General features: G+C 65.3%; 86 protein-coding genes, 1 other RNA gene and 1 pseudogene (1 of these 88 cut by a window edge). 67 read left to right on the forward strand and 21 right to left on the reverse strand.

Features of this window, described 5'->3' with window-relative positions:
- Positions 1 to 52: 52 nt before the first annotated feature.
- The 6 genes from ABQ039_RS00485 to ABQ039_RS00510 all read left to right on the forward strand — a co-directional run bounded on the left by ABQ039_RS00485 (position 53) and on the right by ABQ039_RS00510 (position 6,644).
- Positions 53 to 2,191 (forward strand): TonB-dependent receptor, encoded by a 2,139-nt coding sequence (locus ABQ039_RS00485; RefSeq protein WP_349778279.1) that lies wholly within the window; start codon positions 53 to 55, stop codon positions 2,189 to 2,191.
- A 281-nt stretch (positions 2,192 to 2,472) separates the two neighbouring features.
- Entirely contained in the window at positions 2,473 to 2,772 is a 300-nt protein-coding gene (locus tag ABQ039_RS00490; RefSeq protein WP_184610416.1) for a hypothetical protein, read from the forward strand.
- Positions 2,773 to 2,897: 125 nt separating this feature from the next.
- A complete protein-coding gene (locus ABQ039_RS00495; protein ID WP_039517928.1) occupies positions 2,898 to 3,278 on the forward strand; it encodes a cupin domain-containing protein in 381 nt (126 codons plus the stop codon).
- Between the two features lie 222 nt (positions 3,279 to 3,500).
- A complete protein-coding gene (gene adh, locus ABQ039_RS00500) occupies positions 3,501 to 5,030 on the forward strand; it encodes an aldehyde dehydrogenase (protein ID WP_184609691.1) in 1,530 nt (509 codons plus the stop codon).
- A gap of 168 nt (positions 5,031 to 5,198) precedes the next feature.
- Positions 5,199 to 6,227 carry an alcohol dehydrogenase AdhP gene (adhP, locus tag ABQ039_RS00505; RefSeq protein WP_184609694.1) on the forward strand — a complete coding sequence of 343 codons (1,029 nt, stop codon included), beginning with the start codon at positions 5,199 to 5,201 and terminating at the stop codon, positions 6,225 to 6,227.
- Between the two features lie 21 nt (positions 6,228 to 6,248).
- A complete protein-coding gene (locus tag ABQ039_RS00510) occupies positions 6,249 to 6,644 on the forward strand; it encodes a DUF779 domain-containing protein (RefSeq protein WP_016902914.1) in 396 nt (131 codons plus the stop codon).
- Between the two features lie 49 nt (positions 6,645 to 6,693).
- On the opposite strand, the gene ABQ039_RS00515 is transcribed toward ABQ039_RS00510, so the two are convergent.
- The gene (locus ABQ039_RS00515; protein ID WP_039529303.1) at positions 6,694 to 6,873 is read right to left on the reverse strand and encodes a hypothetical protein; all 180 of its coding nucleotides are present in this window, start codon (positions 6,871 to 6,873) and stop codon (positions 6,694 to 6,696) included.
- A 153-nt stretch (positions 6,874 to 7,026) separates the two neighbouring features.
- Between ABQ039_RS00515 and ABQ039_RS00520 the strand changes: the two genes are divergently transcribed.
- Entirely contained in the window at positions 7,027 to 7,986 is a 960-nt protein-coding gene (locus ABQ039_RS00520) for a Ku protein (RefSeq protein ID WP_184609696.1), read from the forward strand.
- Positions 7,987 to 7,995: 9 nt separating this feature from the next.
- Positions 7,996 to 10,764 carry a non-homologous end-joining DNA ligase gene (gene ligD, locus ABQ039_RS00525; RefSeq protein WP_349778278.1) on the forward strand — a complete coding sequence of 923 codons (2,769 nt, stop codon included), beginning with the start codon at positions 7,996 to 7,998 and terminating at the stop codon, positions 10,762 to 10,764.
- Positions 10,765 to 11,124: 360 nt separating this feature from the next.
- Here the strand turns inward: ligD and lldD are convergent, their stop codons facing one another.
- Complete coding sequence (lldD, locus tag ABQ039_RS00530; RefSeq protein ID WP_349778277.1) at positions 11,125 to 12,285, reverse strand: FMN-dependent L-lactate dehydrogenase LldD; 1,161 nt, start codon at positions 12,283 to 12,285, stop codon at positions 11,125 to 11,127.
- A gap of 136 nt (positions 12,286 to 12,421) precedes the next feature.
- Positions 12,422 to 12,988, reverse strand: a complete 567-nt coding sequence (locus ABQ039_RS00535; RefSeq protein WP_065033229.1) for an isoprenylcysteine carboxylmethyltransferase family protein — start codon at positions 12,986 to 12,988, stop codon at positions 12,422 to 12,424.
- Positions 12,989 to 13,047: 59 nt separating this feature from the next.
- Between ABQ039_RS00535 and ABQ039_RS00540 the strand changes: the two genes are divergently transcribed.
- From ABQ039_RS00540 to ABQ039_RS00550, 3 genes are all read left to right on the forward strand, one after another.
- The gene (locus ABQ039_RS00540) at positions 13,048 to 14,247 is read left to right on the forward strand and encodes a histidine kinase (protein ID WP_349778325.1); all 1,200 of its coding nucleotides are present in this window, start codon (positions 13,048 to 13,050) and stop codon (positions 14,245 to 14,247) included.
- Entirely contained in the window at positions 14,244 to 14,876 is a 633-nt protein-coding gene (locus ABQ039_RS00545) for a response regulator transcription factor (protein ID WP_024939865.1), read from the forward strand. The genes ABQ039_RS00540 and ABQ039_RS00545 overlap by 4 nt, the downstream gene beginning before the upstream one ends.
- Before the next feature lie 577 nt (positions 14,877 to 15,453).
- On the forward strand, positions 15,454 to 15,906 hold the full coding sequence (locus tag ABQ039_RS00550) for a hypothetical protein (protein WP_258080620.1): 453 nt from the start codon (positions 15,454 to 15,456) through the stop codon (positions 15,904 to 15,906).
- Positions 15,907 to 16,191: 285 nt separating this feature from the next.
- On the opposite strand, the gene ABQ039_RS00555 is transcribed toward ABQ039_RS00550, so the two are convergent.
- Positions 16,192 to 16,596 carry a hypothetical protein gene (locus ABQ039_RS00555; RefSeq protein WP_024939867.1) on the reverse strand — a complete coding sequence of 135 codons (405 nt, stop codon included), beginning with the start codon at positions 16,594 to 16,596 and terminating at the stop codon, positions 16,192 to 16,194.
- Entirely contained in the window at positions 16,593 to 19,943 is a 3,351-nt protein-coding gene (locus ABQ039_RS00560) for a winged helix-turn-helix domain-containing protein (RefSeq protein WP_349778276.1), read from the reverse strand. Before ABQ039_RS00560 ends, ABQ039_RS00555 begins: the two co-directional genes overlap by 4 nt.
- Positions 19,944 to 20,235: 292 nt before the next feature.
- Here ABQ039_RS00560 and fabV point away from each other — a divergent pair, with 292 nt between their 5' ends.
- Positions 20,236 to 21,444: an enoyl-ACP reductase FabV gene (gene fabV, locus ABQ039_RS00565; RefSeq protein WP_102255262.1), complete on the forward strand. Its 1,209-nt coding sequence runs from the start codon at positions 20,236 to 20,238 to the stop codon at positions 21,442 to 21,444.
- 167 nt (positions 21,445 to 21,611) lie between these two features.
- Positions 21,612 to 21,899: a hypothetical protein gene (locus ABQ039_RS00570; RefSeq protein ID WP_054591801.1), complete on the forward strand. Its 288-nt coding sequence runs from the start codon at positions 21,612 to 21,614 to the stop codon at positions 21,897 to 21,899.
- Positions 21,900 to 22,077: 178 nt separating this feature from the next.
- Here the strand turns inward: ABQ039_RS00570 and ABQ039_RS00575 are convergent, their stop codons facing one another.
- On the reverse strand, positions 22,078 to 23,100 hold the full coding sequence (locus tag ABQ039_RS00575) for a sugar kinase (RefSeq protein ID WP_349778275.1): 1,023 nt from the start codon (positions 23,098 to 23,100) through the stop codon (positions 22,078 to 22,080).
- 285 nt (positions 23,101 to 23,385) lie between these two features.
- On the opposite strand from ABQ039_RS00575, the gene ABQ039_RS00580 reads away from it, so the two are divergent.
- The 15 genes and pseudogenes from ABQ039_RS00580 (at position 23,386) to ABQ039_RS00650 (ending at position 50,243) form a co-directional block, all read left to right on the forward strand.
- Positions 23,386 to 26,166 carry a TonB-dependent receptor gene (locus tag ABQ039_RS00580; protein ID WP_349778274.1) on the forward strand — a complete coding sequence of 927 codons (2,781 nt, stop codon included), beginning with the start codon at positions 23,386 to 23,388 and terminating at the stop codon, positions 26,164 to 26,166.
- Between the two features lie 245 nt (positions 26,167 to 26,411).
- Complete coding sequence (locus tag ABQ039_RS00585; protein WP_349778273.1) at positions 26,412 to 29,612, forward strand: TonB-dependent receptor; 3,201 nt, start codon at positions 26,412 to 26,414, stop codon at positions 29,610 to 29,612.
- A 13-nt stretch (positions 29,613 to 29,625) separates the two neighbouring features.
- Positions 29,626 to 30,603 carry a pectinesterase family protein gene (locus tag ABQ039_RS00590; RefSeq protein WP_349778272.1) on the forward strand — a complete coding sequence of 326 codons (978 nt, stop codon included), beginning with the start codon at positions 29,626 to 29,628 and terminating at the stop codon, positions 30,601 to 30,603.
- Positions 30,603 to 31,631, forward strand: coding sequence for a pectate lyase (pelA, locus tag ABQ039_RS00595; protein ID WP_228911842.1), 1,029 nt, complete (start codon positions 30,603 to 30,605; stop codon positions 31,629 to 31,631). Before ABQ039_RS00590 ends, pelA begins: the two co-directional genes overlap by 1 nt.
- 88 nt (positions 31,632 to 31,719) lie before the next feature.
- Complete coding sequence (locus ABQ039_RS00600) at positions 31,720 to 35,523, forward strand: LamG-like jellyroll fold domain-containing protein (protein ID WP_374057876.1); 3,804 nt, start codon at positions 31,720 to 31,722, stop codon at positions 35,521 to 35,523.
- Between the two features lie 85 nt (positions 35,524 to 35,608).
- Entirely contained in the window at positions 35,609 to 36,193 is a 585-nt protein-coding gene (locus ABQ039_RS00605) for a hypothetical protein (protein ID WP_184609711.1), read from the forward strand.
- 57 nt (positions 36,194 to 36,250) lie between these two features.
- The gene (locus ABQ039_RS00610) at positions 36,251 to 36,946 is read left to right on the forward strand and encodes a hypothetical protein (protein WP_349778270.1); all 696 of its coding nucleotides are present in this window, start codon (positions 36,251 to 36,253) and stop codon (positions 36,944 to 36,946) included.
- Between the two features lie 1,614 nt (positions 36,947 to 38,560).
- Positions 38,561 to 39,459, forward strand: a pseudogene (locus ABQ039_RS00615) (S-4TM family putative pore-forming effector).
- Positions 39,456 to 40,889 (forward strand): hypothetical protein, encoded by a 1,434-nt coding sequence (locus ABQ039_RS00620; RefSeq protein ID WP_349778269.1) that lies wholly within the window; start codon positions 39,456 to 39,458, stop codon positions 40,887 to 40,889. The pseudogene ABQ039_RS00615 and the gene ABQ039_RS00620 overlap by 4 nt, the downstream one beginning before the upstream one ends.
- A 529-nt stretch (positions 40,890 to 41,418) precedes the next feature.
- Positions 41,419 to 41,868, forward strand: coding sequence for a hypothetical protein (locus ABQ039_RS00625; protein WP_184609722.1), 450 nt, complete (start codon positions 41,419 to 41,421; stop codon positions 41,866 to 41,868).
- A 59-nt stretch (positions 41,869 to 41,927) separates the two neighbouring features.
- Positions 41,928 to 42,467, forward strand: coding sequence for a hypothetical protein (locus tag ABQ039_RS00630; RefSeq protein WP_184609724.1), 540 nt, complete (start codon positions 41,928 to 41,930; stop codon positions 42,465 to 42,467).
- A gap of 391 nt (positions 42,468 to 42,858) precedes the next feature.
- Complete coding sequence (locus tag ABQ039_RS00635; protein WP_054590732.1) at positions 42,859 to 43,212, forward strand: SymE family type I addiction module toxin; 354 nt, start codon at positions 42,859 to 42,861, stop codon at positions 43,210 to 43,212.
- Between the two features lie 54 nt (positions 43,213 to 43,266).
- Complete coding sequence (locus ABQ039_RS00640) at positions 43,267 to 44,001, forward strand: RNA polymerase sigma factor (protein WP_260297361.1); 735 nt, start codon at positions 43,267 to 43,269, stop codon at positions 43,999 to 44,001.
- 125 nt (positions 44,002 to 44,126) lie between these two features.
- Positions 44,127 to 48,773: an RHS repeat-associated core domain-containing protein gene (locus ABQ039_RS00645; RefSeq protein WP_260297363.1), complete on the forward strand. Its 4,647-nt coding sequence runs from the start codon at positions 44,127 to 44,129 to the stop codon at positions 48,771 to 48,773.
- Positions 48,774 to 50,018: 1,245 nt separating this feature from the next.
- Positions 50,019 to 50,243 carry a hypothetical protein gene (locus ABQ039_RS00650; protein WP_184609726.1) on the forward strand — a complete coding sequence of 75 codons (225 nt, stop codon included), beginning with the start codon at positions 50,019 to 50,021 and terminating at the stop codon, positions 50,241 to 50,243.
- 362 nt (positions 50,244 to 50,605) lie between these two features.
- On the opposite strand, the gene ABQ039_RS00655 is transcribed toward ABQ039_RS00650, so the two are convergent.
- Complete coding sequence (locus ABQ039_RS00655; RefSeq protein ID WP_184609728.1) at positions 50,606 to 50,851, reverse strand: hypothetical protein; 246 nt, start codon at positions 50,849 to 50,851, stop codon at positions 50,606 to 50,608.
- 361 nt (positions 50,852 to 51,212) lie between these two features.
- Between ABQ039_RS00655 and ABQ039_RS00660 the strand changes: the two genes are divergently transcribed.
- Positions 51,213 to 51,782 carry a hypothetical protein gene (locus ABQ039_RS00660; protein WP_260297366.1) on the forward strand — a complete coding sequence of 190 codons (570 nt, stop codon included), beginning with the start codon at positions 51,213 to 51,215 and terminating at the stop codon, positions 51,780 to 51,782.
- 124 nt (positions 51,783 to 51,906) lie between these two features.
- Here ABQ039_RS00660 and ABQ039_RS00665 read toward each other — a convergent pair whose 3' ends face one another.
- The 3 genes from ABQ039_RS00665 to ABQ039_RS00675 all read right to left on the reverse strand — a co-directional run bounded on the left by ABQ039_RS00665 (position 51,907) and on the right by ABQ039_RS00675 (position 55,083).
- The gene (locus ABQ039_RS00665; RefSeq protein WP_184609730.1) at positions 51,907 to 52,638 is read right to left on the reverse strand and encodes a carbon-nitrogen hydrolase family protein; all 732 of its coding nucleotides are present in this window, start codon (positions 52,636 to 52,638) and stop codon (positions 51,907 to 51,909) included.
- A gap of 239 nt (positions 52,639 to 52,877) precedes the next feature.
- Positions 52,878 to 54,113 carry a hypothetical protein gene (locus tag ABQ039_RS00670; RefSeq protein WP_260297368.1) on the reverse strand — a complete coding sequence of 412 codons (1,236 nt, stop codon included), beginning with the start codon at positions 54,111 to 54,113 and terminating at the stop codon, positions 52,878 to 52,880.
- Positions 54,114 to 54,417: 304 nt separating this feature from the next.
- Positions 54,418 to 55,083 carry a hypothetical protein gene (locus ABQ039_RS00675; RefSeq protein ID WP_184609732.1) on the reverse strand — a complete coding sequence of 222 codons (666 nt, stop codon included), beginning with the start codon at positions 55,081 to 55,083 and terminating at the stop codon, positions 54,418 to 54,420.
- 212 nt (positions 55,084 to 55,295) lie between these two features.
- On the opposite strand from ABQ039_RS00675, the gene ABQ039_RS00680 reads away from it, so the two are divergent.
- Positions 55,296 to 55,976, forward strand: a complete 681-nt coding sequence (locus ABQ039_RS00680) for a DUF4142 domain-containing protein (RefSeq protein WP_349778268.1) — start codon at positions 55,296 to 55,298, stop codon at positions 55,974 to 55,976.
- Between the two features lie 173 nt (positions 55,977 to 56,149).
- On the opposite strand, the gene ABQ039_RS00685 is transcribed toward ABQ039_RS00680, so the two are convergent.
- On the reverse strand, positions 56,150 to 57,025 hold the full coding sequence (locus tag ABQ039_RS00685; protein WP_184609734.1) for a hypothetical protein: 876 nt from the start codon (positions 57,023 to 57,025) through the stop codon (positions 56,150 to 56,152).
- Between the two features lie 365 nt (positions 57,026 to 57,390).
- Between ABQ039_RS00685 and ABQ039_RS00690 the strand changes: the two genes are divergently transcribed.
- The 9 genes from ABQ039_RS00690 to ABQ039_RS00730 all read left to right on the forward strand — a co-directional run bounded on the left by ABQ039_RS00690 (position 57,391) and on the right by ABQ039_RS00730 (position 70,760).
- A complete protein-coding gene (locus tag ABQ039_RS00690; protein ID WP_349778267.1) occupies positions 57,391 to 60,507 on the forward strand; it encodes a maltotransferase domain-containing protein in 3,117 nt (1,038 codons plus the stop codon).
- Positions 60,504 to 63,854: a maltose alpha-D-glucosyltransferase gene (gene treS, locus ABQ039_RS00695; RefSeq protein ID WP_349778266.1), complete on the forward strand. Its 3,351-nt coding sequence runs from the start codon at positions 60,504 to 60,506 to the stop codon at positions 63,852 to 63,854. Before ABQ039_RS00690 ends, treS begins: the two co-directional genes overlap by 4 nt.
- An 11-nt stretch (positions 63,855 to 63,865) precedes the next feature.
- A complete protein-coding gene (gene glgB / locus ABQ039_RS00700) occupies positions 63,866 to 66,049 on the forward strand; it encodes a 1,4-alpha-glucan branching protein GlgB (protein WP_349778265.1) in 2,184 nt (727 codons plus the stop codon).
- A gap of 388 nt (positions 66,050 to 66,437) precedes the next feature.
- Positions 66,438 to 66,737, forward strand: a complete 300-nt coding sequence (locus tag ABQ039_RS00705) for a hypothetical protein (RefSeq protein WP_349778264.1) — start codon at positions 66,438 to 66,440, stop codon at positions 66,735 to 66,737.
- Positions 66,727 to 66,999: a hypothetical protein gene (locus ABQ039_RS00710; RefSeq protein ID WP_349778263.1), complete on the forward strand. Its 273-nt coding sequence runs from the start codon at positions 66,727 to 66,729 to the stop codon at positions 66,997 to 66,999. The genes ABQ039_RS00705 and ABQ039_RS00710 overlap by 11 nt, the downstream gene beginning before the upstream one ends.
- A complete protein-coding gene (locus ABQ039_RS00715) occupies positions 66,996 to 68,561 on the forward strand; it encodes a PepSY-associated TM helix domain-containing protein (protein WP_349778262.1) in 1,566 nt (521 codons plus the stop codon). Before ABQ039_RS00710 ends, ABQ039_RS00715 begins: the two co-directional genes overlap by 4 nt.
- A 156-nt stretch (positions 68,562 to 68,717) precedes the next feature.
- The gene (locus ABQ039_RS00720; protein ID WP_349778261.1) at positions 68,718 to 69,185 is read left to right on the forward strand and encodes a metallophosphoesterase family protein; all 468 of its coding nucleotides are present in this window, start codon (positions 68,718 to 68,720) and stop codon (positions 69,183 to 69,185) included.
- 103 nt (positions 69,186 to 69,288) lie between these two features.
- Positions 69,289 to 69,360, forward strand: a non-coding RNA gene (locus ABQ039_RS00725) — sX9 sRNA.
- Between the two features lie 251 nt (positions 69,361 to 69,611).
- Positions 69,612 to 70,760 carry an aldo/keto reductase gene (locus ABQ039_RS00730; RefSeq protein WP_349778260.1) on the forward strand — a complete coding sequence of 383 codons (1,149 nt, stop codon included), beginning with the start codon at positions 69,612 to 69,614 and terminating at the stop codon, positions 70,758 to 70,760.
- A gap of 78 nt (positions 70,761 to 70,838) precedes the next feature.
- Here ABQ039_RS00730 and ABQ039_RS00735 read toward each other — a convergent pair whose 3' ends face one another.
- From ABQ039_RS00735 to ABQ039_RS00745, 3 genes are all read right to left on the reverse strand, one after another.
- The gene (locus ABQ039_RS00735) at positions 70,839 to 71,792 is read right to left on the reverse strand and encodes a rhamnogalacturonan acetylesterase (RefSeq protein WP_374057834.1); all 954 of its coding nucleotides are present in this window, start codon (positions 71,790 to 71,792) and stop codon (positions 70,839 to 70,841) included.
- A 165-nt stretch (positions 71,793 to 71,957) separates the two neighbouring features.
- Positions 71,958 to 73,580 (reverse strand): carboxylesterase family protein, encoded by a 1,623-nt coding sequence (locus tag ABQ039_RS00740; RefSeq protein WP_349778259.1) that lies wholly within the window; start codon positions 73,578 to 73,580, stop codon positions 71,958 to 71,960.
- Positions 73,577 to 74,647 (reverse strand): alpha/beta hydrolase, encoded by a 1,071-nt coding sequence (locus tag ABQ039_RS00745; RefSeq protein ID WP_349778258.1) that lies wholly within the window; start codon positions 74,645 to 74,647, stop codon positions 73,577 to 73,579. The genes ABQ039_RS00740 and ABQ039_RS00745 overlap by 4 nt, the downstream gene beginning before the upstream one ends.
- Before the next feature lie 140 nt (positions 74,648 to 74,787).
- Here ABQ039_RS00745 and ABQ039_RS00750 point away from each other — a divergent pair, with 140 nt between their 5' ends.
- The 10 genes from ABQ039_RS00750 to ABQ039_RS00795 all read left to right on the forward strand — a co-directional run bounded on the left by ABQ039_RS00750 (position 74,788) and on the right by ABQ039_RS00795 (position 85,885).
- Entirely contained in the window at positions 74,788 to 75,609 is an 822-nt protein-coding gene (locus ABQ039_RS00750; RefSeq protein WP_039514172.1) for a 2-keto-4-pentenoate hydratase, read from the forward strand.
- Between the two features lie 37 nt (positions 75,610 to 75,646).
- A complete protein-coding gene (locus ABQ039_RS00755) occupies positions 75,647 to 76,645 on the forward strand; it encodes a TRAP transporter substrate-binding protein (RefSeq protein WP_184353019.1) in 999 nt (332 codons plus the stop codon).
- 10 nt (positions 76,646 to 76,655) lie between these two features.
- Positions 76,656 to 77,177 (forward strand): TRAP transporter small permease, encoded by a 522-nt coding sequence (locus tag ABQ039_RS00760; RefSeq protein WP_016901233.1) that lies wholly within the window; start codon positions 76,656 to 76,658, stop codon positions 77,175 to 77,177.
- A complete protein-coding gene (locus tag ABQ039_RS00765) occupies positions 77,177 to 78,460 on the forward strand; it encodes a TRAP transporter large permease (RefSeq protein ID WP_016901232.1) in 1,284 nt (427 codons plus the stop codon). The genes ABQ039_RS00760 and ABQ039_RS00765 overlap by 1 nt, the downstream gene beginning before the upstream one ends.
- Before the next feature lie 236 nt (positions 78,461 to 78,696).
- Positions 78,697 to 80,280, forward strand: a complete 1,584-nt coding sequence (locus tag ABQ039_RS00770; RefSeq protein ID WP_184609757.1) for a family 43 glycosylhydrolase — start codon at positions 78,697 to 78,699, stop codon at positions 80,278 to 80,280.
- A gap of 141 nt (positions 80,281 to 80,421) precedes the next feature.
- On the forward strand, positions 80,422 to 81,480 hold the full coding sequence (locus ABQ039_RS00775) for a LacI family DNA-binding transcriptional regulator (RefSeq protein WP_024939515.1): 1,059 nt from the start codon (positions 80,422 to 80,424) through the stop codon (positions 81,478 to 81,480).
- A 417-nt stretch (positions 81,481 to 81,897) separates the two neighbouring features.
- The gene (kduI, locus tag ABQ039_RS00780; protein WP_016901229.1) at positions 81,898 to 82,752 is read left to right on the forward strand and encodes a 5-dehydro-4-deoxy-D-glucuronate isomerase; all 855 of its coding nucleotides are present in this window, start codon (positions 81,898 to 81,900) and stop codon (positions 82,750 to 82,752) included.
- Positions 82,753 to 82,898: 146 nt separating this feature from the next.
- The gene (gene kduD / locus ABQ039_RS00785; protein ID WP_126965344.1) at positions 82,899 to 83,654 is read left to right on the forward strand and encodes a 2-dehydro-3-deoxy-D-gluconate 5-dehydrogenase KduD; all 756 of its coding nucleotides are present in this window, start codon (positions 82,899 to 82,901) and stop codon (positions 83,652 to 83,654) included.
- Between the two features lie 228 nt (positions 83,655 to 83,882).
- Entirely contained in the window at positions 83,883 to 84,545 is a 663-nt protein-coding gene (locus tag ABQ039_RS00790; RefSeq protein WP_039517782.1) for an RpiB/LacA/LacB family sugar-phosphate isomerase, read from the forward strand.
- Between the two features lie 221 nt (positions 84,546 to 84,766).
- The gene (locus tag ABQ039_RS00795; RefSeq protein WP_184609762.1) at positions 84,767 to 85,885 is read left to right on the forward strand and encodes a GDSL-type esterase/lipase family protein; all 1,119 of its coding nucleotides are present in this window, start codon (positions 84,767 to 84,769) and stop codon (positions 85,883 to 85,885) included.
- An 86-nt stretch (positions 85,886 to 85,971) separates the two neighbouring features.
- On the opposite strand, the gene ABQ039_RS00800 is transcribed toward ABQ039_RS00795, so the two are convergent.
- Both ABQ039_RS00800 and phhA read right to left on the reverse strand, forming a co-directional pair.
- Positions 85,972 to 86,616, reverse strand: coding sequence for a DUF4375 domain-containing protein (locus ABQ039_RS00800; protein WP_039517772.1), 645 nt, complete (start codon positions 86,614 to 86,616; stop codon positions 85,972 to 85,974).
- Between the two features lie 68 nt (positions 86,617 to 86,684).
- Entirely contained in the window at positions 86,685 to 87,575 is an 891-nt protein-coding gene (phhA, locus tag ABQ039_RS00805) for a phenylalanine 4-monooxygenase (RefSeq protein WP_047126404.1), read from the reverse strand.
- 127 nt (positions 87,576 to 87,702) lie between these two features.
- Here phhA and ABQ039_RS00810 point away from each other — a divergent pair, with 127 nt between their 5' ends.
- Both ABQ039_RS00810 and ABQ039_RS00815 read left to right on the forward strand, forming a co-directional pair.
- Entirely contained in the window at positions 87,703 to 88,185 is a 483-nt protein-coding gene (locus ABQ039_RS00810) for an Lrp/AsnC family transcriptional regulator (RefSeq protein ID WP_016901223.1), read from the forward strand.
- A 223-nt stretch (positions 88,186 to 88,408) separates the two neighbouring features.
- Positions 88,409 to 90,610: a TonB-dependent siderophore receptor gene (locus ABQ039_RS00815; RefSeq protein ID WP_184609764.1), complete on the forward strand. Its 2,202-nt coding sequence runs from the start codon at positions 88,409 to 88,411 to the stop codon at positions 90,608 to 90,610.
- Positions 90,611 to 91,043: 433 nt separating this feature from the next.
- On the opposite strand, the gene ABQ039_RS00820 is transcribed toward ABQ039_RS00815, so the two are convergent.
- From ABQ039_RS00820 to ABQ039_RS00830, 3 genes are all read right to left on the reverse strand, one after another.
- On the reverse strand, positions 91,044 to 92,081 hold the full coding sequence (locus ABQ039_RS00820) for a patatin-like phospholipase family protein (RefSeq protein WP_016901221.1): 1,038 nt from the start codon (positions 92,079 to 92,081) through the stop codon (positions 91,044 to 91,046).
- A gap of 326 nt (positions 92,082 to 92,407) precedes the next feature.
- Positions 92,408 to 93,418, reverse strand: coding sequence for a TIGR00266 family protein (locus tag ABQ039_RS00825; RefSeq protein ID WP_349778257.1), 1,011 nt, complete (start codon positions 93,416 to 93,418; stop codon positions 92,408 to 92,410).
- Between the two features lie 189 nt (positions 93,419 to 93,607).
- Positions 93,608 to 94,453 carry an ABC transporter ATP-binding protein gene (locus tag ABQ039_RS00830; RefSeq protein WP_184609766.1) on the reverse strand — a complete coding sequence of 282 codons (846 nt, stop codon included), beginning with the start codon at positions 94,451 to 94,453 and terminating at the stop codon, positions 93,608 to 93,610.
- A gap of 153 nt (positions 94,454 to 94,606) precedes the next feature.
- On the opposite strand from ABQ039_RS00830, the gene ABQ039_RS00835 reads away from it, so the two are divergent.
- The 4 genes from ABQ039_RS00835 to ABQ039_RS00850 are packed head-to-tail and all read left to right on the forward strand — an operon-like array spanning position 94,607 to position 98,464.
- Positions 94,607 to 95,812 carry an acyl-CoA desaturase gene (locus ABQ039_RS00835; protein ID WP_016901218.1) on the forward strand — a complete coding sequence of 402 codons (1,206 nt, stop codon included), beginning with the start codon at positions 94,607 to 94,609 and terminating at the stop codon, positions 95,810 to 95,812.
- Positions 95,813 to 95,858: 46 nt separating this feature from the next.
- The gene (locus ABQ039_RS00840) at positions 95,859 to 96,209 is read left to right on the forward strand and encodes a calcium-dependent protein kinase 21 (protein WP_221232364.1); all 351 of its coding nucleotides are present in this window, start codon (positions 95,859 to 95,861) and stop codon (positions 96,207 to 96,209) included.
- A 48-nt stretch (positions 96,210 to 96,257) separates the two neighbouring features.
- Positions 96,258 to 96,995: an ATP-binding cassette domain-containing protein gene (locus ABQ039_RS00845; protein WP_104569311.1), complete on the forward strand. Its 738-nt coding sequence runs from the start codon at positions 96,258 to 96,260 to the stop codon at positions 96,993 to 96,995.
- Entirely contained in the window at positions 96,992 to 98,464 is a 1,473-nt protein-coding gene (locus tag ABQ039_RS00850) for a glycine betaine ABC transporter substrate-binding protein (RefSeq protein WP_184609769.1), read from the forward strand. The genes ABQ039_RS00845 and ABQ039_RS00850 overlap by 4 nt, the downstream gene beginning before the upstream one ends.
- A 74-nt stretch (positions 98,465 to 98,538) precedes the next feature.
- Here the strand turns inward: ABQ039_RS00850 and ABQ039_RS00855 are convergent, their stop codons facing one another.
- The gene (locus tag ABQ039_RS00855) at positions 98,539 to 99,720 is read right to left on the reverse strand and encodes an aminotransferase class V-fold PLP-dependent enzyme (protein ID WP_349778256.1); all 1,182 of its coding nucleotides are present in this window, start codon (positions 99,718 to 99,720) and stop codon (positions 98,539 to 98,541) included.
- Between the two features lie 65 nt (positions 99,721 to 99,785).
- On the opposite strand from ABQ039_RS00855, the gene egtB reads away from it, so the two are divergent.
- From egtB to ABQ039_RS00870, 3 genes are read left to right on the forward strand one after another with little or no spacing between them, the layout of a single operon-like run.
- Positions 99,786 to 101,075, forward strand: coding sequence for an ergothioneine biosynthesis protein EgtB (gene egtB / locus ABQ039_RS00860; RefSeq protein ID WP_349778255.1), 1,290 nt, complete (start codon positions 99,786 to 99,788; stop codon positions 101,073 to 101,075).
- Positions 101,072 to 102,058, forward strand: coding sequence for an L-histidine N(alpha)-methyltransferase (gene egtD, locus ABQ039_RS00865; protein WP_024939498.1), 987 nt, complete (start codon positions 101,072 to 101,074; stop codon positions 102,056 to 102,058). Before egtB ends, egtD begins: the two co-directional genes overlap by 4 nt.
- A 15-nt stretch (positions 102,059 to 102,073) precedes the next feature.
- Positions 102,074 to 102,343: a DUF3253 domain-containing protein gene (locus ABQ039_RS00870; RefSeq protein WP_349778254.1), complete on the forward strand. Its 270-nt coding sequence runs from the start codon at positions 102,074 to 102,076 to the stop codon at positions 102,341 to 102,343.
- Between the two features lie 254 nt (positions 102,344 to 102,597).
- On the opposite strand, the gene ABQ039_RS00875 is transcribed toward ABQ039_RS00870, so the two are convergent.
- Entirely contained in the window at positions 102,598 to 106,305 is a 3,708-nt protein-coding gene (locus tag ABQ039_RS00875; RefSeq protein WP_349778253.1) for an indolepyruvate ferredoxin oxidoreductase family protein, read from the reverse strand.
- Positions 106,306 to 106,498: 193 nt separating this feature from the next.
- On the opposite strand from ABQ039_RS00875, the gene ABQ039_RS00880 reads away from it, so the two are divergent.
- The 9 genes from ABQ039_RS00880 to ABQ039_RS00920 form a co-directional block, all read left to right on the forward strand.
- Positions 106,499 to 107,137, forward strand: coding sequence for a hypothetical protein (locus tag ABQ039_RS00880; RefSeq protein ID WP_024939495.1), 639 nt, complete (start codon positions 106,499 to 106,501; stop codon positions 107,135 to 107,137).
- Positions 107,138 to 108,032: 895 nt separating this feature from the next.
- Positions 108,033 to 108,950, forward strand: a complete 918-nt coding sequence (locus ABQ039_RS00885) for an AEC family transporter (protein WP_349778252.1) — start codon at positions 108,033 to 108,035, stop codon at positions 108,948 to 108,950.
- 65 nt (positions 108,951 to 109,015) lie between these two features.
- The gene (locus ABQ039_RS00890) at positions 109,016 to 110,089 is read left to right on the forward strand and encodes a hypothetical protein (RefSeq protein ID WP_349778251.1); all 1,074 of its coding nucleotides are present in this window, start codon (positions 109,016 to 109,018) and stop codon (positions 110,087 to 110,089) included.
- A gap of 152 nt (positions 110,090 to 110,241) precedes the next feature.
- Entirely contained in the window at positions 110,242 to 110,874 is a 633-nt protein-coding gene (locus tag ABQ039_RS00895) for a ParA family protein (protein WP_016904235.1), read from the forward strand.
- Positions 110,875 to 110,888: 14 nt separating this feature from the next.
- The gene (locus tag ABQ039_RS00900; RefSeq protein WP_016904234.1) at positions 110,889 to 111,365 is read left to right on the forward strand and encodes a histidine phosphatase family protein; all 477 of its coding nucleotides are present in this window, start codon (positions 110,889 to 110,891) and stop codon (positions 111,363 to 111,365) included.
- 3 nt (positions 111,366 to 111,368) lie between these two features.
- Positions 111,369 to 111,941 carry a YceI family protein gene (locus ABQ039_RS00905; RefSeq protein WP_024939492.1) on the forward strand — a complete coding sequence of 191 codons (573 nt, stop codon included), beginning with the start codon at positions 111,369 to 111,371 and terminating at the stop codon, positions 111,939 to 111,941.
- A complete protein-coding gene (locus ABQ039_RS00910) occupies positions 111,938 to 113,959 on the forward strand; it encodes a phospholipase D family protein (protein ID WP_026064751.1) in 2,022 nt (673 codons plus the stop codon). The genes ABQ039_RS00905 and ABQ039_RS00910 overlap by 4 nt, the downstream gene beginning before the upstream one ends.
- Positions 113,960 to 114,236: 277 nt before the next feature.
- A complete protein-coding gene (locus ABQ039_RS00915) occupies positions 114,237 to 114,665 on the forward strand; it encodes a hotdog fold thioesterase (protein WP_184380777.1) in 429 nt (142 codons plus the stop codon).
- A 21-nt stretch (positions 114,666 to 114,686) separates the two neighbouring features.
- Positions 114,687 to 115,343 carry the 5' portion of a 1-acyl-sn-glycerol-3-phosphate acyltransferase gene (locus tag ABQ039_RS00920; RefSeq protein ID WP_180969535.1) on the forward strand. 243 nt of this gene lie beyond the right edge of the window, so the window shows 657 of its 900 coding nt (coding positions 1-657); it begins with the start codon at positions 114,687 to 114,689; the stop codon falls past the right edge of the window.

Below are 115,343 nucleotides of genomic sequence, written 5' to 3' on the forward strand. Positions count from 1 at the left end.
TCGTTCCGTACGCAACGATGCGGCCACAGTACGGATGAGGGACACTACGCCCATGCCCAGACTTACCTTGTTGGCCGCCGCCTGCGGCCTGTTCGCCACGAGCGCCGCGCCGCCCGTCCTGGCTGCCGATCCGGCGCCGCCCGCCTCCACACCGATCCAGCGATTGCCCACCGTGCAGGTGGACGCCGCACGCGTGCGCGGGGTGGACGACTTCGACCTGCCGGCCTCCTTCACCGTGGTGGCGGCCGATGCCGACAACCGCCGCGGCGCGCAGGTGTCCGAGCTGCTGGACGGCATCCCCGGCCTGGTGGCGCGCGATCGCCAGAACTACGCGCAGGACACCCAGCTGTCGATCCGCGGCTTCGGTGCGCGCTCCACCTTCGGCGTGCGCGGCGTGCGCCTGCTGGTCGACGGCATCCCGGCCAGCATGCCCGATGGCCAGGGCCAGCTCTCGCATTTCAACGTGCTGGGCGCCGAGCGGGTGGAAGTGCTGCGCGGGCCGTTTTCGGCGCTGTACGGCAACTCCTCCGGCGGCGTGCTGCAGCTGTGGAGCGCTGACGGCGCGCCGGGCGCCCCGTGGCGGCTGCGCGCCACCTATGGTAGCAATGCCACCGTCAACGTGGGTGCGCAATTGCTCGGCCAGCAGGGCGCGGTGCACTACAACCTGGCCGCCAATCATTTCGAAACCGACGGCTTCCGCGCCCATAGCCGCGCAAAGCGCGATTCGGTCAATGCCAAGCTCGGCTTCGATCTGGCCGAGGGCCGCCGGCTGGACTTGGTGCTCAATTACCTGGACGCACCGGATGCGCAGGATCCGCTCGGTTTGACCCGCGCGCAGTTCAATGCCGATCCGGCGCAGGCCACGGCGGTGGCCACCCAGTTCAACACCCGCAAATCCGTGCGCCAGTCGCAGGCCGGCGCCATCTTCACCCAGCAGTTCGACAGCCAGACGCTGCGGCTGATGGCCTACGGCGGGCAGCGCAGCGTGGAGCAGTTCCTGGCGATCCCGGTGGCGGTGCAGCGCAACCCGCTGCATTCGGGCGGGGTGATCGATCTGGACAGCAATTACGAAGGTGCCGACGCACGCTGGGCCTGGCAGGGCGAGGCGCTGGGCCGGCCGTTGCAGCTGACCGTGGGCGCGAACGTCGATCGCCAGCGCCAGCACCGCACCGGTTACGAAAACTTTGTTGGCGATACGCTCGGCGTCAAGGGTGCGCTGCGCCGCAACCAGCGCGACCAGGTCGAGAACGTGGACCAGTTTGCGCAGGCGTGGTGGCAATGGAGCGCGCGCTGGTCCGCCTTGTTGGGCGTGCGCCATAGCCAGGTGCGCTTCGACTCGGACGATCACTACATCCTCGGGCGCAATCCCGACGACAGCGGCCAGCGCGATTATTCGGCGACCACGCCGGTGGCCGGCATCGTGTTCCGTGCCGCCGAGGACCTGCGTTTCTATGCTTCGGTCGGGCGCGGTTTCGAAACGCCCACCTTCAACGAGCTCGGTTATCGCAGCGATGGCGGCGCCGGCCTGGCGCTGGATCTGGGCGCGGCGACCAGCCGCAATTATGAGATCGGCAGCAAGTGGCGGGCGCAGAGCGGCGCAGCGGTGGAAGTGGCGCTGTTCCGCGCCGACACCGACGACGAACTGGCCGTGGCCAGCAACACCAATGGGCGCAGCACCTATCGCAACATCGGTGCCACCCGCCGCCAGGGCGCGGAGCTGAGCTGGAATCAACCGGTGGGCACCACCCAGCAGCTGCAGCTGGCCTACACCTTCGTCGATGCCACCGTGCGCGATGGCTACCTCACCTGCGCCAGCAGCGGCTGCGCCACGCCCACCGCACCGGTGGCCAGCGGCGCGCGCCTGCCGGGCGTGCCGCGCCAGCAGCTGTTCGCGCGCTGGCAGTGGCAGCCGGCGCAATGGCAGTTCGCCGCCGAAACGGTGGCCTCCGACGCCACCGTGGTCAACGACCTTGCCAGCGAGCGTGCGCCCGGCTACGCGCTGGTCAACCTGGAAGCCTCCCGGCGCTGGACCACCACGCTGGGTGGGGTGCGCACCTTCGCCCGCATCGACAATGCGCTGGACCGGCACTACATCGGCTCGGTGATCGTCAACGACGGCAACGGGCGCTATTACGAACCCGGTCCGGACCGCACCTACACGGTCGGCCTGCAATGGGATTTCGGCGGCTGAGCTACTCGCAGGCGGCGCGCATTCAACAACACGCACCGCCCGTAGGAGCGCCCCCGGGCGCGACAAGGCCGTCCCGCCAACGCGCGCGTCGCCACGGCGATGCATCTCCAACAAACGCTCGGCCTGCAGCGTGATTTCGGCGGCTGATCCGGCCGCAGGCGGTGCGCATTCAACAACACGCACCGCCCGTAGGAGCGCACCCGGGCGCGACAAAGCCATCCCGCCAACGCACGGTCTGTCATCGACACGCCACACCTATGACCACCACACCAGGCCCCACCATGATCGTCATCGATCACGCCCCCGCAGACTGGTTTCTGCTGCGTGCGGGCAACCGCTACTGGCTGGACATCAATTGCACGATCTCGGCCACCGGCTTCTCGCTTCTGCTGGCGTTGAACGCAACCGAGCAGGCCGACTTGCTGGCAGACGGGCATGCCGCCTGTGCACGGCTGGCCGCGCAGGTGCAATGGCGGCCGCACGACTTTGCCGCGCGTGATGTCAGCGCCAGCCACGGTGCCCAGGTCATCGCAGCGGTGCGGGCGTGGCGCGCGGCAGAGGCCCGCAACGCGCGCGCATGAACCCATCGCGCCGGGCAAACCGCTTGCGCTGTTCGCCACGCGCGGCTGCAATGCGCCGCATTGATGCAGCGGTGACTGCCGGTGATGCGATGCACTAAGCTTGCAAGCGCACTCCCCGCACAAGGATGTTTCCGTTGAACACGCGCTACGCCCCGATCGATTTCAGCGACAAGCTCGCCCTGCTGTCGCAGCACTGGTCCCCGCGTGTCGTCGCGGAAATGAACGACTACCAGTTCAAACTGGTCAAGCTGCAGGGTGCGTTCGTGTGGCATCAGCATGCGGACACGGACGAGGTGTTCATCGTGCTGGACGGCAACATGACCATCGAGTTTCGCGACGGCGTGGTGGCGCTGTCGGCCGGGCAGATGCACGTGGTGCCCAAGGGGGTCGAACACCGTCCGGCGGCGGAGCACGAATGCAGCGTGCTGCTGGTCGAGCCGCGCGGTGTGGTCAATACCGGCGATGCGGGCGGTGCATACACCGCAGACAACGACGTCTGGATTTGATGGTTGTGCAATGCGTGCTGGTGCACGGCGGCCGATCCGGCGCCTGGTTGCGGAGCCCTTGCCGCGTGCACGCAATGATGCGCTGCAGCGCAACGTCTACCACGGCGCGGGGAAACACGGCTGCGCTGCAATGACGCAGCGCAACAGCGCATGACATGACATTGCGCCAGCGCTCGCGCGGGTATACACGTGCGCATCGGACCACCTCCGCAGGAGACCATGATGAACGCGCTTGCCTCTGCAAAACCGCTCAACACCGACCCGCAGTCCATCTTCAAACCGCGTTATGACAACTTCATCGGCGGCCAGTGGATGGCGCCGCACAGCGGCCAGTACTTCGACAACACCACGCCGATCAACGGCAAGGTGTTCACCTCGATCGCGCGCTCCAACGCCCAGGACATCGAAGCCGCGCTGGATGCCGCGCACGCGGCCAAGGACGCCTGGGGCAAGGCCTCCACCACCGAGCGCTCCAATGTGCTGCTCAGGATCGCCGACCGCATCGAACAGAATCTGGAACTGCTCGCCCATGCCGAGACCTGGGACAACGGCAAGCCGGTGCGCGAAACGCTCAATGCCGATGTGCCGCTGTGCGTAGATCACTTCCGCTATTTCGCCGGCGCCATCCGCGCGCAGGAAGGTGGCATCTCCGAGATCGACAGCGACACCATCGCCTATCACTTCCACGAACCGCTCGGCGTGGTCGGACAGATCATTCCGTGGAACTTCCCGCTGCTGATGGCGTGCTGGAAGCTGGCACCGGCGCTGGCCGCCGGCAACTGCGTGGTGATGAAGCCGGCCGAGCAGACCCCGGCCTCGATCCTGGTGTTGATGGAGGTGATCGGCGACCTGTTGCCGCCGGGCGTGCTCAACGTGGTCAACGGCTTCGGGCTCGAGGCCGGCAAGCCGCTGGCCAGCAACCCGCGTATCGCCAAGATCGCCTTCACCGGCGAAACCACCACCGGCCGGCTGATCATGCAATACGCCAGCCAGAACCTGATCCCGGTGACGCTGGAGCTGGGCGGCAAGTCGCCGAACATCTTCTTTGCCGATGTCATGGCCGAAGACGACGATTTTCTCGACAAGGTGGTGGAAGGCTTCGTGCTGTTCGCCTTCAACCAGGGCGAGGTGTGCACCTGCCCCTCGCGCGCGCTGATCCAGGAATCGATCTACGACAGGTTCATGGAAAAGGCGCTGGCACGCGTGGCCGCGATCAAGCAGGGCAACCCGCTCGATCCCAACACCATGGTCGGCGCGCAGGCCTCCAGCGAGCAGCTGGAAAAGATCCTGTCCTATATCGACATCGGCAAGCAGGAGGGCGCGCAGGTGTTGATCGGCGGCGAACGCAACACGCTCGATGGCGAGCTGGCCGAGGGCTTCTACGTCAAGCCGACGGTGTTCAAGGGCCACAACAAGATGCGCGTGTTCCAGGAAGAAATCTTCGGGCCGGTGGTATCGGTGACCACCTTCAAGGACGAGGCCGAGGCGCTGGCGATCGCCAACGACACGTTGTACGGCCTGGGTGCCGGTGTGTGGAGCCGCGATGCGTCGCGCCTGTACCGCATGGGCCGCGCGATCCAGGCCGGGCGCGTGTGGACCAACTGCTACCACGCCTATCCGGCGCATGCCGCGTTCGGCGGCTACAAGCAGTCGGGCATCGGCCGCGAGAATCACAAGATGATGCTCGACCATTACCAACAGACCAAGAACCTGCTGGTGAGCTATTCGCCGAAGGCGCTGGGGTTTTTCTGATGCGTAGGCCTGCTACTGCTCGACTGCAATGCGTGATGGATCGGGCACAGGAACGCCGGGCCGCTGCACCGGCTGTTCATGAACCGCGCACGCGCGAATTGACCTCGATCAAGGCACGGCGTCCTCAAGGCGCCTAGGGTGGGCCGCACTATCAGTGCGGAGTGCAGCATGGACACGACAATGAAAGCGGCGGTGGTGCGCCAGTTCGGCGCACCACTGGTGATCGAGGAAGTGCAGGTGCCACGGCCCCAGGCCGGCGATCTGCTGGTCAAAATCCAGGCCTGCGGGGTCTGCCACACCGATCTGCACGCCGCGCAGGGGGACTGGCCAGTCAAGCCGAATCCTCCGTTCATCCCCGGCCATGAAGGCGTGGGCTATGTGGTGGCGGTGGGTGCGGGCGTGCGCCACGTCAAGGAAGGCGACCGGGTGGGGATTCCCTGGCTGTACTCGGCCTGCGGGCATTGCGAGCACTGCCTGGGCGGCTGGGAAACCCTGTGCGAGGCGCAGCAGAACAGCGGCTACTCGGTCAATGGCGGCTTCGCGCAGTACGCGCTGGCCAATGCCGATTACGTCGGGCATCTGCCCAAGGACATCGGCTTCGTCGAGGTCGCGCCGATCCTGTGCGCGGGCGTCACCGTCTACAAGGGCCTGAAGGTCACCGATACCAAGCCGGGCCAGTGGGTGGTGATTTCCGGCATCGGCGGGCTCGGCCACATGGCAGTGCAATATGCCAAGGCGATGGGAATGAACGTGGCCGCCGTGGATGTGGACGACGCCAAGCTGGCACTGGCCAGGCGCCTGGGCGCCACGGTGACGGTCAATGCGCGCACCACCGATCCGGTGGCCTACCTCAAGAAGGAAATCGGCGGCGCACACGGCGCGTTGGTTACCGCGGTATCGCCCAAGGCCTTCGAGCAGGCGATCGGCATGGTGCGCCGCGGCGGCACGGTGTCGCTCAACGGCCTGCCACCGGGCCAGTTCCCGCTGGACATCTTCGGCATGGTGCTCAATGGCGTGACCGTGCGCGGCTCGATCGTCGGCACCCGGCTGGACCTGCAGGAGTCGCTGGCCTTCGCCGAGCAGGGCAAGGTCGCGGCGACCGTGGCCACCGACACCCTGGACAACATCAACGACGTGTTCGCGCGCATGCACGCCGGAACGATCGAGGGGCGTATCGTGCTCGACATGGCGGCCTGACCGCGCCGCAGGAGGCAGACGATGCAGGGCACCACCACGCAGACAGACCCGCCCTTGCAGGTGATGGCCACGCTGGCGGCGTTGCAGTTGATCGACACGCTGCGCGCACGCCACGGCGATGTGCTGTTCCATCAATCCGGCGGCTGCTGCGATGGCTCCTCGCCGATGTGTTTCCCGGTGGGCGACTTCATCGTCGGCGACCGCGACGTGCTGCTGGGCGAGATCGGCGGCGCGCCGTTCTACATCAGCCCCTCGCAGTTCGAATACTGGAAGCACACCCAGCTGATCATCGATGTGGTGCCGGGGCGCGGTGGCATGTTCTCGCTGGAAAACGGCGAGGGCGTGCGCTTTCTGGTGCGCTCGCGTCTGTTTGCCGATGAGGAATTTGCCCAGCTGCAGCGGGCAGGCCGGGCCTAACCCTCGCCCGCCTGGCGGTGCTGCCGGGCGGGGAATCAGCCGGCTGGTTTCAGCGGTCTGCCACGGTCGACGGTGCGGTGCCGGGCTTCTTGGCCGGGGTGTCGCCATCGGCAGGAACCAGCGTGTCGGGCGCATCGCCGGCGCCGCGGTCTTCATAGTGTTCGGCATCGCGCTTGCCGTGCTGTTCGCCCGGCTGGGTCGGTTGGTCGCGCAGTGGGTCGCGGGACATGCGGTGCTCCTGGTCATGGGATGGATGCGCAGTTCACCGCGCGCCTAGTGAAGGGGACGCAGTGGCTGCTGCAGACGCACGGCTCACGCATGGATCACGGTGGCCGCGCTACAGCTATGGGTCAACTCATACAACACCCGGAGTCACACGCCGATGGCACGACCGATCTGGACCGGAACGCTCTCGTTCGGCTTGCTCAATGTGCCGGTGTCGTTGATGTCGGGCGAGCGCAAGGTGGATCTGCATTTCCGCATGCTCGATTCGCGCGACAAGAAGCCGATCCGCTTCGAGCGCGTCAACGCCGACACCGGCGATGAGGTGCCGTGGAAGGAGATCGTCAAGGCGTTCGAGTACGACAAGGGCAGCTATGTCATCGTCGAGGAGCAGGACATCCGCTCGGCCTCGCCGGAAAGCCACGAAACGGTGGAGGTGGAGACCTTCGTCGACGCCGCCGATATCGACCCGCGTTATTTCGAAAAGCCCTACATCCTGGTGCCGGGCAAGAAGGCCGAAAAAGGCTATGTGCTGCTGCGCGAGACGCTGCGCGACACCGGCAAGGTGGGCATTGCCAAGGTGGTCATCCGCACGCGCGAATACCTGGCCGCGGTGATGCCGCAGGGCGATGCGTTGATCCTGCTGCTGCTGCGCTACCAGCAGGAAGTGGTGGACCCGCAGGACTTCAAGCTGCCGGCCGGCGCGGTGGGCGAGTACCGCATCACGCCCAAGGAACAGGAGATGGCCAAGCAGCTGATCGAGTCGATGTCCGGCACCTGGCAGCCGGAGGATTACCACGACGAGTTCCGCGGCAAGCTCGAGCAGATCCTGCGCAAGCGCATCCAGGCCAAGGGCGGCACCACCACCGTGGATGTCGAGCCACCGCAGCACGAAGACGCCAGCACCAACGTGGTCGACTTCATGTCGCTGCTGCAGAAGAGCCTGCAGGCCAATACGCGCACGCCGGCCAAGAAGAGCAGCACGCCGGCAACGGGGTCGGCCAAAAAGACCGCCGCCAAGAAAGTGGCCAAGAAGGCCACCAAGAAGACCGCGGCCAAGGCCACCAAGGCCACCAAAGCCAACGCCAGCAAGGCGGCGCCGCGCCGCAAGGCCGGCTAGGCCCCGCCCATGTCATTGCACGATTACAACGCCAAGCGCCGCTTCGACCAGACCCCGGAACCGGCCGGCGACACGCCGGCGCGCGCCAGCAAGCAGCCGATCTTCGTCGTGCAGTTGCACCACGCCAGCTCGCGCCATTACGACTTCCGGCTGGAAGCCGACGGCGTGCTCAAGAGTTGGGCCGTGCCCAAGGGCCCATCGTTGCGCGTGGGCGAAAAGCGCCTGGCGGTTCAGGTGGAGGACCACCCGCTGTCGTATGCCAGCTTCCAGGGCGATATTCCGCAGGGCCATTACGGCGCCGGGCATGTGGATGTGTTCGACCACGGGCATTGGCAGTGCGAAGGCGATGCGTTGGCGGCACTGGAAGCCGGCAAGCTGGAGTTCGAACTGCAGGGCACGTTGCTGCGCGGCGGTTTTGCATTGGTGCGCACGCAGATGCGCGGCGGCAAACCGCAGTGGCTGCTGTTCAAGCGCAGCGATGCGTACGCCGCGGATCTGGATGCCGATGCGCTGGTGGCGCAGCAGGCCGCTGGCGCATCGGCTGCAGTGGCGCCGGCAACCCGTGCCAAGGCTAGCCGGGCGCGGCGTGCGCCGGCAGCAACGGCGAGCGCCGAGACAACTGCAGCCGGCAAACGCGCGCGCCCGGCGCGTGCGGACGCCCGGCAATGGCGTACCCGCGCCCTGGCGCTGGACGGCGCGCGCGATGCGCCATGCCCAACCGAGCTGCGCGCGCAACTGACCTTGCTGCGCGAGCAGGCGCCGGATGGCGAGCGCTGGTTGCACGAGATCAAGTGGGACGGCTACCGCCTGCTGGCCGACATGGTCGATGGCCAGGTGCAGCTGCGCTCGCGCAACGACCAGGCCTGGACACAGCGCTTCCCGGACGTGGTGCGCGCAGTGCAGGCCCTGCCGGTGCGCGATGCGCGCCTGGATGGCGAGCTGGTGGTGCTGGATGCGCAGGGGCGCAGCGATTTCTCGGCATTGCAACGCGCGCTCGATGGCAGCGTCACGCAGCCGCTGCGCTACATCGTGTTCGACCTGCTCGGCGTGGCCGGAGTGGATCTGCGCGACACCCCGCTGCTGCAACGCAAGCAGTTGCTGCACGACGTGCTGGGCGATGTGCCGGGCACGCTGGCGTTTAGCGACCATGTGATCGGCCACGGCCCGGAGGTCTTTGCGGCCAGCGCCGGCACCGGCTGGGAAGGCATCGTCAGCAAGCTCGCCGATGCGCGGTATCGCGAAGGGCGCAGTGCCGATTGGGTCAAGACCAAGCACGAAGACAGCGACGAGTTCGTGGTGGTGGGCTACACCGACCCCAAGGGCGCGCGCAGCGGCTTCGGCGCCTTGCTGATGGCGCAACGCGAGGGCAAGACGCTGCGTTATGTCGGGCGTGTGGGCACCGGCTTCGACGATGCCTTGCTCGGCAAGATCACCGCGCTGTTGCAGGCGCTGCACAGCGACACTGCCACGCTGGAATTGCCGACGCACATTCCCGGGCGGCCACGCGATGTGCATTGGGTACGGCCGGTCTTGATCGCCGAGGTCGCCTTCCGCGGCTGGGCGAAGGAAGGCCTGCTGCGGCAGGCCGCATTCAAGCGTCTGCGCGAGGACAAACCCATGAGCGAGTTGGGCGGCGACCGCGCCGCGCCGGGCAAGGCGCGTGCTGCAGGTAAAGGCAGTGCTGCGACAGCGACCGCCGCGCCTGCGCGCAAGGCGACGAGTAAAAAAACGTCGAGAACGACGGTCGAAGTATCCACCAGCACTGCCAACAAGCGCGTGCGGTCGACGGCATCGAAGACGACCGCGACCACGACATCCAAAAAGGCTGCAGCGCCCACGTCCACGGCCTCCAAATCCAAGGCGTCCAAGTCCACAACATCCAAATCCACGTCCACCGCCACGTCGACGGACGGCATCACCATCACCCATCCCGAGCGGGTGGTGTTTCCTGCAGCGGGCATCAGCAAGGGCGATGTGGCCGACTATTACCGCGCAGTGGCGTCGCTGGTGCTGGCAGAGATCGCACGCCGTCCCTTATCGCTGCTGCGCTGCCCCGATGGCGCCGGTGGCGACTGCTTCTTCCAGAAGCACGAAGGCCGCCACCTGGGCACGCACATCAAGGCGATTCCGCTGCAGCAGAAGAGCGGCACCGAGGATTACATCTACGTCGAAGATGCCGCCGGCCTGCTCGAGCTGGTGCAGATGAACACGCTGGAGCTGCATCCCTGGGGCGCGCAGGTCGACGATGCGGAGCATCCGGACCGGCTGGTGTTCGACCTGGACCCGGGCGACGGGGTGTCCTGGGCCGACGTGGTGGCGGCCGCGCGCGACATCCGCGCCAAGCTGCGCAGTGCCGGCCTGGAGAGCGCGGTGCGCCTGTCCGGCGGCAAGGGCCTGCATGTGGTGGTGCCGATCGTGCCGGAAGCGGACTGGGAACAGGCGCGTGATTTCTGCGAGGCCTTCGCCCAGGCACTGGCCACGCACGCCCCGGACCGCTACGTAGCCACCATGAGCAAGGCCAAGCGCCACGGCGTGATCTTTGTCGACTGGCTGCGCAACGGGCGTGGCAATACCAGCGTGTGTTCGTGGTCGCTGCGCGCACGCGAAAAGGCCACCGTCGCCGTGCCGCTACGCTGGGAAGAACTTGGCAAGATCAGCGGCCCGGACGCCTTCCCGATGGACAAGGCCCTGCAACGGGCCAAGCGTCAGCGTGCAGATCCCTGGGAATCGGTGCTGGCATTGCAGCAATACTTGCCCACCGGCGACGACAACCACTAAGAGCCAACAAGACGGCTGCGCCGCCACCAGGCGGGCGCAGCCGATGCTCGGAATTGGCATGTCCCCCGCGTGCGCCGGTGCTCTTCCACGGGGCCCGCACCGACCCGACGACTGCACGCTACGTTCATTCGATCAGATACGCATCACGCATGCGCACCGACCCTCTCGACGGGTCCTTGCCCGCTCACCGTCGCGGGACCTTACGCGGCATGGATGCCGCGTAAGAGCCTACATGGACGTACTTGCGGCGTGTCCTGCGAGGGTGGGCGGGCAAGGGCCCTGCAGCAAAGCCGCAGACCATCCGCTCTGCTACTAACGCATCCCGAATCCCGAATCCCGAATCCCGAATCCCGAATCCCATCAAGGCGAGACCGCGTTCTCCCGCGTCACCCGGCTCAACGCATCGCTGCTGATCTCGGCAATTGAATGGGTGCCGGTCAAGGTCATCGCCACGCGCATCTCGCGTTCGATCAGGGTCAGCAGATTCTCCACGCCGGCCTGGCCGTCGGCCGCCAGCGCATAGACGAACGCGCGCCCCAGCAGCACCGCATCGGCGCCCAGCGCCAGCATGCGCACCACATCCAGGCCGCTGCGGATGCCGGAGTCGGCCAGGATCTTCAGCTGCCCCTTCACCGCATCGGCAATGGCCGGCAACGCCCGCGCGCTGGACAGCACGCCGTCGAGCTGGCGGCCGCCATGGTTGGACACCACGATGCCGTCGGCGCCGAAGCGCACCGCATCGCGCGCATCGTCCGGGTCCAGGATGCCCTTGATCACCATCGGCCCGGTCCAGAACTCGCGGATCCATTCCAGGTCTTTCCAGGCGATGGACGGGTCGAAGTTGGCGCCCAGCCAACCGATGTAGTCCTGCAGGCCGGTCGGGCTGCCGCGGTAGGTCGAGATGTTGCCCAGATCGTGCGGGCGACCCAGCAGGCCCACGTCCCAGGCCCAGCGCGGATGCGTCACCGCCTGCAGCATGCGCCGCAGCGACGCGTTGGGCCCGCTCATGCCCGAGTGCGCATCGCGGTAGCGCGCGCCCGGCGTGGGCATGTCCACGGTGAACACCAGCGTGGTCACCCCGGCCGCCTTAGCGCGCTCCAGCGCGTTGCGCATGAAGCCGCGGTCCTTGAGCACGTAGAGCTGGAACCACATCGGCCGCGTGATCGCCGGCGCCACTTCCTCGATCGGGCACACCGACACCGTGGACAACGTAAACGGGATCCCGCGTGCGGCCGCCGCGCGCGCGGCCTGCACTTCGCCACGGCGCGCATACATGCCGGTCAGCCCGACCGGCGCCAACGCCACCGGCATCGCCAGCGTCTCGCCGAACAGCTCGGTGCCCAGGCTCAGGTCCGCCATGTTGCGCAGCACCCGCTGGCGCAGCGCGATATCGGCCAGATCCGCGACATTGCGCCGCAAGGTGTGCTCGGCGTACGCCCCGCCATCGATGTAGTGGAACAGGAACGGCGGCAGGCGCGCCTGCGCGGCGGCACGGTAGTCGGAAGCGGCGGAAATGATCATCGAAGACGAACGGCAGCGGCGGGGTAGCCGCTGAGTGTAAGACCATCGGTGTGGCCGGTGGACCGCTGCGCGATCTGCAGGACGCAAGCCCGGCAAGGCCCAGCGCAGTGGTGCTGCGCTGCAGCCTTATCAACTCTCACCACACCAGCGGCAGCAGGCGCCGGCTCTGCGCGGCATAGGCCGGGTAGGCAACCGGGAAGGCACGCTGCAACGCGGCCTCTTCGATCCGGATGCGGTGCAGAAACGCCAACGTCACCGGCACCACGATCGCCGCCACCGACAACGCATTGCCCATGCCCAGCGCCAGCCCGTAGAACGCCATCAGCGCGCCGGTATAGGAGGGATGGCGCAGCCAGCGATACGGGCCGCTGCGCACCAGCTGGTGATCGGGCTGGATGGTCACATCCACCGTGAACCAGCGCGCCAGCACCTGGATGGCCCACACGCGCAACGCCAGCCCACTGCCGATCAAGGCGCAGCCGGCCCATTGCAGCGGCGCGCCCCAACCCTGCGGCCAGTGGGCCAGGCCGCTGTAGGCCAGTGCCACCGCAACGGCCACCGCCGCAGACAACACGCGCCACAGGTGTTGCAGGGTGCCTTGATCGTGCGCGCCACCGTCGCCGGCACGGCGGCGGCGACTGAGTAGCAGTTCGTAGCCGCCCCATAACAGATTGAGCGCAAGAAACAGACTGGAAGCGGACATGGCGTGACTCCGTGGCGATGGATGGGCTGGTGATGCCAGTGTGCGCACGCGCCGCATGGATCGCAGGAGCCGCAGGTCATCGATCGCACCTGCCGGAAGTCACTTTCTGCACGCGCACCATTGCCGAGTGGCCGCGCGGCCGTCAGCATCGCCGCATGCATTCTTCCCTAAGTCATCTCTCGCATCCGCTGCGGCTGGCCGGCGCGTTCACCATTGCGGCGGTGGCGTTGTCGTTCATGCCCGATGCGTCACCGCAGGGCGCCTGGCGCTGGGGCGTGCTGGCCGGCTTCACCGCCTTGTTCCTGCTGCACACCGTGTTGCCGTCGCTGCATGCCTTGCGCACTGCCGCCACGCTGCTGCAGGCGGTCCTGGCCCTGCTGCTGGTGTGGATGGAGCCGCGTGCCGGCACCGCCCCGGTGCTGCTGGTCATGCTGGTCGCGCAGGCGGGCATGACCTGGCCGCCGGTGCGCGTGCTGTTGCTGGCGCTGGCATTGAACGCGGGCATGTATGCGCTGCTGGTGCAGGCCGGGTTCGAGCGCCCGTGGTTGATCGTCGGCATCTACGCCGGTTTCCAGGCCTTCGCCGCGCTGACCGCGCATTACGCGCGCAGCGCCGCGCGCGCGCGCGATGCGCTGGCCTACGTCAATGCCGACCTGCTGGCCACCCGCGCGCTGCTGGCCGACAGCGCGCGCGATGCCGAGCGCCTGCGCCTGGCGCGCGAGTTGCACGATGTGGCTGGGCACAAGCTCACCGCCATGCGCATCAACCTGCGCCTGCTCGGTGCCGACCCGGTGCTGGCGCGGCGCGACGAGGTCGCGGTGGTGGAGCAGCTGTCGGCCGAACTGCTGTCGGACATCCGCAACGTGGTGCAGTCGCTGCGCGACGATCAGGGCCTGGACCTGCAGACCGCCTTGCGCGCGCTGGCCGCACCGTTCCCACGCCCGGCGCTGCGCCTGCAGATCGACCCGGCCGTGCGCATCACCGATGCCCGCGTGGCCGAGCTGCTGTTGCGGCTGGTGCAGGAGGCGCTGACCAACGCGGTGCGGCATGCCGACGCCAACGAGGTCGCGGTGCACCTGCAGTGCGCGGGCGCGCAGCTGCAGGTGGACATCTGCGACGATGGCCGCCGCGCCGAGCGCATCCGCGAAGGCAACGGCATCACCGGCATGCGCGAACGCCTGGCCGCCCTGCACGGGCAGCTTGAGCTTGGCCGCACGCCCACTGGCGGCATGCATCTGATGGCGAGGCTACCGGCATGAGTGCCCATCGCATCGCGCTGGCCGACGACCAGATCCTGGTCCGCGCCGGCCTGCGCGCGCTGTTGCAGCAACAGGGCGTGGAGGTGGTCTGCGAGGCCGACGACGGCCAGGGCCTGCTGGACGCGCTGGTCAGCACCACCGTGGACGTGGTGCTCAGCGACATCCGCATGCCCGGCGTGGACGGCATCCAGGCGCTGCAGCAACTGCGCGCCCGTGGCGACCGCACCCCCGTACTGCTGCTGACCACCTTCGACGACAGTGACCTGCTGCTGCGCGCCACCGAAGCCGGCGCGCAGGGCTTCCTGCTCAAGGACGCCGCCCCGGAAGACCTGCGCGAGGCGATCGAGCGGGTGGCCCACGGCGAGACCCTGCTGCAGCCGGTCAGCACCGACCCGGTGCGGGCGCGTTACCAGTTCCGCGACCAGCAGCCCCCGCGCGAGACCTTCAGCGAGCGCGAGGTGGCGATCCTGCGCCTGCTCGCCGGCGGCTATTCCAACAAGGAGATCGCCCGCACGCTGTTCCTGGCCGAAGGCACGGTGAAGAACTACGTCTCCACCATTCTGGAAAAGCTCGGCACCCGCGACCGCACAAGGGCGGTGTTGAAGGCGATCACGTTGCGGGTGATTTGAGAGTGGGGATTGGGGAGTCGGGAGTGGGGATTGGTTAGAGCGGAATAGGGAATCGGGAATCGCAGGAGCAGGAGCGGGAGCGGGAGCGGGGGTTGGGGTGAAGGTAAGGGTCAGGGCCATTCCTGGAATGAGATGGCACGAGGCTTCGCCCGTGCCCTCATCCGCCCCTGCGGGGTACCTTTCTCCCGCAGGGAGAAGGAAGAGCCGGCGGTCAGCCTGAAGCGCTTGGCGCCTGCCCCTTGCTGACCGAGTTTCGCTGTTGTTGGTGCTGGCGTTGGCCCATTCGGCTCAGTCAAAGAGCGGTCCTCCCAGCCGAAGGGCGGGGGCTCTAGAGAACCGTCACCGCCGCATGCGGGAACTGGCGCAACGCTTGGACACATCGCCACCATGGCGGATGACACGATCTCGCCATGGTTGCATGGCGTTGTTTCATAAGGAATTTGCCGGATTCGGCAGGATTGGGTAGCAACCGTAAGGTTGCCGTCAGGTCGTGTGGGCGGCCAGGCGGGAAGGTCGTCCGGCGGCCACCGAGGTCGCTCGGGGACGCGCCGCGCTCCGGTCCGCTGCGGAGTCCGTCATGCGCCTGGTCCGGTATCTGTTCGTGTTGATCGTCGTGCTGTCCACCAGCGCCTGGGCGGCACCCACCCAGGCCGACTTGCCGATCGCCTGGGTCCAGGCCGCACTGCACACCCAGCCGCCAACCGAGCGCGACCTGCGCGTCGGCGTGGCGCCCTGCGACCTGACCGCACAGGGTACAGTGGCCCGGACCTGCGACAGCTTGTCCGCCCTCATCGATCAGGGGGATTGCGGCTCGGCCTGTCGGTCATGGGCAGGGCGCGGCGTTGGCAGCACCCACCGCGTCCGCACCGACATGCCCGGCGCGTGGTCTAGCCGCGGCCAGTTCAAGGTGGCTTTCAGCAACGGCTCTGAGCGCGATGACCGGCGGCACCCGGTGGCACCGCATTGCATTGCCGGCCTGGCGAACGCGCCGGCCGGCATCCAGCCGCGCGTGCGGGACTGCGTGGGGTAAGTAAGAACGTCGTCAGGCGACGCGGGCGACACCGCGGCGGGCCTGCCTGCCGCGATCTACGGTTGGCCGGAGCGCCCGGCAACGCGCACGCCAGCCAGCTCGCAGCGAGATATATCGCGACCGCCAGGAGTCTCCTCCGTGGCAACTGGTCCAGTGTGCAGGTCGACCTTAGGTATCTGCGGCAGTGGCTCGGCCATCGCTGGCCCAAGCCCCGCGCATGCGCACGCTGTGCCGCAGCAACACACCGCCTGGCGGCGAGCCGCCAGACGGTGGTCGACGCAGGGCTTACGGCCGGGGCGGGGTTTCCTGCGGGTTGATCTGCGGATCGTTGCCCACCTGGGGGTCACAGCTGAACCAGGTCTTCTTGTCCTTCCGGCTTTCGTCCTCGACGATGATGGTCAGGAAGATCAGGGTCGGGACGCTATTGGCATTGGTGACCTGCACGCTGCGGCCGTCGGGGCTGATCGTGGGTTGCCCGATCTGTTTCAAGGCATCGGAACTCAGCAGGCTCCTGATCTTGAAATGCCGGGGGACGACGTCTTCATCGAAGTAATAGTGCAGCGTCGATGCCTTGTCGTGCTTGTCCACAATCAGCAGGTCCGGGGCGAAGCTGTAGAAATACTCGCCGGCACCGGTGTTGCCGCCGAATCCCACCCGCGCCACCGTGAGCTTGATCTTGAAGTCCGTCATGAGCTGTCCTGTTCCTTGAAAAGCGGGGCATAGAGGGAGACGAATCCCGGGTGGCGGTAGCCCGCGTGATACAGCCATCCGAGCTGTTGCGTAACGGCGCTGCGCTGGCCCAGATGCACCTGTGCGCGAATCCATGGGTCCAGCAGGTTCTTGTCGCGGCTGTTGCCGATGTCCTTGCCCAACACCGCCACCGCGCGCTGCCACGCCGCGCGTGCGCCGGCTGCGTCGCCGGCGGCGGCCTGTTGTTCGCCCTGCCAGACCAGCGCCTGGGCCAGCGCGGCCAGGCCGAGCAGATCGTCGGGCCTGGCGCGGTGCAGGGCATCCAGTTGCGCAACGATCGGCGCCAAGCCATTGGCGTGGTTGCCCGCACGCGTGCGCTGCACGCGCTCAAGGCGCAGCGCGATGATGGCGTCCAGCCACTGCCACTCCGGCAGCGGTTGCGCCTGTGTCAGCAACCCGGCCATGGTCTGGCGGGCGCGCTCGAGGTGCCGCACCGCCAGTTCGGGCTGCCCGTCCAGCGCGGCCATCCAGCCGACTTGGGCGTCGGCATGCGCCAGATCGCGGCGCCAGGCGACATTGTCCGGCTGCAAGGCCACCAGCGCCTGCAGCATGTGCAGGCTGTCCTGCGCATCGGTCTGCGCCTGGTGCAGCTGGCCGCGCGCCAGTGCCAGGTTGGAGACGCGGATCAGTGAGCCGGCCAGACGCCTGCGCCAGGCATGCGCGTCGGGATCGTGGTCGACCAGCACACGCAGCATGGCGATCTGCTCGCGGTAGCCCTGCTCGGCGGGAGCCAGCGAGCCCTGCATTTCCTGCGCCAGGCTCAGCCAGGACAGGCTGTCCACCAGCTCGTAGCGCAGCGCCGCGTTGTCCGGTGTGCGCGCCAGCAACTGGCGCTTGAGGGCGATCGAGCGTGCAAACAAGCCGATCGCCGCGCCGGTCCGGCCTTGCTCCTTGGCCAGCGTGCCGAGGTTGTTGAGGGCGTATGACAGCTCCAGTTGCCAGTGCGGATCCTGCGGCGCGGCGCGCACCAGGTGTTCGCAGGCAGCCAGGTACTGCGACCAGTAGCGTTGTGCCACGGGCAACTGCTTGCTCCGGTAGGCAAGATCGCCCAGCCAATACGCGGTCTGCCCGGTTTCGGCGTGCGCCTCCAGCGACGCCGGTGCACGCGCACGCGCCTGCGCGGCAGTGGCGGCGGCACGCGTGAATGCCGCCTGCGCCTCGTCCAGCTTGCCCTGGTTCATCAGCACCTCGCCGGTGGTGCGCAACGCACGGGCGTGGTTGATCAGATCGCCCGGCTGCATGCTCGCGCTGGGCAGGTCTTCCAGATAGCGCAGCGCGCGGCTGCCCACGCTGTCGAGCAGCTTGAGGTTGCCCACCGTGCGCAACTGCTCGGCGAGGTCGCCCAGCATGTAGCTCACCAGTTGCTGGGCCTGGTCGCGCCGTTGTTCGGCCACCTGCTGCGCTTGCCGCGCCTGCCAGCCCAGCAGCATCGAGGCGCTCGCCAACACCACCAGCAAGGTCGCCGCCGCTGCATACAGGCCGCGGCGGCGCCGTTGCGAGCGCTCGCAGGCATGCAGGAACGCGTGGTCCAGCGCATCCAGATCCTGCGGCATGCGCCGCGCCGCCTCGCGCGCTTCGCTCAACGGGCGGCCGCTGTTGAGCAGGTGATCGCTGCGCCGGCCTTCGGCAGCCCAGCGCTGTGCGGCCAGCTGCAGCCGCTTGCGTGCCTGCAGCAGACGGCGGTTTTCGTGGATCCACTCGGCCGCGCGCGGCCATTGCCGCAGCAAGGCTTCATGCGCAACCGCAAACCCCGGCTCGCCGGCCACCAGCTCGCTGACGAACAGGCGCGCCTGCACGAAGGCATCCACCAGCACGCGCGCTGCGCCGTGCGCCGGCAGCGCCGACCACAGCGCACGCCGCGCGGTCACCGCATCGCTGTCGGGGTGGATCACGCTCAGCAAGCTCAGCACCTGGCCCAGCGCCGCCTGTGCGGCAGCCGGCAGGGCACGAAAGGTGTGTTCGGCATGGTGCGCCAATGCGCCTTCCAGCCCGCCCAATGCGCGGTAGGCGGCAAAGGTCAGCAGCCCGTCGTCGCTGCGTTGCGCGTGCAAGGCATGCAGCAGATGCTGCAGCAACGGCAGGGCATCGGGCTGGCGCGCGGTGGCATCGCGCAGCACATCGTCCAGCCGGCTGGCGCTGTCGCGGTCCTCTTCGAAGCGCAGCCCGGCCATGGCCGCCGGCACGCGGATGATCTGGCCGATCTCGCCATCGCGCGGCGCCAGCAGATCCACGTGGCCGTCGCCGCGTTTGAGTTCGACGATCTGTGGCAAGGCGTCGATCAGGCGCGGGTAGAAATCGCTGCGGGTGAGCATCAGCACCGCCACCTGCGCGCTGCTGCACAGTGCCTGCAAGGCCGCAGCCAGTGCGGCGCGGTCGGCATCGGTGATCCCGGGCGTGGCCACCAGCGCTTCTGCGTGGTCGATCACCAGCAGCAGATGGCGCTGGGTCTGTGCGCTGTCGCGCGCTGGTGGGCGTTGACGCATCGCCTCGCCAATGGCCGCATGCAGCGGGGCAGGGCGCTGCAGCCACTCGGGCAACGCCGCCATCTGCGCCGGCGAAAACACCGCTCGCCCGCCCGCTTCCCAGTCACCGAGTGCGCGCGCCAGTGTGTCGAGCACATCGCCGCCACGGCATTGCGCCAGGTTGCAGTACGCCACCGCAATGGCTTCCAGCCCATCCAGCCCGCCGGGCTGCGCCAGCAACGGCACCACGCCGGCGCGCAGCAACGAGGTCTTGCCGCAGCCGCTGGCGCCGCTCACCAGCACCAGCCCGCGCTGGCTGTGCAATTGCGCGCGCATCGCGCCCAGCACCTGCGCAATCGCATGGCTGCGGCCGAAGAAGACCTCGGCGTGTGCGGGATCGAACGCCTGCAGCCCCACATACGGGCTGCCGTGTCCCCACACCTGCGTGCCCATCACCGCACCGCGATAATCGTCGGGAAACACCACCTTGGGCAGCAGCCGGTATCCGCGCTTGCGGATGGTTTCGATGTAGCGCGGTTGGCGGCTGTCGTCGCCCAGCTTGCGGCGCAGTTGGGCGATGGTCTTGTGCACCGGGTTGTCGCCGTAGAAGCTGCCGTGCCACACCTCGATCAGCAACTGCTCGGCGCTGACCACCTCGCCGGCCCGTTCGGCCAGCGCGATCAGCACTTCCATCATGCGCGGTTCCAGCGCGATGGTCTGGCCGTCGTCGATCAGCGCAAGCCGTTCCGGCTCGACCAGCAAGGGCCCAAGCCGAAACCGCGGGACGGAGCCCAGCTGCGTGACGCGCTCGCTTCGAAGAGACATCGCTCGGATACCGGTCGCACGGTGGGAGGAGCCTCGACGATCGCCATCAGGCGCGGCCAGGCACGGCACGGCAGGCGCAAAAGTAGCACAGGCGCTGACGCAGGAAATCGATGGTGATCGCCGTTCGTTCGCGTCCGTGCGCGGAAGATGCATGCCCGGTCGTGCGGCATGCCTGGCGCTGCAAGCGGGCTTCACGCAGCGCCATACAGCGGCGTGTGGTGCGCCTCAGGCTGTTTCGCCAGCAGGCCAGCGATTAAGATGCCGCCAGCATCTTGCTGACCAGGAGTCCACGTTGATCATCCATCCCAAAGTGCGCGGCTTCATCTGCACCACCACGCATCCGCTTGGCTGCGAGCGCAATGTGCTCGAGCAGATCGCGGCCACGCGCGCGCGCGGCGTCCGCAACGACGGCCCGAAGAAGGTGCTGGTGATCGGCGCATCCAGCGGCTACGGCCTCGCCTCGCGCATCACCGCCGCGTTCGGCTTCGGTGCCGACACGCTGGGCGTGTTCTTCGAAAAACCCGGCAGCCCCAGCAAGGCCGGCACCGCCGGCTGGTACAACTCCGCCGCGTTCGACAAGCACGCCAAGGCCGCGGGCCTGTACAGCAAGTCGATCAACGGCGATGCGTTTTCCGATGCCGCACGCGAGAAGGTCATCGAGCTGATCAAGACCGAGATGGGCGGGCAGGTCGACCTGGTGGTGTATTCGCTGGCCTCGCCGGTGCGCAAGCTGCCGGGCACGGGTGAAGTGAAGCGCTCGGCGCTCAAGCCGATCGGCAACACCTACACCGCCACCGCCATCGACACCAACAAGGACACCATCATCCAGGCCTCGATCGAGCCGGCCAGCGCGCAGGAGATCGAAGACACCGTCACCGTGATGGGCGGGCAGGACTGGGAGCTGTGGATCGACGCCCTGGAAGGCGCCGGTGTGCTCGCCGACGGCGCGCGCAGCGTGGCCTTCAGCTATATCGGTACCGAGATCACCTGGCCGATCTACTGGCACGGTGCGTTGGGCAAGGCCAAAGTCGACCTGGACCACACCGCGCAGCGGTTGAACGCGCGCCTGGCCAAGCGCGGCGGCAGCGCCAACGTGGCGGTGCTCAAGTCGGTGGTCACCCAGGCCAGCGCGGCGATCCCGGTGATGCCGCTGTACATCTCCATGGTCTACAAGATCATGAAGGAAAAGGGCCTGCACGAAGGCACCATCGAGCAGCTCGACCGCCTGTTCCGCGAGCGCCTGTATCGCGAAGATGGCCAGCCCGCCGAGGTGGACGCCGAAAACCGCCTGCGCCTGGACGACTGGGAACTGCGCGACGACGTGCAGGACGCCTGCAAGGCGCTGTGGCCGCAGGTCACCACCGAGAACCTGTTCCAGCTCACCGACTACGCCGGCTACAAGCACGAGTTCCTCAAGCTGTTCGGCTTCGAGCGCGACGATGTGGATTACGACGCCGATGTGGAGACGGACGTGACCTTCGATTGCATCGAGCTGAGCTGAGAGCAGGGATTCGGGAATCGGGATTTGGGATTTGCAAGCGCGGTGGGTGGCTGCATCGCTGATCTTCGCTGGATCCAAATACGTTGCGGCAAGGACAATCGGCAATCGATGCCGGTTGCCCTCGCTGTTACGAATCCCCACTCCCCAATCCCAAATCCCCGCCCCCAATGGACAAACTGATTGCCTTTCTGGTGCTGGCCGTTGTGGTCAGCGTGGCCTGTGCTGTATTGCTGCGCTTCGTCAGGTTGCACTGGTCATTGAAGGCGATCGCCAATCTGTTGATCACCACGGCCGTCGTGTGTGCCGTGGTGATGCAGGACGGCTCTGCACCGCCCTGGAACCACGCCTTGCTGATCACGCTGTTCTTCAGCGTCCCGGCGTCGCTGTGTGTGGTGCTGCTGAGCGCAGGCTTCAAATGGATCACCAACAAACGCCGCAGCCGTGCGCCCGCCTGAAGCGCGTGAGCGCAGCGAACAACACCTAGCAAGTACCTGCCCGCGGCCCTGCGGCCGCAACAACGCGTCAGTTCTGAGCGCACCGCGCTCCGTTAGCAACAAGCCTGGACAGAGCGCCGAAAGCCAGCGCTCTTAAGCTCTTACGATTCCCCAATCCCGATTCCCGATTCCCGTAGCGTCAGCGCCGCACATCAAACCGCGCATCGCCCACGCAGGCCTGCACATCGGCTACCGAGAGCGGGTTGAAATCGCCGGGAATCGAGTGCTTCAGGCAGCCGGCCGCCAGGCCGAAGCGCACCGTGTCGTCCAGCGACCAGCCTTCGATCAGGCCGTGCAGCACGCCGGCGGCAAACGCGTCGCCGCCGCCGATGCGGTCGATGATCGGGGTCAGTTCCTCGCTGGGCGCGCGCGCCACCGCACCACTGCGCGGCACCAGCAGTGCGCCCAGGCTGTGGTGGTCCACGTTGTGCGCCACGCGCTGCGTGCAGGCCATCAGCTGCAGCTGCGGGAATGCGGCAAAGGCCTGCTGCGCGGCCGCTTCCACGCGCGCTTCCAGCGTGTCCTGCGGGAACTCGCCGCCCAGCACCACGCCGATGTCGCGGTAGTCGGCAAACACCACGTCCGCACAGGCGAACAGCTGGCGCAGGATGCCGCGCGCATCGCCCTGCCAGCGTTGCCACAACTTGGGCCGGTAATTACCGTCGAACGAGACCTTGACCCCGGCCGCACGCGCCGCGCGTGCCGCCGCCAGCGTGGCCTGCGCCACGTCCGCACCCAGTGCCGGGCTGACCCCGGACAGATGCAGCCACTGCACCCCATCCAGCAGGGCCGGCCAGTCGTAGGCGTCGGCCGGGGCCAGCGCAAACGCCGAGTCGGCGCGGTCGTAGACCACTTCGCTGGGGCGGTGGATCGCGCCGGTGGTCAGGAAGTACAGCCCCATGCGCCCATCCACCCGCCGCACATGCCGCGTGTCCACGTCGTGGCGGCGCAACTCGCCCAGCACCGCCGCACCCAGCGGGTTGTCCGCCACCGTGCTGACCATGGCCACGTCATGGCCAAAATGCGCCAGCGACACGCCGACATTGGCCTCGGCCCCTCCGCAGTGCACGTCCAGCCGCGGTTGCTGCAGCAGCAGCTCGTGACCAGGCGCCCCCAGGCGCAGCAACAACTCTCCAAAGCACAGGATACGGGCACGACTCATGCGGCAATTACCTCGGCTGTGTGGTGCGTCACGGTGTGGGGGAACCGCTGCGCGTCAGGATGACCATCGGTGTCATTCTAGCCGGCGCCAAACGCGCCGGGCGAGGCCCATGATGCGACGCGCAGTGACCGCTTGCACCCCTTTTGGGCAAATTTGGTGACGTTTTCTGCTGCGCTGCAAGATGTTACGGGAGGATTCAGCTGGTAACGTCGTTTTGACCAGCGGTGTCATTGCCGCTCACAACCAGACTTTCATGTTGTTCATGGACCCTTGGGAGGGGAGGACATGCAATTTCGGACCACCAGCCGGAAGACACCGGTTACCTTGCTGGCGTTGTCGATCGGCCTTGCGCTGAGCGGCCACCTGGCAGCACAAGAAACCACCCAAGCGCCCGCAGAACCGGCCGTCGACCTGGACACCGTCACGGTGACCGGCTATCGCGCCTCGGTGGAAAAGGCCCTGGACATCAAGCGCGGCGAAGCCGGCGTGGTCGATGCGATTGTCGCCGAGGACATCGGCAAGTTCCCCGACCTCAACCTGGCCGAGTCGCTGCAGCGCATCCCCGGCGTGGTGATCACCCGTGAGGCCGGCGAAGGCCGCGCCATCTCGGTACGTGGCCTGGGCCCGGAGTTCACCCGCGTACGCATCAACGGCATGGAAGCGCTCACCACCGTCGGTGCCGGCGACCAGAGCGGCGGCACCAACCGCGGCCGCGGCTTCGACTTCAACGTGTTCGCCTCGGACCTGTTCTCGCAGCTGATCGCGCGCAAGACCGCCTCGGCCGATGTGGAAGAAGGCTCGCTCGGCGCCACCGTCGACCTGCGCACCGCGCGTCCGTTCGACTACAACGGCTTCACCTTCGCCGCCAGCGGCCAGGCCGCCTACAACGCCATGGCCGAGAAGGCCAACCCGCGCGTGGCCGCGCTGATCGCCAACACCTGGGCCGACAACACCTTCGGCGCCCTGCTGTCGGTGGCCTACACCGAGCGCGAGGTGCTGGAAGAAGGCGCCAACACCGGCCGCTGGGCCAACGGCCCCAGCAACGGCAACTTCAGTCCCGCCTCGCCGTACGCCGCGGCGCGTTCGGCCGATGTCTACCACCCGCGCTTCCCGCGCTACACCCAGCAGATCCACGACCAGGAACGCCTGGGCGTCACCGGCTCGCTGCAGTGGAAGCCCACCGACCGCACCACGCTGTCGCTGGACGCGCTGTATTCCAAGATCGACGCCAAGCGCGACGAGCACTACATCGAAGCGATCTCCTTCAGCCGCAACCGCGACGGTCTCACCCCGCGCCGGCCGGTGCGCGACGGCAAGCCGGGCACCATCGTGCGCAACGGCGAGATCCGCAACAACGCGCTGGTCTATGGCGAGTTCGACAATGTCGATATCCGCTCGGAAAACCGCCACGACGAGTGGAATACCAAGTTCACCCAGGTCAGCCTGGACCTGGAGCACCGCTTCAACGACGACTTCAGCATCAATGCCCGGGTCGGCACCTCGCGCTCTGCGCACGAGAACCCGGTGCAGACCACCATCATCATGGACAAGTACGACGTCGACGGGTACAGCTACGACTACCGCGGCAACAGCCGCGCGCCGGTGCTGAACTACGGCATCGACCCGACCAACCCCGCCGGTTGGGAACTGGCCGAAATCCGCCTGCGTCCGCAGTCGGTGGACAACGATTTCGACACCGGCCAGATCGACTTCAACTGGAACATCAGCCCCGGCTTCCGCCTCAAGGGCGGCGTGCTGGCCAAGAACTACAGCTTCAGCACGGTCGAGCTGCGCCGCGCCAACGAACTGTCCGTGCCCACCTTCGCCAACGGCAGCACCATCGTGCCGGCCGATCTGACCGAACAGGCCGGGCTCAAGGGCATCAACGGCAGCCCGTCCAGCTGGGTGGTGCCCAACCTGGATGCGGTGGCCGACCTGTTCGGCATCTACAGCAACAGCGGCACCTTCGCCGTGGCGCCGCGCGTCAACAACAGCCGCAGCGTCGAGGAAAAGGACCGCGGCGTGTGGTTGATGGGCGAGTTCTCCACCGACCTGGGCTCCATCCCGCTGTCGGGTAACTTCGGCGTGCGCTATGTGCGCACCGAGCAGGAATCCACCGGCTATGCGCTGATCAACAACGCACCGGCGCTGACCACCGTGGGCCGCAAGTACAACAACACGCTACCCTCGTTCAACCTGGTCGCCGAACTGGCACCGGACCTGCTGCTGCGCCTGGGCGCGGCCAAGGTCATGAGCCGCCCCGGCCTGGGCAGCCTCACCCCCGGCGTGACCGTGGCGGTGGCCGGTGGTGCGCGCACCGTGGCCGGCGGCAACCCGGACCTGGACCCGATCGAAGCCACCAATGTCGACCTCGGCCTGGAGTGGTACTTCAATGAAGGCGCCATGCTCGGTGTCGGCCTGTTCTATAAGGACATCGAGAGCTTCATCCAGACCGCGCGCGAAGTGCGTCCGTACTCCAGCAGCGGCCTGCCGGCCTCGTTGCTGGAGGGCACCGGCGCCACCGTCAACGACGACTTCGCCTTCAGCATCCCGCTCAACACCCCGGGCGGCGAATTGAAGGGCGTGGAAGCCAACTACACCCAGCCCTTCACCTTCCTGCCGGGCAAGTGGGCCAACCTGGGCGTGCAGCTCAACTACACCTGGGTCGATTCGCAGATCCAGTACCTGGCCAGCAGTGGCGCACCGGTGATGAAGAACGACCTGCTCGGGCTGTCGCGCTCGTCGTGGAATGCCACGCTGTTCTACGAAGGCGACTCCTTCGCCGGGCGCGTGTCGGCCACCAACCGCGACGACTACCTCACCCAGGCACCGGGTGCGGAAACCGGCTTCAACGTCGACGGCGTGCACGGCATGACCGGCACCACCATCCTCGATGCCTCGCTGCGCTACAAGATCAGCAAGCAGCTGGAGCTGAGCCTGGAAGGCATCAACCTCACCAACGAAGCCTCCGACGAATGGGTGTCCTCGCCGCGGACCGGCCAGCTGCCGCTGCAGTACGCCGAAACCGGCCGCCAGTACCTGCTGGGCCTGCGCTACAAGTTCTGACCCGCTGTCTGCCCGCTGCGCACATGCGCAGCGGGCCCCGATCCGACGCCTGATCGCTGCGCATGCGTTGCCGTTGCTGCACGCATGCAACGCGGTGGGCGTGATGTTGGAAGCGTCAGGCACCACGCAGCGGACAGTCGCCTGACGACTGCGCAGCGGTGCTGTCGGTCGCTCATGTCGACGCCGGTGGCCCGTGGGGAGGCTGAGCGCGTCATTGCAGCCAGTGCCATTGGAGTGAGTGCATCATGCAAGCCCGTTTGCGTCGTCCCGCCGCCGAGGCAGGCGTCCGCCTGTCCGCCGCACGTCTGTCGGTGGCCATCGTCCTGGCCTTGCACGGTGTGAGCGCTGCCGCGCAAACCGTCGGCCCGCCGGCCACGCCCACCGATGCGGTCGACCTGGACCGTGTGCAGGTCAAGGCCACCTACCGCGAAAGCCTGCAGCAATCGCTGGACGCCAAGCGCTACAGCGTGGAGCAGGTGGATGCCATCTATGCCGAAGACATCGGCAAGTTTCCCGATCTGAATCTGGCCGAATCGATGCAGCGCATCGCCGGCGTCTCCATCGACCGCGAGGGCGGCGAGGGCAAGCAGATCTCCGTGCGCGGCCTGGGTTCGGACTTCACCCGCGTGCGCATCAACGGGCTGGAAGCGCTGGCCACCGCCGGCAGCGGCAGCGATGGCGTCAACCGCAGCCGCGGTTTCGACTTCAATACCTTTGCCTCCGAACTCTTCAGCCGCGTCACCATCAGCAAGACCCAGTCGGCGCAGATGGACGAAGGCTCATTGGGTGCCACGGTCGACCTGCGCGGCTCGCGCCCGTTCGACTTCGACGGCTTCGAAGCGGCCGCGTCCACGCAATACGGCTACAACGATCTCTCGCGTGAAAAGGACCCGCGCTTTTCCGGCCTGATCAGCAACATCTGGGCCGATGGCCGCGTCGGCGCGCTGATGTCGGTGTCCTACAGCGAGCGCCACCTGCGCGAGGAAGGCTACAACCCGGTGCGCTGGGAACACGGCAACTACCGCAACTCCAACCAGAGCACCGCCACCAACAACGGCACCTACGGCTTCTGTTCGCCGGTGGGCTACAACCCGCAGACCCCGCGCAACCCGCTGGCCAACGAAACCCCTGCCGGGGTCGGCTCGCAGGCCAACCAGGACCGCAACAACGGCTGGGGCAGCTACGGCATCAGCGCCACCAACTGCGGCACCGGCATCGCGCGCCCGGCCAACACGCCGGAGAACATCCAGGCCTACGAAACCGCTACCAACGCCTGGATTCCGCGCTATCCGCGCTACATCCGCACCGATCACGAAATCAAACGCCTCGGCGTCACCGGCGCGCTGCAATTCAAGGTCAGCGACGACACCCTGCTGAACTTCGACATGCTGTATTCCAAGCTGGACAAGGACCAGCGCGAAGACTCGGTCGGTGCCAACCTGCACCGCACCGCCAACTTCGGCGGCAAGACCCAGATCGCCGTGCGCGAGGCCCAGGTGGACGAGCAGAACCGCCTCACCTACGGCGTGTTCGACAACGTCGACTTCCGCACCGAGTCCAGCAACATCGAAGAATCCACCGAGTTCAAGCAGTTCAGCCTGGACCTGCAGCACCGCTTCAACGACCAGGTGCGCGTCAATGCCCTGGTCGGCCACTCGACCTCGGACTACGAACGCCCCGAGTTTTCGATGGTGAGTTTCGACAACACCAACCTGGACGGCTTCGTGCTGGACCGGCGCGGTGGCGGCGATTACCCCAGCATGAGTTTCCCGTTCGACGCGGGTAACCCCAATAACTGGCAGTGGCTTGGCTATGGCGCAGTGCCGGTCAACAGCAACGGCACCGCGCGCGGCACCAACATCAGCGAGGTGCGGCTCAACCCGCAGTCGGTGGGCAACACCTTCGATACCGCCAAGGTGGATCTGGAATTCAACATCAGCCCCACCTTCACCTTCCGCACCGGGCTGGCCTACAAGAACTACGACATGGACACGTCGGAGTCGCGCAACATCTCCTACGGGCGACTGGCGCAGGCATTGCCGGCCGGTGTGGGCGTGGGCGATTTGAGCACCAATCTGGACGGCTTCGGCCGCAGCTTGAACGGCAGCTTCCCCACCACCTGGGTGATTCCGGATTTCCAGAAGGTCGCCGACCTGCTCAACATCAATTGCGACTGCGACACCGGCGTGCCCGGCGGCGACTACCGGCTGGCCGATGTCGGCCACTTCGGCTCGTCCAACAACAATTTCGCCGTCAACGAAAAGAGCCTGGGCACCTACCTGCAACTCGATTTCAATACCGACCTGTGGGGCCGCGCGCTGCGCGGCAACCTGGGCGTGCGCTATGTGCAGACGCAGATCGCCGCCAGCGGTTATGCGCCGTGCACGGCCACCGCGGCCGGTGCGATTTCGCCCAACTGCCAGTCGTTCTTCGGCGTGGCCAGCGCCACCGCCGCGGCCGGCGAGCGCCTGCTGGTGCCCACCACCGTCAACCACAACTACCGCGACATCCTGCCCTCGTTGAACCTGTCGTGGGATGTTAGCGACGAGGTGGTGCTGCGCTTCGGCGCGGCCAAGACCATGGCGCGCCCCACGCTGGCGTACCTGTCGCCCAGCGTCAGCGGCGGCCCCACCCAGTATTTCGACGACGGGCGCTTTTTCTCGATCAACCTGGGCAACCCCAAGCTCGACCCGTTCCGCTCCACCAACTACGACCTCAGCGCCGAGTGGTATTTCCGCGAAGGCTCGCTGCTGTCGGCGGCGGTGTTCTACAAGGACATCGACAGCTACGTGCAGCGCACCCGCGTGCTCAGCACCTGGGAAGCGATGGGCTACTCGCTGGACCTGCTCCCCGCAGGCTTCACGCCGGACACCATCTTCAACGTGCAGAGCTACTTCAACACGCCCGGTGGCCCGCTCAAGGGCTTCGAGCTGACCTACCAGCAGGCCTTCGATTTCCTGCCCGGCTTCTGGCGCAACTTCGGCGTGCAGCTCAACTACACCCAGGTCGATTCCAAGATCAATTACCTGTTCAGTACCGCCGGCAGCAGCAATACCAGCATCACCACCACCGCCACCGAGCGCGACCTGCTCAACCTCTCGCCGCAGTCCTACAACGCCACCGTCTATTACGACGACGGCCGCTTCAGTGCGCGCGTGTCCACGAGTTATCGCGATGGCTACATCAACAACATCCTCGCCCAGGAAGACGTCTACGACCTGGATGGCAAGCGCCTGGTCACGGCCGACGTGACCGGCAAATACAGCGTGGAAAACGTGGATTTCAACATGTCCTACAAGCTCAACGACCAGCTATCGCTGACCTTCGAGGCCATCAACCTGCTCGACACCCCCGACCGCCGCTACGTCGATTCCACGCTGGAACTGCCCGACAAGTACACCGTCACCGGGCGCCAGTACTACATCGGCGCGCGCTACAAGTTCTGACCAGGAGAGCGACATGCAAGTGCATCGCAGAACCGTCTTACGTCAGTTGGCCGCCACCGCGTTGGTGGCCGTGGCAGGCCTGTGCAGCAACGCCGCCATTGCCGCCGACCCGGTCTACACCGTGGCCAAGCAGGGCAGCGCCGGCTACCGCACCGTGCAGGCCGCCATCGATGCCGCCGTGCAGGGCGGCAAGCGCGCGCAGATCAACATCGGCGCCGGCACCTACCAGGAACTGATCGTGGTGCCGTCCAACGCACCGGCGCTCAAGCTCACCGGTGCCGGCGCCACCCAGACCGTCATCACCTACGACAACTACGCCTCACGCATCAATCCGGCCACCGGCACCGAGTACGGCACCTCCGGCTCGTCCAGCGTCATCATCGCCGGCAACGACTTCACTGCCGAGCAACTGAGCTTCGGCAATCACGCCGGCCCGGTCGGGCAGGCGGTGGCGGTGCGTGTGGATGGCGACCGCGCCGCGTTCCGCAACGTGCGTTTCCTCGGCTACCAGGACACGCTGTACCTGCGCGGCGCCAAGCTGTCCTACTTTCTCGACTGCTATGTCGAAGGCACCGTGGATTTCGTGTTCGGTGCCGGCACCGCGCTGTTCGAAAACGTGCAGCTGCACTCGCTGGGCGATGGCTATCTCACTGCCGCCTCCACCCCGCAGGAGAGCGCACGCGGCTTCGTGTTCCGCAATGCGCGTGTCACCGCTGCCAGCGGCGTGAGCCGCGTGTTCCTGGGCCGGCCGTGGCGGCCGTATGCCAGCGTCAGCTTCATCGGCAGCCAGCTCGGTGCGCACATCCTGCCCGAGGGCTGGAACAACTGGGGCAACGCCGCCAACGAGGCCACCGCCCGCTACAGCGAATACCAGAGCAGCGGCGCCGGCGCCAACCCGTCGCGCCGCGTGAAGTGGTCGCGCCAGCTCACTGCTGCGCAGGCCGCCGCGCTGGACCGCAACACCATCCTCGGCAGCTGGAGGCCGTTCTGATGCGCAAGCTCACCACCTTCGCCCTCGCCACTGCGCTGCTGCTGGCACCGCTGTCCGCACTGGCCGACAAGATCGCCGACAACATGTTGCTGCTGCAGACCGCCTCCGGCGGCTGGTCCAAGCAGTACAAGGGCGTTGCCGTCGACTACAACCGCACCTTTACCGCTGCGGAAATCGCCGAGCTGCAGCAACCCGGGCGCAAGGACGACGCCACCATCGACAACAAGGCCACTACCTACGAGATCGGCTACCTCTCCACGCTCTACAAGACCGAGAAGAACGCCAAGTACGTGGCCGCCGCCAAGCGCGGCGTGGACTATCTGCTCACCGCGCAATACGCCAACGGCGGCTGGCCGCAGTTCTACCCGGACCTGTCGTCCTACCATCACCAGATCACCTACAACGACGATGCGATGGTGCGCGTGCTCAACCTGCTGCAGGACATCAGCGAGGGCAAGGGCGACACCGGCGCGCTGCTGCGTGCCAGCCACGGCGCACGCGCGCGCCAGGCGGTGACCAAGGGGCTGGAATGCGTACTCGCCACCCAGGTCAAGATCGGCGGCACGCTCACCATCTGGGGTGCGCAATACGACGAGGTCACGCTCAAGCCGGCCAAGGCACGTGCGTATGAGCTGGCCTCGCTGGCCTCCAGCGAGTCGGTCAGCATCGTGCGCTTTCTGATGCGCCAGCCCACCCCGTCCGCACAGATCAAGACATCGGTCGAGGCCGCTGCACGCTGGTTCGACACCCACCGCATGCGCGACCTGGCCACCAAGAAGATCGACGACCCCACCCAGGAAACCGGCCAGGACGTGATCCTCGTCGCGCAACCGGGTGCGTCACTATGGGCACGCTTCTACGACCTGCAGAATCAACGCCCGCTCTATGCCAACCGCGACGGCAAGGCCTTGACCGAGTACATGCAGGTGCCCAACGAGCGCCGCGTCGGTTATGCCTGGCACGGCACCTGGCCGGACAAGCTGTTGAAGGACGACATTCCCAAGTGGCGCACCGCCAACGGTCTGTAAGTGCGTCGTCGCCACCGCGTGCAAGCGCGCGGTGGCTGTTTTACGTTTTGGAATTGACGAGGTGAGCGTGTCGAAGTTCTTGTTGGGAATGCTGTGCCTGATCGCGCTGCCGGTGAGCGCGGCCACCACCACCGCGCCGGAGCTGTTGTTCCGGGTGTCGGCCGACCGCGACCTGCAGGCCGATGTGGCCCGCGGCGACGGCGTGCCAAACTTCCGCGACAAGATCACGCTGGTGCCCACCGGCAAGCGTGGCAATGCCATCGAATGGGCCGACGACGGCGTGCTGTCGTGGAATGCGCCCGGCAACCTCTACACCCAGCGCGGCACGCTGAGCTTCTTCTGGCGCGCGCGCTACCCCGTGGGCGAGGCGCCATTCGTGATCTTCCGCGTCGGCTATGCCGACCACACCAGCTGGGACATGGCCTGGCTGCGCATCGACTGGAACGGCCACGGCTTCGATGCCTTCGTCACCGACGCCAACCTCGCGCGCACCCGCGTCTCCTTCAAGCTCGAAAAGAACCCGGCCGCCAGCGACTGGACCCACATTGCGTTTGCCTGGGACGAAACCCGCGGCGTGCGCCTGTACGTGGACGGTAAGGAAGCCGCACGCGTGGACTGCGGTGCGCCCTGTGCCAACGGCGGCGCGCTCGACTTCGACGCCGCGCTGGACCAGTTCGGCCTGGCCGGCCGCGTGATGTCGCCGCACCAGGTGCAGAGCCGCTACAACTTTTTGCGCGGCAGCGACTTCGACGAGATCCGCATCTACGACCGCATGCTCGACGCCAGCGGCGCCGCCGCACTCGCACGCCTGCAGGAGCCCGCCACCGCCGAGTCGGCCACACCGGCATCGCAACACGCCGCCTTCCTGCACCGTTACGGCTGGGACAACGGCCACGCACCGCCACTGCTGAGCGCACCGGTCACCCGCATCCGCAAGGTGGAGTTCGCCGACGCGCGCGACCTCAAGCAATGGATGTGGAAGGCCACCGACGGCATCGCCGAAACCACCTGGCCCGGCGTCTATAACCGCTCGCGCCTGCCCGGGCGCGACGACTACTTCCAGCTGCCGGACTGGAACACCTATGTCGAAGGTGGCAAGGCGCTGGACCTCACCCTGCCGGACGAGGCCTTCAACCGCATCGAGCTGCGCGGCGCCGCCTACGGCCAGGCCAGCTACGCCGCGCCCAACGCACAGGCGCAGCCGCTGTTCGCACGCAGCCAGGGCGTCGTGCGCAGCGTGGACCAGTTCCCCGAGCGCCGCGGCGGCACGCTGCGCTTTGCAAACACCGCGCAGGAAACCCCCATCCAGGAAATCTGGGCCTACAACGTGCAGCCAGGCGAGGTGCCCAAGGGCAGCGCGCAACTCAGCTACACCGTGCGCAGCGACATCCAGCCCGACTACGACAACCTCGCACCGCTGCGCGATGTCATCGCCGGCCGCTATCCGCCAGGCGAGCGCCAGACCGTCATCGCGCTGCCCACCAAGGCACCGGCGCGCAAGCGCCCCAGCGACAAGGCCGCAGCAAGCGCGCAGCAACCCATCGTGCACATCCTGGTGCCCTCCAGCCTGGGCGACCCGCCGCCGGACCAGGCGCTGATGCGCAGCTGGTCCTACGGCTGGGAGAACATGCACGACGGCCTGGACGGCATCGCCATCACCCTGCCGGCACTCAACCTGCCGGCCACCCACAACGGCAGCATCCCGCTCAACATCCGCATCAAGGACCCCATCTGGCCCGCACGCGACATGCTCGATGTCTCGGTCGCGGTCATCCCCGGCCAGGCCCGTACGCTGTGGCTGGACCTGCGCGACAGAATCCTCAGCAACGACAGCCTGATGCTCAGCATCGCCGCCGCCGCGACCGGCTTCGATGCCAACGCACTCGACGGCACCCAGCTGCAGTTGGTGTTCAAGCCGCGCGCCGAGGCCATCGCCGAGCACGTCGCCGACCGCTTCAACCAGGTCAAGGACAACTGGGGCTTCCTGGTGGAAGAACACACCACCTCCAAGCGCCAGCTGCTCTACAAGCGCCTGGACGCCGACATCACCGACCTGCTGCGCGTCGACCCGGACCACGCCCTCGGCCGCCAGTACTGGAACGACATCAGCTACGCCAACCAGGGCGCGCTGCCTGTCGAACTGCCCGCCGTGCCCAAGGGCGTTCCCGCCTGGGCGTTCTGGCAACTGCAAGACCTCAGCGCCACCCGCCGCTACATCCGCTGGTGGATCGAGCAGCGCCAGGTGGCCTACGGCGATTTCGGCGGCGGCATCTCCGACGACTCGGACCTGGTGCAGCAATGGCCCGGCGTCGCCCTGATGGGTGTGGACCCGGACATGCTCAACGCCTCCATGCTGGCGCTGTCCGATGCCAACTACCGCAACGGCATGTTCACCAACGGCCTGTCCACCATCGAAACCGACGAGCTGCATTCGTACGAGGAGGGCATCAACCTCAACAGCGCCTTGCTGTACCTCAACTGGGGCGACCCGCGCACCGTCGAGCGCCTGATGGAAACGGTCAAAGCCTTCGACACCATCATCCAGGTCAACCCGCAAGGCCACCTGCTGTTTGCCAGCAACTGGTTCGGCGGCCGCAAGGTCTACCGCGAGCCCAACTGGCAATGGCAAAAACCGTACTCCTTCCCCATCGTGCACCCGGCCATCCTGCTGGGCGGCTATAACGCCGACCCCAACAGCCGCCGCATCGTCACCGGCCTGGCAGACGGCTACCTCGCCCACGCCTACACCAACGCCAAGGGCAACTGGGCGCTACCCAACGAGATCAACTGGCAAACCGGCAAAACCCGCGGCGGCGAACTGTTCGAAGGCAGCGGCGGCGCCGACACCTTGCACACCTTCTGGGCCGCCTACCGCTTCACCGGCGATGCGCGTTATCTCAAGCCCATCGACTACCGCGTCGCCAACAGCGGCCCCAACGGCCTCTCCCTGCTCAACGAAAACTTTCTCGATGTCATGGGCAAGCGCAGCGACTGGAGCGGCAAGCTCATCGATGCCGCAAACAAGGACGACGGCAGCGCCCCGGACTTCCCGCATCACGTGGCCTGGGAGCAAACCGGCAATCTCGAGTATCTCGCCGCCATTTACCGCAGCGAGGCGCGGGAGAAACTGCAGAACTTTTACATGAACACCGAAGGCCACTGGTGGAGCGACCGCGTGGAATCCCCCACGGTCAACCTGCAACGCGCACGCCTTGGCGGCGTGGCGCTCAAGCGTAACCAGACCTACCCCGGCCACACCGTGAGCTGGCGCTTCGCCGATCCAGAAGCGGCGACACAGGTCGCCATCGCCATCCCCGCACCCCGGCAAGACCGCTTCACCGTCATTGCCTACAACACCTCCAGTAAACCTCAGCGCGCCAGCATGACCGGCTGGAACGTCGCCCCGGGCCAGTGGCGCATCACCCAGGGCGTGAGCAAAGGCAATGACGGCAAGCTCGACAGCAACGCCAAAACGCAAGAGGTCGCTTTCGAAAAAAGCGCGGCCATCGACATCGACTTCCCCGCAGGCCGCACCACCGTCCTGCAGCTCGAACGCATCGCAGCCACCACCCCGGTCGAACTGCGCCCGGACCTGGGGATTGGTCATGGCGATGTGCGCGTGACTGCAGATGCGATCGAAGTGACCGTGCATAGCCTCGGGCATGCCGATGCACCGGCCGGGTTTGTGGTGTTGGAAGATGCGCGTGGCAAGGAGCTGACAAGAGCGAGATTTCCGGCGTTGGAGGCTCCGCGGGATTTTGTGCCGAGAACAGCGGTGGTGCGGTTGGCGGTGCAGGGTGTCAGCGCTGGGAAGGATGCGCGGTTGCAGCTGGTGACGGAAGGTGAGGTTGCTGAGGTGACTCAACGCAACAACACGCTGGCGATACCGTGAAAGAAAGCGACGAGCCCAAGTGCAGACTTCTAGATCCTGGCGTTGGGACGCAGGTAGCCCTGCGCAACAGGATGAGCCCGCAAAGATGCGGTCCAAGCAATTAGCGTTAAAAGCAGAGGCGCAGTTGAAAAGTGATGAGCTTAAAACGCGTCTAGCGATTGACCGTAGTCAGGCAGTCGGCGAAGATCACGTTATACCGCGCTTAGGCGGTTCAATATTAGTTATACCCCGAGGGGATATCACCATGGGCTTCACTGGAAAGCAGCTTGCGGGTGAGGTAGGCGGCAAGTTAATGCTTCTAATCATATTCTGGGGTTTAACTGGTCTTGTAACTGCTTGCTTCTCGCCCAGCATCATTGGCGGCATGAAAGAGTTCTTGCTTACGGCCTCAGAGAATGGCAACTCCATTATTCCTGTTCTTGCGGCTGCCACCACCGTTGCCCTCTTGTACATCACTGCAATTTTTCAAAAATCGCCAAGGAGATTCCAGCACGCTGCAGAGTACGTAGCTGACATCGCTGATAACCTTGGCTCAACTCTGTTCTTGCTGGGTTGGTCTGTCTCAATCGTATTCTTTGCATGCCCTTCAGTCGAGCGCGCCGTTCTTTCGGTGTTCGGGATCCTTGTCGGATTCGCTTTAGTCGTCTTCTCAAAGAAGTTCGGCGCATAACAATTAATTCATGCCGAACCCACTTCGCGGGTCGGCTCAATTCAGACGTTGGCTGCCATGGAAAAACCTCGCAAACAGTTAGAGCGGTGGGCTCAATCACTATGCCAGGACGTTAGTATTGGAGGCCTTATTGCTCGCTGCCCGGTTGCGCATAAGTGGAAAGCACCTTATCGAAGCATCGTGGTTCGAGAAGCATTGCTGTGGCGCATGCATGACCTCGGGCAGCAAACGCTTCTTCTAGCCGAGCACAAACACATACTTGGTGCGCGTATTCTTCTCCGCAGTGCAATAGAAACACTGGGGGTTCTTATATATGTAAACCAAAAGACCAAGGGGGTCCTGGTTGGAAATCTCTCATTCTTTGACTTCGAAGAGATTACAAAGAAACTGCTGATGGGCTCAAAAAATGAAACAACTCCATTTTCTGCCATCAATATAATTACAGTGCTGGCGCAAGCTGATAAAGCCCATCCTGGGCTCGCCGAGATGCATCAAAAGCTCAGCGAGAGCGCACACCCCAACTACGATGGCGTGCTGTATGGTTATTCTTCAACAGATCCGGACAAGTACGAGACGCGTTTTTTAAATAATTGGCTCCAGTTCTTCGGCATGCAGCAAGAGCCCGCAGCTGCATTCGTTTTCGCGGTCTTCGAGCATGAGTACAATGACATTTGGCCCCAGCAGCTAGAGCAGCTAGAGGAGTGGCTACGAGCCAATGATGCAGCTCTTGAGGCGCAGCTCGCTGGCATTTAACAATTCATTAAAGCCGAAGCCGCTTTGCGGCTCGGCTTAATTCAGGCGTTATGCATCACAGGAAAACTATCGGCGCTTCGTTGCGCGCGCAAAATCATGAACATGACCGCCGACACTCTCATCGCCTTCGTTGCCCTTCTTGTCTCGCTTCTAACCTTCGGAGCGTCCATCAGATTCTGGCGACGGCAATTCCGACCCATAGTGACTGCTTCAATCCGAACACACAAGGCGGACAATCAAGCGATTGCATACAACCTAGTCCTATTGAACTCTGGCACCATTCCGGCAAAGAACATCGCAATGAGTGTTGATGAATCGACGCTAGTAGCAGCGTTTGGGGATAGCGCGACAACGGAAAACAAGACGAGATGGCTCGCATGCTTCTCGGCTACTCCGAGGATCAAGATCTTGCACAACGGCGATAGAACATCCTGCTCTTTCGGAACTACACAGGCCGGAAACACTGGCTTCTGGAAGACCCGTGCAACGATCTCCATCACCATAAAGTACGACGGCTGGTTTGGACTGAGCTACACACAACTGCAGGTGCTTGAAGTAGTTGACTCAGGGAGTTTCACGGGCTACATGTGGGGCGATACCTAACCTTTCCTTCAAGCGGACTGGCCTACGGCCAGCCGCTTAAGTCAAACGTCAGGCTGTGGTGGAGCAAAGGTATTGGTGGTTGTAGCTTCGATGAGTTGGCTGCACGCACGCGGTCGGCTCCGGGTAGCAGTCATCACCGCTGCTCGTGACGGTAAGTTCAATGCTTTACCTTTGCAAATTTTTGCCGTGCTGCGCTCATTGCACTTGACTTCGTTTGCATCACGCGTCTCGGCATCGCTGGGCAAGCTCCACCCCACAACCTGTGGCACACTCGGTGCAGGCGGCTGTGCTGGGGAGCAAGGTTGCAACATCCAACTTCTGCGGCCACTCATTGCCTAACAACTCATTCATGCCGACGTTGCTTCGCAACTCGGCATAATTCCAGCGCTAGAAAAGGGAGTAGAGATGAGCTTCGAGCACAGAACTACAAACGACTTAGTCCGTATCGCGGCTGCTGGGGGCGGCTTCACTCTTACTGCAACTCATAGAACAACCGATGATCTTGTTCGTATTGCTGCGGCTGCCAGTGGCAAAGGATCAAGAATTACGTTCACCGGCCTTACCCATCGCACCACTGATGATCTCGTGCGCATAGGTGCTGCTAGCAAAGGCTGCGTCATTTTGGAGGGATAGCTAGCCCCCCTTTTAAAAATTAATTCAAGCCGACGCAGCTTCGCGGCGCGGCTTAATTCAGGCGTTAGGAATCACAACACCTGGTGGCAGCTCAAACATATGCTAGCTGGAGATATTAATGAGAAGTAGCAAGCCTTGCTGGTCTGGTCCTCGCCAATCTGATGGAAAGCGGTGGCAAGGCGCTGATGAGTATGGCGAGAGCTTGTTTCGGATGTACGCTGCTATGTCAGACAATGGAACACAATAGAGCTTGACCATGCTCGCGAGCTATCTGTAAAGAACGGGGGCAGGTGCAATTAATAAGTCAACCTGACCCCTTTTCCTGCAAGCGATGTCGGCAGAGGCGTTGCAAAACAAAAAACATGCCCAGGGAGGGCCATGAAAAGCATTCGAAACGATATTCCGAAGCGGCAGGCATCGGATGAAAACCGGGGCCTGCTGCGAGCCCGCCATCGTAGCTACCGTGCTGCCAAGGTCACTCAGGGCTCTTTGGTCCTGGTGTCGATCCTCTTGCCGGTCATCGGGCTCTGGGTTGGCCCTCAGTTCCCGGAGATCCGGCCCTATTTGGCTTTGGCCAGCTTGATATTGTTAGTCATGGAGACGGCGCTGTTTGACAGGATCCAAAAGGACCGGCTCAAGCGCGGCGCAAAGTTGCAGGAGCAGTTCGACACAAATGTCTTCGAACTCCCTTGGAACCGCTTCGTGACAGGCGCTCCAGTGGAGTATGAAGATGTGCGCAGGCTGTCGGCCAAGCCGCTCTCAAAGAAGCGCGAGGCGCACTTCCATGCTTGGTACGAAGTCGGCTGATCGGCCAGCGCACAAACATCAGCTATGACGCGCGACTCAGACGCCGCTACGGCGGCTGGCTGCTGACGCTCACTATTTTGTTCGGCGTGGCACTGCTTTACGCTGGCTTGTACAAGGGGTTGCAGTTCCCCGATCTCATCATGACTTTGGTGGTGCCGTTTCTGCCCGTGTTGACGTGGGCGTTGCGTGAGCGCATGCAGCAGGTTAACGCTGCGATTTCGCTAACCAACCTCCATGGCGAGTGGAATAAGATCTGGACCAAGGCCCTTGGTGGTGCTGATGCTGCGGACCTCATGGTCGAAGCGAGGTCCCTGCAGGACGCTATTTACCAGCACCGCGAGCGCAGCTCGCTGGTTTTCGACTGGGTCTATTCCATATTCAGGTCAGCGAATGAGGATGAGGCTCGCCACGCGGCCGAGGATCTCGTGCGCAAAGCCGAGAAGGCACTGGGAGAGGGAGGCAAGGCATGAAGCTGGTGGATCAGTTCAAGACCTTCCTCAGCGGTGAGGTCAACCTTAACGACACACGGGTGAGCCAACTAGGCTCCAGCGTTGAAGCGGTTAAGAATGCGATCAAGGCCTCGAACTGGGAACCTAAGATCTTGAACTTCAAGGCCCATGGTTCATGGGCCCACGGCACAATCATCAAACCGCAGACAGGCGGCGTGTTCGACGCCGACCTGCTGGTGATCGTTGAACCAGTCGAAGGCTGGGAAGCTAAGGATTATGTCAACAAGCTGGGAGCCTTGTTTGATGTCCACAGCACTTACAAAGACAAAGTTCATCGTTCTTCACACTGCGTGACCATCGAGTACGTGGGAGAGCGACGCATCGACATCGCGCCGTGCGTCAACGGTCGGTTGTGGTCGAATGCCTATGAAGTGTGCAATCGGAGCACCAACGAGTTTGAAACGACCGCAGCGCTCGACTACACAGACTGGGTTGTTGGTAGGAATGGCGTGGCAGGAGGCAACGACCTCAAGAAAGTCACGCGGCTGCTGAAATACCTGCGCGACATCAAGACCAACTTTACCTGCCCGTCCTTCTTGTTCACGACGCTTGTGGGCATGCACATCTATGACTTGGACAAGGACACGGCGTTTTTTGCGGACACGCCAACCTGCCTGAAGACCCTGATGGGCCGACTGGATGACTACCTACAGGCGTACCCCAGTGTCCCAATCATCCGAAATCCAGTGATGCCGTCTGACATCCAAAGTTGCGTCTGGGACCAAACAAAATACGCAAACTTCCGCGATAAAATCAACCTCTACCGCACGTGGATCGACGAAGCCTTTGCCGAGGAGGATCGCGATGAGTCGATCGGCAAGTGGCAGCGCGTCTTTGGCGACAGTTTTGCAGCTGGCGAGGCTAAGGAGGCTGCGAGGCTCAGTGAGAGCGTGTCTAAGGGCGAAGCGCTGGTGGTCGCGGGCCAGTTCAAGGATCTTGTTCAGCGTGTCATCGAGCTCGGCCGTGTAGCACTCCCAGAGCGCATAACCCGGCTTCCTTATATTCGGCGCCCCAAGTGGCGTACCGCGTCGCAGTCGTATCGCGTCAACGTGTCCGCGGAGCTCTTGACCGAGCAGAAGGGCGTACGGCTGGGCGGGGTTGCTTCGCTGCAAACGCTGCAGAGGGGGCGTTCAATCCGCTTTACGGCTTCCAATGCTGCTGGTGTGCCGTTCGATTCGTCGTTCAAGGTGGTGTGGCGCGTGACAAATACAGACCAGGCCGCTTACGAGGCAAACTCGTTGCGCGGCAATTTCTATCCCAGTGAATCAGGTTTCTCGCGCGAAGAGGACCTAGCATATCGTGGCGTGCATTTCGTGGAAGCCTTCTTGATCGGCAAGAGTAGCAATCGCCTGTACGGGAAGTCAGACCCTTTCTATGTCGTGATCGAGTGACAAAGGCGATGCCGGGGTTCTCCGCCAGATGCCGCATCGACGACGTGGGCTGCGATTGCTGCATTGTTCGGCTAGTGTGCTGTCGCGCTAATACGTGAGCAAAGTCAATGAAGCTTTTTGAGAATTGAATCAGCGGTGGCGGTCCACTTGAAAGGCTGGCAGTCAACGTTGTGGGCTGCGGCGAATTGATCGATGCGCTGCACGATAAGGCGGGGGGTCAGGTTAACTTAAGGAGTCAACCTGAGCCTGGTTACGTGGAGTTCGGTGCTTCGCCATCGATTGCCTTCATCGCGCTGCACTAATTACCCTGCCCTTGCCCTTGCCCTTGCCCTTGCCCTTGGCGGCATCTGACGTCTTGACGGCCTTTTTCCCCGAGCCTCAGGGTCAGGTTCACTTCTTGAGATAAATCGACCAGCTAAGAAAAGAGATAATGAGTAGAGTGAAATTCTAAATATCAAATAAGTGACGAACGAGGCAGGTTGATCTTGAAAATAATTCCATCAATTTTACCTGGGTCTAGTCCGCAGATATGAAGCCATCTGGCCCATCCCAAGATCAAGAACACCTTGCCCAGTTGCTCGGTGTCAATGTGGCTACCGACACATTCGACGTGGCTGCGTCACGCTTGTTAGACAGAGTAGCTGCCGCGATTGGTTATGAGCCATCCGAACCATCCAGCGAGCGCCAAATAGCGTTCGCCTTTGCGCTCGGACAAGATGTAACCTCTGATACCAAGCGCGTCGCAAGTGCCAAGATTGGTGAGGCGCTCTTCGCCAATAACCAAGATGCGATTGCTACTCTCAAACTTCAGCCCGGAGATCACGTCGTTCGCGTCACTCAGTTCGAGCAAGAAGGGGAGCTTCGATCCTTTGAGCAGGAGTTTGTGGTTTCATCCATCCAGCCAAATGGTCGAGTGTTCTTCAAGGGCGGCAACGGTCAAGGCGCCTGGCCAGTGCAGCTCCGCAAGCCAGTGAGCTAGAAATTTCATCAAGTCGACGCCGCTTGGCGGCTTGGTTTAACACAGGGGTTACGTTCGAAATGCTGTTATTCCGTCCATGGATTGGCCCGAACTACCAAGTGCTCGGCTTTAGCGGCCATCGCATTCTCATACTTGGCGAGTCGCACTACGGCATGCCAGAAGATGAATCTCCTTCTTTCACAGTCGAGTGCATCGAAGGCATGGCCAAAGCTAAGCACGGCCACAGTTTTTTCACGAAGACCGCAAAAATTTTCTTGGAGCGCGAATCCGGCGTTCCGCTCACTCAGTCAGAGCGATCCAATTTCTGGGATCGCGTTGCATTTTGTAATTATATCCAATGCTTTCCAAGTAAAACTGCTCGAACGCGTCCTACTCCTACAATGTGGAAGTTTGCTTCAACAGTATTTCCGCTAGTCATACAAGAGCTGCAGCCAACCTTCGTTCTTGTACTAGGAAAAGCGCTCAAGCAGAATTTGCCAGAAATCAAGACAAAAGCCACTTTCTTTTACGTCCCTCACCCTTCCTCATTCGGCTTTCGGCCACAAGAATGGAGGCCTCAAGTGCTGTCAGCACTCGCCTCGGCAGGCGTTGAATCGTGAAAAAATGCAGAAACGGGTGGCACTTCTTGAGATAAGCCGGCAAGTAACGGCTCAGAGATATCTTCCGCGTGCGGCAGTGTCAGGTTGGCACTATTGCATCCTTATTAGCGCATTCCCATCCCAAGCAGTTGACATCCCAACCAACCCGCAGCAATCTCTACCATAAGGAGCGTAGAAACTCCTCTAAGAGCGGTACCCACCTCCGTCAAACCGGTGGGTTTTTTGTGCCTGCAGCGTCTTGCGGGCGCAACCGATGCGATGCCTGCGTCGGGAGGGCGGCTAATACAACACCCTTCGGGGAAATACGCCCGCCGACTCTTAGCGGTTTCTAACCTCCCGACATCCCGTCGCCACCCGGCGGCGGTGCCTGTTCGTCAAGGAGGGCTTTGCCATGCGTCGACCCACGTCCAGTCCCAAGCCAGCACGCAAGCGCGCCACGGTGCCACCGCCCACCGAGATCGGCTGGCACTCGCTCGATCCCTCGATCCCGCCGCGGCCCTACCTCGAGCGCACCCCCATCCCCGAGCCCCGCCCCGATCCCAACAAGCCGCGCCGCCCAGGCCACCCGCGTGCCCCGCAACACTGCACCGTCGGCTACGGCTACTACCCCGACAGCCACCAACGCATCCCCACGTTACGCCTACGCGGCCGCTGGCTGGAACAACTCGGCTTTACCATCGGCAGCAAACTCCACATCCGCATGCGCAATGGCGAGCTGGTCGTCACCGTAGCACCTGCAGAGTGACCAACCCGCCGCACCCCGCGCTCCGCGCGTGCACCCCGCAGTTGGAGAACTCGCATGGTGAATGACACCCTGGCCGGCACCTTCGGCAGCTACCAGCGCTTCGGCAGCAAATGGATGCAGCTGCCGGTCGAACGCGCGACCAACATCTGCACCGCCTGGCATCGACGCAGCGCCTCAGGCACAACCGCCACTACAAGCATGCCGTACGTCGTACATCCGTGCGCCGCATCTATGGGCGGCTACACCCGCACACGCCACACCACGCGTTGGCGCGTACGCGAGGAGCCGGCAGCGGGCAGGGCGCGTTTCGACCAGGCCATTGGCCTATTGCATGCCGACCTGCTCGCCTACATGCGCCGGCGCCTGCGTGACCCCGACACGGCCAACGACCTCACCCAGGAAACGCTACTCCGCCTGCTGGCCTACCGCGACGCGCCCGACATCGGCGACTACGCACTGCTGATGTACCGCATCGCGCACAACGTGGTGCTGGAGCATTGGCGCACGCGCCACCGCCGCCATGCCAACGCCCACGTCGCACTGGATCTGATCGCACAACTGGCCGCAGACGGCGCCCACGTCGATCAGATCGCCGACGCCCGCCGCATCCTGCAACACCTGCACACCCACACGCTGCCCGCACTGCCGCCCAGATGCCGCCAGGCCTTTATCCTCAACCGCATCGACGGCCTCACCTACCCGCAAGTGGCCGCAGCCATGGACATCTCGATCAAGATGGCGGAAAAGCACATTAGCCGCGCACTGGCTGCGTGCAGGAATGCTTTGTAGTTGAAGCCGATCAATAAGGCTTGACGAAGACAATTTCTGCGCGAGATGATAACGACGATTTTTAGCTGCGGCATCTTGATGTCGTCTGCAGCTTCGCCAGCTGCCAAAATTTGAAGGAATAGGACATGGAAGTTCTGAAGCCCCTGCGGCTGCGTCGTTACGCTTGCGCATTGTTGCTAAGCACCGTCTGCGGAGTCTGCGCGCAGGAGGTCAAGCAAGAATGGACGGTTGTTGCCAAGCACCCAGAAATTCCGACCACAACCGTTGGCGTTTTCGACAATCAACATCGTGCAATTGAGGCCATGGCGCAAATCGCTGGTCCCAGCGATGCACAGTATGCGTATGGTTTAGCTACGCATGTGAAAGAAACAAAAACAAACGAAGACCAGACAGTTACGCTCACGTACTGGCTTGGTAACGATCAACCTTCCGATCCCGAATGGACTTACTCTGCACTAGGTAGCTCTTACGCAACTGAGGCCGAGATGGTTGCACGTATTGAGTCCTTCTACACTGAATTTAACGAATGTGGCAAGGTTTCGCTGAAGCCAGCAACCGAATGGACGCCATATTCGGCGGAATTCGAGGGTCGTTTTGATTCAAAAAGTTTTGATGTTGTATCGAACGTAATTTATGACGATGGAACGTGCTTGCCCGTAAAGCACACCGGGCTCGGTAATCGCCAGCGCAGGCTATTTTGTCCTTTATATACGACCTGGAACGATGACTATCAAGCCTGTGTAAATCTGGAAATATTTGCTTACTTGACCGGGCCTTCTTTAGAGGATACGTGTTCGGTTGGTAACCCGTGCGATGTAAAGACCGGGGAAAAATCACAACCTGAACAGGATTTCGATCTTGGATGGATACGTCTCGTTCGAACATTTCGGTCCTCGCAGGTTGGACGGCGATCCAACCTTGGGGCGGGCTGGTTCAACTCACATGAAGTCAGCGTTTCTGCAAGTGGCTCTTACGCAATACTTGCTGAAGGAAACGGGCTTCAACGCAATTTCAAATCGGTCGGAAATTCTTTTATTGCTTCTGATGGTTCTGGAGATCGGCTTGAGAAAATAGCTAATGGATGGCGACTTTTTAGGTCGGATACGGTTTCGGAATTTAATGCTACAGGCGCGTTGAGCTTGGTGTCGAAGGACGACGGTACTTATCTTCGATATGCGTACGATCGGTCATCGAGGTTGGAGTCGATCACGCACTCGACCGGCCGCAAGTTGGTTTTTAACTACGCTGATGGTTCCCGTTATGCCCAGCTTATTCAAGTTGCGCTGGACGGGGTTGCGTTGGCTACTTACGCTTACTCTGACACTTTCCCGGACAGCGCGGTGCTGGAGAGCGTGACCTATGCGGACGGGCGGGTCAGGTCATATCTGTATGAAGACGAGGATTTTTACCGCTTCCTGACCGGCGTGGTCGCGGAGGATGGAATGCGCTACAGCACATTCACCTACAACGCTACGGGGCGTGTTGTGTCAAGCCAACATCACGATGGCGCAGACGGCGTGACGCTTGATTACACCGATGGCGCCACCGTTGTAACCGACGCGTTGGGGAAACAGACGACATATACGCTGAGCCAGCGTTCCGCAGGTCCTAGAAAAATAGATGACATCACCGACAGCGCAGGCACGCTCAGCAGCGATTATTTGGACGCAAGTGTCGATTTTCGGCGGCGCTTGAGAGCTTCTACCGATCGTGCCGGGGTTGTCACGCAACACGCCTATGCCGAACTTGCGGATGCTGGCGTGCCAGTCAATGTGCATACGGTCACCGAGGCGGCTGGTTTACCCAGCCAGCGAATCACAAGTACGCGCACCACTGTCGACAGCAATCGATTGATGTCAGTTCAATCAAGTGACAAGAAAATAGGCTATGTCCGAAATGCGCGGCTGCAGCCGCAGCAAGTCATCACGACCGACGTCGCAAGTGGTCAGACCAGAGTTCTCAGTATGAACTACTGCGAGGCAGCCGATGTCGCTGCTGGTGGAGACTGCCCCGTGCTTGGCCTACTGAAGTCCATCGATGGCCCGCGCACGGATATCGACGACCGTACGACCTACAACTATTACCCCATCGATGCTGCCGGGTGCGAGACCGGCACCGGACCGTGCCCGTATCGCAAGGGCGACCTCAAGCAAACCATCAACGCCCGCGGCCAGATCCGCGAGAATCTGAGTTATGACGCGGCAGGCCGCGTTCTTTCTGCCGTTGACGAAAACGGGGTGCTGACCGATTACAGCTACCACCCGCGTGGTTGGTTGGCATCGACCACGGTGCATGGCGCTACTTCCGGGCAGAATCGCGTCACCACGTTGGAGTATTGGCCCACCGGCTTGGTCAAGCGCATCACCCAGCCCGACGGCAGCTACGCCACGTTTGTCTACGACCAGGCCCAACGCCTCACCGATGTCACCGATACGCTGGGCAACACCCTCCATTACGTGCTTGATGATGCCGGCAATCGTCTGGAGGAGCAGACCAAGGATGCGCAAGGTACGCTCAAGCGTAGCTTGAGCCGTATTTACAACCAATTGGGCCAACTGAAAACGCAGGCGGACGCAGCCGCAAATCCCATCGACTACGCCTATGATGCAAACGGCAACCTGCGCTTGATCACCGACGCATTTGGCCGTAGCACCCTGCAAGAGCACGATCCGCTCGGTCGGCTTGCGCGCACCTTGCAGGACGTCGATGGCATCAAGGCCGAAACCAATGTGGGTTACGACACGCAGGATCGCCCGTTGCAGGTCAAGGATCCCAAACGTCTGGACACGCGCTACACGTACAACGGCTTCGGCGATACCCTGAAGCTGACCAGCCCGGACACCGGCGTCACTAGCTATACCTACGACAGCGGCGGCAACCGCGCCACGCAGACCGATGCACGCGGCATCACGTCCACCTATGGCTACGACGCGCTCAACCGTGTCCTGAGCATCAGCTACCCAACCACCGCCTTCAATATCAGCTACACCTATGACGTCACGCAGAGCGTGTGCGCCAGCGGTGAGACCTTCACTGTCGGGCGGCTGGCTAAGCTCCAGGATGGCAGCGGTACCACCCAATACTGCTACAACCGCTTCGGCGAGGTGGTACGCAAGGTGCAGACGGTCAACGGCAAGGTGTTGGTGTTGCGCTACGACTACACGTCTGGCGGCCGTCTGCGGTCGATGGTCTACCCTGATGGCACCACGGTCGATTATGTCCGCAACGCGCAGGGCCAGACGACCGAGGTTGGGGTGACGGCACAAGGCGGCAGCCGCCAACGTCTGCTGAGCGGAGCGACCTACTATCCGTTTGGCCCATCTGCCGGCTGGACCTACGGCAACGGTCGCACGTTGGCACGCATGTACGATCAGGATTACCGCCCACAGAGCATTCAGGACAGCCGCACAGGCGGCCTGGAGATTGGCTTCGGCTTCGACCCTCTTGGCGACCTCACTGACCTGACCCCGGCCGGTAACCCGACGCCAGAGCTTCAGCTGACCTACGACGCGCTTGGTCGGCTGACCGCACTCAAGGACGGCAGTACAGGTACCGTGATCGACGGCTATAGCTACGATGGCACGGGTAACCGCATGAGCGCCAAAGTCGGCGGCGCCACGCAGGCCTACACCTATCCAACGACCAACCACCGCTTGAGCGCAGTCGCAGGCGTGGCACGCACCTACGACAAAATGGGCAACACCCTCACCATCGGCGGCAAGGCACGCGAGTATCTGTACGACACCACCGGGCGCATGACCCAGGTCAAGCGCGCAGGTGTCGCGGTCATGAACTACCGCTACAACGGCCGAGGCGAGCAGGTACGTCGCTACCTGGGCACCACCAACACCTATACGCTCTACGACGAGGCCGGCCATTGGCTAGGCGACTACGACACCAACGGTGCACCCAAGCAACAAGCGATCTGGCTGGATGACCTGCCGGTGGGCCTGTTGGCCAACGGTGGTCAACTGCACTATATCGAACCCGACCACCTAGGCAGCCCGCGTGTGGTCGTGGATGCTGCCCGCGACGTTGCTGTATGGAGCTGGAGCCTGAAAGGCGAAGCCTTCGGCAACACGGCACCCAACCAGGATCCGGATGGAGACGGCACCGCGATGGTGTTCGATATGCGCTTCCCAGGCCAGCGGTTTGATGCAGCGAGCGGGTTCAATCAGAACTACTTTCGTGACTACGACGCGGCGGCAGGCCGGTATGGGCAGAGTGATCCGGTTGGTATAGCGGCTGACATAAGCACCTATTCGTACGTCTCTGCAAATCCTTACGAAATGTTTGACCTACTGGGCCTAGAGTCAGTAGGCTCTTTTAATAACGGAGGGCAAAGACTTTCTTGGGAAGATGGCGTAAACCTTAGAGGCCCCGATTTTGTAAAGGTATCATTCAATTATGGTCCCGGTACCCTTTCCTTTACTCGGGGAAGGAATGGTCGAGTCTATATGAGTAAAGGGCTGGCAAAGATATACCCTCACTCGATATCCGCAGGCGTTTCAGCAAGCATGGGATGGGTTAACGAATGTGAAGGGCGCCCGAACGACGCTCAATTGAATAATCTTTTCACCGGCCCTGGATTGGCTGGGTTTGGAGCGTATGGGCCACTCGGCGGAGCATATAGCTACTCACCTGGAGCCGGTTCTACCACTGAAATCGGAGTGGGTACAGGAGTTTCTATCACTAAAGGTCGTGGTACCGGTGGGTTTGGTGGTGAAAAAGGTGAGGTTATTAGTAACGATGGTTGGGGCTGGGAATGGTGAAAATACTAAATTACTTTTTTTTTGCTACCATTTGTGCTTGCGTAGCATATGGCATCTATTTGTCTTCAAAGAAGTCAAAAGCTACTGATCTTTCCGGAAAGCCTGGAATCAGTACGTTAAAAGCTGAAATCGACCCGTTTGCGCAGAGCTTTGGAGGAACGCCCATAAATTTTTTTGATCGAGTCAGCGCTGCCGGCGGTCTGTCAAGTAACATTCATTTGAGTCCTGGGAAGGTTCCTCCATTAGCGAATTTTAGGAGCCTCGCATTAAAAACAGGGTGGGTAGAGGTTGTACCTGCAAAATCACCTTATTCGATTAGCTATCGATTTTGCAAAAAGAGAATGATGCTTTTGCTTGAGCATTCTTACAAGTCTCACTGGGTCTATGGAATTGAATGGGTTTCCGATGGAGAGGGAATTTATTACTGTAAATCGAGATAAATAGCTTGGCTGGAAATTCGCAGTCTCCGCCTGAGCGCAGTCACAGGCATGGCGCGCCCCTACGACAAGATGGCAACACCTTCCCCATTGGCGGCAAGCTTCGATCGCTTGAAGGTGGAAGCTAGCGAACTCTTCATCAGCCAGGACCTGAGATGACTCCAGATGACTTTGTTAGCGGGCTGAAGACCCAATGCGCGGACGCAGCCGTTCACGACTGCGTGGAACTTCTTAACGCGCCGCCGGGCCGTAGGCCCGAACAATCCTTGGTTAGCTTGTCCGTCTGGTATCGCGGTCTCGCTCCTGCCGACAAAGCCAACGTTGTCGTCGCATTGCAAATGGCGGCCGATGCAACGCTGTTCGGCGTCTTGTGCGTTATCGACGGTGTTCGCGCTATCGAGGATCACTCAACCAAGTCCAAGTTCAGACTCACGGCCACATGCAACGGTTCAACGTCACTCATAGCGCCCGGACCCGAAGATCTTCATGCTCTTCTACAGACAGATTCTCTGTAAAAAACGAAGTGCGCAGCGCACGTGCAGCAGATACCGTCTAGCTCTGGCGTAGCGCGCTGCAGGTGAGCTGGGCTGTACCTTACACAAGGCGGTGAGGCTACAAGAAGTAGAGTCAGGTTAATCTAATAAGTCGACTTGACCTCTCATTCCTTCATGGCGCATCCGCAATGCAAACGTGGTTGCCATTTTTATGCTGGATTCGATATCGTTGAATGATTGACCAAGAGCCCAGAGTGCGGGAATATCGTACGGTAGTAGTCTAACGCTCACCGCTGGTTAAAAGGATTTCATGGATGAATAAGAAGATGCGCCCTTCTCTTGGGGGCCTGATCAATTCTTATAGCAAAATCGGACTCATATTATTGGCGGTGGCCGCATTGGTTTTCTTGAGGGGCCTAATCAAGGCTCCTTCGCCCAGCGACGAGATCCGGCAGTTGGTTGTCATTGGCCTTGCCGTGCTGGGTGTCATCCTGTGTACGCTTGGCTTTCTTACGGTCAAGCAGCCTGATGGCAGATAGGCTTTGTCTAAATCTGGCTTTGATAGATGTCCATTGACAATCTTCTATCAACGCAGCTTGCGATGAAAGTTGGCTTATGCCGCCTCATTTTAGTGTGCTGAGGTCTCTAATCTGCACGACATTGACCGGGCCAGTGAAAAGCAAGAGAGCGATGGATGAGCAGGCGTTGAGCTGTCGCGCCATGGGACTGGACTAGCTACCAGCGCATCTCTGCTCGGCGGCCAACCGGCGGTGTCTAGCCCTCACACCGCGCGCGGTCGACATGCTACCCTGACCACCGCCATTCTGGCGAAGACGGAACATCAGGTGACCCAGCCGACACCATTGCAAGCGGTGTCAGGGGCTTTCTCGCTGAGCCACGCTTAACGCAGGTCGCCCAGAGACAAGCACGTCATTTCAATCATTACCAGGGACGTATTCATCATGAAGCTACGTAGCATTGCCACCACTTTTGCATTGGCTGCAGCTTTAAGCCTTGGCTTGAGCGCCCCAGCGCGCGCCCAGGCGGGAGATCCTTGCTCGGTCTTTCTTTGCATGGCCAGCATGACCGCCCCAAGCAAGCCAGGAGGTCCTGCTTGTGCAGCGCCGATCGCCGTCTTCCATTCCATTCAGATATGGAGCCCGGCCTTCAACCCGTCAGCCACGGCGGCGGCACGCCGGACATATCTGATGACATGCCCAGGCGTGGTCCCAGTGAATCAAGCCACCTTGGAAGCCATCATCGCGCAGTGGGGCTATACGCCTTGACGTAAATTGCCCGCTGACTCAGAAATTTGCGTTTAAGTCAGCGGGAATGCCGCCACGCCCCTGTTTGCCATGCGCATCGCGCAAGGCCTTTCGATACCACTGTGCTTCGACGAGATAGGTGATGCCTGGCTCCTTCATCTCTCAAGATGATCGTGCGAGTCCGGCGCCAACAGCCCTGGCGATGCCGGAAGACAACAGGTATGCATTTGATCTTATCTCCTGATGTTGCTTCGCACCGTGGATGGCGAATTCCAAGACCATGAGCAATTGACGGCAAGCAGCGCCTCGACGACGATCGTCCGACGCAATTCGTCTGGAGCTGCAATGCCGCCCGAAGTACAAGAACTGCAAGACGCCATTGCGTCAATTCCCGGCATTACCGATGCAGCGGTGGACAAGGTGGATCTTTCTGATGTCACGGAAAGCGACTTCGGTCTTCTTCCGTATGCCGACCTGCCGCTCGGTGCGTTGAAGCGCACAAAGGGAGGCTTGGACAACGAGCTTGTCATCTCCGTCAACTTTGGTATCGCGCGCGATCCGAAAGGCCTCAAGGCACTCGAGTTCATTTCCTGGTGGGTACGCGATTCGGCACGAGCGGGCGAGCCGATGCAGATCAGGAGCGTTGCGCTTCCACCCATCGGCGATCAGTTTGGCACGTCACTTCGCTTTTGCATCGATTATTTCTACGCTGATCCTGAGCAGGATATCGGCAAACTACTGTCCAAGGTAGGGAAGTTGGCCGTTGAGCTCAACAGCGCAAAGGGCTTATATCCTCAGGTCGTTGCGTCCTGATAATGCAGTCAGGCCAAACCTGCCACCGCGGATGTCCTCGCGCAGCTGCCGACGCAGCGGGCAATTGGGATTGCCGAGTGTCACCGCACAGACAGGGCTGCCTGTTACTGGCCTTGGCCTGATCTCAAACTAAGCTGAAGAGGCTCGCTTTTCCATCCCTCGTGTCGTACGCCACCAATGCCTCATGGAAGGCATCAGCGCTGCCAACGAGCTCACCGTTACTGCTCCAGATGGCAGACCGACCCGCTCCTATGAAGGTATCGGCGGGGCCTACACAATTCGCCATCAAGACAGTCATGGAATGCGTTTTTGCAATCGTCGGATAATGACTGTAGGCCGATGTCACGCCTCTTTCCGACTTGGCCACGCTTGCCAAATACACGCCAGCACCTGACGCTGCAGCTTGTTCTGCATGGCTTGCCTGCAGTGACTCGTAGCAAATGGCAGGCGCCAGCACCTGATCCGCGTGTCTGAGCACAAGCTGCTCGGTACCGGCGGTGAAGAACGGTAACTCGTCGAGATGCAGCTGCTGTTTGGAGTAGCTTGTGCGCTCCAGCCCCGGTTGGAAGCAGAGCATGCTGATTTCGGTGCCTTTTGCTCCCTTCGTGGGCGCGCCAACGGCGATGAGCATGCCGTACCGGTCACTTGCCCCCTGAAACGGATCAAAGCGCTGATCAGCCGGCTGCACCGCCAGCGCCTGCGCCAACCCGGGTTCGTAACCAGTGAGGGACAGCTCGGGAAAGACCAGCACGTCCGCACCCTTGCTTGCCGCCAGGCGAATGACATCGAGGTGCTTACCGATGTTCTCTTTGATTTGGCCAGGCGTCGAAAGGATTTGCGCAGCTGTCAGCCTCATTGCCTGTCTCGTGTCCACGTGTTGGGGTTTGAGCGTAGCGGATTTCGAAAGGCGGGTAACCAGAGTGCGCTTGAAAGCCCGGATATGCTGCTCGAACGCCTACACTTTTGAAAGCGAGACGTCTTGCCTGGATGCCCATCTTCAGCGCCGGTCTCAGGAGGATAGGTTGCCCGGATGGTTACCGGTCGTCTCCAGCGTGATTGGTTGTAGATCAGGGTGCGCCGCACTGAAGCAGGGACTCATTTGTTGAGCACCTTGGTTGTCCACACCTGGTCGTAGTCGGCATTGTGTGCCTTGGTGAATCCGTTGGCATCGCTGCGTCCATCGTCGACTTTCTGGCCATCCTTGTAGATCACGTAATGGCGCCCGCCGGCAGCCTGGTCGCCGTGGTAATGCAGCTGCATCCGGTACACCAGCCTGCTCTCTTCTACTGCTGGCGTCGCCTGCTGCCGTATAACGCTGCTGGCCATTTGCTGTATCTGCAATAGCGGCGTCGTCTGCTGCGGATGGGCCACGACCCAGCGCCTGAAATTGGCCTGGTCCTGCGCTGACGCTTGCCCGGACGCTGGCCAGATGTAGAGAAAGGTTGCCGGCGTATTGGATGCTGTACTGACGGCCGGCATGTGCCACTCGTAGACCTGTTGCTTGCCGTCGGCTGTCGTCATCTCAAGCAGGCGGGCACTGCCTTGCGATGGGTTGCCGGCGGCACCCGACAGTTCACTGACCGGCGCCAGGCCGGAGTCCGGTACGGCGCCCGCCAGTGCCAGTAGCAGATCGCGCTGGTTCGTCACTTCCTGCTCGTTCAACGACAGCGAGCGCAGGTAGCGCGAACGCAGACTGAAACGGTAGCGTGCTCCCTGCAGGGTGAATTCTCCCTCGACCCTGGAGGCTTCGTGCCAGTCGTGTCCCGGTGCCAGATTGACGGTGCCGTGCATGATGCAAAACCCCTGCTGGGACTGTGCCGCTGGCGGGAAGGGGGATGCGCTGCTGGTGATCGAGGCCAGGATTTCCTTGGTGCGCCGTTCGGTGATGTCCTGCAGGCGGCTGATGGCCGTCTTCTGGAAACGAAAGGTGGTGCCATCGCGATGGGCGAAACCGGTGACCTGTACGACATTCGGGTCGAGCGGCAACGCGTCTTCCGCGTGTGCGACGATGACCCTGCCATCGTCCTGTGCCAGCCTTTCCACCGGCTTGATCAGTTGGCGCACCTTGCCATCGCTGGCCGGCGCTTGTGCGCTCAGCAGGCGCTGCTCGTAGCTGGCGGCGTCTTCGCGGTAGGTGTCGATGTCGCCCCAGTAAAACTGCGCGGAACTTCCCAGGAAATGCAGGGGCACATCGGTCGTCACGGCAAGACGCCCGATGCAGTAACTGGTCTTGACGGGATTGTCCGCCGACGGCAGCAACGATTTGTTGGTGGTGTTGGTTGTGCTGCAAGCGGCAAGCAACGCCATGGCAGCAAGCAGCGGTGCGCGCATCAAACGCGTGGCGGAACGTCTCAACGCAATTCCTTCAAAACAGCAATCGGCAATGATAGATGACGCCGGTCTACGTGGTGCGTCACCCCTAACAAGGTCTTCTGGCGCGTCCTGCTGCTATCAGCATCCACCGTACCGCCTGCGGGATCGAGCGAGCCGAACCCGCTCTGGTCGGTGCGGGCCACCGTAAACCGCACTGCACCGCTTGGCATCGGCTTTTATGTCGCGCGGTGGTCGATGGCGTGCCTGCCTCGATGCGCCTGCCACTGCAGGCGTGCGGCGCACCGGGGGGCTAGGCTTGCGATTACTTCTTTCGGTACACCCCGCCGAAGGAAACGTTCATTCCGCCGCATTCCAGGTTGTCGTCGGCCAGCAGCATGTCGCCCAGCAATTGCAGGCGCACCTTGCACGTGTCTTCGTTGACCTCGACGCGGTTGCCTTCCGGATAGCCGCGCGCGGTGACCGAGCCCGTGTGCGGACCGCCCGGCGTCTGTTCCGGGTCGGGAAAGGCGCTGGGCCAGTACGCATCGCCGTTGACGGTGATGCTGCCGTCTGGGTTGGTGGTCAATTGCAGCGTGTTGTCGCCGTCGTGCCAGTGGCCGTTCCACGCCTGCGGTGTGGGCGTGGCCGCGCTTGGCTGCATCTGCAGGCTCGACTGTGCGACCCAACCAGCATTGCCGCCTCCCTTGTTGGGATAGAGCACGCAGACGTAGGCATTGCGGCGCTGCGCCGTCAGGACGATATCGTTCTTGACCACGTAGGCGCGTCCCTGGCATGCGGCCCCGCCCGTGTCCGGGCAACCATCGGTGTCCTTGAGCAGGTACAGGCGCGGCGGGATGACCTTGCCGAGTGAGAACGCCACCGGCGCACTGGTGAACAACCCATTGCGGCAGGTGGCATCGTCGTCAGCAGGCGCGGCGTGGACCAGCGGCGAAACGCCCAACAGGGCAAGCATCCAGGCCTTCAGCATGGCAATCACTCGAAATGTGGCGCGATAGTGTGCGGCAAACCAAGCCGTCTTTCAGCAGGAAAGTGCCACCACACGCCACGCATGCCACAGCCGCGCTGACGACGTCCTGTTCCACGCCCGCGCGCAAGCGCGTGCCGCCGATTGCGGCATGGTGCGGCGATGTGCATTCGCCCGCGGGCGGTGCGTACGTCTGAATCACTCAGTGGACGTGTATGAGCCTTCTTCACCTGGGCAGGCAGATGCTGTTGTCTCCAATCGAGAGGGAGTGGAGCATGAAACAGTCACTGTTGGTCCTGTCCATCGTCGCGGCGCTGGCGCTCGCTGGCTGCAAGCCGAATGCCGACAAGGAGGCCGCAGCGCCTGCCGCGTCCACCGAGCCGACGCCGACCGGTGGCGCGGCGACCCCGACCACGCCGCCTGTCGGCCAAGCCAGCCCGGCGCCTGAAGGCGCGGCGCGCGCGAGTTCCGGAGACGACATCGCCCTTGGCTTGCTCGGGGCGGTGGACAACCACGAGATCGCCGCAGCGAAGCAGGCGCAGGACAAGAAGGTCACCGGCGCGGTGCTGGACTACGCGAAGATGATGGAGAAAGAGCACACCGAGAACCTGGAAAAGACCAAGGCGCTGGGAACGCTGGCTGAAACCCCGGACGTCAAGAAGCTGGAGAGCAAGGGCGAGCAGGACCTGTCCACGCTGGGGCAGAAGTCCGGCAAGGACTACGCGGCGGCCTACATCGATGCAATGATCGCCGGGCACAAGGACGCGCTGCAGCTGATCGAGACGCAGATGATGACAGTGGCATCGACCGAGCCGGTCAAGCAGCACCTGACCGAGACCAAGACGCACGTCGAGCAGCACCTGGCGAAGGCGGAAGCCATCAAGAAGGCGATGTGAGCGTGGGCGTGGCAGATCGCCGGTCTGCCACGCCTGGCCTACAAGCGGCGAATGAGCGTGACGTCGCCATCTTGAGCTTCAGGGACCTGCGCGGACGTCGATCAAACGTGCTCTGGCAATGCGTTCGAGCCCACGTCGCGTTGCCGCAAACGTGATGGCAACCGACCTTCTGCTCAGCGGCACCGATCGAAGGTTCTGACGCGCGTTTGCTCCGCAATGATCAGGCGGTCTTCCATCTGGCTCAGGATGAAGACTGCAGGAACGTCCTTCTTCGGCGCGTTGGCAGACGCGGTGATGATGCGCCATGTCCATGGTGTGCGTGCCAGCAGCATGACCGCGTTAGGCCAGAGGTCTTCGCCCTTGCCGGTCATGTGATCCCAGCCGAACTGGATGAGGTGCTTGGGGTCCGCTGTCTCGGCGTCGCGGCAGGCGATCCCTGCGGTGACCCAGGCGCCTCGCAGCTGCTCGGGAAAATGTGCTTTGGGGACGTGTGGTTCGTGGCTGCCAGCGCCGGTAATGCGCGCCAGTGCGCCTGGCTTCCAGGTGTACGTCCAGCTGTAGCGGCCGGGGGCGGGACAGCGCTGCGACCCGTCCGGATTGGGTTGTTCCCGTTTACAGATTGGCGAGTTCTCCTGCACGACGAACATGACCTCGATGCGGTTGCCCTGGACTGCAAGAGTCATCACTTCGCCAGGAATCTGCTCGCTGGCGTCTGGCGTGTAACCGGTCTTGCGTGCCCTGGTTTCCCATTGGTCGATCGGAGCGTTGACGTTGGGTGCCTTCCCGGGTGGGTGCTTGCGCAATACATCGATGCTGTTGGGGCAGTCGGAAGTGGAACCCGAGCAATACGAAGAACTCAGATAGACGATCTCATCGACTCCATCCTTGTCCAGGTCGACAACCTGGACGAAGCCGGCGTAGTCCTCCTTGACGATGTCGTCGTTGACGCTGACGTCATGCCAAAGCCCTACGATCTCTCCGGCACGGCTCGGGCTCAGCCTCTGATCCTTTGCCGTTGCAACTGTGGCGATGGCCAGCAGTGCCGCCATGACGTAGCTCCGCATCCTTGCTCTCCCTGCAGGTTGAGGCCATAGCCTACAACCCTTGGAACTTGGCCAGCGCTGCCGGAGCCCTCACCACAGCCGCGCTTGTTTGATTTTCGTCAATTCCACCGACACATGAAATTCGCAGCCGGGGTGCTTGACTGCATCGGTCAAGAATCGTTGCGGAGTTGCGCATGAGTGCAGTCACGGTAGGAAGGGTCGACCAGGCCTTGAGTAGGCAGGGGTCGATCCGGACGGGAGTTGGACTGGTGCGTCGTGACCGAGCGCCGGTGGACCTGCGGGGTGGGTCGGCCCGCGTCGTCTCCTTTGTCACGGCGCGTGCGCGCGCCGTGGTTTGCTGAGGGGGCGCCATGCGGATCTGTGTTCTCAATGAAGCAGCCGGCGAGCAGGCCGGGCTGGAGCAGCGCTGCAAGTCGGCGCGTGAGGCCGGCTTTGACCATGTCGTGCTCGCGCCGCCGTTTGCACGCGACGCCGAAGGCCGGCTGAGCGAAGTCGCAACCACCGGCGAGGAAGACGCGCAGCGTCTGCGCGAGGTGGTGCAGGCCGCGCACCGGGCCGGCGTGAAGCTGCTGCTCGATGTGCGCCTGGATGAAGTGGGCGGTGCCAGCGCCGTGGTGCGCGACAACCCGCAATGGTTCCGGGCACGCAGCACGGCGGTGCCGGACCCGCGCCAGCCGCGCGCCACGCCCGAAGTGGCCGAGGCACGCTTTACCTATGCGCAGGAAGGTGCGGCGCTGGTGGAGTGGTGGAGCGCGCGCTTGCTGGACTGGGCATCCCAGGGTGTGGCCGGCTTCCGCCTGCTGCAGCCGCAGCAGGTGCCGGCGCAGCGCTGGCGCGAGTTGATCGCCCGCGTGCATGCGCAGGCACCGGAGGTGGTGTTTGCGGCGTGGACGCCGGGCCTGGGCATCGAGGCCTTGCAGCAGCTGGCCGGTGCCGGGTTCGACGTGGCGTTTTCCTCGCTCGCATGGTGGGACGGGCGCGGCAGCTGGTTCTTCGACGAAGACACGGCGCTGCGCGCGTTGGCGTCGCAGGTTGTCGCAGTGGTGGGCGCGCCCGATGGCAAACGTGCGGCCACTGCCGGGCAGCACTGGCAACTGGCCCAGGCACTGGGCGGAGCATGGCTGCTGGACGAGACGCAGCTGGAGACATTGCCGTTGTCGATCAGGGCCCGCGACGGCGTGCCGCCGAGCAATGCCGGCTTGCGGTTGCGTCCGCTGCTGCGCGAGGGCACCGGCCTGACGGCGGTGGCGATCGAGCCGCTGGGCGGCTTGCCGTCGCTGCTGTTGATCAACGGCGATGCCGATCATGTGGTGCCGGTTCCGGCGCCGGATCTGCTGCGCCTGCTCGGCGATGCCGAAGCACTGGTGGGCGAGGACGGCAGCACGCTGTCCGGCGCGACGCTGGAAGCATTGGAGCCGGGCGAGGTGCGGGTCTATCGCAGCGTGCCGGCCCGGCATGTGCTGGCGGTGCCGCGCATGCGCCCGCGCCCGCAGACCGCGGCCGCCTGGCCGCGCGTGTGCATCGAGTCGGTGACCCCGTCGGTCGATAACGGCCGCTTCCCGGTCAAGCGCACCGTGGGCGACCGCATCTGCGTGGAAGCCGATGCGTTCTGCGATGGGCACGACCGTATCGCGGTGGCGGTGCTGTGGCGCCCGGCCGATGCCAAGACCTGGGCCAGCGCGCCGATGCGTGCGTTGGGCAACGATCGCTGGCGTGCAGAGTTCCCGCTGGAGCGCATCGGCACCTATGAGTTCCGGGTGGAAGGCTGGCGCGATGTGTTCGCCACCTTGCATGCGGATCTGGAAAAGAAGCGCGCCGCCAACACGGTGCTGCCGGTGGACGTGCAGGAAGCAGTGGCCGTGGTGCAGGCCGCGCATGCACGCAGCAGCGGTGCCTTGGCCGAGCGCCTGCAGGCCGTCCTCACCCGCATCGGTGCGCAGAGCGAGCCGCTGCAGCAGCTGGCGATCGTGCTGGAGCCGGATACCGCGCAGGCAATGGCAGCGGCCGACGACAAGCCGTTCCGCTCCGAGACGCCGGTGACCTTCCGGGTGGAGTCCGAGCGGCGCGCGGCGCATTTCGCCAGCTGGTACGAATTGTTCCCGCGCTCGCAAAGCGGCGATCCGCAGCAACACGGCACCTTCGACGATGTGATCAAGCGGCTGGCGCATATCCGCGCGATGAACTTCGACGTGTTGTACATGCCGCCAATCCATCCGATCGGCGCGAAGAACCGCAAGGGCCGCAACAACTCGGTCACTGCGGTCGACGGCGAGCCGGGCAGCCCGTATGCGATCGGCGCGGCCGATGGCGGGCATACCGAGGTGCATGCCGAGCTCGGCGGGCTCGAAGGCTTCCGCAGGTTGATCCAGGCCGCACGTGCGCATGGGCTAGAAGTGGCGCTGGACTTCGCCATCCAGTGCGCGCCGGATCACCCGTGGTTGAAGGACCACAAGGACTGGTTCACCTGGCGCGCGGATGGCTCGATTCCGTATGCGGAGAACCCGCCGAAGAAATACCAGGACATCGTCAACGTCGACTTCTACGCCAGCGGCGCGGTGCCGGATCTGTGGAACACGTTGCGCGATGCGGTGCTGTTCTGGGTCAACGAGGGCGTGACGCTGTTCCGCGTCGACAACCCGCATACCAAGCCGTTCCCGTTCTGGGAGTGGTTGATTGCCGATATCCGCGGGCGCCGGCCGGATGTGGTGTTCCTGTCGGAGGCCTTTACCCGGCCGAAGATGATGTACCGCCTGGCCAAGTGCGGTTTCTCGCAGTCCTACACCTACTTCACCTGGCGCAACCACAAGCACGAGCTGCAGGAGTACGTGGAAGAGTTGAACCAGGGCGTGCCGCGCGAATGCTTCCGCCCGCACTTCTTCGTCAACACGCCGGACATCAATCCGCTGTTCCTGCAGACCAGTGGGCGCAACGGGCATCTGATCCGCGCCGCGCTGGCGACCACGCTGTCGGGGCTATGGGGCATGTATCAGGGCTTTGAGCTGTGCGAGGCCACGCCATTGGCGCCGGGCAAGGAAGAGTATCTGGACTCGGAAAAGTTCCAGCTGCGCGCCTGGCCCGAGCGTGCGCCCGGCGACATCGTCGATGAGATCACCCGCTTCAATCAGCTGCGCCGCATGCATCCGGAGCTGCAGTCGCACCTGGGCACGCGCTTCTACCAGGCGCACAACGACCAGGTGTTGTACTTCGGCAAGTTCCTGGATGCCGGCTACCTGTCGCGCAGCCGCAGCATGGTGTTGGTGGCGATCAACCTGGACCCCAACGCTGCGCAGGATGCCGCAATCGAAGTGCCATTGTGGGAGTTGGGCCTGCCCGATCACGCCAGCGTGGCGGTGGACGACCTGTGGGACGGCCATCGCTTCACGTGGCAGGGAAAACAGCAACACATCCGTTTAGAGGCGACGCGGCCGTTCGCGTTATGGCGCATCCGCGCAGGAGAGGTCGCATGAATGCAGTCCCATCGTTACAAGCCGACGCGGAACAGTCCGCGGTGGTTGCAGACCAGCTTTGGTACAAGGACGCGATCATCTATCAGGTGCACGTCAAGTCGTTCTTCGACTCCAACGACGATGGCATCGGCGATTTCCCGGGGCTGATTTCCAAGCTGGATTACATCGCCGAACTCGGCGTGGACACCATCTGGCTGCTGCCGTTCTATCCCAGCCCGCGCCGCGACGACGGCTACGACATCGCCGAATACATGGCGGTGCATCCGGACTACGGCAGCATCGAAGACTTCGAGCAGCTGGTGGCGCAGGCGCATGCACGCGGCATCCGCATCGTCACCGAGCTGGTGATCAACCACACTTCCGATCAGCACCCGTGGTTCCAGCGCGCACGCAACGCGCCGGCCGGCTCGCCGGAGCGCGACTTCTACGTGTGGTCGGACACCGACCAGGAATACGAAGGCACGCGGATCATTTTCTGCGATACCGAAAAATCCAACTGGACCTGGGATCCGGTGGCCGGGCAGTACTTCTGGCACCGGTTCTACTCGCACCAGCCGGACCTGAACTTCGACAACCCCGCAGTGCTGGAAGCGGTGCTGGAAGTGATGCGCTTCTGGCTGGACCGCGGCGTGGACGGCCTGCGTCTGGATGCGGTGCCGTACCTGATCGAGCGTTCCGGCACCTCCAACGAGAACCTGCCGGAAACCCACGCGATCCTGCGCAAGATCCGCGCCACGCTGGATGCCGAGTACCCGGACCGCATGCTGCTGGCCGAGGCCAATATGTGGCCGGAAGACACCCAGCAGTACTTCGGCCAGAACGCCGACGAATGCCATATGGCGTTCCACTTCCCGCTGATGCCGCGCATGTACATGGCGATCGCACGCGAAGACCGCTTCCCGATCACCGACATCATGCGCCAGACCCCGGAGATTCCGGAGAGCTGCCAGTGGGCGATCTTCCTGCGCAACCACGATGAGTTGACGCTGGAAATGGTCACCGATTCGGAGCGCGATTACCTGTGGCAGACCTATGCCGCCGACCGCCGCGCACGCATCAATCTCGGCATCCGGCGCCGGCTGGCGCCGCTACTGGAGCGCGACCGCCGCCGCATCGAGCTGATGACCTCCCTGTTGCTCACCATGCCCGGCACGCCGGTGCTGTATTACGGCGACGAGATCGGCATGGGCGACAACATCCATCTGGGCGACCGCGATGGCGTACGCACGCCGATGCAGTGGTCGATCGACCGCAATGGCGGCTTCTCGCGCGCCGACCCGGCGCAGCTGGTGCTGCCGCCGGTGATGGACCCGCTGTACGGCTTCCAGGCAGTGAATGTGGAAGCGCAGATCCGCGACCAGCATTCGCTGCTGACCTGGACCCGCCGCGTGCTCAGTGTGCGCAAGCGCTACCAGGCCTTCGGCCGTGGCAGCCTGCGCTTTCTGTATCCGGGCAACCGCCGCATGCTGGCCTACCTGCGGTGCTACCAGGACGAGACGGTGCTGTGCGTGGCCAACCTGTCGCATACGCTGCAGGCGGTGGAGCTGGACCTGTCCGAGTTCGAGGGCCGCGTGCCGGTGGACATCATCGGCGGCGGCAGCTTCCCGCCGGTCGGGCGGCTGACCTATCTGCTCACCGTGCCGCCGTTCGGCTTCTACGCGTTCCAGCTGGTCAGCGAGGGCACCTTGCCGGACTGGCATGTGCCCAGCCCGGTGCCGTTGCCGGACTACCGCACGCTGGTGTTGCGCAGCGACACCGACGAGAGCAATGCGCTGCTGCCGCATCTGCCCACGCTGGAAGCGGAGATCCTGCCGGCCTGGTTGTCGGCACGGCGCTGGTTCTCGGCCAAGGACCAGGCACTCAAGCACGTGCGCATCTCGCGCCGTACGCCGCTGCCGGGCGCCGAGCCGATGAGTCTGCTGGAGCTGGAGGTGGAGCTGGAAGACGGCCACCACGAGAGCTACATGCTGCCGGTCGGCATCGTGTGGGAGCGTGACCAGCCCAGCACCCTGGCCGAGCAGCTTGCACTGGCGCGCGTGCGCCAGGGCCGCGAGGTGGGTTACCTCACCGATGCCTTCGCGCTCAAGCCGATGGTGCGCGGGGTGATCGACGCATTGCGCGACAACGCCGCGCTGGAGTTCTGCGATGGCGACGATGCCTCGCAGCAGGGACAGGTGCGCTTCGAGGCGACACCGGCGCTGGCCACGCTGGAAATACCGCAGGATCCGGAGATCCGCTGGCTGTCGGCCGAGCAGAGCAACAGTTCGCTGGTGGTGGCCGACAAGGCGGTGTTCAAGCTGCTGCGGCATGTGGCCAACGGCGCCAACCCGGAGATCGAGATCGGCCGTCGCCTGACCGAGATGGGCTACGCCAACGCCGCGCCCTTGCTGGGCAGCGTCAGCCGCGTCGATGCGCAGGGCACCATCACCACGATCGCGCTGCTGCAGGGCTTCATCCGCAACCAGGGCGATGCCTGGCGCTGGACGCTGGACCATCTGGCACGCAGCTTCGACGAGTACGCCACCGCGCAGACCGACGAATCGCGTGCCGAAGCCATCGCCGGCTACGACGCCTTCGCCGCGGTGGTCGGCAAGCGCCTGGCCGAGTTGCACGAGGCCTTGTCGCGCGACACCGACGATGCCGACTTCGTCCCGCAGCGTATCGACCTGCCCACCGCCAACGATGTGGTGGCCGGCGTCGCACGCCAGGCCGAAGAGATGTGGGACACGGTCAATGCCCGCCTGGCCAGCAGCGACGATGCGACCGAACGCGACGCGCTGCAGGCGGTGCTGGCCGAGCGCCCGCAGCTGGATGCCTTGCTCGCCCAGGCACCGAGCGTACTGGCCGATTCCTTGCTGACCCGCGTGCACGGCGACTTCCACCTGGGCCAGATCCTGGTGGCCTTCGACGATGTGGTGCTGATCGACTTCGAAGGCGAGCCGGCCAAGCCGCTGTCCGAGCGGCGCGCCAAGGCCAGCCCGCTGCGCGATGTGGCCGGCTTCCTGCGCTCGCTCGATTACGCCAGCGAAGTGTCGGCGCGTGGCGAGGAAGGCACCGCCGCCCGTGCGGGCGTGGGCGTGGACACGCATCTGGACGAGTTCCTGGTGCAGTTCCGCCGCCGCTCCACACAGGCGTTTCTGGACGCGTACCATGCCGTGCTCGACGCCAGTACGCACCCGTGGATCGCACCGGCAGCGTTCAACGCGGCCACCTTGCTGTTCCTGGTGGAGAAGGCCTGTTACGAGGTGCGTTACGAGGCTGCCAACCGCCCCGGCTGGCTGATGGTGCCGATCGAGGGCTTGCGACGCATCCTGCACCGCGCGCGCGCTGGTGCGGGAGACACATGATGAGTGGAGTGATGACAGCAGTGACCAATCGATGGGATCCCGGCGCAACCCGCGCCTTGGCCGAGGCACGCCATGGCGACGCATTCGCCATCCTGGGCGCGCACCCGACCGACAACGGTCGGCTGCTGCGCACCTATCAACCGGGTGCCAACTACGTCAATGCCGTGCTCGACGATGGCCAGGTCATCGCGCTGGAGGCAGGCCCGGAGCCGGGCCTGTTCGCCGGCGCATTGCCGGCGCAGGGCGGCTACCGCCTGCGCATCGGCTGGCCCGGCGGCGAGCAGGACACCGCCGACCCGTATGCGTTCGGCCCGCAACTCAGCGACTTCGACCTGCACCTGATCAGCGAAGGCCACCACCTGCAGTTGGCCGATGCGCTCGGCGCCAACGCGATCGAAGTCGATGGCGTACGCGGCACGCGCTTTGCGGTGTGGGCACCCAATGCCACGCGTGTGGCGGTGGTGGGCGATTTCAACAGTTGGGACGCACGCCGGCATCCGATGCGGTTGCGGCACCAGTCCGGCGTGTGGGAGCTGTTCGTGCCCGACGTCGGCCCGGGTGCGCATTACAAGTACCAGCTACGCGGCCCGCATGGGAACGAATTGCCGGCCAAGGCCGACCCGGTGGCGCGGCGTGCCGAGCTGGCGCCGGGCACCGCCTCCATCGTGGCCGACCCCACCCCGCATCAGTGGAGCGATGACGGCTGGATGGCCACGCGCGCGCGCCGGCAGGCGCACGACGCACCGATGAGCATCTACGAGATCCATGCCGGCTCCTGGTTGCGCGAGGAAGGCGTGGACCTGGACTGGGATGGCCTGGCCGACCGCTTGATTCCGTACGTGGCCGATATGGGCTTCACCCATGTCGAGCTGATGCCGGTGACCGAGCATCCGTTCGGCGGTTCGTGGGGCTACCAGCCGCTGGGCCTGTTCGCGCCGACCGCGCGCTTCGGCTCGCCGGATGGCTTCGCCGGCTTCGTCGATCGCTGCCACCGCGAAGGCATCGGCGTGATCGTCGACTGGGTACCGGCGCATTTCCCCACCGACGCCCACGGCCTGGCGCATTTCGACGGTACCGCGCTGTACGAACATGCCGACCCGCGCGAAGGCTTCCACCGCGACTGGAATACGCTGATCTACAACCACGGGCGGCGCGAGGTGTCCGGGTTCCTGATCGCCAGTGCGCTGGAGTTCCTGCAGCGCTTCCACGTCGACGGCCTGCGCGTGGATGCGGTGGCCTCGATGCTGTACCGCGACTACAGCCGCAATGCCGGCGAGTGGGTGCCCAACATCCACGGCGGGCGCGAGAACTACGAGACCATCGCCTTCCTGCGCCGGCTCAACGAGGTGGTGCGCGAGCACACCCCGGGTGCGGTGATGATTGCCGAGGAATCCACCGCGTTCCCCGGCGTCACTGCCGATGTGGCGCACGGCGGCCTGGGCTTCCACTACAAGTGGAACATGGGCTGGATGCACGACACCCTGCATTACGCGGCGCTGGACCCGATCTACCGCCGTTACCACCATGGCGAGCTGACCTTCAGCATGGTCTACGCGTATTCGGAGCGCTTCGTGCTGCCGATCTCGCACGACGAAGTGGTGCACGGCAAGGGCTCGTTGCTCGGCCGCATGCCGGGCGACGACTGGCAGCGCTTTGCCAACCTGCGTGCCTACCTGGGTTACATGTTCACCCACCCGGGGCGCAAGTTGCTGTTCATGGGCTGCGAATTCGGCCAGCCCACCGAATGGAACCACGACGGCGGCATCCCCTGGCATCTGCTCGACGACCCGCGCCATCGTGGCGTGCAGACCCTGGTGCGCGATCTGAATCGGCTGTATGTCGAATACCCCGCGCTGCACGCGCAGGACGATGACCCGGCCGGGTTTGCCTGGGTGGTCGGCGATGACGCGGCCAACAGCGTGGTCGCGTTCCTGCGCAAGGCAAAGCGCGGCGATGCGCCGGTGCTGGTGGTGATCAACTTCACCCCGATCGTGCAGCACGGCTACCGCATCGGCGTGCCGCAAGGCGGCCAGTGGCGCGAGGTGTTCAATAGCGATGCCGGCATCTACGGCGGTGCGAATCTGGGCAATGGCGGTGTGGTGAGCGCCGAGCAGCAGTCGATGCATGGCCATGCGCAATCCCTGCCGTTGTTGTTGCCGCCGCTGGGCGTCATCGTGCTGACGCCGCAGGGCTGATGCAGCACACACAGCGCCGGACCGCTGGTCCGGCGCTGTGGCACCTGTTAGATTGCGCGCCGTAGAGCGGCCAATACCTCGCTGCGCGCGCCCACCGGGCGGTGCGGCAGGGGTGCCACCCGCTCATTAGGCGGCCCGGGGAGGGCTGCCGGGCACAGCCGCCGCCATGCCTTCCGTCGACCGTGTGTACGGGAGTGTTGTGCGTGGGCGTTTTGATGGCGGTGGTTTCTTCGATGGTTGAGCCGTTTGTCCATGCTGTGCGCATCGCTGGATGCGCGCATGCACTGGTGTGGGTTACATATTCGCTGTGTGTCGGCGCGCGGCGTGGCGGCATGTGGCCGGTGCAGCTCGGTGTGTTGCGTTTCTCCGCTTCGACGCGGGCGCAGGCATGAGCGGTTTGATGACCTGGTGCTACTTGCTCACCGCTGCGGCGTCGGCGCTGGCGTTCTACCTGGCAACACGGCATCAACGCCTGTGGCCGCAGCGCCGGCTGTCGGCGCGCGCGCTACGCATCGTCGCCAGCGCATTGCTGCTGCTGTCGCTGGGTTGCGCCATGCAGGCCTTGGGCACCTGGGCCGGCACCTTCGCCGCAGTGACGGCGCTGATGTTGGTGGCGGTGGCGCTGCCGTATCTGGATGCCTGGCAGCAGGCGCGCACGCAACGAAGGCAGGTGCGCCATGTGGGCTAGGTGGCTGGCCGCAGTAGTGCTGGGTCTGCCGCTGGCAGTCGGCGTGGTGGGCCTGTGCGCCTTGTTGCTGCCGGGGCCGCAGCAGAGCTACACGCTGGCATGGTTGCTGCTGATGTTTCCGGCCTGGGTGGGCGCGATGGCGCTGCCGTTCGTGTTCCGTCGCGCATCGCGCGCCTGGGCCGTGCTCGGCGGGTTGACGCTGCTGTGCTACCTCGCGCTTGTGGGCATCAAGGCATTGGGTTGGACGGAGCTGGGCGCATGAAAGCATCGACCTTGCGCGCGTTTCTGTCGGTCCACAGCTGGATGGGTCTGTTGGCGGGCATGGCCTTGTTCATCGCCTTCTACGCCGGCGCCATCACCGTGTTCACGCATGAACTGAGCGGCTGGCAGACCACGCCGCCTGTCACACAGCCTGCGCCGGCAGATCCCGTCGCCGCCACGCAGACCTTGCTCGATGCGGTGATCGCCCGGCATCCACAGGTGGCCGACTCTTTCCTGTTGTTGCTGCCCGGCGAGCACGGTCCGACCCCGCGGCTGTACTGGTATGGGCCGCAGGCCGAGGCCAGTGGCGGCATGCGGCAGTATCAACAGGCCGCCGATGGCCGCCTGCTGGAATTGCCGCAGCGCGTGGGCTTTGCCGATTTCCTCTACGACCTGCACTTCACCGCCGGCCTGCCACGCGTGTTCGGCACCTATCTGTTCGGTGTGGTGAGCGTGCTGTACGGGCTGGCGTTGCTCAGCGGGGTGGTGTTGTACGCGCCGGTGTTCTTCAAGGACCTGTTCGCGCTGCGGCCGGGGCATAACCTCAAGCGCCTGTGGCAGGACGCGCACAACGTGGTCGGCATGTTGTCGCTGCCGTTCCATGTGATTTTTGCCTGGTCCGGCGCGGTTTTGTGCCTGGGCGTGCTGTTGCTGGCGCCGTTCCAGTTCCTGGTGTTCGACGGCAAGCTGATGCAGATCCTGGCACCGGAGTTCGAACTCACCCCACATGTGCAAGCGGCCAGGCGTGCGGCGCCGGTGTTGCCGGTTGCGGTGCTGCTGGACAAGGCGCGCGCAGCCAGCCCGGGCTTGGTACCGGAGAGCATCGGGTTCCATGATGCAGGCGATGCCAATGCACGCGCGGAAGTGTATGGCCATAACGATCAGCGCCGTCTCAACACACTCGGTGGCGTGGCCTTGGACGCGGCAACCGGCCAGGTCCTGCGCGTGCTCGAACCAAGGACGATGTCGCCAGGCACCGCTGCATTGCGCGGGCTGCAAGGGCTGCACTTCGGCAATTTCGGGCATGCGCCGGTGCAGTGGCTGTATTTCCTGCTCGGGTTGGGTGGTGCGTTCCTGTTCTACAGCGGCAACCTGCTGTGGATCGAAACACGCCGCAAGCGTCGGCTGGTGGATCAACCGCGCCGCACCCACGCGATGGCACGCCTGACCATCGGCGTCTGCCTGGGCAGCGTCGCCGGTATCTCGGCCTTGTTCATCGCCGCACGTTTGCTTGCGCAAGGACAGGAGCGTTATGTCTATTACGCGGTCTTTGCGGCCGTGCTGGTGTGGGCGCTGGTCCGCCCCACCGCACGTGGTGCGTACGAGGTGTTGCTGGCCTGCGCTGTCCTCACGGCGCTGATTCCGTTGGCCAGCTGTGTTTCCGCGCGTGGCGTGGTGCTGCCGTGGCAGGACGCAACGGTGCTGGTCGTGGACTTGATCGCCTTGGTGTTGGCATGGGCGTACTGGCAACTGGCGCGTGCGAGCAGGCGGCGCGGGCTGCAGGGCGATCCCAACAGCGTCTGGGCCTGGAAGCGCGCGCAGCGCGCTGAGTCGACGCACTGACGTGATTGATGCCTGGCACGCGACAGTGTGCCGGGCATCAGCTGCGGCGGAGCACTTGGTCGCTGACCATGCGGCGGGCCCGATAACCTGGCCCGTTGACGCGACGGCATCGCCGGGCAGTGCATCCTGATCGCCCGCCACCTTCACCCACACCCGATGACGGCTGCCGTCTTACGCATTGGCCTGATCTCCGACACGCATGGCGTGCTGCGGCCCGAGGCGGTGGCTGCGTTGCAGGGCTGCACGTCGATCATCCATGCCGGCGATGTGGGCAAGCCGGAGATCCTCACTGCGCTGCAGGCGCTGGCACCGCTGCATGCGATCGCCGGCAATATCGACAACAAGCCCTGGGCAGCGCAGCTTCCGCAAACGCTGGATCTGCTGATCGCAGGCGTGCGGATCCATGTGTTGCACGATCTGAAAACGCTGGCAGCGGATGTTGCTGCCGATGTGATCATCAGCGGGCATTCGCACAAGCCGTCGATACACACGCACGACGGTGTGCTGTACATCAATCCGGGCAGCGCCGGCCCGCGTCGCTTCAGCTTGCCGATCAGTGTGGGCACGCTGTGGCTGGGCGATGGTCCGCCGCAGGCGCAGCTGCAGCTGCTGGAAATACGCTGACGGAAGTTGGATTCGTGCAACAGAGACGTGTGCAGGGATCTGGAGCGGCCAGCAAGACAACTGCGCCGCCGTCAGGCAGGCGCGGTCGCTGCCCGGAATCGGCATGGCCATGCGTGCACTGTGCTTCTGAGCGCGCCGTCCGCATCCACCTGAAGGCCGCTACGTTTTGTTAGCCGCTTTTAGACAACGCCGTGCGCTGAAATGCATCGGCCGGGCACGCAGGCCACCGCCGCATGCGCTGAGCATGCGGTGCATGCGATGACCAGCAGCAGCGACCGCTACTAACCTGTGCTGACGTGCCTGCTTGTGGAGTCGCACATAAGTCGTTCGTTGCCTGCATGTGTACGCTCGCGACCCCTGCGCTGACCTTGTCTGCACGCAGGCGGGACCATCCTTGTGCATCGAGTCGCTGCAAGGATTTTCCCCATGAATACCCGTCGCCAGTTCCTCTCCGCCGCCGCTGCCGGCACCGCCGCGTTGGCCGCCGCCCCGTTGTTGGCACAGACTTCCGCACCGGGCAGCGTGATGCCCACGCGCGGCAAGGCCGCCGCATCGGCGTTGCCGACCAATCCCGCAAGCAAGGGCGCACGCTATCGGCCCTCGAGTCGACTGGGCTTTGGTGGCGTGGCGATCGGCAATGGGTTTGCGCCCACCAGCGATGCGCAAAGCGAAGCGACCCTGGCTGCGGCGTGGGAATCGGGCGTGCGGTATTTCGATACCTCACCGTGGTACGGTCTGGGCCTGTCCGAGCGCCGTACCGGGCACCACCTGCACAATCACGCTGCAGACGACTATGTGCTGTCGACCAAGGTCGGGCGCCTGCTGACCGCTACCGACAAACCGCCGAAGACGATGTGGCAGCAGCCGTCGCCCTTCGACTACCGCTACGACTACAGCGCCTCCGGCGTGCGTCGCTCGATCGAAGACAGCCTCCAGCGCCTGGGCGTGTCGCAGATCGATGTCGCCTACATCCACGACTTGTCGCCGGAGAACGAGAAAGACCTGGGCATGCCGTGGGAACAGCGCTTTGCCGAAGCGGTGAAAGGCGCGATGCCCGAGCTGACCAAGATGCGCAAGGAGGGCCTGATCAAGGCCTGGGGCTTTGGCGTCAATCGCCCCGAGCCGGCCCTGCGTGCGATCGAAGAGGCCGATCCGGATATCTTCCTGCTGGCCTGCCAGTACTCGCTGCTCGACCACGCGCAGGCGCTGCACGACACCTTCCCGAAGATCGCAAAGCATGGCGCGTCGGTAGTGGTCGGTGCGCCGCTGCTGGCGGGCTATCTGGCCGGGCGCGAGCGATATCTCTACGACGGCACCGTGCCGGAATGGGCGCCGGCCAAGCGCCAGAAAGCACTCGCCATCTGCGAGCGCCACGGCGTGGATCTGCGCACGGTGTCGCTGCAGTTTGCCGCCGCACCGAAGGTGGTGTCCGCGGTGATTCCGGGTGCGCGCACGGCCGAGCAGGCGCTTGCGAATGCGGCCTCGATGCGCGTGGCGATTCCGGCAGCGGTATGGGAAGAGCTCAAGCGCGAGCAGGTGATCGAAGCGGATGCACCGGTGCCTGTGCGGGGCTGAGGCTCACACGTGGTGGGTGCATCGCAAACCCTTGCGCTTGCGATGCATCACGTCACACTGCAGGCATCACCTCACCCATCACGGAATCAACAGCGGCCGCAACGCAGGCACTTGCCTGGCCAGCTCGTCGGCGACAATCGCGGCGAACAGATCGGCACCGTCCGCACCCAGATGGGTGTAATCAAATGCCAGCTTGGCCTGGCCCATCGGCTCGGCACTGGCGTTGTCCTGTGCACGCGCAGCGGCGACAGCGGGTGCGGCTGGCGTCGATGTGGTTTGCGCCGGGGTCTTGCCGATGGTGGTGCCCGATTGCGCGGCTAGCACCTGCTCCGGATCGGCCGGCCGCTGCGCCAGGCGCATTGCCAGCACCGGGCCCATGCCTTGCACCAGGGCGCGGCTGCGCGCGTGCAGGTCGATCAATGGCACCTGCAATTCCTGCGCGAGCGTGCGCGTGGCCTCGGCCCAGGGCGCCAGATCGTCCAGCAACTGACCGCGCGCGAACTGCCGCCGCGTCAATGGCGTGACCAGCACCGGAATCGCACCGGCAGCACGCGCTTCGTCTACATAGCGGCGCAGGTTGGCGGGGAACTCGGTCGCCAGGTCGGTGGAACGCCCTGGCTTGCCCGGTTGATCGTTGTGGCCGAACTGGATCAGCACATACACCTGGCGATACCCGCCGCTGCGCAGCTCGTGCAGCGCGATGTCCCACGAACCTTCGGCGCGGTAGTTGGACGTGCTGCGGCCGCCGCGCGCCAGATTGAGGCAGCTCAGAAACGAGCTCACATGCTGCGCGCAAAAGCTCGGTCCCCAGCCGCCCTGCACGGCGGTGGTGGAGTCGCCGACCAGCACGATCTTGCTGGCCGCAAGCGCGGGCGCAGCGGCTGGCGCATTTCGCACAGAGGCGTTGGTGGCCGATGCCCTGGATGCGAGCGGCGTATCGCCCGGCGCGGCAGCGGCCGCATCGGCACACGTCAGGCAGGCAGCGGCCAGGGCTGTCAGCAGCATCGGTGCAATAAAGAAATCCTTACGCATGCATCACCTCGAAAACGACTGAAACACGGCTGCGCGCTGGCAGGAATAGGGGGCGGCCACCGCCGCGGAATCGGCCTGTCCTGCGCAGACCTTCCGGTCTGGAACGTTCGTACCCGTGCGTCGACCGCACACCACATGCTGATCGCCCCGCCGGAACGAAAGCGCTCAGAACGTACCGCGCTGGATGAAGGGCGCCTGCTGGTAGAGCTGCCGTTCGCCACCGCGCGGGTCGTTGTCCATCCGGCTCGGCACATCGAACAGCAACGTGTCGCGGTGCTGCAGCGAGTACTGGCGCCAGCGCGGCAGGCCGCGATGATTCGGGTCGCCACTGCGTGCGAAGGCGAGCAGCGCCTCGCTCATCTGCTCGGCCATGCGCTGCGCAGCGGCGCCGTTGCCGGTGCGCGAGCCGGGCTGCGCAATGGTGTCGAAGACCAGCGGGATATCCAGCGTGTGGAAGGCGCCGAACTTGCCTCCGTCCAGCGGCGAGCCCCAGTCCAGCTGGTACACCCAGGTCGGTGCGCCCTGGCGTGCACGCGCCTCGGCCTCTTCGACCGCGCCGCGCCACGAGCGGCCGGCCGTGGTCGCGGCAAAGAACACGTCCGATGGCGAGTACTGCGGATACAGCCGGCGATATTCGGCAATCACCACCTGCGGCAGCAGGTCGACGTACTGCTGGCTTTCCAGCCTGGCCGGCAGCTCGTCCCAGCTCAACGCAAAGTTCTTCGCGTCGTTGCCGAGAAACGCGCGCGTCTCGTCGCGGGTATTGCCGATCACCAGCGGAATCCTGGCCGATTGCAGCGGCGCGGTCGGCCAGAACGGATGCACCGGCACATTGCGTGCATCCAGCACCGGGCCGAAGTACAGCGCGCTGTGTTCCACCCGCGAGGGGTCGCGCAGCTGCGCGGCAGCCAGCAGTTGCGCAACCGGCAGCGTGCGGATGCGCGCAAGCTCGCCGGGCGCGAGTTTCAAGGCATCCAGCAGCAACTGCGCACGCTGCGTGGCCGCACGCGGGCCGGCCACGGTGACCTGCTGCCCGCTCATGGTCCAGGCGCGGTGGAACAGGCCGCGCGCAGCCGGCATCGCCATCAGGGTGGCGATCTTGGCGCCGCCACCGGACTGGCCGAACACGGTGACATTGCCGGCATCGCCGCCGAATTCGCCCGCGTGCTGGCGCACCCATTGCAGTGCCTGGATCAGGTCCAGCTGCCCGACATTGCCGGAGTCGGCAAAGCCGGCATCGCCCAGCTGCGCCAGCGACAGGTAGCCGAACAGGTTGAGCCGGTGATTGACGGTGATCACCACCACATCGCCGCGTCTGCACAGGCGTACGCCGTCGTACAACGGGTCGCTGCCGGAGCCGGTGGTGTAGCCGCCGCCGTGGATATAGAACAGGATCGGGCGCTTGCCGCCATCGCGCAGGCCCGGCGTCCATACGTTGAGGAACAGGCAATCCTCGCTGGTGGGTTCGCTGGCCTTGAGCTGCGGCGCGGCCGCCGCGTAGGCGCTGGCATCGCGCATGTCCTGCCATGGATTTTCCGGCAGCGCTGCCTGGAAGCGCCGCGCGGCGGTGTCGCCGCCGTAGGGGATGCCCTTGAACACGCAGATGCCCTGGTCGCGATGACCGCGCAAGGCGCCGCCACGCACGCGTGCCAGCGGCGCGCTGGCCTCGCGCGGCGGTGGGGGTGCGGCGGCGCCAGCAAAGCCGGGGAGCGCTGCGGCGGCAGTGGCGAGCAGACCGCCACGCAGCAGCGTGCGTCGGCGCGCGTCGGGCGTGGACGGCGCCGTCATCGCGCCACGTCCTGCGCCGGTCCCGATGCAGCTGCCGGCGGCTGCGCCTTGGTGACATGCGCGATCCAGGCCTGTGCCAGCTGCGGCCAGGCGGCCACGGTCAGGCCGGTGCCGCTGGCGGTGCCGAAGCCGTGGCCGCCCTGCGGAAAGACGTGCAGCTCGCTCGGCACGCCGGCGCGCAGCAGCGCGTCGTGCATCAGCAGGCTGTTGCGCACCGACACCACGGTGTCGTCCTGCGCATGCAGCAGAAAGCTGGGCGGGGTGCGTGCATCCACATGCAGTTGCGGCGAATACGCGTGCACCTGCGCATCGGCTGGACTGCTGCCAAGCAGGCGCTCGCGCGAGCCGGGGTGCGCGTTGGCGCTGTCCATGTCGATGACCGGGTAGACCAGCAGCGCAAAATCCGGCCGCGCGCTCAGTGCATCGGCCGCATCCACCTTGGGGTAGACCGGCGCGGCGTAGCGGGTGGCCAGGCTGGCGGCGACATGGCCGCCGGCCGAGAACCCCATCACCCCGACCCGCTGCGTGTCGATGCCGTAGCGGGCGGCGTTGGCGCGGATCAGCCGCAGCGCGCGCTGTGCATCGGCCAGCGGCACGTCGGCGCCGTTCGGGTGGCCTTCGCCGGGCAGGCGGTAGCGCAACACGAACAGGGTGATGCCGGCCTGGTCGACGAAGCTGGGCACCAGTGCGCTGCCTTCGTTGTCGAGCACGATGCGCTGGTAGCCGCCGCCGGGGGTGACCAGCAGGGCAGTGCCGTTCGGCCGCTTGGGCCGGTAGACCACCAGGTAAGGCGTGCTGATCTGCTGGATGTAGCGATCGGGCAGGGCCGGGTCGCTGCTGCGTTGGACGATGCGCTGTGGCTGCGGCAGCGGCTTGTCCCCCGGTGCCATCCCGTTGGGCCATAGCAGGATCCGGCTAGCCTGCTCGGCTGCGGTATCGGCGCCGGGCACCTCGGCCGCCAGCACTGGTCCGGCCAGCAGCGCTCCCGCCATCACCACCACCGTCATGCACCGGCGCATGACGCTCGAAAACGCGGTAAACACGCGCGTCTGGCTTGTCTGTTCCATCCACCCCTCCCAGGGTTGCTTCGTTGCTGCGGCCAGTTTTGCCGCACTGCACATTGCCAATGACACCGGTTTACCATATACAGCACACCGTGCCACTGTCGATTGGCAGTGCAACAAAAACACCTATCAGGGAGACACCCTTGAGCAACGACGCCGCCACCCCACCATCCTCCACATCCTCGCTGTCGCAGATCGCCCAGCGCTTTGTGGAGGCACGCCGTGCAGGGGCATCGCTGCCGGACTTTCCAGGGCAGATCCCCGACGATCTGCTCACCGCCTACCAGGTGCAGGATATCGCCATCAGCCAGTGGGACGACCAGGTGGTCGGCTGGAAGGTGGGCTACATCGCCGCCGAGCGCCGCGATGCATCGGGCGACGAACGCCTGCTGGGCCCGATCTTCTCGCACAAGCTCTGGAATGCTACCGGTGGAACAACCGAATTCCCGATCTACGAAGGCGGCTTCGGTGCGGTGGAGGCCGAGTACGTGTTGCGCCTGGACGCAGACGCGCCGGCCGAGCAGACCCACTTCACTCCTGACCAGGCGGCGCAGCTGCCGGCCACACTGTTCATCGGCGTGGAAATCGCCAGCAGCCCGCTGGCCACGATCAACAAGCTGGGCCCGCGCGTGGTGATCTCCGACTTCGGCAACAACAACGGCCTGATCCTGGGGCCGGAAGTGACCGATTGGCTGGCGCGCGACGAATCCGCGCTGACCGCCGAAACCCTGATCGACGACCAGCTGGTCGGCACCGGCGGGGCCACCACGCTGCCGGGCGGCTTGCGCGCGGCCTACGCATTTGCGCTCAGTCGTTCGGCCCGGCGCGGGCGTCCGCTCAAGCGCGGTGATCTCATCGCCACGGGCAATGCCACCGGTATCCATGACATCGAAGTGGGACAGCATGCCCTGATTCGCTTCGCCGGCATCGGCGACATTTCCTGTACGGCTGTGTCCGCCAAGTAACGCCGGACCCAGTGACCAGACGCTTGGGAGGGCGCCAATGATCACACGCAGACATTTCCTCGGTGCCGGGCTCGGTGCCGCCGCGGCCGGCACCTGGCTGGGCGCGGGTGCCACCACGCCGATTCCCGGCGGGCAGCTGCTGACCGCCACCGATGTGCATGTCGGCGACTATCCCACCGTGGAGGCGGTGCGGTGGTTCGGCAAGCAGCTGGAGCAACGCAGCAACGGCCGGCTCAAGCTGCGCCAGTACCACTCCGGCCAGCTGGGCCGCGAGTCGGAGGCGATCGACATGGCGCGCTTTGGCGCCATCGACATCACCCGGGTGTATTCGGGCGCGTTGAACAACACCTTTCCGCTGACCCAGGCGCTGTGCCTGCCGTACGTGTTCGACTCGGTGCCGCATCTGCGCCGCGCCATCGACGGCCATGTCGGCGACAGCGTGCTGCGCAGCTTCGAGCAGCGCGACCTGGTGGGCCTGGCGATCTACGATTCCGGTGCGCGTTGCTTCTACAACACCAAGCACCCGCTGCACCGCCCGGAAGATCTCAAGGGCCTGAAACTGCGCGTGGCCTCGTCGGACATCTTCCTCAAGCTGATGCGCATGCTGGGTGCCAACCCCACCCCGATGTCGCTGGGCGAGACGTTCTCGGCGATGGAAACGCACATGATCGACGGTGCGGAAAACAACATGCGCAGCTTCCAGTCCAGCCGGCATTTCGAAGCCGCGCATTACTGGTCGCAGAGCGAGCATTCCTATGCGCCGGACATCCTGGTGATGTCGCGGCAGAGTTTCGAATCGCTGCGCCCGGACGATCGCGCCCTGGTGGTGGAACTGGCACGCGCCTCGGTACCGGTGATGCGCAATCTGTGGGATGCCTCGGAGACCGTCGCGCGCAAGCAGGTGATCGATTACGGCGTCAAGCTCAATCAGGTCGACATGCCGGCGTTCCGCGCCGCCGCCGCACCGCTGCTGGCCGAATACCGCAAGCAGCCGGAGATCGAAGCGCTGTACCGCCGCATCCGCGATTTTGCATAGAGGTGACCCGATGACCGAACCCGAGACCGTCGCCGTCCCGGTCGCGCCGTTGCAGCGCGCGCTGGACCGCGTTTCCGATACCGCCGTTGGCGTGGCATCCATCGCGCTGCTGGGCCTGGTGGTCGTGCAGGGCTGGCAGGTGTTCACCCGCTACGTGCTCAACGACTCGCCCAGCTGGACCGAGCCGGTGACGCTGCTGTTGCTCAGCACCGCCTTGAGCCTGGGCGCGGCTGCCGGCGTGCATACCAACCGCCACTTCGGCTTCTACCTGCTGGGCGAACACGTGCCGCCGCTGGTGCGCAGGGTGTTCGACCTGATCCGCCCGTTGATGATCATGTCCATCGGTGCGGTGCTGGCGTGGTGGAGCGCGGCGCTGCTGCTCGATGGCCTGGATATCAAGATGGCCGGCGCGCAGATGCCACAGAGCATCAACTACCTGCCGCTGTCGATCGGCGGTGCGCTGATGGTGATCTTTGCCTTGTACAAGCTGTGGCGTGTGCTGCGCCCGATCCAGGCCGGAGGAGTGCGCTGATGGGCATTGCGATGTTGTTGGGAACCTTCGTGGTGCTGCTGCTGATCGGCGTGCCGGTGGCGTATGCGCTGGGCGCGGCCGCACTGGCCACGCTGCTGTATCTGGACCTGCCCACGGTGGTGCTGGTGCAGCAGATTTCCGCCGGCAGCGGCTCGGCCTCGTTGATCGCCATCCCGTTGTTTATCTTCGCCGGCGAGCTGATGCTGCGCGGCGGTATCTCCGAACGCCTGATCGCGTTGGCCTCCTCGCTGGTGGGGCGCGTGCGTGGCGGCCTGGGCCAGGTCAGCGTGCTGTCGTCGCTGTTCTTCGGCGGCGTGTCCGGCTCGGCGATCGCCGACGTTTCGGCGGTCGGCGGCACCATGATCCCGCAGATGATCAAGCGCGGTTACGACCGCGACTACGCGGTCAATGTGAGCATGACCGCCGCGCTGGTGGCGTTGCTGGTGCCGCCCTCGCATAACCTGATCCTGTTCTCTGCCGCGGCCGGTGGCGGGCTGTCGATCGCCGACCTGTTCGCGGCCGGCATCTTCCCGGCGCTGCTGATGACCGCGGCGATGATGGTCACCGGCTATGCGGTGGCGCGCCATCGCGGCTACGGCACCGAGCCGTTCCCCGGCTGGCGCGCAGTGGCGCTGCGCCTGATCGGCGCGTTGCCGGGCCTGGGCCTGGTGGCGTTGATCTTCATCGGTATCCGTGCCGGCATCTTTACCGCGGTGGAGAGCGCGGCGATCGCGGTGGTGTACGCCTTGATCGTCACCGCGCTGCTGTATCGGCAGCTGCGGTGGGCCGAGTTCTTCGCCGCGGTGACGCATGCGGCGCGCACCACCGGCGTGATCCTCTTCGTGATCGCCACTGCGGCGGTGTTCGGCTGGCTGCTGGCCTACCTGCAGGTGCCGGCCGCGGCGGTGAAGTTCCTGCAGGCCATCGCCGACAGCAAGAACACGGTGCTGTTGATGATCGTGGTGATGCTGTTGCTGCTGGGCATGTTCATGGACCTGGCGCCGAAGATCCTGATCTGCACGCCGATCTTCCTGCCGGTGGTCAAGGCCTACGGCATCGACCCGATCCACTTCGGTCTGGTGATGGTGCTGGCCGGCGGCATCGGCCTGATCACCCCGCCGATCGGCTCGGTGCTGTTCATCGGCACCTCGATCGGGCAGATCACCATCGCCCAGAGCATGCGCACCATCTGGCCGTTCTGGCTGGCGGCCCTGGGTGTGCTGCTGATCGTGGCGTTCTTCCCCGAACTGTCGCTGTGGCTGCCACGCGCGCTGCGCGCGTAAGTGACCGCGATCCCGACTGCGTCCGTCAGGCGGGCGTCGTCGGTGCGTGGCATTGGGCTACTCAGCGCGGGCAGTGCGATGTCCGCATGCCGCGCTTCGCTCGACAAACGCCTGCCGACGCTACCGGCGCGCTGCCCAGCGTGGCTGCTGGCAGGTAGTTCCGCCTTCATCCAGGCGGCCGACGCTCCAGGCGCTGGCCGCCGCATCGCCCCGCCGTGCGGGGACTAGGAGCAAGCATGCGTGTGCGTATCGCTTCAACCGGTTTGCGTTGGCTGCTGGCCGGCGGCCTGCTGCTGTGTGCCGGGCTCGCTGCCGCGGCCGACTGGAAGCGCGGCATCGAACACCAGCGCATCGCCGACCAGGGCAACGGCACCTTCCTCAACCCGGTGCTGGCCGGCGATCACCCCGACCCGTCGGTGCTCAAGGACGGACAGGACTACTACCTCACGCTGTCCTCGTTCGATGCCTACCCGGGCCTGCCGATCTGGCACTCGCGCGATCTGGTCAACTGGCAGCCACTGGGCCATGCCATCACCCAGAACGTCGGCGCGATCTGGGCGCCGGACCTGATCAAGCACGGCAAGCGCTACTACATCTACTTCCCGGCGCGCCGCGGCGACCAGGGCGAGCGCAGCAACTTCGTGGTCTGGGCCGACAACATCAAGGGCCCGTGGAGCGCGCCGATCGACATCGGCCTGGGCAAGTACATCGACCCCGGCCACGCGGTGGGCGAGGACGGCAAGCGCTATCTGTTCCTGAGCGGCGGCGATTACGTGCAGCTGTCCGACGACGGCCTGAAAGTGGTCGGCACGCCCAAGCACGTCTACGACGGCTGGAAATACCCGGAAAGCTGGGACGTGGAAGGCTACGCCCAGGAAGGCCCCAAGATCACCCGCCGCAACGGCTGGTACTACATGACCACCGCCGTCGGCGGCACCGCCGGCCCGCCGACCGGGCACATGGTGATCACCGCGCGTTCGCGCTCGATCCACGGCCCCTGGCAGAACGCGCCCAACAACCCGATCACCCGCACCAAAAGCGCCGACGAGCCGTGGTGGTCGCGCGGCCATGCCACGCTGGTGGAAGGCACCGACCAGCGCTGGTGGATGCTCTATCACGGCTACGAACACGGCTACTGGACGCTGGGCCGGCAGGCCTTGCTGGACCCGATCGAGTGGACCCCGGACGGCTGGTTCGTCGCCAAGGGCGGCGACCTGGGCACGCCGCTGAAAAAGCCCAGCGGGCAGGCCTTGCCGCATGGGCTGGCGCTGTCGGACGACTTCCGCGCCAGCACGCTGGGCCCGCAGTGGGCGTTCTTCAACCCCGCCGCCGACGAGGCCAAGCGGCTGCAGGTCGGCGATGGCGTGTTGCGCCTGCAGGGCAAGGGCAGCGCCCCGCGCAACGCCTCGCCGCTGACGGTGATCGCCACCGACCAGGCCTACCAGTTCGAGGTGCAGATGACCGTGGCGCCGGGCGGGCAGGGCGGGGCGCTGCTGTTCTACAGCGACAAGCTCTATGCCGGCGTGGGCAGCAATGGCGAGAACTTCGTCATGCACCGCTACGGCGAGGAACGCCCCGGCACGCTGGCCCCCAGTGCGACCGGTGGCACCTTGTGGCTGCGGGTCACCAACAACCGCCACATCGTCACCATCCACAGCAGCACCGACGGCACCACCTGGACCAAGTACCCGGTGCAGATGGAAGTGTCCGGCTACCACCACAACGTGGCCGGCAAGTTCCTGGCCTTGAAGCCGGCGCTGTATGCCGCCGGGCAGGGCCAGGTGGAGTTCCGCAACTTCCGCTACCGCGCCCTGGACTGACCGTTCTGCATCGCCGGGCATGCCGCGGCACTGCCGGCTGCGGCGTGTCCTGCACGGCGGGTCCGGGGTGGCGGCAGGCTTCGCTCAGGTCTGCCGGCCGTCTGGCCGGTAGAATCCAATCAACTTCACTGGTTGACCGCTATGCCCGCCCGCAAGATGCCTGAAGAGGGAATGCCCGGCCTGCCGAAGGGCAAGGTAGCCACGATCAACGACATCGCGCGGATGTCGGGCGTGTCCAAGAAGACCGTGTCGCGGATCATCAACAACTCGCCGCTGGTGCGGCAGGACACCCGCGAGAAGGTCGAGGCGCTGATGCGCGAGGTCGGCTACGCGCCCGACCCGCTGGCGCGCGGGCTGGCGTTCCGGCGCTCGTTCCTGATCGGCATGGTCTACGACAACCCCACCGCGCAGTACATCGTGGACATGCAGTACGGCGCGCTGGACGCGCTGCGCGGCTCCAGCTTCGAGCTGGTGGTGCACCCCTGCGACAGCCGCAGCCCCGGCTACATCGAAGGCGTGCGCCGCTTCGCCCAGGCGCAGAAGCTGCACGGCGTGATCCTGGTGCCGCGCGCCTCCGAGGACCAGGCGCTGGCCGACATGCTGGCCGAGATCGGCTGCCGCTACACCCGCATCGCCTCGGTGGCGCTGGACACCACCTCGCAGACGGTGATCACCCACGACCGCGACGGCGCCGCCGAGGCGGCCGATTACCTGCTCTCGCTCGGCCACCGCGACATCGCCCTGGTCACCGGCCCCAGCGCCTACCGTTCCTCGATCGAGCGCACCTCCGGCTTTGCCGACGCGCTGACCCGGCGCGGCATCGAACTGCCGCCCGAGCGCATCGTCGAAGCCGGCTACACCTTCGAATCGGGCGTGGCCGCGGCCGAAAAGCTGCTGCTGGGCAAGAAGCGCCCCACCGCCATCTTCACCGGTAACGACGAAATGGCCGCCGGTATCTACAAGGTCGCCCTGCGCGCCGGCATCAGCATCCCGCGCCAGCTGTCGGTGATCGGCTACGACGACAGCTCGCTGGCCTCGCGCCTGTGGCCGCCGCTGACCTCGGTGCGCCGCCACACCCGCGACACCGGCCGCACCGCCGCGGCGATGCTGATCCAGCCCGACAACGCCCCGCAACTGCCCACCGCCAGCGTGCGCCCGCACCTGATCGTGCGCGACTCCTGCCAACCGCCGGAGGATTGAGCGAGGTCAAAGCCCAGGCAAGGGGACGCCAGGCGAGCAACAAAGCCCCTCTCCCGTCGGGGCGAGAAGACACGGCTTGCGCGCCATGGGCGCGCGTGCCTCGGAGCGCCCGCGCCGCCAGCGGGGCCCGGGCGCGGGGCGGGGGTTGGTGCGGCAGACAGCCATCTGAGAAAGCTCAGCCATGAGCTGAGGGCGCATAAGCCTCCACCTGACCAGTCAAGCCCCGCACCCAACACCACGCGCAGCCTCGTCCCCTCATCCGGCGCTGCGCCACCTTCTCCCCAGGGGAGAAGGAATTCCCACGCTGCCACGCCGCCATGCGGCTATCGTGCACTGCGCAATGACACCGGTTAACCAGAGCCGGTAGAATGGCCCGGTGCAAGCCAATCCCCCCGCGCTTGGCACCGGAGATCGCGCATGTCCCTGTACTGCAAGACCCACTACGCCACCCATCCCGACGCCATCAAGGGCGCCAGCAACGACGACCTGCGCGAGCTCTATCTGCTCGATGGCCTGTTCGTCGACGATGCGGTCACGCTCAAATACACCCACTACGAGCGCTTCGTGCTCGGTGGCGCAGCACCGCTCGGCACCACGCTGGAATTGCCCAGGCAGACCGAACCGGCGTCTGCCGCCGGCCATCCGTTCCTGGAGCGCCGCGAGCTGGGCATCCTCAATGTCGGCGCCGGCACCGGCAGCGTGACCGTGGACGGCACCGTCTACACGCTCGGGCCGAAGGACGGCCTGTACGTGGCGATGGGCAGCACCGATGTCAGCTTCGCTTCTGACGATGCCGCCAACCCGGCCAGGTTCTATCTGGCCTCGACACCGGCGCATGCGCGTTTCGAGACCAAGCAACTGTCGATCAAGGATGCCGTGGCGCTGGAGCGCGGCGCGCTGGAAACCAGCAACGAGCGCACCATCTACCAGTACATCGTGCCGACCACCTGCCAGTCCTCGCAGCTGTTGCTGGGCCTGACCGTGCTCAAGCCGGGCAGCGTCTGGAACACCATGCCGCCGCATCTGCACGACCGCCGCAGCGAGGTGTATTTCTACTTCGATCTCGGCGCCAACGACCGCGTCTATCACTTCATGGGCGAGCCGGACGCGCAGCGCCACATCGTGATCCAGAACAACGAAGCGGTGGTGTCGCCGCCGTGGTCCATCCACATGGGCGCCGGCACCAGCAATTACGCCTTCATCTGGGCGATGGGCGGCGAAAACCTGGATTACACCGACATGCATGTGCTGGACATCTGCCAGCTCAAGTAAGGCCATGCATGCCGGCCAGCACCGCACTCACCGCGTCGATGCGCTAACGCCATCAACGCGCCAGCTCCACCCCATGCCAGCGGCCGCGCATCGCGCGGACGCACGCACTCATCCAACGTGGCACACCCAGCAGGAGCGATAAGGTAATGAGCAATCCGTTCAGTCTCGAAGGCAAGGTCGCACTGGTCACCGGTGCCAACACGGGCTTGGGCCAGGGCATCGCGCTGGCACTGGCGCAGGCCGGCGCCGACATCGCCGCCGCCGGCATCCAGGCGCCGACCGAGACCGAGGAACTGGTCAAGGGACTGGGCCGCCGCTTCGTCGCCATCCAGGCCAACCTGATCAGCATCGAACCGGTCGAACGCATCCTCAAGGAAACGCTGGACGGCCTGGGTCGCCTGGACATCCTGGTCAACAACGCCGGCCTGATCCGCCGCACCGACGCGGTGGATTTCAGCGAGCAGGATTGGGACGACGTGATGAACGTCAATCTGAAATCGGCCTTCTTCATGGCGCAGGCCGCCGGCCGCCATTTCATCGCCCAGGGCAGCGGCAAGATCATCAACATCGCCTCGATGCTGTCGTTCCAGGGTGGCATCCGCGTGCCGTCCTACACCGCCAGCAAGTCCGGCATCGCCGGCATCACCCGCCTGCTGGCCAACGAATGGGCGAGCAAGGGCGTGACCACCAATGCCATCGCGCCCGGCTACATGGCCACCGACAACACCGCCCAGCTGCGAGCCGACCAGGACCGCAACAAGGCCATCCTGGACCGCATCCCGGCCGCGCGCTGGGGCGTGCCGGCCGACCTCGGCGGCACCGCGGTGTTCCTGGCCAGCAGCGCCTCGGACTACGTCAACGGCGCCATCATCCCGGTCGACGGCGGCTGGCTGGCACGCTGAGTCAAACCCACGCGGTGCCTTCTCCCTCAGGGAGAAGGTGCCCGAAGGGCGAATGAGGACCGGCAGGCACGTACACGACCAGACGCGTGCCGCAGCTCCGACAAGACCTTCAGCACCTGATCGCTCACCGACAAGGCACCTGAAAAGCGAAGCAAGACCGCATCCAGGCGCGCACACCAACCAACTCCACAGTCGACACAACTTCCCCAAACCAATCGGAGCATCCCCATGAAAATCGCACTCATGAATGAGTTCAGTCAGGCCGGCAAGAACCCGGTGATCCTGCAGCAGCTCAACGACGTCGCCGGCGAGCAGGGCCACAGCGTCTTCAACGTCGGCATGGACGGCGACAACGACCACCGCCTGACCTACATCCACCTGGGCATCGTCGCCAGCCTGCTGCTGAACTCCAAGGCCGTGGACTTCGTCGTCGCCGGCTGCGGCACCGGCCAGGGCGCGATGATGTCGCTCAATGCGCATCCGGGCGTGTTCTGCGGCTATTGCATCGAGCCGACCGACGCCTACCTGTTCGCCCAGGTCAACAACGGCAACGCGCTGTCGCTGGCATTTGCCAAGGGCTACGGCTGGGGCGCGGAAATCAACGTGCGCTACATCTTCGAAAAGGCCTTCAGCGGCGAGCGCGGCATGGGCTACCCGGCCGAGCGTCGCGAATCGCAGGCCGCCAATGCCGGCATCCTGACCCAGGTCAAGCAAGCCACTGCCAAGTCGTACCTGGACGGCCTGCGCGCCATCGACCCGGAGCTGATCAAGCAGGCCGTGGGCGGCGAGCGTTTCCAGCAGTGCTTCTTCGACAATGCGCAGGACGCCGAGATCCGCAACTTCGTCGCCGGCGTGCTGGGCAAGCCCGAAGCCACTGCAGCAGCTGCGTAATTAGCCACTGCGTTTTAGCCCCTCTCCCGCCGGGAGAGGGGTTGGGGTGAGGGTAAGGCGGAAGACAGCTGCCCTGAACGGGGAGGCTTGAAAGGCTTGAGACGACAGTCCGGCCGTCCAACATTTCCTGTGCCGCCGCACCCTCATCCGCCCTTCGGGCACCTTCTCCCGATGGGAGAAGGAACAGCGTCGCGCACTCAGCATTTTTACCGGAGCCCACCATGCGTCTGCTGCTGTTCGCATTGCTGCTGCTCTGCGCAAATGGCGCCCGCGCCGACCCACACCGCATCTTCATCGCCGGCGATTCCACCGCCGCCGAATACGGTGCCGAACGTGCGCCGCAGGCAGGCTGGGGCCAGATGCTGCAGGAGTGGTTCGACCCGGCGCAATGGCAGGTGCGCAACCACGCCAAGGGCGGCCGCAGCACCCGCAGTTTCATCGCCGAAGGGCGCCTGGACGCCATCGCCAAGGACCTCCGTGCCGGCGACGTGCTGTTGATCCAGTTCGGCCACAACGACGCCAAACACGAAGATCCAACCCGCTACACCGACCCGCAGGGCGACTATCAGCAGTTCCTGCGCCGCTATATCACCACCGCGCGCGACAAGGGCGCCACGCCGATCCTGATCACGCCTGCCGCCCGTCTGCTCTACGACTTCGGCGCGCTGCTCGACACCCACGGCCGCTACACCCTGGCCATGCAGCAACTCGCCGCGCAGGAACACGTTGGCCTGATCGATCTCAACGCCAGTTCCAGCGACTGGATCCGTGCCCTCGGCGAACAGGCGGCCAGGCCGTACTTCCTGTTCGTTCCCGAACAAGGCAAAGCCGACGGCACCCACTTCAGCCGCGCCGGCGCCACCGCCGTGGCGTGCCTGGTCGTACATGGCTGGGTGCAGCTGCAACCCGCTCTCACGCCACAGCTGCGCCGCGATGCCGATTGCGGCGCCGCTCCCGACACCGCCATCCAACGCGCGGCGCAGGCGCATCCCTCGCTGGTGGTGCACGAACGCGATCTCGCACGCCCGCAACCCGGCCCGCATGGCGGCGCCGGGCCGACCACGGCGTATCCGTTCTTCGCCGACGCACCGCAGTTGCCGTTCGTGCTGCGCAAGCGCGTGCTGCACAAGGGCGCCGGCATCGGCCTGCATCTGCACGACAAGGACGAGATCTATTACATCGTCAGCGGGCGCGGGCTGTACGCGCTGGATGGCAAGCAGTACCAGGTCACTGCCGGCGATGCGTTGTTGACGCGCCCAGGCAGCACCCATGCCTTGCAGCAGACCGGCGATGAGCCACTGGTGCTGCTATTGGCCTATCTCGCCAAGCCGGCAGGCTGAGACAGGCGCGGTGCATCGGGAGCGCGTTGCGGGTATGGACGATGCGCAACGCCGGCTGTGAGCCATGCGCGTCATTGCACGCGCGCTTACGCCTTGTCGACCCCGTAGTGGGTCAGGCCCAGCCGGGCCAGTTCGCCGGAGCGGCGGTAGTAGACCTCTTCCCAGCCATCCACGCGCTGGCGATCGGTCTCGCTCATCGCGTCGAGAATGTCTTCGATGCTGAGCAGGTTGGGGTCTTCTTCCAGGCGTTCGAATACCGTGCCCAGGCCTTCGATCGCCTGGCGCGCCTGCACCGCGCCCATCGCGCCCAGCCCCTGCAATGCGTCACGCCGGGTGGCGGCGTCCCAGCGGTCGAAGTAGCGTGCATAGCCGCTCTCGCTCATGTCCGCATCCAGCCGCGCCAATGCCACCAGCTCGCGCTCGCCCGGCGACAGGGCATCCATGCGTCCGCGCAGCGCGGTCAGTTTGGTTTGCGCGCGTGCGCTGCGTCGGCGCCACAGCAACTCGGGCATGTTGAGCAGCCCCTCATCCGTGGGCGGCGCCACCGCCGGCCAGTTCACCCCGAAGCCGTCGTCGGTGAGCTGCCATTGCGCGCGTTGCGGCGGCGTTGCCTTCAACAACAGCCGCTGCGCCTTGATCGGCTCGTCGATACGGATGCCGTTGGCCAGGGTGAACAGCAGGCGGGTGTCGTCCAGCTCCAAGCGCCGGATACGAAGCTGCGTCAGGTCCATTGAGCGAAGGCGGTATGGGGAGGTTTGACCATAGTCTGCGTCGGCGATGGTGTCGAGTCGGTGCGGCCTCACACGTCGCCGTCTGTACTCCAGCCTTCGCCGCTGCCGCGCTGGATGACCCGATCCGTGTCCAGCACCTCGCCGGCCGGCACCTGCGCCTGCTGCGCAAGATCGGCATAGATCGGGGTGAAATCCGGCGCGGTGGCGCTCATCAACTGCGCAAAGCTGTCGATGACGAAGTAGGTCTTCTGGAAGCTGTCGATGCGGTAGCGCGTGCGCATGATGCGTTGCAGGTCGAAGCCGATCCGGTTGGGCGCCGGCGATTCCAGCGAGTGCAGCGATTCGCCCTTCGACGACACGATGCCGGCACCAAAGATGCGCAGCCCCTGCGGCGTGGCGATCAGCCCGAATTCCACCGTGTACCAGTACAGGCGGGTGAGGTTCTGCAGCGCGTCCGCGCCGATGCCGTGCGCCTTGACCCCGCCACGGCCATAGGCCTGCATGAAGTCGGCAAACAGCGGATTCATCAGCAGCGGCACGTGCCCGAACAGGTCATGGAACAGGTCCGGCTCGGCGATGTAGTCGATCTGATCGGGGCGGCGGATCCACCACGTCACCGGGAAGCGCTGGTTGGCCAGATGCTCGAAGAAATCCAGCTCCGGCAGCAGGCCCTGCACGCCGACCAGGGTCCAGCCAGTGGCCGCCTGCAGCACCGCATTGAGCGCATCGAAACGCGGAATGTGGGTCTCGCCCATGCCCATCGCATCCTGCGCCTGCAGGAACTCGTCGCAGGCGCGGTCGACCAGCAGCGCGCGCTGGCGGCGATACAGGGTGCCCCAGGTGGCATGGTCGTCGGCGCTGTAGCCATCCCACGGCTGCTCGACCACGGCGGTGGTGTAGACCGGCACATAGCCCTTGTCGGTGAGCTGATTCTCGACGCGTTGCGGTGCGATGTTCATGCGGCGGCGGTTCCCGATGATCAGCGCTCACCTTAGCCCGACGGCCGCGCAACGGGATTGCGAATCTTGCGTGTCCAATGTTTCATGGCGCAAGATTCGTGCGTCATCCTCTGCTGCTGCGCAACATATGGACCAGCCAATCGCCCTGGACCGCACCGATCTGCGCCTGCTCGCCCTGCTGCAGACGCAGGGCCGCAGCAGCAATGCGGAGCTGGCGGTGCAGGTCAATCTGTCGGCTTCGGCCTGCCTGCGCCGCACCCAGCGGCTGGAGGCAGCCGGCATCATCGCCGGCTACGGCGCGCGCCTGGATGCCAAGGCGCTGGGGCTGGGGCTGCAGGCCTTTGTGCGGGTGCAGCTGGAGCAACACGGCCAAGCCGATATCGAACATTTTGCCGACGGCGTGCGCGGCTGGGACGAGGTGGTGGCCTGCTGGGCGCTCACCGGCGACATGGATTACCTGCTGCAGGTGCAGGTGCGCGACCTGGAGCATTTCTCGCGCTTCCTGCTCGACCGCCTGCTCAATGCGACCGGCGTGTCCGACGTCAATTCCAGCTTCGTGCTGCGCACGGTGAAGGCACCGGAAGGCTTGCCGCTCTCGCATCTGGGCTAATCCGGCGAGCTGTGAGGCAGGCATACGTGCACTGTGACTTGCCTCTCAAACGATAACGATTTACATTTGCGTAACATCCGGCTGCGCCCGGCATGTCTTCTCGTCGATCCGCCAGCCCGACAGGGCCAGCCAGCTCGTCGCCCGAGTGGGACGCGCCGCGCATGCCTGCGTTTTTTTGCCCGGTGACGCCGCGCGTCCCGCACCGATCGACGAGAACCCTCCAATGCCCGCGATTTCCGCTCCCCTGGCCACGTTGTCCGCTGCCTTGCTGTGCGCGTTGGCGCTGACGCCCTGCGCTGCCCGTGCCGACAGTGCCGCCGCCGATGCAAGCAACGCCAAGACGCTGGACCAGGTCAACGTCAACGGCGCGGTGAGCCGCGCGCAGCCGGCCACCACCACGCGCCTGCCGCTGACCCTGCAGGAAACGCCGCAATCGGTGAGCGTGATCGGGCTGCAGCGGCTGGAAGAGCAATCGCTGTTCAGCATCGACGATGTGATGCGCAACGTCACCGGCGTCAACGTGTCGTTCTACGACACCCAGCGCCCGCTGTATTTCGCACGCGGCTTCCAGATCACCGACTTCCAGGTCGATGGCCTGCCCACCTACAGCGGTGCGACCAACCAGGAATACGACACGGTCTTCTACGACCGCATCGAGGTGATCCGCGGCGCCAACGGCCTGCTCACCGGCGCCGGCATTCCCTCGGCCACGGTCAACCTGCTGCGCAAGCGCCCGGGCAAGGACTTCGATGCCTCGTTCGCAGTCAGTGCCGGCACCTGGGATTTCCGCCGCATGCAGGCCGACGTCAATGCGCCGCTGACCGAAGACGGGCGCTGGCGCAGCCGCGTGGTCGCGGCCTGGCAGGATCGCGATTACTACTACGACCGTTACCACGACAACAAGATGTCGGGCATGGCGGTGCTGGAAGGCGACCTGACCGACAGCACCACGCTCACCGTCGGCTATCAGCGCCAGGACAATAGCCCGATCGGCTCGACCTGGGGCACGGTGCCGTTCTTCGCCGCCGATGGCTCGCCGGCCAACCTGCCGCGCTCGACCAACATGGCGCCCAAATGGAGCCGCTGGCAACGCGAGACCAGCACCGCCTTCGCCAACCTGGAACAACGCTTCGGCGAGGACTGGTTGCTGCGCGTCAACTACGCGCACACCAAGGGCGATGTGCAGAGCCTGCGCGTCTACGGCACCGGTTATCCGGCCGCCGATGGCAGCGGCATCTTTCTGCGCACCGGAGCCGGCGAAACCAGCGACGCGCGCGATGGCGTGGACGTGTACCTGTCCGGCGGTTTCTCGTTGTTCGGCCGCCAGCATGATGTGGTGGTCGGCGGCAGCTGGCAGGATCTGCAGTCGACCTCCTACGGCGTCTCCCAGACCTATCCCGATGACTGGGCCACCTGCGGCAGCGAACGTTGCTATTTCATCCCCGACATCCGCAACTGGGATGGCGATATTTCCGAAGTGACCTATGCGCGCAACGGCCGTCGCAACGAAGCGCGCACCACGCAGCGTGGTGTTTATGCCTCCACCCGGTTGCGTCTGGCCGACCCGCTGTCGCTGATCGCCGGTGCACGCCTGAGCTCCTGGGAAACCCGCACCCAGGCCTTCAATGCCAGCGGCGCCTACACCGGCACCAGCGGCCGGTACGAGGTGAGCGACGAAGTCACCCCGTATGTGGGACTGGTCTACGACATCGTGCCGGATGTGTCGCTCTACGCCAGCTATACCGAGATCTTCAACCCGCAGAATTACCGCGACAAGGACAACAACCTGCTCGCCCCGGTGGAAGGTTCCAACCTGGAAGCCGGCATCAAGGCGCAGTTGTTCGACGGCCGTGCGATGGCCACCGCCGCCGTGTTCGAGGCCAAGCAGGACAACTTCGCCGTGCGCGACATGACCCAGCCGGAATCCTCGCTGCCGGACGGCAATTCGGCCTACATCGGTATCAACGGCACCAAGAGCCGGGGCTGGGAAATGGATTTCAACGGCGAACTCCTGCCCGGCTGGACCGTCAATGCCGGCTTTACCCACGTCAAGGTGACGCGCCCTCCCACCGATGCGATCTACGCCAACCTGCCCGAGGATTACCTGCAGCTGTCCACGCAGCTGCGCCTGCCCGGCGCCTGGGAGCGCCTGAGCATCGGCGGCGGCGTCAGCTGGCAGAGCGCGGTGCGCGGCTTCAATATCCAGCGCCCCACCGGCGACGGCACCGGCGCCACCACGCCGGTGACCGTGGTGCAGAACCCGTATGCACTGGTGCACTTCAACGCCAACTACCGCATCAGCGAGCAATGGACCGCCACGCTGGCGGTACGCAACGCCTTCGACAAGACCTACTGGGCCAACCTGGATTACCAGAACTACGGCGAGCCGCGGTTTGTCAGCCTGTCGTTGCGTTGGCGCTATTGAGGCGTTGCAGATGAAGCGGATGCGTTACCGGTAAGGCATCGCGGCCAGGGCCGCTCCTACAGGAGTGGTGCTGGCCGCGCCGACGTTACCCAATACACCCGAAGACCGCCCCGCCATCGTAGGAGCGGACCCGGCCGCGACCCCATCCCGCCTCAGCGCACCTGAAAAAAATGCCCCGCCGTCGTAGGAGCGGCCCAGGCCGCGACCCCCTCCGCGGCACATCTCAGCGCACCCGAAAAGAACCGCCGCCCCGTCCGCGACCTTGTCCGGCACACCCTCGGTGCATCAACCCAAGGCATCAACAACGCAGTCGCCCCACGCATCGGCTTTAAAAAACGCGCGCGTCTCGAAACAGGCGCCCACGCCCGCTCAGCTCCGCATGACCTCGCGCGGCACCCGCATCAGCTGCGCTTCGCCTCGCACCGCCTCCACCTCACGGCGCCACGCAGGCCTCGTCCTTGCCGCGCAGTTTCTGCCAGCGCGAGCGCTCTTGCAGGCAGCGCCGATACGCCTCTGCCTTGGCGGCGGCAGCCTGCTCGGCGGCGGTGCGGGTGGCACTGCTGCGCTGCGCCTGCAACTGCGCGATCTTGGCGCGGATCTGCGGCATCGCCGCCATCGCCGCACGCTCGCCTTCCAGGATGGCGGCGCCACGCTGGTTGAAATCGGCCGAGCCGATGTCGTTGACCTTGGGGCGGATCACCACATCGGCACGCTTGAGTTCCGCCTCGCCCAGGCGCTGGCCCATGATCGAGATCGATTGGTTGACGGTGCCGAGCAGATCGCCGGGATTCTTGCCGCTGGCCTTGCTGGAGATATCCACCGCCACCACGAATTCCGCACCGAGCTGGCGCGCGGCATCCACCGGCACCGGGCTGACCACGCCGCCATCCACATAGTGGTATTGGCCGATGGTCACCGGCTCGAACACGCCGGGAATGCTGCTGGATGCGCGCACCGCCTGGCCGGCATTGCCGCGCACGAACACGGTGCGTTCGCCGTCTTCCAGCCGCGTGGCGACCGCCGCGAACGGCTTGCGCAACTTGTCGATCGGCTTGCCGCCGAGCTGTTCGTTGACGTAGTCCTGCAGCTTCTGGCCCTGCACCAGGCCGCCGGAGAAGATCCGCACATCGCGGATGCTGGTCTGGTCGAGCGCGACGGCCTTTTCCTGCATCTGGAACGCATCCATGCCGCTGGCATACAGCGCCCCGACCACGCTGCCGGCGCTGGTGCCCGACACCACCACCGGCGCAAAACCGTTGGCCTCGAGCATCTTGATCACGCCGATATGCGCAAAGCCCTTGGCCGCGCCGCCACCGAGCGCCACGCCGATCTTGACCGGTTTGACCGCGCCGGCAGACGGTGCCTGCACCACCGGCGCCGGTGCTGCCGGGCGCGGCTCGCCACCGCAGGCCGAGAGCAGACCGAGCATGGACAACAGGGCAAGCGAGCGTGGGCGGCGGAGCGCAGTCATGGCGAAAACGTCGATGGGAAAGGCGAGGGAGAATACACGCGTGCCGTCACGGTGGCGCTGATGGTTGGCGTGCGTGGAGATTGTTCAGAACGGCATCGTTTGCAGGCGTTGCACTGCCTTGTCCCGGCAAGAAGGGCGAGCCGGTTCGTTCGGGCGATGACCGCAGCCACCTGCACGGGCCGGGGGCGCGGAGCGGGGGGGGGAGGGTAAGGAGCGAGGCCACATGGGATCGCAGCAGGCTTCGCCGGGCCCCTCATCCGGCGCGACGCGCCACCTTCTCCCGGCAGGAGAAAGGTGCCCGCACACCCGCCTGCCGCGTCACCCCATCAAAACCGGTTGTCGCCATCCAGCAACCTTCCCAGGCCGCCCAGCACCGAGCCTTCGCCGCGTTGCTGGCCGCCGGCCTGCGGGGCGGCCTGCAGCATGCGGCCGGCCATGCGCGAGAACGGCAGCGATTGCAGCCACACCTTGCCGGGGCCGGTGAGGGTGGCCAGGAAGACGCCTTCGCCGCCGAAGAACATGCTCTTCAGCCCGGCGACGCGGCGCACGTCCATGTCCACACCGGCGTGGTAGGCGACCACGCAGCCGGTGTCCACATCGATGCGTTCGCCAGGGGCGAGTTCGCGTTCCACCACGGTGCCGCCGGCATGCACGAAGACCCAGCCGTCGCCTTCGAGCTTCTGCATGATGAAGCCCTCGCCGCCGAACAGGCCGGTGAGGATCTTGCGTTGAAACGCGATCCCCAGCGACACGCCGCGCGCGCCGGCCAGGAAGCTGTCCTTCTGGCAGATCAGTTGCCCGCCATGCTCGGACAGGCGCAGCGCCAGCACCGTGCCCGGATAGGGCGCGGCGAATGCGACCCTGGCCTTGCCGCTGCCGGCATGGGTGAACACGGTGGTGAACATGCTCTCGCCGGTGACCACGCGTTTGCCGGCCGACAGCAGCTTGCCCATCAGCCCGCCGCCGCCGCTCTGGCCGGCATGCGAGCCGTCGCCGAACACGGTGTCCATCTGCACCGCGGCGTCCTTGTACATCAGCGCGCCGGCCTCGGCGATGGCGCTTTCGCCCGGGTCCAGCTCGACCTCGACGAACTGCATGTCGTTGCCGACGATGCGGTAGTCGATCTCGTCGGCGCGCCCGGACGCGCCGGTCAGCGGCGGCGGCAGGCCGCTGCCGCCCTGCAGCTCGGCCAGCTGGCGGGCCGGCGTCCAGCCATCGAGTCCGTCGCGCCAGGCCAGCGCGTCGGGCTGGCGCTGGGCATGCGCGCGGGCGCTGGCATCGTCGAGCGGGCCAATGCGATCGGCCTGTCCGGGAACATGGAAATACCACTGGGCCATCGGGACGACTCCTGTCTGTGCGTGCGCCGAGTCTAAGCGCAGCCGCGGTGACGGCGTCCCGTGTCCAAGGTCATGCCCGGAAGGTGCGGTTGGGCGCGGTTGTGGGCTGTAAGGAGCGCGTGGCTGCCGGCTGTCGTCGCGCAGCTTGCGCAAGACTCCGGGCTGCGTGCGCGGTAGGGCGGATGGCGCTTAATCGCCCACCGTCGCCCAATAGCGCTCGCCGTCGCGCTGCACCCGCACCGGGCCACCGAACACGTCCGACAGGCTGGCGTCGGTGAGCAGCGCATCGCGCGGACCATCGGCCACGACGGTGCCGGCACGCAGCAGGATCACCCGCGCGATCTCCGGCACGATTTCCTCGATGTGATGGGTCACCAGGATCAGCGTGATGCCTTGCCGGGCCAGGTGACGCATGGTGTCGAGCAGGTGCTGTCGCGCCACCAGGTCCAGGCCGGTGGACGGCTCATCCAGTAGCAGCGCCTGCGGGCGGTTGACCAGTGCGCGCGCGATCAGCACGCGGCGGGTCTCGCCGGCCGACAGTTCGGCAAATTGCCGGTCCAGCAACGGCAGCGCACGCGCCAGGGCCAAGGCCTCCCGTGCCCGCGCGCGCATGTCGTCGCTGATCTCGCGATGCGGTGGCACCACATAGCTGGCGAAGAAACCGGACAGCACCGCGCTTTCCACATCCAGCCCCGGCATGTCGGCCAAGTTGACGCTGAGGTCGCCGGTGACGATGCCCAGCTGCGAGCGCAGGCGGTCCACCTGCCAGCGCACCTGCCCGAGCACTTTTACCGCCGCCTGGCCGTCGGCGCGCACCAGCGGATACAGCTCGCGGGTGATCAGCTTGATGAAGGAGGATTTGCCGCAGCCGTTGGGGCCGAGGATGGCGGTGTGCTGCCCCAGCGCGATGCGCAGGCTGAGCGCATGCAGCACGCGCACCTGGCCGCGCATCACGCTGGCCTGGTCGAGCTCGATCAGCGGGATGGCGTTGGCAACAGCAGCAGGATCGGTGGACATCTCGGCAGTAACCGTCATACGGGTGACATCAGGCGCAGTGGGGAAGGGGAGCGTGTGAACCGCTTTAGAAATGTAGGGCGCACCCTACGCATCCGAAGGGTGAAGTTTGCCGCCATCGCCCCCATCATGTCTGCATCGACCCAACCCGATGGCGCCGCTGTGGAAATGCCGATGTTGTCCGACCCGATCATCGACCTTCTGACTTCCGGCGTGGCCGGGCTGGGCGTATGGGGCATGCTGGCGGTGCTGCTGGTGTTCACCCAGCTCACCATCTTCGCGGTGACCTTGTACCTGCATCGCAGCCAGGCCCATCGCGGTGTGGACTTCCATCCGGTGGTGGCGCACTTCTTCCGCTTCTGGACCTGGCTGACTACCTCGATGATCACCCGCGAATGGGTGGCGATCCATCGCAAGCATCACGCCAAGGTCGAGACCGAGGAAGACCCGCACAGCCCGCAGACCAAGGGCATCAGCCAGGTGTTCTGGCGTGGCGTGGAACTGTACCGCGAAGCGCGCGCGCAGCGTGCCGACATCGAGCAGTACGGCAAGGGCGCGCCCACCGACTGGATCGAGCGGCATCTGTACACCCCGCATGCCAATGCCGGCCCGATTGCGTTGCTGGTGATTAACGCGGTGCTGTTCGGTTTGCCCGGCATCGCGCTGTGGGCGATCCAGATGGCGTGGATTCCGTTCTGGGCCGCCGGCGTGGTCAACGGCCTGGGCCACTGGTGGGGCTATCGCAATTTCGAGTCGGCCGACACCTCCACCAACCTGACGCCGTGGGCGCTGTGGATCGGTGGCGAAGAACTGCACAACAACCACCATGCGTTCCCGAGCTCGGCGCGGTTTTCGATGCGGCGCTGGGAGCTGGATATCGGCTGGGTCGCCATTCGCGGGCTGCAGGCCATCGGCCTGGCCAAGGTGCTGCGGGTGGCGCCGTCGCTGGACATCCGCCCCAACATCGCCGTGCCCGATGCCGACACGCTCAAGGCCCTGCTCTCGCATCGCTTCCAGGCGATGACCGATTACCAGCGCAATGTGTTCACCCCGGCGCTGCGCGAAGAGGCCGCGGCCACCGGCGCCAAGTTGCGGCAGCTGTTGCCGCGGCGGCTGCGCAAGGGCCTGGTCGACGACGGGCGGTGGCTCAAGCCCGATGCGCGCGCGCAACTGCAGCACTGGGTGGCCGAGCGCCCGCGCATGCGCACGCTGGTCGAGTACCGCGCACGCCTGACTGCGGTGCTGGAGGCGCGCAGCCACGATGCGTCCGAACGGCTCAAGCACCTGCAGCAGTGGTGTCACGAAGCCGAAGCCAGCGGCAATGCCGCCTTGCAGGCCTATGCGGCGCGGCTGAAGGGTTATGCGCTGAGTGGGTCGTAATCGTCGGGGCACGCGTGCTGCTGTGCGTGTGCGTGGATCGTATGGCTTGATCGCGCGCGGCCTGCTGCTGGCGGGTGTTGTGTGCGCTCCGGCTTTTCTTGCGCAAGCGCAGGCGCACGCCCAGGTGCAGGACAGCCAGCAGTATCTGCAACGCATGGATACCGATGGCGATGGCCGGGTCAGCCGCGATGAATATCTGGCCTGGATGAGCTATGCCTTCGAGCAGCGCGACCTGGACCATGACGGCGTGCTGCAGGGCGATGAGCTACCTGGCCGGCGCGGCAAGCCGATCACCCGTGCCGCGCATCGTGCCACGCTGATCGAGCGCTTCGCGCGGCAGGATGCCAACGGCGACGGCTATCTGAGCGCGCGCGAGTTGCTGGCGCCGCCGCGCTGATGCGTACCTTCGCGCGCGTCTGACGCTGCGTTCGGCAAGCTCGAGCGCATGTTCACTCTCGACCAGGTCAGCCGGCGCTACGGCCAGGCCATTGCCCTCGACTCCGTCTCCCTACAGTTCGCCAGCGGCATCACCACCGCCTTGATCGGCCCCAGCGGCGCAGGCAAGTCGACCGTGTTGCGGATGCTGGTGGGGCTGGAGTGGCCGGACAGCGGCACGGTCGCCTTCGATGGCGCGCCGCTGCAACGCGCCGGCCTGCAGGCGCAGCGCCAGCGCATCGGCTATGTGATTCAAGAGGGCGGGCTGTTCCCGCATCTGGATGCACGCAGCAACGTGGTGTTGCTGGCGCAGACGCTGGGCTGGACGCGGCAGCGTATCGACCAACGCCTGCAGACCCTGTGCGCGCTCTGCCAGTTGCCGCCGGAGTTGCTGGCGCGTTATCCGGCCGAGCTGTCCGGCGGTCAACGCCAGCGCGTGGGCTTGATCCGTGCGCTGATGCTGGATCCACCGGCCCTGCTGCTGGACGAGCCACTGGGCGCGCTCGACCCGATCGTGCGTTACGACCTGCAGGCGCAGATGCGCGCGCTGTTCGCCCAGCTCGGCAAGACCGTGGTGCTGGTGACCCACGACGTAGCCGAAGCCGCCTACCTGGCCGACACCCTGGTGCTGATGCGGGCCGGCCAGGTGGTGCAGCAGGGCAGTGCACGCAACCTGCTGGAACAGCCGGCCGATCCGTTCGTGCAGCGCTTTCTCACTGCCCAGCGCAGCATCGGCGACGCCGCATGATCGCGCGCGTGCTGCTGGCCGTTGCCCTGCTGATCGCAAGCGTCGGTGCACAGGCCGCGCAGGTGACGGTCGGCTCGAAGAACTTCACCGAGGCCGTGCTGCTGGGCGAGATCGCCACCGCCGCCGGGCAGCGCGACGGCGTGGACGTGCAACACCGCGCGCAGCTCGGTGGCACGCGCATCCTGTGGCGCGCGCTGGAGACCGGGCAGATCGATGCGTACGCCGAATACACCGGCACGCTGGCGCAGGAACTGCTGCAGCTGCCCAAGGCCAGCCAGGCCGAACTGCGCGCCGCACTGGATGCGCGTGGGCTGGCGATGACCGACTCGCTCGGCTTCCAGAACACCTATGCCTTCGGCATGCGCGTCGAGCGCGCGCAGGCGCTTGGCATCGCCTCGATGTCGGATCTGGCACGGCATCCATCGCTCAAGATCGGGCTGAGCAACGAATTCATGCAGCGCGCCGATGGCTGGCCGGGCGTGCGCGCTGCCTATGCACTGCCGCAGACCGCGACCGGGCTGGATCACGATCTGGCCTATCGCGCGCTGCAGAGCGGAGCGATCGAGGTCACCGATCTGTACAGCACCGATGCGGAAATTCCGTATTACCGGCTGCAGGTGCTGCGCGACGACCGCCATTACTTTCCCGATTACCAGGCGGTATTCCTGTATCGCAAGGACCTGGCGCAGCGCTCACCGGCGATGCTCAAGGCATTGCAGGGGCTGCAGGGGCGCATCGACGAGGCGACCATGCAGCGGCTCAACGCACAGGTGAAGCTGGAGCGTCAGTCCGAGGCCGCGGTGGCTGCGCAGTGGCTGGGCGTTGCGCCGGCATCGGCAGCCGATTCGCGTGTGGCGCGTCTGCTGCGGCATACGCGCGAGCATCTGGCCATGGTCGGCATCTCGTTGGGCTTTGCCTTGCTGATCGCGTTGCCGCTGGGCGTGCTGGCGGCCCGGCGGCCGCGGCTCGGGCAGGTGGTGCTGTCGTTGACCGGCGTATTGCAGACCTTGCCGTCGCTGGCAGTGTTCGTCTTCATGATTCCCTTGTTCGGCATCGGCGCCAAACCGGCGATTGCCGCGTTGTTTCTCTACAGCCTGCTGCCGATCGTGCGCAACACGCATGCCGGGCTGACCTCGATCCCGCGCGAGTTGCGCCAGACCGCCGAGGCGATCGGGCTGCCGGCATGGACGCGCCTGTGGCGGGTGGAACTGCCGCTGGCGCGTCGCACCATCGTGGCCGGCATCCAGACCGCGGCGGTGATCAACGTGGGCACCGCCACGCTGGGCGCCTTGATCGGCGCAGGCGGCTACGGCCAGCCGATCCTCACCGGCATCCGCCTGGACGATATAGGCCTGATCCTGGAAGGCGCGATTCCTGCGGCGGTGCTCGCGCTGATCGTGCAGGCGCTGTTCGAAGGCCTGGAGCGCTGGGTCACCCCGCGTGGACTGCGCATCCGCCAGCGCGGCTGAGCCCGTAGGAGCGGACCAGGCCGCGACGTGGCGTTACCGGCTAAGCCCCGTCGCGGCCGGGTCCGCTCCTACGGTTACGCGGTTGGCAGCGCTGCGATCAGGGCTGAGAGCGCATCCTCGGTGACATTGAGGTGCGGTGCGATACGTAGACGCCCGTGTCGGCGCGTGCAGATCGCCCCGCGCGCGCCGAACGCCGTCGCCACCGCATCCAGCCGGTTTGCTGGCGGCTGCAACGCGGTCAGATGCGCCGCGTGGGCGGGCGTGCACCAACTGCCCAGACCGCGTGCCTGCAGCGCCGCATCCCAGCGCGCGGTGAGCGCGCCCAGCGCCTGCGCGATGCGCGCCGGTTGCCAGGCAGAGACCTGCTGCAAGGCCGCCGTCGCCATCGCGATCCTCATTGGATCGGCAACGCCGCCGGCATCGAACCGGCGCGCACCGCTGCGATAGGAGGGCGCCTGGGCGACCGGAAATTCCCAGCTGCTGCCGGCATCGCGGCCGATCCAGTGTTCTTCGATCGGCACGCCGCGCGCCCGCCATTGCGGGGCCACCCACAGCCAGGCCAGCCCCATCGGCCCCAGCAGCCATTTGTGGCCGACGCTGACCACGAAATCCGGCCGCCAGCGCGGCAGGTCGGTCGGCAGCACGCCCAGGCTCTGGCTCAGATCCAGCACCAGCGCCGCACCGCGTGCGTGCACCGCGGCGCTGATGCGGTCCAGATCGAGCTGTCGTCCATCCAGCCAGTACGCATGCGGCAACGTCACGATGCGCAAGGCCGGTGTCTGGGCGATGGCCTGCAGCACCGCCGCGGTCAAGGCATCGCCACCGGCCGTGGACACCGCCACGATGTGCGCACCCACCTCGGCACAGCGGCGTTGCCAGATCAGCAGGTTCGAGGGGAACTGGCCTTCCAGCAGCAGCACCGCCTCGCCACGTTGCAGCGGCAGGTTGCGTGCGGCGGTCGCCAGGCCGTGCGCGGCCGAGGGCAGCATTGCCACGCCGTCGGCATCGTCGTCGAACAGGCCTGCAGCGAGCATGCGCAAACGCTCGATGTCCTGCAGCCAGGCATCGAACGGCAGCTGCCACGGGGTGGCCAGCGCATCCACCGCCTGATGCGCGACCGCTTGCACCGCGCGCAGCAGCGGGCCGCGCGAGGCGGCATCCAGATAGGTGATGTCGGCAGGTAACGCAAATGCCTGCTGGCGGCGTTCCCATTCGACGGGCGCGGGGAGCAGGCTGGACAGAGAAAAAGAAGACATGGCGACAGCTTACCGCTGGCTGCCACGCTGCCGACACGGCGCGTTCACAGGCGCTCCTCAAGCATATGGCGATGTCTGCACTCTCATCTCTGCTGGGCCACCACCAGCAACAGCAGCTGACGCTGCTGGAACGCTACGCGCAGACCCGCGCGCTGAGCGATCGCCTCGCCGCACCCCTGAGCGCTGAAGACGCAATGGTGCAGAGCATGCCCGACGCCAGCCCCGGCAAATGGCATCTGGCACACACCACCTGGTTTTTCGAACGCTTCGTGCTGCAGGCCGATCCGGCCTACCGTGTGTTCGACCCGGCCTGGGATTTCCTGTTCAACAGCTACTACCAGAGCGTGGGCCCGATGCACGCGCGCGCGCGTCGCGGAGTGTTGTCGCGGCCGTCGTTGCAGCAGGTGCGCGACTACCGGGCCGCAGTCGATACGCAGATGCAGCAGCGCCTGCGTGACGGGGTGTTGGACGCGCAGGCTTGCACCATCGTGCAGCTCGGCATCCAGCACGAGCAGCAGCACCAGGAATTGCTGTTGACCGATATCAAGCACGCGCTGTGGAGCAATCCGCTGCAGCCGGCGTACCGCGATGCGCCGGCACCGCCTGCGGCCGTCGCCAGCACGCTGCGCTGGCAGGCACGCGACGAACAGATCGTGGAAATCGGCGCGGCGGCATGGCCGCAGGCCGACACCTTCGCCTACGACAACGAGTCGCCGCGTCATCGCGTGCTGGTCGGCGCGCATGCGTTGGCGCATCGGGTGGTCAGCAATGCCGAGTTCCAGCAGTTCATCGACGCCGGTGGCTACCGCAGTGCCGGTGCCTGGCTCAGCGATGGCTGGGCGATGGTGCAGGCGCAAGGCTGGCAGCACCCGCTGTATTGGGACGCGGACGGACGCGAGTTCACCCTGGATGGCTGGCGCCCGCGCGATGCGCATGCGCCGGTATGCCACCTGAGCCTGTTCGAAGCCGATGCGTTCGCGCGCTGGGCCGGCGCGCGCCTGCCCACCGAAGCCGAGTGGGAACAGGCCGCCACCGGTGTGCCGGTGCAGGGCAATTTCGTCGATAGCGACGCCTTGCATCCGCGCGGCGCCGACGCGGTGGATACCGGCCTGCAGCAGTTGTTCGGCGATGTCTGGGAATGGACCGGCAGCGCCTACCTGCCGTATCCCGGCTTTGCGCCGTGGCCCGGGTCGCTGGGCGAATACAACGGCAAATTCATGAATGCGCAATGGGTGCTGCGCGGTGGCAGCTGTGCCACGCCGGCCAGCCACGTCCGCGCCAGTTACCGCAACTTTTTTCCCTCCGATGCGCGTTGGCAGTTTGCCGGCGTGCGCCTTGCCAAGGATCTGCCTTGAACGCCGCCGCCCATGCCATGCAACGCGCGCACGCCGCGCTGACCGACCTGCGCCCGCAACCGGATGACATCACCGCCGACGCGCTGGCCGGCCTGTCGCAAACGCCCAAGACGCTGCCGTCGAAGTATTTCTACGATGCGCACGGCTCGCAGTTGTTCGAGGCGATCACCCGGCAGCCGGAGTACTACCTCACCGGCACCGAACTGGCCTTGCTGGAGGCCAGCATGGCCTCGATCGCGCAGGCGATCGGCGCTGGCGTGCACGTGGTCGAATACGGCAGCGGCAGCGGGCGCAAGACCGAATTGCTGCTGCAGGGCCTGCGCGATGTGGTGGCCTACACGCCGCTGGAAATCTCGCGCACTGCCTTGCTTGAGAGCACCGCGCGGCTGGCGCAGCAGTTCCCGCAGATCCAGATGCTGCCGGTATGCACCGACTTCACCAAGCCGCTGCAGCTGCCGCAGGCGCAGCGCCCGGCGCGCCGGCATCTGGTGTTCTTCCCCGGCTCGACGCTGGGCAATTTCACCGATGATGCCGCCGTCGAGTTGCTCGATGCGATGCGCCAGACCATGGGCAGCGACGGGTGCGCCCTGATCGGCATCGATCTGGACAAGGATGCCGGACTGATCGAGGCCGCCTACAACGATGCGGCCGGCGTCACTGCCGAGTTCACCCTGAATCTGCTGGCGCGGCTCAACCGCGAGATCGGCAGCGACTTCGATCTGGACGGCTTCCGCCACCACGCGGTGTATGCGCGCGAACGCGGCCGCATCGAGACCTTCCTGATCAGCCAGCGTGCCCAGCGCGTGCAGGTGGGCGGCAAGGCATTCGAATTTGCCGAAGGCGAGGCGATGCAGGTCGAATACAGCTACAAGTACACCGACGCGCGCTTTGCCGAACTTGCCGCCGCTGCGGGGCTGAAGGTCACCCACGGCTGGAACGATGCCAAGGACTGGTTCGGCCTGCGCGTGTTGCGCCCGCTCTGAGTTCTGGCCTCTGGCGTGCAACGGATCGACGATGCGCAGATCGTCGCGACCATCCGCGCGCTGCTGGCGCGCCGGCGGCCGCAGCAATCGATCTGCCCGTCCGAGGTCGCGCGCGCACTCAGCGGCGACGAAGCGCGCTGGCGCGCGCTGATGCCGCAGATCCGCAGCGTTGCCGCCGATCTGGCCGGCAGCGACGTGGTGCAGATCAGCCAACGTGGCGACGTGGTCGATGTGCGAACTGTGCGTGGGCCGGTCCGCCTGAAACGCGGTCTGCATTTCGAATGACGGGTGGGCGCTGCAGGCGCAGCACCGCTCGCGTGCGCGGCAGGAGCGCCTTGGCGAGCCGATCGTGACGCCGGCAGCCCATCGCCTCAGCCGGCACTGACCGCCGTCATGCGGCAAACGTGATCAGTCGACGCAGCAGCGGCCGTTGCGCGGCGTCTGTGCCACGACCCACCAGCCTGTCACTGCCGCACTACCGGCAACACCTCATCGGGTCGGCGCGCAACGCGTTGATCCTGCAACGCTGATCCGCAGACCTACGCCGCCTGCACCACATGCAAGGCCTTGGGATTGCGCCACTGCACCAGCAGCGCCGCTTCGCGTGCCTTGGCTTCTTCCAGATGCGCGTGCTTGATGTGCCCGTAGCCGCGGATATGTTCGGGAATGCTGGCGATCTGCGCGGCCAGGCCGACGTTGTCGGCATCCAGCCGTTGCAGCAGCGTGTCCACTGTCGCCACGTAATCGGCAATCAGCTGACGTTCGCCACGCCGTTCGGCGCTGTAGCCGAACACATCCAGCTTGCCGCCGCGCAGGAACTTCAGCCGCGCCAGCAGCTTGAAGGCAGTGAACATCCACGGCCCGTATTCGCGCTTGATCGCGTGGCCTTGCGCATCCTTCCTGGCCAGCAGCGGTGGCGCCAGATGGAAGCGCAGCGTGTAGTCGCCTTCGAACTGCTGCTGCAGCCGGCGCTGGAAGTCGCCGCGCGTATAAAGCCGCGCCACCTCGTATTCGTCCTTGTAGGCCATCAGCTTGAAGAAGTAACGCGCCACTGCCTCACTCAGCGCGCTGCTGCCGGGCGCCTGTTGCGCTTCGTGCGTGCGTACGCGCTCGACCAGGCTGCGATAGCGCTGTGCGTAGGCGGCATCCTGGTAGTCGGTCAGAAACGCCACGCGCCGCGCGATGGCTTCGTCCAGCGACTGCGCCAGCTGCTCGTCGTCGAGCGGATGCGTGGGCGCATCGACATCGCCATGCAGCGTGTTGCCGTCGCTCTGCGCCAGCGCATGCGGTGCGGTCTGCCCGCCAAGATCGTGTTCTTCCCAGCTGCCGGGTGCGCGCGCTGGCGGCGTATCGCCCTGTGCATGCGCACGCTCGCCACCCTTGCGCAGTCCTGCGGCCTGCTGCACCGCCGGCAGGTCGATCGCGGCCAGGCGCCCCCACGCAAACGCCTGCTGGTTCATCGCCACCGCCGCGCCATTGAGCTCGATGGCGCGCATCAGCGCCGCATGCGACAACGGCACCAGCCCGTGTTGCCAGGCATAGCCGAGCACGAACAGGTTGCTGGCGATCGCATCGCCCAGCAGCGCGGTCGCCAGTTGCGTGGCATCCAGCAACAGCGGCTCCTGGCCGCCCAATGCGGTGCGCACGCCGGCAATGATCTCGGCGGCGGGGAACTGCAGATCCGGCTGGGTGGTGAAGTTGCCCGGCATCGCTTCGTAGGTGTTGAGCACCACCTGGGTGCGGCCGTCGCGCACCTTGGACAAGGCCCAGTAATCGTTGACCACCACCATGTCGCAGCCCAGCACCAGATCCGCTTCGCCGGCCGCGATGCGCACCGCGTGGATATCGGCCGGTCGGCGCGCGATGCGGATATGCGTGGTCACCGCGCCACCCTTCTGCGCCAGGCCGGTCTGGTCCAGCACCGTGGCGCCCTTGCCTTCCAGGTGCCCGGCCATGCCGAGCAATGCGCCGATGGTCACCACGCCGGTACCGCCGACGCCGGTGATCAGGATGTTCCAGGGCTGTTGCAGCGTAGTGCGTTGCGGCGGCGCGGGCAGGTTGCCCAGCAGGGCGCTGGCATCGCGCTGTTGGCCCTTGCGCGGCGCACCGCCATGCACGGTGACAAAGCTCGGGCAAAAGCCCGACACGCAGGAATAATCCTTGTTGCAATTGGATTGGTCGATCTGCCGCTTGCGGCCGAATTCGGTCTCCTTGGGCAGCACCGACACGCAGAAACTCTTTTCGCCGCAATCGCCGCAGCCTTCGCACACCAGCGAATTGATCATGACGCGCTTGGGCGGGTCGACCAGCTTGCCGCGCTTGCGGCGGCGGCGCTTTTCGGTGGCGCAGGTCTGGTCGTAGATCAGGATCGACACGCCCTTGACCGCGCGCAACTGCTGCTGCACCGCATCCAGTTCGCTGCGATCGTGGAACGCCACCTCGCTGGGGAAGCGCTCGCGCCGGCGCGTCCATTTGCCGATGTCGTCGCTGACCACCGCGATGGTGTGGATGCCTTCGGCGCGCAGCTGCTGCGCGATGTCCGGCACGGTGAGCGTGCCGTCCACCGGCTGGCCGCCGGTCATCGCCACCGCATCGTTGTAGAGGATCTTGTAGGTGATGTTGACGCCGCTGGCGACCGACTGCCGGATCGCCAGCGAGCCGCTGTGGAAATAGGTGCCGTCGCCCAGGTTCTGGAACACGTGCGGCGTTTCGGTGAACGGCGCCTGCCCCGACCAGGTCACGCCTTCGCCGCCCATATGGGTGAAGGTGTCGGTGGAGCGGTTCATCCAGGTCACCATGTAATGGCAACCGATGCCGCCCAGCGCACGCGAGCCTTCCGGCACCGCGGTGGAGGTGTTGTGCGGGCAGCCGGAGCAGTAATGCGGCACGCGAGGGAACAGCGCGCGCGGCAAGGCCATTTCGGCCTCCTTGCTGTCCATCCAGCGCAGCCGCTGTTCGATCGACTCGGTCATCGCGCTGGACGGCAGCGCAAAGCGCTGGATGCGCTTGCCGATCACCGCGGCGATCGTGGCCGGGGTCAACTCGCCGGTGGACGGCAGGATCCATTCGCCCTGCTCGTCGTACTTGCCGACGATGCTCGGCCGCGCACCGGCGCTGGCCGGCCAGTTGTAGAACAGCTCCTTCATCTGGCGCTCGATGAAGGCCTTTTTTTCTTCCACCACCACGATGTCGTCGAGCCCGCGCGCGAACGCGCTGATGCCCACCGGCTCCAGCGGCCAGGTCATGCCGACCTTGTACACGCGGATGCCGATCTGCGCGCAGGCCTGCGCATCCAGGCCCAGGTATTCCAGCGCCTGCAGCACGTCCAGATAGCTCTTGCCGGTGGTGACGATGCCCAGCCGCGCATGCGGCGAATCCAGCACCACCTTGTCGATCTGGTTGGCGCGTGCGAAGGCCTGTGCGGCAGCGATCGCATAGCGGTGCAGGCGCATTTCCTGATCCACCGGCGGGTCCGGCCAGCGGATGCTCAGGCCGCCCGGCGGTAGCGCAAAGTCCTCCGGCAACACGATGCTGCGGGCGAACGGATCCACATCCACCGAGGCCGACGACTCCACCGTCTCGGCAATGGTCTTGAAGCCGACCCAGCGCCCGGTATAGCGGCTCATCGCCCAGCCGAGCAGGCCCATGTCCAGGATGTCCTGCACCCCGGCCGGGTTGAGGATCGGCATCATCGCGCTGACGAATTCCTCTTCCGAGCCGTGCGGCAGGGTGGAGCTGCGGCAGGCATGGTCGTCGGCGGCCAGTGCCAGCACGCCGCCATACGGCGAGGTGCCGGCGGCGTTGCCGTGCTTGAACACATCGCCGCTGCGGTCCACGCCCGGGCCCTTGCCGTACCACATGCCGTAGACGCCCTGCACCTTGGCACCGGGGGACAGGTTGGTCTGTTGGGTACCCCAGACCATGGTGGCGGCCAGGTCTTCGTTGAGGCCGGGGGTGAAGGTCACCCTGGCCGCGTCCAGATGCTTGCGCGCACGCCACAGCTCCAGGTCGAAACCGCCCAGCGGGCTGCCGCGATAGCCGCTGATGAAGCCGGCAGTCGCAAGGCCGGCGGCGTCATCGCGCAGGCGCTGCATCAACGGCAGCCGCACCAGCGCCTGCACGCCGGACAGGTAGATGCGCCCGTCGGCACGCGTGTACTTGTGCTCCAGCGTGTAATCCGCATCCACCTGGCCGAGCTCCGGCGTGTTGGCAGAGTCGGGAGAAGAGAGTGCAGCAGTACTGGTCATGGCGTGCCCGGAAAGGGTGGCTGGGACCCGGTGCGTGTCATCTGAAACCAATGACCCGCCCGACGGATTCCAAAACGGCGGTGCAAAGTGTAACAGTCGCCCTTCACGCGCCCGTTGCATGCGGATGCACAGCCGTCGCGCTGCGGTTACGATGGGGACGGGAAGGGTCGTTTGCTGTCAGGGGATAAAGCCAGTGAAAAGGAAATACGCATGGGCCGCGATGTTGGCCTTGCTCGGGGGCGTGTGGTCGATGGCGCAGGCGCAGAACCTGCCCAAGCCCAAGGAGTTCTATTTCGACGAAGATCGCGGCACCACCAAGGCCGTGGTCGCGGTACAGGGGCAGGGCGATGCGGTGGTCGACCGCCTGGCGGCGATGGTGCAGCGTGACGCCCGCGCGGCCGAGCCGCGCGCGCAACTGGCCTCGCTGGCCTATGCCGGGGGACGCACGCAGTTGGGCGACGAGCTCTACCAGGGTGCCCTGGGGCTGGTCTCCAACGGCAGCCAGCAATACCGTGCCATCACCTGGAACTACGGCTGGGATCTGTTGCGCGCCGACCAGCCCGACAAGGCCTTGCAGCAGTGGGCCAGCCTGGCCAACGGCCGCCCGGCCGCGCCGGCCTGGTTGCCGACGACTGCGGCACTGGCGCTATGGCGCAGCGGGCGTAAGCAGGAAGCGGTCGAGTGGTATGCCGCCGCGGTGCGCACCTGGCCGGATCGCTGGAGCAGCACCGCCAGCTACGCCACCTTGCTGCCGGATTGGCGCGAGGCCGAACGCGCCAGCCTGGCCGAGGTCTTTGCGGCATGGCAGGCGAACCCGCCGGCGTTTCCGTAACTCGGCGGCGGGCGCGCTGCAGAAAGTCCCGTAGCGCGCTGCTGTGCATCACGTCGCCCGTCGTTTTGCGGCCGGCGCCAGCGGGCAACGCAGCCACCGCCCCAAGTCGATTGCTTTGGGTGTCGTGCTTGGAAGGATTGGTCAACGCTGATGGATCAGTTGCAGAGCGGATGATCTGCGGCTGGGCTGCAGGGCCCTTGCCCGCCCACCCTCGCAGGACACGCCGCAAGTACGTCCATGTAGGCTCTTACGCGGCATCCATGCCGCGTAAGGTCCCGCGACGGTGGGCGGGCAAGGACTGGTCGAGATGGTCGGTCTTTTGAGGCAATCGTCCGTGCGATAGCTCAATCGTAGAGCGGTTGATCTGCGGCTTGGCTGCAGGGCCCTTGCCCGCTCACCGTCGCGGGACACGCCGCAAGTACGTCCGTGCAGGCCCTTACGCGGCATCCATGCCGCGTAAGGGCCCGCGATGGTGAGCGGGCAAGGACCCGTCGAGATGGTCGGTGTGCACGGTCAAGAGCGGCGCGCGATGTGCATCGTTGGAGAATGATGGGCCGGCTCAATGGCTCAGTGGCCGATGCATCGAGCAAGCAGTTTTTCATTTGCATCGAGCAAGCAGTTTTTCATTTGCATCGAGCAAGCAGTTTTTCATTCGGCCACCGACCAACTTCCTAGTGCGGTGAGGGCACCGAGCCCTCGACTGACTAGCTTTGGCAACATCCCGGAAGCGGCAAGCCTCGACATGCTTGTCGCCAGGCGTTGAGCGACCGATCTGCGCCACGCGTAGGCATGCTTGCCGATTTAGCCCGTCGCCGATCCAGCCCGTCACTGATCCAGGCACGACACGCCCACTATGCGATGCTGAGTGTCGCTTTCCCACGGACCTGACCACGCCATGGCGGTGGATGCATTTGCGTTGATTCTGGCGATGTTGGGGCTTGGCCTGCTGTTCGCGCGCTTGCGGGTGCTGCCGGACAACAGCGCCGATGTACTCAATCGCATCGTGCTGTACATCTGCCTGCCAGCCTCGGTGCTCACCTATGTGCCGCGGTTGCACCTGGATGCCTCGCTGGGTGGAGTGATCGCCACGCCGTGGCTGCTGACCGCAATCATCGTGCCGCTGCTGTGGGGCTGCAGCCGCCTGTTCCGGTTCAAGCGCGAGGAATACGCCGCGTTGCTGATGTGCGTGGTGTTCACCAACTCCAGCTTCATCGGCTTTCCGATGGTGCGCGCGTTGATCGGCGATCACGCCCTGCCGTATGCGGTGGTCTACGACCAGTTCGGCACCTTCGTGCTGTTATCGACGTTCGGGCTGTATGTGCTGGCCCGCTACAGCGGCGACACTCCGCCGACCGCGAAGCTGATCCTTTTGCGCGTGCTGCGCTTCCCGCCGCTATGGGCATTGCTGTTTGCATTGACCGTGATACCGGAACAGCCGCCGACCTGGATCGGCGCAGGCTTGAAGAGCCTGGCCGACGCGATGCTGCCGCTGGTGATGCTGGCGGTAGGCTTCTCGCTGCAGTTGCGCCTGCCTGCGGACGAACTCAAACCCTTGGCCGTGGGCCTGGCCTTCAAGTTGGCAGTGATGCCGATCCTGGCATTGCCGCTGTCGTTGGCGCTCGGCCTGCATGGCGCGATGCTGCAGACCAACGTGCTCGAATCGGCCATGCCCACCATGATCACCGCCGCCGCGCTGGCCATCACGCATCGGCTGGCGCCGCGCCTGGCCGCAGCGATGGTCGGCTACAGCATCCTGCTGTCGCTGCTGACCCTGCCTGCATGGGCCTGGCTGTTGGCGCGCCTGGTGGCTTGATAGGGCCTGGTCCGTATGAAATGCTGGCCCGCAACACTGCGCGCCCATACGGACAGGAGCAACACATGCACGGATATCGCTTGATCACCACGGCGTTGCTATGGCTTGGCAGCGTCTGCGCGGCACATTCGGCAATGGCGGCAGCGCCTGCGAGCACAGCGGCTGCGGCCAACGATCCGCTGGTGGATCAATGGGCACGCCAGGTCGGCCAGACCATGCAGGCACGCCTGCGCAGCATGGCGTCCAGCGGCGAGCCCAGGCAGCTGTATCTGGCCGGTCTGTTGTGGGTCGATGCCGAGGACGACGCGGCGTCGGCCGCAGACGGAGGCTATGCCCCCATCCAGCGCGTCTGGCTGCAGCGTGCCCTGGACGCGCGGCCGCGCGACCCGTTGGTGGCACGCATGGAAGCCGCCGGTTGCGCACCTGCGTTGCGCTGTGACCCAGGCGCTGCGCTGGCTTTCCTGGAGCAGGCCGATGCCGGCAACGCCAGTGTGCATCTGCGTGCCTACACGGCTGCGCAGCGCCGCGGCGACCAGGCGGCTGCCGAGCGCGCCTGGCAGGCGGCCGTGCAGTCCGATCATTTCGACAGCGGTGCGCTGGCACTCGGCAAGGCTCTGCATGCCAGCTACGACGGCGTGCAATGGCCATCGCTGGCCTCGGTCAGCCTGCGCGCGCAACTCGACGCGCAAGGCATGCCTTCCACGGGCGCGGGCATGGCGGCGATGTTCGTGATGGGTGCCTGGTCTGCACATGCACTTCCCGCGCTGGGCGATCTGATGCGGCGCTGCAGCCCCACCGGTGTCACGGCCGCGTTACGCGACGAGTGCATGTCCGTGCTGAACAACGTGGCCAATGACGAGTCCACCTTGGCCACCGCCCTGATCGGCAGCAGAGGCATGGCGGCACTGAGCAGCGGCGCCGATGCCACGCGCTGGCAGGCGCGGGTGCGGGAACTGCAGTGGCTACAGCAGCAGGAGCAGCAGCGTGCGTCCGGCGTCGATGGCATGTCCGACAAGCTGGAGGCCGTCCTGATCCAGGGCGAAGTGCCGGCGTTGCGTGCACGGTTACAGCGTCAAGGCCTTGCAGTGCAGCCGCCAGCGGGTTGGCAGCCGGGCGCACCGGGCCGCCAGGCCCGCTAATCCGCTTGGCCGGCGCATGTCACGGCGGCCATCCGCCAGCGGACGATGCTGCAGTGCGAGAGCGATCGCCGGTGGACGTTTAACGCCTTTCGACTACTTCCTCACTTCGTCGCGGTGTACGCTGCCGGCTTGCTCCCGGAAGCGAGGCGTGCATGAAGACAGTCCTGGTGGCCGGCTCCAAAGGCGGCGTCGGCAAGACCACGATCGCCACCAATCTGGCCGCCCATGCGGCCTTGCAGGGCCAGCGCACCGTGCTGGCGGACGCCGATCCGCAAGGCTCGTCCACGCGCTGGGCGCAGCGTCGCGCCAGCCTGGAAAGTGCGGTGTTGCCGATCGACGCCACCCGCCGGCGCAACTGGCAGGCCGCGGTGCCCGATGGTACCGACCAGCTGGTCATCGATGCTCCGGCCGGTGCGATGGCCGACGACCTGAGCGGCTTCCTCGACCACGTCGATGCCATCGTGGTGCCGGTATTGTCCTCGGCGCTGGATATCGAAGCGGTGGTCGGCTTCCTCAACACGCTGGCCAAGGTGCCGCGCGTGCATCAGCGCAAATTGCCGGTGGGCCTGGTGCTCAACCGCGCCCGTCCCTGGACCCAGACCTCGCAGCAAGCTGCCGAGATGATCGGCGCCTGGCCCTATCCCCTGGTAACCCAGCTGCGCGACACCCAGGCCTATGTGGTGATGGCCGGGTTGGGGCGCAGCCTGTTCGATTACCGCTCGGCGCAGGTGCGCGACCATCAACAGGACTGGGAGCCGCTGTTCAAGTGGCTCAAGAAGTCCTAGACCGGAGTGTTTTCATGCGCGAACTGATACTGCTGCGACACGCCCACGCCGAGCCGGCCGATACCGGCCAGGCCGATCTGGATCGCCCGCTGTCCCCGCACGGCATCGCCGAGGCCGAATCTGCCGGCCGCTGGCTGCGCGAGCAGCGCCTGGTGCCCGACCGCGTGCTGTGCTCGCCGGCGCGACGTGCGCGCGAGACGCTGGAAGCGGTGCTGGAACTCACCGGCTATATCGAACAACGCCTGGACGAGCGGATCTACGACGCCACGCCGGGCACCCTGGCCAGCCTGGTGGACGAACACCGCGATGCCGAGCGCCTGCTGCTGGTCGGCCACAACCCAGGCCTGGAACGGCTGGCCGCCTTGATGCACAGCGGCCAGACCGGCGACTACCGCGGCATGCCGACCGCCGCGATCGCCCTGCTGGCACTGCCGCTGGATGCGGCCATCGAACCGGGCATCGCCCGCCTGACCGCCTTCTGGTGGCCTTGATCCGTGTCATCGTCGCTGCGCTGGTTTGCCTGGCTCGCGCTCTGGGTCGCTCTTCCCTGCATGGCGCAGCAGAAGCTGCATTCCATCGATCCGGTGCAATCGCGCTTCGGGTTCGAGATCAGGACGCGCTTCGGCATGAAGATCGAGGGGTTCTTCCCGCGTTTTCGGGGTGAATTGGCGGAATTGCCTGACGGGCGCCAGCAGGTGCGTTTCCGTCTGGACGCCACGCAGGTGGAAATTCCCGGCAAGGACCGCTACACGGCGTGGATGCGCGGCGAGGATTTTTTCGACGTCGCGCAGTATCCGGTGGTGGAATTCGAGTCGTTTCCCTATACCGCGGAGGTGGTGAAGAAGGGCGGCGACATCACCGGCAACCTGACCATTCGCGGAATCACCCACATCGAGACCCTGCACGTGGTGCCGGCTGAATGCGCGCGGCCGGGCTATGATTGCGATGTAATCAGTCGAGGTACGGTCCTGCGTGGACGTTACGGAATGAATGCGTGGCAGATGGCCCTGGGCGACAGGGTGACGTTCATTCTGCGTGGGCGGTTGCAGGAGGCGCGGCGCCCGTGAGGTTCCTGTTGAGGGTGCTTGTGCTGGCAACGCTGTTGCTCGGCACCGGATGCGCCGGCCTGTCGCAAATCGAACGCAACCGTGCCGCCGGGGTGGCGGCCGCTGCCCGCAGCACCGTGGTCAGCTGCACGCAGGCCAATCGTTGCGCCCAGCTCTCGCCATTGCGCGCGCTGGGTGGCGAGGCGATCACCGCCTCCACGCCGGCCGCGCCGCGGCATTACGCCACCATCGTCGATCACGGCGAAGAATCGCTGGTGGCGCGGCTCAACCTGATCCGCAGCGCCACCCGCAGCATCGACCTGCAGACCTACATCTTCGACAAGGACGACAGCGCGCGGATGGTGCTGGATGCGCTGACCGATGCGGCGCAGCGCGGGGTCAAGGTGCGCATCCTGATCGATCAGCTTTCGGCGATCGCCGATCTGCAGATTCTCGGTGCGCTGGCCAGCACCCACGAAAACCTGCAGCTGCGCATCTACAACCCGACCTTCGGCAAGGTCAAACTCAATTACTTCGACTATGCCGGCAGCGTGGTGTGCTGTTTCCGTCGCTTCAACCAGCGCATGCACAACAAGCTGCTGGTGGTGGACGACGTGCTCGGCGTGGTCGGCGGCCGCAATTACCAGGACGACTATTACGACTGGGACAGCGAGTACAACTTCCGCGACCGCGACGTGATCCTGGCCGGGCCGGAAGTACGCGCGATGGCCGCCAATTTCGATGCGTTCTGGCGCGCGCGCCGCAGCGTGCCGGCCGAACGTCTGAACGATGTCGGGCGCCTGCTGCTGGAGCAGGGCGCGCCCAAGATGCCGCCGGCCACGTTCCGCCGCCCCGATCGGGTGGAGCGGGTCGATCAGGAGGCGCGCGATCCGCAGTTCGTGCGCGATGCGTTCGTGACCCCGGCCATGCCGGTGCAGCGTGTGCTGTATGTGGCCGACCTGCCGCAGAAGCACCGCAAGGAGCACGCCGCCAAGGCGGTGTCCACCGCGCCGGAACTCGACGGCCTGATTGCCGGCGCGCAGCAGGAAGTGCTGCTGCAGACCCCGTATCTGGTGTTGTCCGACGAGGCGCAGGCGATCTTCCGCGCATTGCGCCAGCGCCCGCAGCCGCCGCGGATCGTGGTGTCGACCAATAGCCTGGCCGCCACCGACAACCCGATCGTGTATGCGCTGTCGTACAAGTTCAAACGCCGCAACATGCGCGAGCTGGGCTTCAACGTCTACGAGTTCAAGCCGTTCCCGCTGAACGCGCCGGTGGAGTACGCCAACCTGGTGCCCGATCCACTCAACCCTGCGGCGGCCGAGCCGGCCGAAGACGATGGTCGGGTCAACCGCGTGATCGGCGGCAGTGCGGCCGGCAATGCCATGCGTGGCAGTGGTGGCGGTGGCGGTGGCACGGCCGGCACTGCGATCCGCGGCAGCGGGGGGGGCGCAGGCCGTGCGCCCGGCGGTAGCGAGGTCGATCGGCGCGTGTTGCGCACCGAGACACGCCCCTCGTTCCTGGGCACGCGTGCGGTCAACAAGCCGCTGCCGGTGACCCGTGCCGGTGCACGCATGGGCCTGCATGCCAAGTCGTTGGTGGTGGACCGCCGCATCGGCGTGATCGGCACGCACAACTTCGATCCGCGCAGCGAGAACTACAACACCGAAGCGGCGGTGGTGATCGACGATGCGCGCTTTGCGCAGGCGCTGGCGGCCAGCATCGAGCGCGACATGGCGCCGGAAAACGCCTGGACCGTGGCCCCGCGCGAAAAGCCGCCGGTGCTGAGCGGATTGAACTACAGCGTGGGCAAGGTGTCCGAAGCCTTGCCGGTGCTGGATTTCTGGCCCTGGCGCTATGCCACCAATTACGAGTTCCAGCCGGGGCCGGGTTGCCCGTTCCCGCTCAAGCGCCAGGACCCGCAGTTCCGGCAGTGCTATGTGGCGGTAGGCGATTTCCCCGAGGTCAACGTCGGCCCGAAGTGGCTGCTGGTGCGGATGCTGACCGCCTTCGGTGCGGGATTGGTGCCGATCCTCTGATCGCAGCGGTGCCGGCCCGGGGCCGGCATCGAGACGGCGCGTGGCAACCGGTGCATCGTGGAGCGACGCACCGCTGCAATGGCGCGGTGCGCTGCGGTAGGGAAATGGGCGGCGCGCCACACACCGCCATCCGCCGAAGTCACCATCGCGGCCCGGCTCGTAGCGCCAGCCAAAGGCAGTTGCATCAGATCCCAGCGCCGCAGATGCTGTCCCGATTCCCGATTCCCGATTCCCGATTCCCGATTCCCGATTCCCCCCAATCCCCAATCCCCAGCCTATGACCTTCCGCGAACCCGTCGACCTGGCCGCCCTCAACGCCTCCAGCCGTGACACCTTGATCGAACATCTGGGCATCGTTTTCACCGCCGCCGGCGACGACTGGTTGAGCGCCACCATGCCGGTGGATGCGCGCACCAAGCAGCCATACGGCCTGCTGCACGGCGGTGCGTCGGTGGTGCTGGCCGAAACCCTGGGCAGCAGCGCCGGCAACCTGTGCGTGGACATGACCACCCAGATGTGCGTCGGGCTGGAGATCAATGCCAATCACCTGCGCGCCGCCACCGATGGCCTGGTCACCGGCACCGCGCGTGCGGTGCATGTGGGGCGCAGCACCCAGGTCTGGGACATCAGCATCGAAAATCCGGCCGGCAAGCGCGTCTGCGTCTCGCGGCTGACCCTGGCCGTGGTCCCGCGCAGCAATGGCTGAGCACGCCGTGCAAGTGCATGGGTGGAACAGCGCCACCCGCGGCGGGCACTGCGCGCAGGCCACGCTGCTGTCACAATAGTTGCGCTTCCTTCCCCTGGTACCGGTCCGGTTCCGTCAATGAGCGAGTCATCCCTGGACGCCACGCGCGACGCTGGCAGCGTGCTGCGTTGGTTCCGGTACCTGTATCGGGTGCCGTTGCTGCTGGTGCATCTGAGCATCTGCCTGCCGATCACCATGCTGTGCGTGGTGGCGCCGCCGCTGGCGCGCATCCGCACCGGGCGCGACGACACCCTGGACGAGCTGATGATCCGTTGGTGGCAGGGCAACCTGATGCGCATCTTCGGCTTCCGCCTGCGGCGCTTCGGCACCCCGCTGCCGGGCGCGACCCTGTTCGTGGCCAACCACGTCAGCTGGGTCGACATCTCGATGCTGCACAGCCAGCGCGTGATGGGCTTTGTGGCCAAGCGCGAGATCGCCGGCTGGCCGCTGGTCGGCTGGCTGGCGACCAAGGGCCAGACCATCTTCCATCAGCGCGGCAATACCGAATCGCTGGGCGGGGTGCTGCAGGAAATGCTGCTGCGCCTGCGCAGCGGCAAGCCGGTGGGTGTGTTCCCCGAAGGCCGCACCCGTGGCGGTACCGAAGTCGGCCCGTTCCACGCACGCATCTTCCAGGCCGCG

The sequence above is a fragment of the Xanthomonas sp. WHRI 6108 genome, from assembly GCF_040202385.2.
Classification (GTDB): domain Bacteria; phylum Pseudomonadota; class Gammaproteobacteria; order Xanthomonadales; family Xanthomonadaceae; genus Xanthomonas; species Xanthomonas arboricola.

Bases quoted from the DNA above. Each gene is read 5' to 3' on its own strand.
- kduI (WP_016901229.1), top strand. From the start codon at position 81,898: ATGTCCCTGTACTGCAAGACCCACTACGCCACCCATCCCGACGCCATC.
- ABQ039_RS00810 (WP_016901223.1), top strand. From the start codon at position 87,703: ATGGACCAGCCAATCGCCCTGGACCGCACCGATCTGCGCCTGCTCGCC.
- ABQ039_RS00625 (WP_184609722.1), top strand. From the start codon at position 41,419: ATGAAGCCATCTGGCCCATCCCAAGATCAAGAACACCTTGCCCAGTTG.
- ABQ039_RS00835 (WP_016901218.1), top strand. From the start codon at position 94,607: ATGTTGTCCGACCCGATCATCGACCTTCTGACTTCCGGCGTGGCCGGG.
- ABQ039_RS00600 (WP_374057876.1), top strand. From the start codon at position 31,720: ATGCTGTGCCTGATCGCGCTGCCGGTGAGCGCGGCCACCACCACCGCG.
- ABQ039_RS00885 (WP_349778252.1), top strand. From the start codon at position 108,033: ATGGCGGTGGATGCATTTGCGTTGATTCTGGCGATGTTGGGGCTTGGC.
- ABQ039_RS00735 (WP_374057834.1), bottom strand. From the start codon at position 71,792: ATGCGTAAGGATTTCTTTATTGCACCGATGCTGCTGACAGCCCTGGCC.
- adh (WP_184609691.1), top strand. From the start codon at position 3,501: ATGAACGCGCTTGCCTCTGCAAAACCGCTCAACACCGACCCGCAGTCC.
- ABQ039_RS00495 (WP_039517928.1), top strand. From the start codon at position 2,898: ATGTTTCCGTTGAACACGCGCTACGCCCCGATCGATTTCAGCGACAAG.
- ABQ039_RS00830 (WP_184609766.1), bottom strand. From the start codon at position 94,453: ATGACGGTTACTGCCGAGATGTCCACCGATCCTGCTGCTGTTGCCAAC.
- ABQ039_RS00590 (WP_349778272.1), top strand. From the start codon at position 29,626: ATGCAAGTGCATCGCAGAACCGTCTTACGTCAGTTGGCCGCCACCGCG.
- ABQ039_RS00765 (WP_016901232.1), top strand. From the start codon at position 77,177: ATGGGCATTGCGATGTTGTTGGGAACCTTCGTGGTGCTGCTGCTGATC.
- ABQ039_RS00570 (WP_054591801.1), top strand. From the start codon at position 21,612: ATGGACAAACTGATTGCCTTTCTGGTGCTGGCCGTTGTGGTCAGCGTG.
- treS (WP_349778266.1), top strand. From the start codon at position 60,504: ATGAATGCAGTCCCATCGTTACAAGCCGACGCGGAACAGTCCGCGGTG.
- ABQ039_RS00585 (WP_349778273.1), top strand. From the start codon at position 26,412: ATGCAAGCCCGTTTGCGTCGTCCCGCCGCCGAGGCAGGCGTCCGCCTG.
- ABQ039_RS00825 (WP_349778257.1), bottom strand. From the start codon at position 93,418: ATGGCCCAGTGGTATTTCCATGTTCCCGGACAGGCCGATCGCATTGGC.
- ABQ039_RS00895 (WP_016904235.1), top strand. From the start codon at position 110,242: ATGAAGACAGTCCTGGTGGCCGGCTCCAAAGGCGGCGTCGGCAAGACC.
- ABQ039_RS00555 (WP_024939867.1), bottom strand. From the start codon at position 16,596: ATGACGGACTTCAAGATCAAGCTCACGGTGGCGCGGGTGGGATTCGGC.
- ABQ039_RS00760 (WP_016901233.1), top strand. From the start codon at position 76,656: ATGACCGAACCCGAGACCGTCGCCGTCCCGGTCGCGCCGTTGCAGCGC.
- ABQ039_RS00485 (WP_349778279.1), top strand. From the start codon at position 53: ATGCCCAGACTTACCTTGTTGGCCGCCGCCTGCGGCCTGTTCGCCACG.
- kduD (WP_126965344.1), top strand. From the start codon at position 82,899: ATGAGCAATCCGTTCAGTCTCGAAGGCAAGGTCGCACTGGTCACCGGT.
- ABQ039_RS00770 (WP_184609757.1), top strand. From the start codon at position 78,697: ATGCGTGTGCGTATCGCTTCAACCGGTTTGCGTTGGCTGCTGGCCGGC.
- ABQ039_RS00560 (WP_349778276.1), bottom strand. From the start codon at position 19,943: ATGTCTCTTCGAAGCGAGCGCGTCACGCAGCTGGGCTCCGTCCCGCGG.
- ABQ039_RS00635 (WP_054590732.1), top strand. From the start codon at position 42,859: ATGCGTCGACCCACGTCCAGTCCCAAGCCAGCACGCAAGCGCGCCACG.
- ABQ039_RS00620 (WP_349778269.1), top strand. From the start codon at position 39,456: ATGAAGCTGGTGGATCAGTTCAAGACCTTCCTCAGCGGTGAGGTCAAC.
- ABQ039_RS00515 (WP_039529303.1), bottom strand. From the start codon at position 6,873: ATGTCCCGCGACCCACTGCGCGACCAACCGACCCAGCCGGGCGAACAG.
- ABQ039_RS00790 (WP_039517782.1), top strand. From the start codon at position 83,883: ATGAAAATCGCACTCATGAATGAGTTCAGTCAGGCCGGCAAGAACCCG.
- ABQ039_RS00745 (WP_349778258.1), bottom strand. From the start codon at position 74,647: ATGGAACAGACAAGCCAGACGCGCGTGTTTACCGCGTTTTCGAGCGTC.
- ABQ039_RS00730 (WP_349778260.1), top strand. From the start codon at position 69,612: ATGAATACCCGTCGCCAGTTCCTCTCCGCCGCCGCTGCCGGCACCGCC.
- ABQ039_RS00820 (WP_016901221.1), bottom strand. From the start codon at position 92,081: ATGACTGCGCTCCGCCGCCCACGCTCGCTTGCCCTGTTGTCCATGCTC.
- ABQ039_RS00670 (WP_260297368.1), bottom strand. From the start codon at position 54,113: ATGCGCGCACCGCTGCTTGCTGCCATGGCGTTGCTTGCCGCTTGCAGC.
- ABQ039_RS00605 (WP_184609711.1), top strand. From the start codon at position 35,609: ATGCGGTCCAAGCAATTAGCGTTAAAAGCAGAGGCGCAGTTGAAAAGT.
- pelA (WP_228911842.1), top strand. From the start codon at position 30,603: ATGCGCAAGCTCACCACCTTCGCCCTCGCCACTGCGCTGCTGCTGGCA.
- ABQ039_RS00705 (WP_349778264.1), top strand. From the start codon at position 66,438: ATGAGCGGTTTGATGACCTGGTGCTACTTGCTCACCGCTGCGGCGTCG.
- ABQ039_RS00660 (WP_260297366.1), top strand. From the start codon at position 51,213: ATGTTGCTTCGCACCGTGGATGGCGAATTCCAAGACCATGAGCAATTG.
- ABQ039_RS00685 (WP_184609734.1), bottom strand. From the start codon at position 57,025: ATGGCGGCACTGCTGGCCATCGCCACAGTTGCAACGGCAAAGGATCAG.
- ABQ039_RS00680 (WP_349778268.1), top strand. From the start codon at position 55,296: ATGAGCCTTCTTCACCTGGGCAGGCAGATGCTGTTGTCTCCAATCGAG.
- ABQ039_RS00490 (WP_184610416.1), top strand. From the start codon at position 2,473: ATGATCGTCATCGATCACGCCCCCGCAGACTGGTTTCTGCTGCGTGCG.
- ABQ039_RS00630 (WP_184609724.1), top strand. From the start codon at position 41,928: ATGCTGTTATTCCGTCCATGGATTGGCCCGAACTACCAAGTGCTCGGC.
- ABQ039_RS00645 (WP_260297363.1), top strand. From the start codon at position 44,127: ATGGAAGTTCTGAAGCCCCTGCGGCTGCGTCGTTACGCTTGCGCATTG.
- ABQ039_RS00855 (WP_349778256.1), bottom strand. From the start codon at position 99,720: ATGTCTTCTTTTTCTCTGTCCAGCCTGCTCCCCGCGCCCGTCGAATGG.
- egtB (WP_349778255.1), top strand. From the start codon at position 99,786: ATGGCGATGTCTGCACTCTCATCTCTGCTGGGCCACCACCAGCAACAG.
- ABQ039_RS00900 (WP_016904234.1), top strand. From the start codon at position 110,889: ATGCGCGAACTGATACTGCTGCGACACGCCCACGCCGAGCCGGCCGAT.
- ABQ039_RS00690 (WP_349778267.1), top strand. From the start codon at position 57,391: ATGCGGATCTGTGTTCTCAATGAAGCAGCCGGCGAGCAGGCCGGGCTG.
- ABQ039_RS00535 (WP_065033229.1), bottom strand. From the start codon at position 12,988: ATGTCCGCTTCCAGTCTGTTTCTTGCGCTCAATCTGTTATGGGGCGGC.
- ABQ039_RS00710 (WP_349778263.1), top strand. From the start codon at position 66,727: ATGTGGGCTAGGTGGCTGGCCGCAGTAGTGCTGGGTCTGCCGCTGGCA.
- ABQ039_RS00520 (WP_184609696.1), top strand. From the start codon at position 7,027: ATGGCACGACCGATCTGGACCGGAACGCTCTCGTTCGGCTTGCTCAAT.
- ABQ039_RS00575 (WP_349778275.1), bottom strand. From the start codon at position 23,100: ATGAGTCGTGCCCGTATCCTGTGCTTTGGAGAGTTGTTGCTGCGCCTG.
- ABQ039_RS00775 (WP_024939515.1), top strand. From the start codon at position 80,422: ATGCCCGCCCGCAAGATGCCTGAAGAGGGAATGCCCGGCCTGCCGAAG.
- ABQ039_RS00890 (WP_349778251.1), top strand. From the start codon at position 109,016: ATGCACGGATATCGCTTGATCACCACGGCGTTGCTATGGCTTGGCAGC.
- ABQ039_RS00655 (WP_184609728.1), bottom strand. From the start codon at position 50,851: ATGGAATGGAAGACGGCGATCGGCGCTGCACAAGCAGGACCTCCTGGC.
- ABQ039_RS00740 (WP_349778259.1), bottom strand. From the start codon at position 73,580: ATGACGGCGCCGTCCACGCCCGACGCGCGCCGACGCACGCTGCTGCGT.
- ABQ039_RS00795 (WP_184609762.1), top strand. From the start codon at position 84,767: ATGCGTCTGCTGCTGTTCGCATTGCTGCTGCTCTGCGCAAATGGCGCC.
- ABQ039_RS00550 (WP_258080620.1), top strand. From the start codon at position 15,454: ATGCGCCTGGTCCGGTATCTGTTCGTGTTGATCGTCGTGCTGTCCACC.
- ABQ039_RS00545 (WP_024939865.1), top strand. From the start codon at position 14,244: ATGAGTGCCCATCGCATCGCGCTGGCCGACGACCAGATCCTGGTCCGC.
- ABQ039_RS00715 (WP_349778262.1), top strand. From the start codon at position 66,996: ATGAAAGCATCGACCTTGCGCGCGTTTCTGTCGGTCCACAGCTGGATG.
- adhP (WP_184609694.1), top strand. From the start codon at position 5,199: ATGGACACGACAATGAAAGCGGCGGTGGTGCGCCAGTTCGGCGCACCA.
- ABQ039_RS00845 (WP_104569311.1), top strand. From the start codon at position 96,258: ATGTTCACTCTCGACCAGGTCAGCCGGCGCTACGGCCAGGCCATTGCC.
- glgB (WP_349778265.1), top strand. From the start codon at position 63,866: ATGACAGCAGTGACCAATCGATGGGATCCCGGCGCAACCCGCGCCTTG.
- ABQ039_RS00610 (WP_349778270.1), top strand. From the start codon at position 36,251: ATGGAAAAACCTCGCAAACAGTTAGAGCGGTGGGCTCAATCACTATGC.
- ABQ039_RS00510 (WP_016902914.1), top strand. From the start codon at position 6,249: ATGCAGGGCACCACCACGCAGACAGACCCGCCCTTGCAGGTGATGGCC.
- lldD (WP_349778277.1), bottom strand. From the start codon at position 12,285: ATGATCATTTCCGCCGCTTCCGACTACCGTGCCGCCGCGCAGGCGCGC.
- ligD (WP_349778278.1), top strand. From the start codon at position 7,996: ATGTCATTGCACGATTACAACGCCAAGCGCCGCTTCGACCAGACCCCG.
- ABQ039_RS00800 (WP_039517772.1), bottom strand. From the start codon at position 86,616: ATGGACCTGACGCAGCTTCGTATCCGGCGCTTGGAGCTGGACGACACC.
- ABQ039_RS00850 (WP_184609769.1), top strand. From the start codon at position 96,992: ATGATCGCGCGCGTGCTGCTGGCCGTTGCCCTGCTGATCGCAAGCGTC.
- ABQ039_RS00815 (WP_184609764.1), top strand. From the start codon at position 88,409: ATGCCCGCGATTTCCGCTCCCCTGGCCACGTTGTCCGCTGCCTTGCTG.
- ABQ039_RS00915 (WP_184380777.1), top strand. From the start codon at position 114,237: ATGACCTTCCGCGAACCCGTCGACCTGGCCGCCCTCAACGCCTCCAGC.
- ABQ039_RS00755 (WP_184353019.1), top strand. From the start codon at position 75,647: ATGATCACACGCAGACATTTCCTCGGTGCCGGGCTCGGTGCCGCCGCG.
- ABQ039_RS00580 (WP_349778274.1), top strand. From the start codon at position 23,386: ATGCAATTTCGGACCACCAGCCGGAAGACACCGGTTACCTTGCTGGCG.
- ABQ039_RS00720 (WP_349778261.1), top strand. From the start codon at position 68,718: ATGACGGCTGCCGTCTTACGCATTGGCCTGATCTCCGACACGCATGGC.
- ABQ039_RS00875 (WP_349778253.1), bottom strand. From the start codon at position 106,305: ATGACCAGTACTGCTGCACTCTCTTCTCCCGACTCTGCCAACACGCCG.
- ABQ039_RS00665 (WP_184609730.1), bottom strand. From the start codon at position 52,638: ATGAGGCTGACAGCTGCGCAAATCCTTTCGACGCCTGGCCAAATCAAA.
- ABQ039_RS00650 (WP_184609726.1), top strand. From the start codon at position 50,019: ATGAATAAGAAGATGCGCCCTTCTCTTGGGGGCCTGATCAATTCTTAT.
- ABQ039_RS00640 (WP_260297361.1), top strand. From the start codon at position 43,267: ATGGTGAATGACACCCTGGCCGGCACCTTCGGCAGCTACCAGCGCTTC.
- phhA (WP_047126404.1), bottom strand. From the start codon at position 87,575: ATGAACATCGCACCGCAACGCGTCGAGAATCAGCTCACCGACAAGGGC.
- ABQ039_RS00675 (WP_184609732.1), bottom strand. From the start codon at position 55,083: ATGCTGAAGGCCTGGATGCTTGCCCTGTTGGGCGTTTCGCCGCTGGTC.